The following is an 85,968-nucleotide window of genomic DNA, read 5'->3' on the forward strand; positions in this document are numbered from 1 at the left end:
CCGGYGGCACCGGCCGGGCCGGCGGACGGCGCGCTCCCGGAGAGGGGCCCGTGCGCCCGGCCCGGCCGGGCGGTGCCGGGCTTCGCCGCGTTGCGCACCAGGTAGGCGGCCACGCCGAGGACCGCGGCGGTGATCAGCGCGGCGGCCCAGTCCGGCAGGCCGATCCCGAGGGCCAGACCGAGCGCGACCGCGACGGCTGCGCCGGCGTAGAGGGCGAGGGCGCCGGAGGCGGCGTACAGCATCGCCGTGCGGCGCTGCTTGCGGGTCTGCTCCCGCAGCTCCTCCCGGATCGTCTCGCGCGCCACCTGCGCCAGTTCGTCGACGAGATGCCTGTCCAGATGCTCCATGTGGTCGATGCGCTCCATGGCCGTCGGGTACCCGCGGTCACGCCGCCTCACGCCCGGCGAGCGGCGGGCCGGGTGCGGCGGCGAGCGGGCCGGAGGAGGGATCGCGTGAAGGATCACCCGGTCGCCACCGCCCCAACTAGGCTCGTGCGCATGGACATTCTGGGAGCCACACTGCGTGTCTGCGTCGACGATCTGGATGCCTCGGTCGCCTTCTACGAGCGGCTGACCGGCACCGCCGCGCTGCGCTTCGAGCGGGGCGGGGTGCGCGTGGCCGCCGTCGGCTGCTTCCTTCTGATGAGCGGGCCGCCGGCCGAACTGGAGGTGCTGCGCAAGGTGGCCGCGACGATCGCCGTCACGGACGTCGACGAGGCCCTCAAGACCCTCACCGAACTGGGCGCGGACGTCATCGCGGGCCCGGTGCCGACGCCGGTGGGCCGCAACCTCATCGTCCGGCACCCGGACGGGGCGGTGTACGAGTACGCGGACCGCAGCGGCCGGTGAGCCCTCCGGCGCACGGCGGGAATTCCCGGCGCGCGCCGACCGCACGCCCGTACAGTTCCTCCTTCGACGGCCGACGCGAAGGAGCGACAGTGAGTGAGCAGCACACCTACCGGGTGATCGTCCGCGGCACGTGGGACGGCCTCGCCGAGGAGGCCCGTGCCCGGCTGCTCGCCGAGGCCGCCGACCACGGCCTGACGAGCATGCGGTTCACCGAGGAAGGCACGCTGTCGTACGAGCCGTCGCCGCTGAAGCACTTCTCGATGCGCTTCGTGGTGGTCTCCGACGCGGCGGACGGCGAGGAGATGGCGGGCGCGCTCGCCGAGGAGCGCGCCGAGACGACGCTGCGCGCGCTGGGCTGCGGATTCACCGGGCTGAAGTCGACGGTCACCGACCTCGACACCATGAAGATCAACCGGAAGTCCGCATCTCGGCGGTGATCGCCCACCGCTCGTGGTCACGCCACTCCCCGTCGATGTAGATCATCTTCGGGGAGAACCCCTCGCGCCGGAAGCCGCAGGCGCGGGCCAGGGCGATCGAAGCGGTGTTGCCGGGTTGGGCGTTGATCTCCAGCCGGTGCAGCCGCAGCGGCCCGAAGGCGTGGCCCACCGCGAGGCCGAGGGCCTCGCGCATCAGCCCGCGTCCGGCCGCGTGCGCGAAGACTCCGTAGCCCAGCGCACCGGACTGGAACGCGCCCTGGACGATGTTGTTGATGTTGACGAACCCGGCGATCGCCCCGTCCTCGCGGGTGCACACGAGGAAGCCGACCTTCGACGGGTCCTCGATGAGCCGGCTCGCGTAGGCCGTGTACGCGTCGGCGGTGGCCGGCGGGTACAGCCACGGGTGGTGGAGGTCCTTGCTCTCGCGGACCCGGGCGGTGAACTCGGGTCCGTCCGCGTAGGTGAAATGGCGTAGCCCGACACGGGGCCCCTCGGCGAGGTACGCAGATCCGGTGTGCGGCATCCGGACAGCGTACGACGCGGCTATTTCCGCCGGGTCCTGGAGTAGGCGAAGTACGCCCCGCACAGCGCGCCGATCAGGCCCGTGGCCAGCAGGGCCGTCCACAGCGGCATCGTCACCACGGGGACCAGCAGCCGGATCTCCGTCGCGCGGGTGTTCCCGAAGACGAAGACCAGGGCGAGGACGGCGAGCACCAGCACGGCGATCCGGCCGGGCGTCGCCGCCGCGCCGAAACCGCCGCTCCTCCCGCCGCCCTCGGCGGTCTTCGACTTCGGGGTCTTCGGGGTCCTGGGGCTCATGGGACCAGCGTGGGCCGGGCGGCGCGCGCACGCGCGGTGGGACTTCCCTCCGGGTGACGCGGCCGCCGGGTCAGCGCAGCGCCGGGGCGTCCAGGGTGAGGGTGCCCTCGTCCGCGTCGAGTACGGCGGCCACGCCGAGGGGCACGGTCAGCGCCCCCTCGCAGTGCCCGAAGCCGAGCTCCTCGACCACGGGGACGCCGAGGCCGCCGAGCCGGTCGACCAGGACCGGGCGCAGGTCCTCGTAGGGGCCGCACCGGTCCCAGGAGCCGAGCGCGACGCCCGCGACGCCGTCCAGCCAGCCGGTGCGCAGCAGTTGGGTCAGGGCACGGTCGACGGCGTACGGGGGCTCACCGACGTCCTCGATCAGCAGCAGGCCGCCGCGGGCGCCGGCCCGGGAGTGCGGGGTGCCGTAGCCGGTGGCGAGGAGCGTCAGGCAGCCGCCCAGGGTGACGCCCCGCGCCCGTCCCGGGGCCAGGGGGACGCCGGCGGAGCGGAGCGTGCGGACGGTCTCGGGGGCGAACAGGGTGGCGCGGAGGTGTTCCTGTGCGCGGGCGTTCTTGACGAAGTCGATGCCCGCGGCCACCGGGCCGTAGAACGTGGCCAGGCCCAGACGGACGGCGAACGCCTCGTGCAGGGCGGTGCTGTCGCTGAAGCCGACGAAGACCTTCGGTCCGGCCGCCCGCATGGCGTCCCAGTCGAGCAGGTCGACGAGGCGCTGGGCGCCGTAGCCGCCGCGTGCGCACAGGACGACGTCGACGCTCGGATCGCACCAGGCATGCTGCAGATCGGCCGCCCGCTCGGCGTCGGCGCCCGCGAGATGGGGCAGGCTGCGGTGCCGGTCCAGCACATGGGGTGCGACGACCGGGTCGAGGTCCCAGCCGCGCAACAGGTCGAGGCCGGCCTGCAACCGCTCCTCCGCCACCGGTCCGCTGGGCGCGACGACCGCGACCCGGGCGCCGGGGGCCGGCCGCGACGGCCGGACGAGTTCCTTCACCGCACAAGCTCCAAGCTCGCCGCACCGGGCGGATTCAGCCCGAAGACCTGAGCGTACAGCGACAGCTCGGCCTCCAGGGCGCGGACCGTCGTCGCCGCCCGCCGGAAGCCGTGCCCCTCGCCTTCGAACGCCAGATACGCGTGCGGAACCGGCCGCCCGGCGAGGCGACCGAGCCGGTCGAGGAACCGTTCGCACTGGGCGGGCGGGCAGATCACGTCGTCCAGGCCCTGCAGGAGCAGGAACGGCACGGTGATCCGGTCGGCGTGCTCGACGGGCGAGCGCTTCGCGTACCGTGCGGGCACCTCGGCGAGGGGTCCGACGAGACTGTCCAGGTAGCGCGACTCGAAGTCGTGGGTCCCCCCGGTCGCCCAGCCCACCAGGTCCAGCACCGGATAGCGGATCGTGCCGCAGGCGTAGACGTCGGTGCCGGTCAGCGAGGCGGCGGCGGTCCAGCCTCCCGCGCTGCCGCCGCGGATCGCCAGCCGCTCGCGATCGGCGGCGCCCTCGTCGGCGAGGGCCAGGGCGACGGCCGCGCAGTCCTCGACGTCGACGACGCCCCACTGCTCGCGCAGCCGCTCCCGGTACTCCCGGCCGTATCCGGTCGACCCGCCGTAGTCGACCTCGGCCACCCCGATGCCCCGCGAGGTGAAGTAGGCGATCTCCAGGTCCAGGACCAGCGGGGCGCGGTCGGTGGGCCCGCCGTGCGCCCACACGACGTAGGGCGGCAGTTCGTCGCCGGGGGCGACGACGGCGGGATGGTGGGGCGGATAGACGTGCGCGTGGATCTCACGGCCGTCGGGCCCGGTGAAGGTGCGGATCCGGGGCTCTGGACAGTAGGCCGGATCCACCGCGTCGTCGTGTGCGGCGCCGATCACCCGGGCCCGGCCGGTGCGGGCGTCCAGTTCCACCACCTCGTACGCGGTGCGCGGACTGGCCGCGACCGCGACGACGGCATCGCCCCGCACCGCGAGGGTGGGCGCGAACTCGGTCCACGGTCCGGCCGCGTCGACGAGTTCGCCGCTCTCCGGGTCGAGGATGCCGAGCGCGGTGGCCCCCCGGCCGTGGACGACGGCGACCAGCCCGTTCTCCAGCGGTGCGAACCAGCGCTGTCCCAGCTTCCAGAGGGCTCCGCCGAATTCCTCCGCGCGCGGGCACACGGGTTCGTGGTCGCGGTACACGTTCCACCAGCCGCTGCGGTCGCTCGTGTACAGCAGGCCCTCGCCGGCCGGCCGCGCCGCGCCGTCCGGCGGCCACCCCCCACGGCCCGCGGGCCGGGTCCAGTCGACCTGTGCGATGGACTCCCCCGGCCCGCCCGCCACCACGCGTGCGTCGCTCAGACGGCCGTCGTCCGTGACGTCGGCGACGACGACGTCCGTGCCGTCCCAGGGCATCAGCGGATGGTCCCAGGCCAGCCAGGCCGCCCGCCGTCCGTCGGGCGAGAGGCGGGCGCCGGTGACGAAACGGCGGCTGTCGTCGGTGAGTTCGCGTACCGCCGTGCGGTCGCGGGCGGCCGAGCCGTCCAGCGGCACGGCGGCCAGGACGCGGCGCACATCGGTGGGTGCGTCGCCGGTGAACTCCTCCAGCACGCACCAGACTTCGCCACGGTCGAGCAGCAACTGCGGCTCCGCCCAGCGCAGTCCGCCGCCCACCGGGGAGAGGGGGGTGAGCGGGCGCGGCTCGCCGGCCCGGTCGGGCGCGTAGGCGTACAGCCGCTGGTCGGCGAAGTGCGTGAACACCAGGAGGAGTCCCCCTGCCGCCACCGCGCCGGCCCAGGGGTGGCCGCCGTACTCGACGACGCGGCTGCGGACGTTCCAGGGGGCGGGCAGGGCCGACTCCTGCGTGCCGTCCACGCGCCGCCGCATCAGGGTGCGGCGCCCGTCCTCGGCGGGCCGGGGCGCGGTCCACCACACCTCGTCGCCGACGAAGCCGACGTGGTCGGGGCGCCCGTCGTGGGCCGCGGCCAGCGACGCGTCGATCGGCGACGGCCAGGAGCCGTAGGGCATGACCTGCACGTCTTCTCCGTCCGCCTACGCCGTCCGCAGAAACCGGTCGAGGACGCGGACGCCGAAGTGGAGCGCCTCGACCGGGACCCGTTCGTCCACGCCGTGAAAAAGCGCCTGGTAGTCGAAGCCCTCGGGGAGCTTCAGCGGCGCGAAACCGTAGCCGGTGATCCCGAGCCGCGAGAACTGCTTGGCGTCCGTGCCGCCCGACATGCAGTACGGCACCACGTGCCCCTCGGGCGCGAACTCCTCCACGGCGGCGCGCATCCGGGCGAACAGCGGCGCGTCCACCGGTGCCTGCAGAGCGACTTCGCGGTGGTGGAACGCCCAGTCGACGTCGGGGCCGGTGAGTTCGTCCAGGGTGGAGCAGAACTCGTCCTCGGTGCCCGCGAGATAGCGGCCGTCCACGAAGGCGGCTGCCTCTCCAGGAATCACGTTCACTTTGTAACCGGCTTCGAGCATGGTCGGGTTGGCGCTGTTGCGCACCGTCGCCTCGACCAGGGCGGCGGCCGGCCCCAGCTTGGTCAGCAGGGCGTCCACGTCGTCCAGATCGCCGTCCACGCCGTACAGCGCGGCCAGTTCGGTGAGTGCGGCGGCGACGGTCGGCGTGAGCCGGGGCGGCCAGACGTGCGCGCCGATGCGGGCGACGGCCGCCGCCAGCCGGGTCACCGCGTTCTCCCGGTTGACCTTGGAGCCGTGCCCGGCGCGTCCTCGCGCGGTGAGCTTCAGCCAGCCGGTGCCGCGCTCCCCCGCGGCGATGGGGTAGATCTCCCGTCCGGCGCCGTCGTGGAAGGTGAACGCGCCCGATTCGCCGACGGCCTCGGTGCAGCCGTCGAACAGATGCGGGTGGCGGTCGGCGAGGAAATCGGAGCCGTCCTCGGCGCTCGCCTCCTCGTCGGCGGTGAAGGCGATGACGAGATCGCGCCGGGGCCGCACGCCCTCCCGGGCCCAGGCCCGCAGCACGGCCAGGATCATCGCGTCCATGTTCTTCATGTCGACCGCGCCGCGCCCCCACACGACCCCGTCGCGCACCTCCCCGGAGAACGGGTGCACGCTCCAGTCGGCGGGCTCGGCGGGGACGACGTCCAGATGGCCGTGGAGCAGCAGCGCGTCGGCGGACGGGTCGGCGCCCTCGACGCGGGCCACGACGTTGGTGCGCCCCGGGGTGCGCTCCAGCAGGGTGGGCTCGATGCCCGCCTCGGCCAGCAGTGCCGCGGCGTACTCGGCGGCGGGCCGCTCGCGGCAGTCCCCGCCGCCCCGGTTCGTGGTGTCGATGCGGATGAGGTCCGAGGTGAACCGGACGACCTCGTCCCGCGCCTGCGTGTCAGCCATGCCGCTCCTGCTCGTCTTCCTGCCGCTTTCCCGCCGCTCCCGCCGTTCCGGGCGCTCAGCCGTACTGCTCCTCGATCGCGGCCGAGACGATCGTGGTGACCGCCTTGAAGGTGCGGATCCCCTCGTACATGGTGTCACTGGTGTACGCGGCCTTCCGTTCGCCGATGCGGGCGACTCCGGGCACGACGGTGGCCGCCGTCGCGAGGTGCTCGGCGTCGAACTCCACCGCCACGGTGAACGGGCCGCCCGCCAACGGTTCCTGACGGACCGCCAGAGCGGCCGCCGTCTTCGCCGCGGCCCGGATGTCGGCGGCGGTGCGGGCCGGGGTGCGGCACACGGCGGCGTAGCGCGAGACATGGTCCTTGACGGCGACCTTCAGCGCCTCGGGCGCGTAGCCGAGCGCGTCCTCGCAGGCCACGTCGTCGCCGGTGACCAGCACGACCGGCACACCGTACTCGGCAACGACGTGGGCGTTGAGCAGTCCCTCGCTGGCGCGGACGTCGTTCAGCCAGACGCCGGTGATCGAGTTGGCGAGATAGGTGTGGGCGAGGACGCCTTCGGCTCCGGCGCCCGCGTGGTACCCGACGAACGCGATGCCGTCGACGTCGCCGTGCTGGACGCCCTCCACCATGGAGAGGGCCTTGTGCCGGCCGGTGAGCATCTCGACCCGCTCGTCGAGCTGTTCGAGGAGGAGGTTGCGCATGGTCCAGTGGGCCTCGTTGACCAGGACCTCGTCCGCGCCGCCGTCGAAGAAGCCCAGCGCGGCGGCGTTGACGTCCGAGGTGAACATCGACCGGCAGCGCTCCCACTGCGGGGTCCCGGGCAGCACGTCGGCGGGCCAGGTGACGCCGGTGGCGCCCTCCATGTCGGCGCTGATGAGGATCTTCACGTCCGCTCCCTGCCGTCTCCGGGTCCACCGCTCCAGGAGGCCCGAGCCTAACCGGCCGCCCCGCACGGGAAGACGTCGACGCGGCCGACCGGGAGCGTGCCGTGATCTGCGCACACACACCGGCACAGCGGCACAGCGATACGGCGACGCCACGGACGGGGCCCTGCCATGCCCAGGCACACCACACTGCCGCCGGAGCGCTGCGAGGCTGACGTCTCGCAGCTTCTCATCAGGGGTCGGTGCGTTGCTTCAGTCCCCCTGACACGGCGCGGCGCGGACATGTGACAGGCGTCGGCACGGTCTCCGTGTGCGGGCGGTCACCCGTCCCGGGCGATCACGAACCAGGTCGACGGCAGCTCGATCCTGGTGCCGTCCGGCGCGAACTCGGTAGTACTCAGAGGCAGTTCGCCGGACGCCAGGACCGTGAGACCGGCGGTCCGCAGATAGCCGGACACCGCGTCGTCGGCGACCTCACCGGGGGCGATGCCGTGCCGGAAGACCGGCGCCAGCTTCGGCGGCGGACCGGCCGGGTTCTGCGCCAGCGCACCGAGGACGGGCCGGGCGGCCTCCGACAGTTCCACGAGGAAGGCACGGCCGCGCCGGCCCACCAGCGCGGCGATCCCGTCCACCAGCGGCTGCCGGTCGGCGGGCTCGCACTGGTGCAGCACGCCCCGCATATAGACGTTGGCGTCCCCCACCTCGGCGTGCAGGGCCTCGGCGTCGCCCTTGTCCGCCGCGTCCAGCTGCCGGTAGGCGGCCGCGCGGGCGGGATCGGCGCGGCGGGCGTGGTCGAGGGCGGCGGCGGACAGGTCGGCGCCGACCACCTGCGCGAAGCGGTCCGCGAAGTACCGGGTCTGGGTGCCGTTGCCGCAGCCGAGGTCCACCAACGGCAGTTCGGCATCGGTCAGATGGGGCTCGAAGAGGGCGAGGTGCAGGGCGGCGGTCACCTTCGGGTCCGCGTCCCAGAACACCTCGCCGGGCTCCTGCGGGGCCTCCCGCCAGAAGCCCTCCCACGCCGCCCGGTACCGACTCGCCACGCTCATGCCCAACTCCCCAGGACGCAAGGCCGATCCGCCGTAAGCGACGGGCGAGTACGGTCTATCGCTCCCCGGTCGCCGCTACAAGCGCGGTGCGCATTCCTTCACGCGGCGTCCGGGATCCGCACGCCGTCGCGCGCCGGCCGGGGCGGCCCGGCGGCCTCGCTCAGCGACGCGCCGGCGGCAGCGTCAGCTCGAACCACACCGACTTCCCCTCCGCCGTGCGGCTGGCGCCCCACTCCCGGGCCAGCGCGCTCACCACGCGCAGCCCCCGCCCGGCCTCGTCGCCGGGTCCGGCGCTCCGCAGGTCGGGCAGTTCGTGATCGTCGTCGTCGACCTCGCACAGCAGGGTGTCGCCGCGGACGAGGCGCAGCGCCACGGGACCCCGACGGGAGTGCCGTACGGCGTTGGTGACCAGCTCGCTCACCATGAGCTCGGCGGGCTCGGCGAGCGAGCCCAGCCCCCAGCCGTGGAGCTGCTCGCGGACCAGGGCGCGGGCCCGGGCGACCTCGACCGGGTCGACGGCGAGGCGCCATTCGGCGACGTCGTCGGGTTCTATGCCGCCGAGCCGGGCCATGAGCAGAGCGACGTCGTCCTTGCGGTCGCCGTGGCCGGTCCGGGAGAAGGTCGCCGCGAGGGCGCGGACGATGGTGTCGCACGCGTCGTCCATGGAGGCGGCCGGATGGGCGGCGGACTCGCACAGGGCCGCCAGGCCCACGCCGATGTCCTCGCCGCGCATCTCCACCAGCCCGTCGGTGCACATCACCAGCCGGTCCCCCGGCGCCACGCGGACGCGGACGGCCTCGAAGGGGACCCCGCCGACCCCGATGGGCGCGCCGGTGGGCAGGTCGAGCAGCTCGCTGCGACCGTCGGCGGCGCGCACCAGCACCGGGGGGATGTGGCCCGCGTTGGCGAGCTGCAGCTCGCCGGCGATCGGGTCGTAGACGGCGTACAGGCAGGTCGCGAGGTAGGAGTCGCCCAGTCGTTGCGCGAGATCGTCGAGATTGCGCAGGAGTTGGGCGGGCGGCAGGTCGAGGGCGGCCATGGTCTGCACGGCCGTGCGCAACTGGCCCATCATGGCGGCGGAGTTGAGACCGTGCCCCATGACGTCGCCGACGACGAGCGCGGTGCGCGCTCCGGGCAGCTTCACCGAGTCGAACCAGTCCCCGCCGACCCGCCCGAGCAGCGTGCCCGGCAGATATCGGGTGGCGAGGTCGCAGCCCGCCCTGCGCGGCGGGATGTGCGGCAGCATGCTGTCCTGGAGGGTCTCGGCGACGCTCTCCTGGTGGGTGTACATGCGCGCGTTGTCGAGCACCAGGCCCGCGCGGGCGGCGAGTTCGGCGCCCGTGACCCGGTCCATGTCGTTGAAGAGGGCGCGCTCGCGGTGACGCAGCAGGATCATGAAACCGAGGACGACGTCACGGGCCTTGAGCGGGACGACGAGCATGGAGCGGCCGGTGATCAGGGGCCTGATGTCCCGCTTCTCGAACTGCGAGGCGATTGCGTGGCCCATCTGCTCGCTGATCCGGGGCACCAGGACGGGCTCGCCGGTGGTCATGCACTGGAAGAACGGGGTGTGCTCGGGAAACGGCATGGCTTCGCCCACCGGCACGACGTCGTCCCAGCGGCCGGGTTCGTCGGTGTGCTCGAGGGCGACGCGGTGCCACAGGGTGGTGGTGTCCGGCACGCCGTCGGGGAAGCCCTCGCCGGCGACGACCTGTTCCCGCAGATAGGTGCCGGCGACGTCGGTGAAGCGCGGGACGACGGCCCGGCTGACCTCGACGATGGTGCGGGACAGGTCGAGGGAGGTGCCGATCTTCCCGCTGACCTCGTTGAGGAACTCCAGCCGTTCGCGGACGGCGACGTACTCGAGGTCCTCGCCCTCGTCGGGCGGATCCTGCGGTATGGGCAGCCCTTCGGCGGCGGCACGGGCGGCGCGCTCCCGGCGCGCCCGGCGTTCGACGCGCCGGGCCACGCCCCAGTCGGGGGTCACGGGCACCCGGTCGTTCTGGCTGAACTCCATGACGGGGTAGCCGAGTTCGAGGACCTGCGCGACGATGCGGGCGCTGTCGCCGACGCTCATGCTGGGCAGGATCTCGGGCAGCCGGCGGGCGAGTTCCTCGGCGCCGGGGAAGTCGGTGTGCAGGGCGAAGCCGGGTGCGATGCGTTCGACGGCCGAGGGGTCCGTCGGTCCCTCCGGGCGCAGGGCCGTCGCGTCGGCGGCCAGCACGAGCAGCCGTTCCGTCCCCGGGCCGACCAGCGGGTAGGCCCACCACAGCACGTCGACGCGCTCATGGCCGCCGTCTCGCGAGGGCACCGTCAGCCGGGCCCGTCCGGCGGCCGGGTAGCCGAGCCGGCGGTCCAGGGAGGAGCCGAGGCCCGGCCCGAGGCCGTCGTAGGCGGCGTACTCGCCGTAGGCGTCGTCGGCGAGATCGTCGTCGGGGTCGGGGAGCGCCCCGGAGACGGGGAGCAGGTCGATGGCCGGCTGCCCTAGCGCCTCGCCCTTGGCGACGCCGAAGAGCCGGCGTGCGCCGGCGCTCCAGTGGGAGACGAGGCCCTCGCGGTCCACCACGACCACGGCCAGGGGGACGCGCCCGGCGTCGGCGTTCCCTTCCCCGCGCTCCGGGCGCGGCGAGCCCCGTCCCGCCTCGCTCGTCGCCTCGATCCCGGCTCCGCGGCGGGGAGACACGTCCCTCTCGGTGCCACGGTCCATGGCGCAGGCCCTCTCTCCCCAGAGCTGTGCAAGATCTGTCCCGCTGTCCCCACCGTACGGCGCACGCCGGTCGGCGCGGGCCGCAATCCTGGAATTGGTTTCACCCGGTTGCGCCGGGGTACGCCGCACGTCCGGGCGGCCGTTCGCACGGTCGCTCCTCGTGGCCGAGCCGCAGGTCGCGTTCCGTACGGCCGCCTCCGGCCACCCGCAGGACGGTGGCGGCCGGCGGATAGCCCGCGGCGATGACGGTGTACTCGCCGCAGGACAGATCGACGAAACGGAACGTGCCGTCGGCTCCCGTGGTGAGGGTGTCGACGACGTTGCCCGCCGCGTCGAGCAGGGTGACGCGCGCATCCTCGACCGGGCGCCCTCCGGTGGCCCGGACGGTGCCGCGCAGCAGGGCGCCGCCGGCGAGTTCGACGTCCTGACGGGTCTCGCGGGACACCTGGACGCAGACCGGCACGGCGGCCGGGCGGAAGGCCGGCGCGGCGGCGGCGAGCGTGTACTCCCCGGCGGCCAGCCCGGTGACGACGTATCCGCCGTCGCGGTCGCTGCGGACGGCGGCGACGACCTCGCCGCGGGCGTCGGTGAGGGTGACCGTGGCGTCGGGCACCGGGGCGCCGTCGGCGGTGACGACGGCGCCCGCGAGCCGGCCCGCCCCGCCGAGGACGATGTCGAGTTCGACGGGGCTCTCGCCGACGGTGACGGAGACGGCCTGCGGCTGGTGGCCGCCGGCCGCGGCGATCAGGACGTACGTCCCGCTGCCCGGCGTGGACAGCGTGAACCGCCCGTCGTCGCCGCTGGCGCCCCGGCCGGTCTGCCGGCCGCCCGCGTCGACGAGGGTGAGCGCCGCCCGGCGTACGACGCTCCCGCCCGAGTGACGGACCGTGCCGCGGACACAGGCTCCCCCGGCCGGAGCGGGCGGGAGGGCTGGTGCGGCGTCCGTCTCGGCGTCGTGGTGGGGCACCAGCGGTTTCTCCTTGAGGAAGAAGGCGATGAGCAGCCCGAGAACGAGCACCGGCACGAGGCAGAGGAAGATCCTCGGCATGGCGTCGGCGTAGGCCCGGACGTAGGCGTCGCGCAGCGGGGCGGGCAGCGCGTGGACGAGTTGCGGGGTGAGCGACTCGGGGTCGGGCAGAGCGGCGCCGGAACCGGCCGGCAGGCGGGCGCGCAGGGAGTCGGCGAGCCGGTCGGCGAACAGGGTGCCGAAGACCGCCGCGCCGACGCTGCCGCCGATCTGTCGGAAGTAGGTGTGGGCGCTGGTGGCGGTGCCGAGGTCGGCGGGGCGCACGGAGTTCTGCACGGCCAGGACGAGGACGGGCATCACCAGGCCGATGCCGGCGCCGAGGACGGCCATCCAGAGGCTGTACTGGAGCCGTGGCGTGTCGGCCTCCAGCCGGGACAGCAGCCACATGCCGAGAACGGACAGGGCACTGCCGAGGAGGGGGTAGATCCGGTAGCGGCCGGTGTGGGTGATGAGCTGGCCGGAGAGGATCGACGCGCCGACGACGCCGCCCATCATGGGGAGCATCAGCAGGCCGGACTCGGTCGCGCTGGCCCCGTCGACCATCTGCAGGAAGGTGGGCAGATAGCTCGCGGCGCCGAACAGGGCGACGCCGGTCACCAGGCCGACCAGGGCGGTGACGTCGAAGACGGGGTCCCTGAACAGCCGGAGCGGGATGAGGGGTTCGGCGGCCAGGCCTTCGACGAGGACGAAGCCGACGGCCGCGGCGGCCGCCCCGGCGCCGAGACCGAGGACGACGCCGGAGTCCCAGGCGTATCGGGTGCCGCCCCAACCGGTCAGCAGCACCAGGCAGACGGAGGCGGCGGCGAGCAGCAGGGCGCCCACGACGTCGAACCGGGGTTTCGCGGCCGGCTTCGGCAGTTTCAGCACGACGGTGACCACGGCGAGGGTCAGCAGCCCGAAGGGGACGTTGACGTAGAAGCACCAGCGCCAGGACAGGTGGTCGGTGAAGTAGCCGCCGAGCAGGGGGCCCGCGACCGAGGCGAGGCCGAACGCGGCGCCGATCAGGCCCATGTAGCGGCCGCGCCGCCGGGGCGGCACGATGTCCGCGATGATCGCCTGCACGCCGGTCAGCAGTCCGCCCGCGCCGACGCCCTGGACGGCGCGGAAGGCGATCAACTGGTCCATGGTGTGCGCGCGGCCGGCGAGGGCGGAGCCGACGACGAAGACGACGATCGCGAACTGGAAGACGCCCTTGCGGCCGAGGAGGTCGCCGAGTTTGCCGTACACCGGGAGGGTGACGGTGGCGGTGAGCAGGTAGGCGGTGATCGCCCAGGACATCCGGTCCAGGCCGTGCAGTTCGCCCACGATCCTCGGCAGGGCGGTGGCGACGATCATCTGCTCCAGCGCCGCGAGGAGCAGCGCGAGCATGAGGGCGAAGAAGACCAGCCGTACCCGGCGCCGGCCGGGCCCCGTCGCACCGGCGGGCGACGGCGGCGGGGCTTTCGCGGGAGTCGCCGTGACCGGCTCGTCCAGCACCGGAGTGGTTGCGCCCATCTGCCGTTCCCCTCGTCGCACCCGCCACACAGTTGTCGCGTAAAGCGACAACCACGGGCAAGTGCGACGAGTTACGGGGCCGTCCCGGTCACAAGGGAGAACCACTCGATCCGGTGATGGCGTTCAACGCACCCGGAAGGCAGGGGCGTTGATCTACTTCTCGACCTCGGCGGCGAGGTTGGCGAGGACGGCGTCGTAGATCCGGCCGAGGCCCTTGGGGGCGAAGGTCTTCTCGAAGAAGCCGCCGATGCCGCCGGCGCCGTTCCACGTGGTGGTGACGACGACACGGGACCTGCCCTCGCCGGCCGGGGTGACGCGCCAGACGGTGACCATCGAGGAGTTGCGGTCCTTCTCCACGAGCTCGCCGTCGGTCGGCTCGGCGACCTCCAGGAGGCAGTCGCGCACGCGCTTGCTGGTGGCCTGGAGCTTCCAGTGGACGAGGGTGCCCTCGCCGTCGCCGCCCTCGCGCACCTCGTACTCGCTGAAGTGCTCGGTCAGCAGATTCCCGCGCGTGCCGCTGTAGTCGGCGATCGTGTCGAACACCTTGTCCGGGTCCGCCGCGACGACCCGCTCGGTGGTGGCCTCGACCTGCGCCATGGGGTTCCTCCAGGTCCGTGTTGCTCAGGGTTGCTCAGGGTTGCTCAGGGGTGCCTCAGGTTCGGGGCAAGCCAACCACCCCGGTCCGCGGCCGCCCAAATCGGGGTCGCCGAAGCGATCGTCGAGCGATCGGAAACCGGTCCCGAAAGGGACGCCGCACGATCATGGGAACAGATGTTCTATTGTGTGCTCAGTGCTACCGAGGAGGCGTCATGCGCTGGGAGAACCTCACCGTGGAGACCCGCCACGACCGGCCGGCGGACGCCGCGCTGTTCGGGGCGGACGCGGTCACGACAAGGACGTTCGACACGCCCGAGTTCGCCGGCATCACCTTCCACGAGATCCGCGCCCGTTCGATCCTCAACCGGGTGCCGGGCGCCTCCCGGATGCCGTTCGAGTGGACGGTGAACCCCTACCGCGGCTGCACGCACGCGTGCGTCTACTGTTTCGCCCGCCGCACGCACAGCTATCTCGACCTCGACACCGGGATCGGCTTCGACACCCAGATCGTCGTCAAGGTGAACGCCCCGGAGCTGCTGCGCCGTCAGCTCGCCTCGCCCCGCTGGCAGGGCGAACACGTCGCGATGGGCACGAACGTCGACTGCTACCAGCGCGCCGAGGGCCGCTACCGGCTGATGCCGGGCATCCTGTCGGCCCTGCGCGACCGGGCGAACCCCTTCTCCATCCTGACCAAGGGCACCCTAATCCTGCGCGACCTCGACCTGCTGCGGCAGTCCGCCGAGGTGACCGACGTCGGGGTCTCGGTCTCCGTGGGCTTCACCGACACCGAGCTGTGGCGCACCGTCGAGCCGGGCACCCCGGCCCCGCAGCGCCGCCTGGACGTGGTGCGGACCCTCACCGACCACGGCATCGGCTGCGGGGTGCTGATGGCGCCGGTGATCCCGTTCCTGGGCGACGAACCGGCTCAACTGCGCGCCACCGTCCGGGCGATCGCGGCCGCCGGGGCCACCTCCGTCACCCCGCTCGCGCTGCATCTGCGCCCCGGCGCCCGTGAGTGGTTCATGGCCTGGCTCGGGCAGCACCACCCCCACCTGGTGCGCCGCTACGAACGGCTGTACGCGGACGGCGCCTACGCCCCGAAGTGGTACCAGCGCCGGATCACCCGTCAGGTGCACGAGCTCGCCGAGGAGTACGGCATCGGCCCCACGCGCGCGGGGACGCCGCGCCGGATCCGGCCGCCCGCCCCGGTCGAGGAGCCCGCCGGGTCGGGGCCGACGCAGCTCACGCTGCTCTGAGCGCGTTCGAGCGCATCCGGCTACTCGAACGGGTCAATAAAGCCCAGAACAGGTATTTCCGGACGATCTTTCCGGGACGATCCGGCAAGGGCCGTGACCTGCGCGGTCCGTCTTCTTCGGCCCCTTCGTCCCGGGAGCAGTCCATGAACACACGCGCAGCCGTGCTGTGCGCCGCCGCCGCAGTCGTGGCCGGGACGGTCACGGCCGTACCCGCCGGCGCGAGTCCGTCGCACCCCGCGGCCCCCGCCCCTGCCTCCGTTTCCGCCTCCGCGGCGAAGCTCGCCTGGAAGAGCTGCGGCATCGCCGACCGCCCGGCGTTGCAGTGCGCGTCGCTGAAGGTGCCGCTCGACCACGCCCGGCCGGGCGGGAAGCAGATCACGCTGGCGCTGTCCCGCGTCCCGCACACCGCGAAGACGTACCAGGGCCCCCTGCTCGTCAACCCCGGAGGGCCCGGCGGTCAGGGACTGAGCCTCGCCGGCTTCGTCGCCTCGGCGCTGCCCAAGGCCGTCGCGGCGCAGTACGACGTCATCGGCTTCGACCCGCGCGGGGTGGGCAGGAGCACGCCCGCCCTGAACTGCAGGCCCGGTCACTTCGCCCCCGTCCGCCCGGACTCCGTGCCGCTCACCGAGGCGACCGAACGGGCCAACCTCCGGCGCGCCCGGTCCTTCGCCGAGGCCTGCGGCAAGAAGTACGCCGACGTCCTGCCGTACATCGACACGCTCGACGCCGTACGGGACATGGACGCGATCCGCGCCGCGGTCGGCGCCGCGCGGCTGAACTACTTCGGCTACTCGTACGGCACCTACCTCGGCGCGGTGTACGCCAAGCTCTACCCGCAGCGGGTGCGGCGCCTGGTGCTGGACTCGATCGTCGACCCGACCGGCGTCTGGTACGACGACAACCTCACCCAGGACCTCGCCTTCAACGACCGCCACCGCGCGCTGATGGCCTGGATCGCCAAGTACGACAAGACCTACAAGCTGGGCGCCGACCCGGAGCAGGTCGAGAAGAAGTGGTACGCGATGCGGGCCGCCCTGGCGAAGAAGCCGGCCGGCGGCAAGGTGGGCGCCTCCGAGCTGGAGGACACCTTCATGCCGGGCGGTTACTACAACGGTTACTGGCCTCATCTCGCCGAGGCGTTCGCGGCGTACGTGAACGCCTCCAACGCCGCCCCGCTGGTCGAGGCGTACGAGAACTTCGCGGCGGTCGACACGGCGGGGGACAACGGCTACAGCGTCTACACCGCGGTGCAGTGCCGGGACTCCTCCTGGCCCGGCGACTGGGACGAATGGCGCTCCGACAACTGGTCGGTGTACGCGAAGGCGCCTTTCATGACCTGGAACAACGCCTGGTACAACGCGCCGTGCGCGTTCTGGCCGACCCGGTCCCTGGCTCCGGTGAACCTCCTCAACGGCGACCTGCCGCCGGTCCTGCTGTTCCAGGCGACGAACGACGCGGCCACCCCGTTCGAGGGCGGCGCGACGGTCCACGCCCTGCTGCGCGGCTCCAGTCTGGTGGTCGAGGAGGGCGGCCAGAACCACGGCATCACGCTGAGCGGGAACGCCTGCCTGGACAAGCACCTGGCGGCGTACCTGGCCGACGGCGTCGTGCCGCGCGGGAGCGGCGAGGCCGACGCGGTGTGCCCCGCCCAGCCCGACCCCGAGCCACTGGCGTCGAAGGTCGCGCAGCGCTCGGCTCACGGCTCGACGCTGCACGGGCTGCTGGGCTTCCGCGGCTGAGCGCCGCGGGCCCGCCCACCGAGGGGGGACGTCGTCGGACGCGTGGTGCACCCTGGGCGCATGAGCGAACCGACCAGGGTGGCCGCCCCCGGCGACCGCCTCCCGGCCGGCCCGACCGTACGGGTCGCGGCGCTGGTCCGCCCGGAGTTCCCGAGGGAGATGGAGGCGTTCGCGGTGGTGGGCGGGTGACCGCGGCTGCGGCCCCGCTGGTACGGGAGATGGCGCTCGCGGACGTCGAGCGCGTCTCGGAGATCCGCGTGCGCGGCCGGCAGTGGGCCTACCGCGGGCTGATGCCGCAGGCGTACCTGGACGCGCTGAGCGTCGCCGAGGACGCCGAGCGCCGCCGGGCAGGTTTCGGGAAGGGCGGGCCCGGCGTGGTGAACCTGGTCGCCGAGCGGGCCGGGACAGTGGTGGGCCGGGCCGCCCAGGGCCCTGACCGGGACGGCGAAGTCCTCATGGGTGACGCCGAGTTGTACGCGCTCTATGTGTCCGTCGAGCACATCGGCACCGGCGTCGGGCGCGCGCTCCTGGAGGAGGCGGCACGGCGGGCCGAGGCCCTAAGGCACCCCGGCATGCGGCTCTGGGTGCTCAAGGACAACGTCCCGGCCCGCCGCTTCTACGCCCGTGCCGGCTTCCACGCGGACGGCGCCGAGGAGCCCTTCGAGGTGGCGGGCGTCGCCGTGCCCGAGGTGCGCCATCGGGGACGCCTGCCCCTGGGCGGCGCGTTCCGTGCGGCGCTCTGAGGGTGTGTCACCGCTGCCGGGGGATCCGCGCGAGGGCGTGCACGGCGGCCTGCGCGAGCACCGGGTGGGCCAGGGCGTCGTTCAGCACCGGCCGGGCCCGGCCGTCGCCCAGCGTGCCCAGCCCCTCGACGCAGGCGAGGGCCACCCGGCGGTAGGGGTCGTGCGGCCGCAGCCGCCGCTGCAGTGTCGTGATCAGCGCGGGCACCGACTCGGGCGCGCGCAGCTCCACCAGCAGCCGGACGGGATGCAGCGCGTAGGCGACCCGCAGTTCGTTGGTGGCCAGGGCGGCCGCGGCGCGGGCGGTGCGGGGGTCGCCGAGGCGGGCGAGCGCGTGGGCGGCGGAGGCGCAGCGCGGAGGGTCCCGGTGGTTGAGCAGCAGGACGAGCGTCTCGAAGGCGCGCCGGTCCCCGGCGAGTCCGAGCCGGAACGCGGCCAGTTCCCTGGCCCACAGGGGCTGTCCCGGCTCGGTGAGCAGGTCCGCCAGTTCGTCGGTGTCCGCGGCGCCCGCCAGCCGCTCGTACGCGGGCGTCGCGCCGGACTCGCGCCGTAAGCGCTCCGTGAGGGATCGCAACTCTTCGTCCATGTGCCGAGCCTAGGACAGGCTCCGGGGGCGTACGGCGCGCAGCGGCGCACGGGAGCACAACCGGGCGCACGACCCGTGCCGCCGCCGACGCCGGGAAGACCGCGCAAACGCACGCTTCGTCCCGCTCGGGACCGCTTCGGCCCAGGCCGGGCCCACGGCGTTCCCGGCCGGTGACGTGCGGCGATGACCGGCGCCCGGGACGGCTGAGGCGAGCACGGAGGGCGCCTTCGATCAGTGGCGGTCAGGTTCGGCCGTCCGGAGATCAAGTTCGTTCGCTATAGCGAATTCAACGAGCGGAAAGGGGTGGCTACGAGCATCAGTACTATCCCCGTTCAACAGTGCGGCGGGAACGTTGCTACTGATAAGTAACGCGTCGTCAGGTGGTGTCCGGGCGCCCAGGAAAGGGTCCCGGGACACCCCCCTGATGATGTGACCCATCGATGCGAGCCGATGAGCTCCTGCACCGAGGCGCCGGCGGCGCCATCGTTTTGTCCGAAGGGCCCTGAACAAAATGAGTCCTACTTTGACACTCGACCCGTCCCACCACACGGAACTGATACGCAGTCTGTTCCACAAGGTGCAGTTCGACACGTTCGAGGCCTACGACGACCCTCGCTGCAACGTCACGGCCCTCACCCAGGAGGCGTTCACCAGGACGCTGCCCCTCCTGCCTGCCGGGACCGGCGTGCAGGAGGCGTACGAGCGGCTGATGGACGTGAGCATGCAGCTCGCGGCCGACGACCTGAGGGCGCGTCAGGACTGCTGCGGTCCGTGCGAGATCCACCTGGTCCCGCTCGTCTCGCTCTACGGCTTCCGGTTCGGTGAGGTGGACGACGGGTTCCAGCCGTGGCTGGCCGCGGTCGACGCCCTCCCGCAGCCGGACCGGGCGGTCTACCGGCTGATCGCCTTCCACGGGTGGACCAACGCCAGGACCGCCGAGGTGCTCGGCCACTCCCAGGGCTGGAGCAGCAAGGTCATGAGCCGGGCCAGGGCCCGTCTGACATCCGCCGGCGTCTGTGTGGAGGAGCTCCAGAGGGGCTTCTTCGACGTGGAGATCCACAGAAGGAAGGAGAAGCCATGACCCATCCGACGGCGTACCGCCGCAAGGCGCGTCTGATCGACCATGCCGCTCCGCCCACTCCCCAGGAGTGGCTGGAGCACGATGCCCGGTACCTCGAGGACATCACGGCCGAGATCGGCCGCAGGGCAGCCGGCGGCGACCCCGCCGCCGCGCCCTGGGCGTCGCCGCTCTACTTCGACGCGACCGCGCGCGCGGAGTCCGTCACGGGACGCGCTCTGCTCGCCCTGCGGCACCTGTCCGGCGAGGCGGTCGCCCGCCTGGTCCTGCTCGGCCGGGTGCTCCACGGGGAGCGCACCCGGCCCGCTGCCGACCCGGCGGCGGAACGGCAGCCGGAGAACGACCGAGGCGGCCAGGAGGGGCGCGTCCGCCGCAAGGAGGGCAGCGTCAGCCCGCCCGCCCGCGGCGGCCGGCCCATCGTGGCGCAGCTGGACGGCGCGGAGGCGCTGGCCGGCTGACGCGCCGAACAGCCGCCGCTCCCCCGGCTCCGGCCCGAGGAGCGGCGGCACCCGGCGCACCGCCCCCGCACCCACGCCCGGGACCGCGCCCCGGCGCACCCCGCACGTCGCCCCCCACCGCATCACCCCGCCCCCGCCCGAGAACGGAACGAGCACGACGATGGCGACTCACGGCACCCCCGCGGAGAAGAACACCGCGCACGACACACCCGACGTCCGCACGGAACGCCGCCGGCTCCTCGCCCTGCGGACGGTCATCCGTCTCCTGGTGGCGGGCTGCCTCGCCGCGGTCGGCGTGGCCGTCTGGCAACTGCCCGGCCACCCCGTGCTCGCCGGCGTGTACGTCGGACTGGCCTCGGTGTGCGTGGCCGGGATCGGCGTGTGCGTGACGCTGTATCTGTACCTGCGCCGCGACGGCGCCCGGGGTGCGGCCGCCTCGGAGCCCGACGCGTGACCCGGTGCGGAACACGTCACAGAACAAGGGCTGGCGCGCTCGTTACCCACCGGTTAACCTCATACGAGCGAGTCACCCCCTCGCAGTACCTCCTCGTGGCGGCCTGGTGACGCAGTCGCCGCGAGATGTCGGTTCGGTACCACGTGTACCGCTGTACGACCCGGCCACGGGACAGGGCCGGTCGGATCCGCCGTTCGTCTCCGGGCGTGTGCACGCCCACGGCGACGGCACCGGGCGTGTGCGCTCGCAGCCCGCCAACACCCGCATCCTTCCGTGCACCCGGTGCGCCCGGGCCTCGCAGAGGTCTCTCCGGCGCACCCGGGCGCGTTTCCCGTCGTCACCCTCATTCCTGGAGTCCCGCGATGGCCGCTCCCCTGTCCGACACCCCTCTGTCCCCGCTCCGGACGATCGCCGTCATCGGCCTCGGCACCATGGGCACCGGCATCGCCGAGGTCCTCGCCAAGGCCGGCCGTGAGGTGATCGGCGTCGACGTCAGCGAGGCCCAGGCCGCGCGGTCCCTCGCCGCGCTGGAGACCTCCACCGCCCGCGCCGTGCAGCGCGGGCGGCTCACCGAGGAGCAACGCACGGCCGTCCTGGGCCGCGTCCGCGTCTCCACCGACCTGGGCACGGCCGCCGACGCCGACCTGGTCATCGAGGTGGCACCCGAGTCGTACGAGATCAAGCAGCAGATCTTCCGCGAGCTGGACTCGGTCGTGCGGCCCGAGACCATCCTGGCCACCGGCACCAACGCGCTGTCCGTCACCCGTCTCGCCGCCGAATCGGCCCGCCCGGAGCGGGTGCTGGGCCTGCACTTCTTCAACCCGGCGCCGGCCATGAAGCTGGTCGAGGTGGTCTCCTCGGTGCTGACCGCGCCGGCCGCCGTCGCCGCCGTCACCGAGCTGGCCCTCGACCTCGGCAAGGAACCCGTCGCGGTGGGCGACCGGCCCGGCTTCGTCGCCGACGGCCTGCTGTTCGGCTACCTCAACCAGGCGGCCGCGATGTACGAGGCCCGCTACGCCTCCCGCGAGGACATCGACGCCGCGATGCGGCTGGGCTGCGGACTGCCGATGGGTCCGCTCGCGCTGCTGGACCTGATCGGCGTGGACACCGCCCGCACGGTCCTGGAGGCCATGTACGCCGAGTCCCACGACCGGCTGCACGCCCCCGCACCCATCCTCAAGCAGCTCAGCGAGGCCGGCCTGACGGGCCGTAAGTCGGGACGCGGCTTCTACACCTACGACGCCCCCGGCAGCGCGACGGTCGTCCCGGACGCGCTGACTCCCCTGTCCGGCGGAGCCGGGACCGTGGGCCGCCCGGTCGCCTCGGTCGGGGTCGCGGGCTCCGGCACCATGGCCTCCGGCATCGCCGAGGTCTTCGCCAAGGCCGGATACGACGTCGTCCTCGCCGCCCGCAGCGAGGAGAAGGCGCAGACCGCCAAGGCCCGCATCGGCAAGTCGCTCTCCCGCTCGGTCGACAAGGGCCGGCTGACCGCGGAGGCCGCCGCCCAGATCCTGGACCGGATCACTCCGGCCGGCTCCTACGACGCGTTCGCCGACGTCGACCTCGCCCTGGAGGCGGTCGCCGAGGACCTGGAGGTCAAGCAGCAGCTGTTCGCGACCCTGGACAAGGTCTGCAAGCCCGGCGCGGTCCTCGCCACGACGACCTCCTCGCTGCCGGTCGTCGCCTGCGCCCGCGCCACCTCGCGCCCACAGGACGTGATCGGCATGCACTTCTTCAACCCGGCGCCGGCGATGAAGCTGGTCGAGGTGGTCCGCACGGTGCTCACGGCCGAGGACGTCCACGCCACGGTCCGCGAGGTGTGCGTGCGGATCAAGAAGCACGCCGTCGACTGCGGGGACCGCGCGGGCTTCATCGTGAACGCGCTCCTCTTCCCGTACCTCAACAACGCGATCAAGATGGTGCAGGAGCACTACGCGACCCTCGACGACATCGACGCGGCGATGAAGCTGGGCGGCGGCTACCCGATGGGCCCCTTCGAGCTGCTGGACGTCGTCGGACTCGACGTCTCGCTCGCGATCGAGAAGGTCCTGCACCGCGAGTTCCGCGACCCGGGACTGGCTCCGGCCCCGCTCCTGGAGCACCTGGTGGCCGCGGGCTGCCTCGGCCGCAAGACCGGCCGTGGCTTCCGCGAATATGCCCGCCGCTGACGGGCCCGGCGACCGCCGCCCGGCGCGCGGGGACTGGGGCGGGCTGCTCGGGCCCGCCGGCCGGTCCCCGTCCGCCGGGGCCGGGGCAGGACCCGGACCTGCGCACCGAGCTGCGCACATGCAGTACGTTCAGGTCATGTCCCAGCCCGCCAGGTCCTCACGCACACCCGTCACGCCCGACGCGCCCGAGAGCGCCGCGGGCGGCCGCGCGGCCGCCCAGCGGCTCAAGATGCGCCGAGAACTGGCGGCCGCGGCCATGGAGCTGTTCTCGACCAAGGGCTACGAGGCGACCACGGTCGACGAGATCGCGGCCGCGGCCGGGGTCGCCCGCCGCACCTTCTTCCGTCACTTCCGCTCCAAGGAAGAGGCGATCTTCCCCGACCACGACGACACCCTGATCCGGGCGGAGGCCGTCCTCAACGCGGCCCCCGCGCACGAGCACCCGCTCGACACGGTGTGCCGTGGCATCAAGGAGGTCATGAAGATGTACGCGGCCCGGCCGGAGATCTCGGTCGCCCGCTACAAGCTGACGCGCGAGGTGCCCACCCTGCGCGAGGCGGAGATCGCGTCGGTGGCCCGCTACGAGCGTCTCTTCACCCGCTACCTGCTCGGCCACTTCGACGAGCACGCGCACGACGACGACGCCAACGACGACCCGCTGCTGGCCGAGGTCGCCGCGTCCGCCGTGGTCACCGCCCACAACCACGTGCTGCGGCGCTGGCTCAGGGCGGGCGGACAGGGCGACGTCGAGGCCCAGCTCGACCACGCCTTCGCGATCGTCCGCCGCACCTTCGGCACGGGCATCGGGGCCGGGCGCAGCGGCGCGGGCGCCCCGCAGCCCGCTCCCGCGGCGGTCTCCGCGCAGGGCGAGGTGCTGGTGACGGTCGCCCGGACCGACGCCTCGTTGGACGAGGTCATGCGCACCATCGAGCAGGCGCTCAAGGAGCGCTGAGACCCTCCGCGCTGCTGCTTCCCGCTGTGATGACGGCCACCCCACGGGGTGGCCGTTTTGGCATGTCAGAGCACCTTTTGGCGCGGATTTCAGACCGCGTTCGATCGATCATCGCTCATGTGTTACGTAAAGATTTCATCTGAGTGGAAGTTCTGGCACTCAGTGCCTTGCGAGGTGACACGCGGTGTCATACGTTGAAGGTGTCCGGGCGGCCGGCGTGCAGCGACCATACGTACGCCGGCTGTCCCCGCAACCCCATGGATTGCGCGCCCGGACGCCTGCGTCACAGGCAACCTCCCGCGCCACAAAGCGCCGCCGAACAGCACACCCGCCGAACCGACGGCACCTTCCATCCCACCCTCAGCAGCACCGTCGTAACCCTCAGCGCCCCTCCCTCAGGGCGTTCACCGCCGGAGGCAACACCGTGACCATGCAGAAGATCCTGGACGCGATCCAGTCGCCGGACTCCACCCCGGCCGACTTCGCCAACCTGCCGCTCCCCGAGTCCTACCGCGCGATCACCGTGCACAAGGACGAGACGGAGATGTTCGCGGGCCTGGAGACCCGGGACAAGGACCCGCGCAAGTCGATCCACCTGGACGAGGTCGCCCTGCCCGAGCTCGGGCCGGGCGAGGCCCTGGTCGCCGTCATGGCCTCCTCGGTCAACTACAACTCCGTGTGGACCTCGATCTTCGAGCCGGTGTCGACGTTCTCCTTCCTGGAGCGCTACGGCCGGCTCAGCGAGCTCACCAAGCGGCACGACCTGCCGTACCACATCATCGGGTCCGACCTCGCGGGCGTGGTCCTGCGCACCGGCCCGGGCGTCAACGCCTGGCACCCCGGCGACGAGGTCGTCGCGCACTGTCTCTCCGTCGAGCTGGAGTCCTCGGACGGCCACAACGACACGATGCTCGACCCCGAGCAGCGCATCTGGGGCTTCGAGACCAACTTCGGCGGCCTCGCGGAGATCGCGCTGGTCAAGTCCAACCAGCTGATGCCCAAGCCGGACCACCTCAGCTGGGAGGAGGCCGCCGCCCCGGGCCTGGTCAACTCCACCGCCTACCGGCAGCTGGTCTCCCGCAACGGCGCCGGCATGAAGCAGGGCGACAACGTCCTGATCTGGGGCGCGAGCGGCGGCCTCGGCAGCTACGCCACGCAGTTCGCGCTGGCCGGCGGCGCCAACCCGATCTGCGTCGTCTCCTCGCCGCAGAAGGCGGAGATCTGCCGGTCGATGGGCGCCGAGGCGATCATCGACCGCACCGCCGAGGACTACCGGTTCTGGAAGGACGAGAACACCCAGGACCCCAAGGAGTGGAAGCGCTTCGGCAAGCGCATCCGCGAGCTCACCGGCGGTGAGGACATCGACATCGTCTTCGAGCACCCCGGCCGCGAGACGTTCGGCGCCTCCGTGTACGTCACCCGCAAGGGCGGCACCATCACCACGTGCGCCTCGACCTCGGGCTACATGCACCAGTACGACAACCGCTACCTGTGGATGTCCCTGAAGCGGATCATCGGTTCGCACTTCGCCAACTACCGCGAGGCCTGGGAGGCCAACCGGCTGATCGCGAAGGGCAAGATCCACCCCACGCTGTCGAAGGTCTACTCCCTGGAGGAGACCGGCCAGGCCGCCTACGACGTGCACCGCAACCTCCACCAGGGCAAGGTCGGCGTCCTGGCGCTGGCCCCCCAGGAGGGTCTGGGCGTGCGCGACGAGGCCAAGCGCGCCCAGCACATCGACGCCATCAACCGCTTCCGCAACATCTGAGACACCAGAGGTCATAGATGACTGAGCGTCAGTTCGCCGAAGGAAAGCGGGAGAAGGACCGGCCGTGGCTCATGCGCACGTACGCCGGCCACTCCACGGCCGAGGCGTCCAACGAGCTGTACCGGCGCAACCTCGCCAAGGGCCAGACGGGTCTGTCGGTCGCGTTCGACCTGCCCACCCAGACCGGCTACGACTCCGACCACGTCCTCGCCCGCGGCGAGGTCGGCCGGGTCGGCGTCCCGGTGGCCCATCTCGGCGACATGCGCAGGCTGTTCCAGGACATCCCCCTGGAGCAGATGAACACCTCGATGACGATCAACGCCACCGCCATGTGGCTGCTGGCGCTCTACCAGGTCGTCGCCGAGGAGCAGGGTGCGGACGTCACCCTGCTCCAGGGCACGACCCAGAACGACATCGTCAAGGAGTACCTGTCCCGGGGGACGCACGTCTTCCCCCCGGGGCCGAGCCTCCGTCTCACGACGGACATGATCGCCTACACGGTGTCCCACATGCCGAAGTGGAACCCGATCAACATCTGCAGCTACCACCTGCAGGAGGCCGGGGCCACGCCGGTGCAGGAGATCGCGTACGCGATGTCCACCGCGATCGCCGTGCTGGACGCGGTCCGTGACTCCGGGCAGGTGCCGGCCGAGAAGTTCGGCGACGTCGTCGCCCGTATCTCCTTCTTCGTCAACGCGGGTGTCCGCTTCGTCGAGGAGATGTGCAAGATGCGCGCCTTCGGCCGCATCTGGGACCAGGTCACCCGCGAGCGCTACGGCATCGAGAACCCCAAGCAGCGCCGCTTCCGCTACGGCGTCCAGGTCAACTCGCTGGGGCTGACCGAGGCGCAGCCGGAGAACAACGTCCAGCGGATCGTGCTGGAGATGCTCGCCGTGACGCTGTCGAAGGACGCCCGCGCGCGTGCCGTGCAGCTGCCCGCCTGGAACGAGGCGCTCGGGCTGCCCCGGCCCTGGGACCAGCAGTGGTCGCTGCGCATCCAGCAGGTCCTCGCCCACGAGAGCGACCTGCTGGAGTACGAGGACATCTTCGAGGGCTCGCGCGTCGTCGAGGCGAAGGTCGCCGAACTGGTCGAGGCGTCCCTCGCGGAGATCGAGCGGATCCAGGACATGGGCGGCGCGATGGCCGCCGTCGAGTCCGGCTATCTCAAGTCGCAGCTCGTCTCCTCGCACGCCGAGCGCAGGGCCCGGATCGAGTCCGGGCAGGAGAAGATCATCGGCGTCAACATCTTCGAGACGACCGAGCCCAACCCGCTGACCGCCGATCTCGACACCGCGATCCACACGGTCGACCCGGCGGTCGAGGCCCGCGTCATCGCCTCCCTGCAGAACTGGCGCGACACGCGGTACCAGCCGCCCTTCAACCACCCGCGCCCGTGCAAGGCGCTGGAGAAGCTGAAGGAGGCCGCGAAGGGCACCGCCAACCTCATGGAGGCCACCCTCGAGTGCGCCCGCGCCGGAGTCACGACCGGCGAGTGGGCCGGGGCGCTGCGCGAGGTGTTCGGCGAGTTCCGCGCGCCGACGGGCGTGTCGTCGGCGCCCGTCGCGGTCCCCGCGGAGGAGGGCTCGGCCATGGCCGACGTCCGCCGCAGGGTCGACCTGACCGCGAAGGACATGGGCGTCGGCAAGCTGCGCTTCCTGGTCGGCAAGCCGGGCCTGGACGGGCACTCCAACGGCGCCGAGCAGATAGCCGTGCGCGCGCGTGACGCCGGGTTCGAGGTGGTCTACCAGGGCATCCGGCTGACGCCCGAGCAGATCGTGGACGCCGCGCTGGAGGAAGACGTCCACGCCGTGGGTCTGTCCATCCTCTCCGGTTCGCACGCCCAACTGGTGCCGGACGTCCTCGAACGGCTCCGTGTGGCCGGTGCCACAGACATCCCGGTGATCGCCGGTGGCATCATCCCGAATGGAGACGCCGAGCAGCTGAGGGCTGCCGGCGTGGCCGCGGTCTTCACCCCGAAGGACTTCGACATCACCGGAATCATCGGCCGCATCGTCGACGAGATCCGCAAAGCGAACAAGCTCGACCCCCTGGAGGTCCCCGCATGACTGTCAACCGTCTTCGTCCGCGGCGCTCCTGTCTCGCGGTCCCGGGCAGCAACCCCCGCTTCCTGGAGAAGGCGCAGGGTCTGCCGGCGGACCAGGTCTTCCTGGACCTCGAGGACGCGTGCGCGCCGCTCGCCAAGCCCGAGGCGCGGCACACCATCGTCAAGTTCCTCAACGAGGGCGACTGGACGGGCAAGACGCGGGTCGTGCGCGTCAACGACTGGACGACCGAGTGGACGTACCGTGACGTGGTGACGGTCGTCGAGGGCGCCGGGCCCAACCTCGACTGCATCATGCTGCCGAAGGTGCAGAACGCCCAGCAGATCGTGGCCCTGGACCTGCTCCTGACGCAGATCGAGAAGACCATGGGCTTCGAGGTCGGCAAGATCGGCATCGAGGCGCAGATCGAGAACGCGCAGGGCCTGAACAATGTCAACGAGATCGCGCAGGCCTCGCCGCGCATCGAGACGATCATCTTCGGCCCGGCCGACTTCATGGCGTCGATCAACATGAAGTCGCTGGTCGTGGGCGAGCAGCCGCCCGGTTACCCGGCGGACGCCTACCACTACATCCTGATGAAGATCCTGATGGCCGCCCGCGCCAACGACCTCCAGGCGATCGACGGCCCCTACCTGCAGATCCGCAACGTCGACGGCTACCGCGAGGTCGCCGGGCGCGCCGCGGCCCTCGGCTTCGACGGCAAGTGGGTGCTGCACCCGGGCCAGGTCGAGGCGTCCAACGAGATCTTCTCGCCGTCGCAGGAGGACTACGACCACGCCGAGCTGATCCTGGACGCGTACGAGTACTACACGTCCGAGGCGGGCGGGAAGAAGGGCTCGGCGATGCTCGGCGACGAGATGATCGACGAGGCCAGCCGCAAGATGGCGCTGGTCATCTCCGGCAAGGGACGGGCGGCCGGCATGCGGCGCACGTCGAAGTTCGAGACCCCCGACAACTAAGGAGCGCTGAGCGCGATGCAGTTCGGACGCACCTACGAGGAGTTCGAGGTCGGGGCGACGTACAAGCACTGGCCGGGCAAGACGGTCACCGAGTACGACGACCACCTCTTCTGTCTCCTCACCATGAACCACCACCCCCTCCACATGGACGCGAACTATGCGGAGAAGACGACCGACTTCGGCAAGAACGTCGTCGTGGGCAACTACATCTACTCGCTCCTGCTCGGCATGTCCGTGCCGGACGTCTCCGGCAAGGCGATCGCCAACCTGGAGATCGAGTCGCTCAAGCACGTCGCGCCGACGTTCCACGGGGACACGGTCTACGGTCAGACGACCGTGCTGGACAAGTGGCCGTCGAAGTCGAAGAACGACCGCGGGATCGTCTACGTCGAGACCAAGGGCTACAAGCAGGACGGCACGCTGGTCTGCGTGTTCCGCCGCAAGGTGCTGGTGCCGACCGAGACGTACATCAAGGAGCGCGGCGGCGAGCAGCCCGGCCGCCCGGAACTTCAGGAAGGCTGATCGATGGCCCGCCTCGCCCAGACCGCCGGTCTGACCGACGTCCAGCAGGAGATCCTCTCCACCGTCCGCGACTTCGTGGACAAGGAGATCATCCCGGTCGCGACCGAGCTGGAGCACCGCGACGAGTACCCGCAGCAGATCGTCGACGGCCTCAAGGAGCTGGGCCTGTTCGGTCTGATGATCCCCGAGGAGTACGGCGGTCTGGGCGAGTCGCTCCTCACCTACGCCCTGTGCGTGGAGGAGATCGCCCGCGGCTGGATGTCCGTCTCGGGCATCATCAACACCCACTTCATCGTGGCGTACATGCTCAAACAGCACGGCACGCAGGAGCAGAAGGACCACTATCTGCCGAGGATGGCGGCCGGCGACGTCCGCGGCGCCTTCTCCATGTCGGAGCCGGCCCTCGGCTCGGACGTGTCCGCGATCACGTCGAAGGCGGTGAAGGACGGCGACGAGTACGTCCTGAACGGCCAGAAGATGTGGCTGACGAACGGCGGAACCTCGTCCCTGGTGGCCGTTCTGGTGCGAAGTGACGAAGGACACCCGGAGGGCACCGCCCCCCACAAGTCGATGACGACCTTCCTGATCGAGAAGGAGCCCGGCTTCGGAGAGGTCCGCCCCGGCCTCACGATCCCCGGCAAGATCGACAAGATGGGCTACAAGGGCGTCGACACCACCGAGCTGATCATGGACGGCCTGCGCCTTTCCGCCGATCGGGTGCTCGGCGGGGTCACCGGCCGAGGTTTTTACCAAATGATGGACGGGGTCGAGGTTGGGCGCGTCAACGTCGCGGCGCGTGGCTGCGGCGTCGCTCAGCGTGCCTTCGAACTCGGCGTGCGGTACGCCCAGCAGCGCCACACGTTCGGCAAGCCGATCGCCCAGCACCAGGCGATCCAGTTCAAGCTGGCCGAGATGGCTACCAAGGTCGAGGCCGCCCATGCGATGATGGTGAACGCCGCACGCAAAAAGGACTCGGGAGAACGAAACGACCTCGAGGCAGGGATGGCGAAGTACCTCGCCTCCGAGTACTGCAAAGAGGTCGTGGAGGACTCCTTCCGGATCCACGGCGGGTACGGCTTCTCCAAGGAGTACGAGATCGAGCGCCTCTACCGCGAGGCCCCGATGCTGCTCATCGGTGAAGGCACCGCCGAGATCCAGAAAATGATCATCGGGCGCAGATTGCTCGAGGAGTACCGGTTCCAGGGCTGATTGTCCGAGTTGGGGGTGTTTTCTTCGAGAAGAAGATCACACCCCGTCAACTTCCCCCGGCCGTCGACTCCGCTTCCTGGCTTACCCAGTTGTGGCCCCGAACCGCTACGATCGCGGAAAGCCGCCGTCCCCCGTCGAAGCGCGGCATCATCCGCTACGAAGGTCATCCATGCCCCACAGCCAAACCTCTGCACACCGCGACAGCCTGGTAGGCGCACGCCTCGCGCGCGGAGCATCGCCGTGGCTCCTGCCGACCGTCGCCACCGCAGCCGTCAGCCTGCTGCGCGCCCGCCGCTCGGGCGCCGCCAAGGCCGTCGCCGTGCCCGCCACCGCTCTCGCGGCGGGCATGCTGTGGTTCTTCCGCGACCCCGAGCGCGAGATCGCCCCGGGCCGGGTCATCTCCCCCGCCGACGGTGTGGTGCAGAGCATCATGCCGTGGAAGGACGGACGCACCCGGGTCGCGATCTTCATGAGCCCGCTCAACGTCCACGTCAACCGCGCGCCGCTGGCCGGCACCGTGACGTCGGTCGAGCACATCCCCGGCGGATTCGTACCGGCGTTCAACAAGGAGAGCGAGAACAACGAGCGCGTCGTCTGGCACTTCGACACCGAACTCGGTGACATCGAGATGATCCAGATCGCCGGAGCCGTCGCGCGCCGCATCGTCCCCTACGTCCCCGAGGGCACGAAGGTCGAGCAGGGCGAGCGGATCGGCCTGATCCGTTTCGGCTCGCGCGTCGACGTCTACCTGCCCGAGGGCGTGGAGGTCGCGGTCGAGGTGGGGCAGAAGACCGTGGCAGGGGTGACTCGCATTGACCGTGATTGACCCGGAGACCCAGGCGGGCTGGGTGCCCGAAGCGGACGACGTGGACGACGACGAGGAGATGCCCCTCTCCCTGCGGCTGTCGATAGCGGACACCCTGACCCTCGGCAACGCCACGTGCGGCTTCATGGCGGTGTACTTCACCACCACGGGCATCCTGATCCCGCACCTCACCGGCAGCCAGGAGTCGGGCATGGCCCGGCACAGCGCCGCCACCGCCGTCATCCTGATGCTCTGCGCGGCCGTCTTCGACCTCTTCGACGGCCTGGTCGCGCGCAAGCTCCGCTCCTCGCCGATGGGCGCCGAGCTGGACAACCTGTCGGACCTGATCAGCTTCGGCCTGGCCCCGGCGTACTTCGTCCTGGTCTACGGCATGGTCGCCGACGACGCGCACCAGCGGGTCGCGGCGGTCGGCGCGATCGTGGTGCTGCTGGCGGTAGTGCTGAGGCTCGCGAGATTCTCGTGCGTGACCGTCAAGGACGGCACGTTCCAGGGCATGCCGTCGCCGTTCGGCGCGCTCACGGTCGTCTCGATCGTCCTGCTGGAGCTGCCCTTCGCGGCGACGCTGATGGCCATCCTGGGCACCGCCTGGCTGATGGTGAGCCGGGTCGAGTACCCGAAGCCGCGAGGCCGCCTCGCCGGCGCGATGCTCGCCTGGATCGTCCTGTCGATGGGCCTGCTGGCGGCCTGGGCGTTCGACGCCCCGAGCGGTCAGCTGCTGCTCCAGACGGGTTGCGCGCTGCAGCTGGTCATGGGCGCGGTCATCCCGCTGTTCGCCACGGCCCGCCGGGTGAACAACTTCCGCGACAACCGGCGCGAGGCCCGTGCGGCGCAGCTGCCCTGATCCTCGTCCCACCGTCGAACGGGTGTGGCCCGAGCCTGAGAAGGCTCGGGCCGCACCCGTTTCCACACCCGTTTGACGGGTCAACTACCTCTCCCCCACACCCATTTGCCGGGCTCGGGAAAGAAGAGGACGGTGGAACAAGGGGGATTCATAGGGATTCGCTGGGACATGTCCCGTGCGATGGATCTCTGTCCCGTGCGATGGATCGGAGGACGACCATGCCTGCACACACCCCCACGGACCACTTCGTCGCGCACGTCTCCACGATCCCGGCGAACGCGGGCCAGAACGTCAAGCTGTTCGTCCGGGAGTACGACGGCACCAAGCCGGGCCACACCCCCCAGCCCGTCCTGATGCTCCACGGCAGAAGCGTGCCGGCCGTCGCCGGGTTCGACCTGGTGCTCCCCCCGGGGGCCGGCGGCGCACCGACCCGGTACAGCTGGGCGCAGGACCTGGCCGACGACGGCTACGACGTGTTCCTCATGGACCTGCAGGGCAGCGGACGCTCACCCCGCCCCCAGATGGACAACCCGTGCAACGCCAACCCCGCCCAACAGCAGGACGTCCTGGTTCCCAACCCCCTCGCCGCGCCGTGCGCACCCGCCTACCCACACCAACTGGGCAACTCGGAGAGCGAGTGGGCGGAGCTGAAGACCGTCGTCGAGTTCATCAGGGCGCTGCCCGGCAAAGACCATCCGATCGACTTCGTCGGCTGGTCCGCGGGCGCATTCGTCATGGGCCCCTACACGCTCCAGCACCCCGATGACGTCAAGAGTCTGCTCCTGCTCGCGCCGATCTTCCCGCCGCAGGGCCGCTGGTCCACGAAGCCCGCAGACCCCTTCGGGCGCCCGCCCGACGCGACGACCCTGCCGCTGTCCCTGCCGGCCGTCACGTTCGGCTACCCGATGAACGTCGGCAGCAAGACCGGCTTCAAGAGCGGCTGGGACAAGGAGCAGGCCGGCCCGACGCAGCGCGAACCCGACGTCGCGGACAAGGTGTGGGCCGCCTTCATGGAGAACGATCCCGTCGGCAGCCAGTGGGGTCCCGCAGTGTCGCCGGGCGTGTTCGAGGGCGTCCTGCGGTACCGGAACTCCTACTGGTGGGGATGGAACGAGCAGACCGTCCCGCACAAGGACCCCACGGGCGCCTTCGTCCTCGGCGACCGGGTGCCCGTGCTCATCCTCTACGGCGAGCAGGACACCCAGGCCAACACCCCGGCGACGCTCCCTCCGGTCCTGCACTTCTCCGTCCCGGACCTCTACCGGGCCGTCCCGGGACCGGACAAGCTGATGTTCGAACTGGCCATCGCCGGCCATTCCGTGGTCTGGGAACGCAACGCCAAGGTCGTGCAGCGCTTCGCCAGGCAGTGGCTCGACAAGGGCAAGGTCGAGGGCCTCACCAGCGGCAGCTTCTACCGCGACGAGTACGGCGCCCTGTTCCCCGTCGTCTAGCGCCCCGCGCTCAGGTGAGGAAGTCCCGCCCGATCCGCTCGGCGACCCGTTCCAGGAGGGGCCCCGCGTCCGAGACGCACACGGCGATGTCCGGCTCGACGTCGGTCAGCGGGTACGCCCGCCGGATCCCGGCCCGCCCCAGCGCCTCGGGCGGGAGCTTCAGCCGCCCGCACACCGCGACGACCTCCTTGCCGGCCGCGCGGGCGGCCGCGGCGACGCCCGCGGGGGCCTTGCCGTGCAGGGTCTGCTCGTCGAGCGAGCCCTCCCCCGTGATGACCAGCTCGGCCGGTTCCAGCGCCGCCGCGAAGCCCAGCACGTCGAGCATGACCTCGATGCCGGCGCGGAAGCGGGCGCCGACCAGCAGCGCGCCGTAGCCGATGCCGCCCGCCGCACCGGCGCCGGGAGCCGCGGCGTGCCCGGCCGCCCTGGGACCCACCTCGGTCTCCAGGACCTTCGCGTAGTGCGCGAGCGCCGCGTCCAGCGCCTCGACGTCGTCCGGCGAGGCGCCCTTCTGCGGCCCGTAGACCGCCGCCGCGCCCTTCGGGCCGGTCAGCGGGTTGTCGACGTCGCTCGCCAGGACCAGTTCCACGGTCGAGAGCCGAGGATCCAGCTGCGAGAGGTCGGCCCGCGCCAGGTCCGCGAGGCCGCCGCCGCCCGGCGCCACCGGCTCGCCGTCCGCGTCGAGGAAGCGCGCGCCGAGCGCGGTCAGCATGCCCGCGCCGCCGTCGGTGGTGGCGCTGCCGCCGACGCCGAACACGATCGTCCGCACGCCCTCGTCCAGCGCGGCGCGCAGCAGTTCTCCCGAGCCGTACGTGGACGCCGTGAGCGGCGCGAGGACGCCGGCGGGGAGCCGTTGCAGCCCGCTCGCCTCGGCCATCTCCACGACCGCCGTGTCGCCGCGCACCGCGAACGCCGCGTCCACCTCGTGCCCGAGGGGCCCGGCGACCCTGATCTGCCGCCGCTCGAAGCCGGCCGCGACCGCCGCCGCCACGGTGCCGTCACCGCCGTCGGCCACCGGCAGAGCCGTCACCTCGACGTCCGGTACGGCCCGGCGCAGCCCCGCCGTCACCCGCTCGGCGACCTCCACGGCCGTCAGCGAGCCCTTGAACTTGTCCGCGGCCACGAGCACCCGTCGGGTGCCCTGCGCTGCAGCGTCCGCCACCTTGCCATCCCCTTGCTCTCCGGGCCCCGCGCACGTCAGGGCCAGTCGCGCCGCTGTGACCTTAACCTCAGGACGCCCCCGCCGTCATGCGGCGACCGCACCCTGGACCGGCCCGCGGGCCGTGTGCGGACCGGGGGAAGCCGGGCGGGACGCGCAGGAATCGGGTAGACCGGAGGAATGACTGCTGTGGGCGACGGACCGGAACTCGCCGACCGCGTCCTCGGAGGCTGGCTGGGCCGGATCGCGGGCAACATGCTCGGCAAACCGGTCGAGCGGGGCGAGGTGTGGACGCGCGAACGCATCGACCGCTATCTGCGACGGGCGGACGCCCTGCCGCTCACCGACTACCTGCCCGAGCCGGCCGACGACGAGGACGCCCGGCTGCTGCGCCCGGAGTGGCGCAGCTGTGTGCGCGGCCGCGTCCACGGCAGCTGCCGTGACGACGACGTGGACTACGCGATCCTCGGACTCGACCTGCTGGAGACGCACGGCTTCGGCTTCAGCACCGAGCAGGTCGGCGACCTGTGGCTGCTGCGGCTGCCGTATCTGCAGACGTTCACCGCCGAGCGGGCCGCCTACCGCAACCTCACCGCCGGCCTGAAGCCGCCGCTGACGGCGACGTACGACAACCCGTACCAGGAGTGGATCGGCGCACTGATCCGCGCCGACGTCCACGGCTGGGCCTGCCCGGGCCTGCCCCGCCGCGCCGCCTCCCTGGCCCGCCGCGACGCGGTGCTCTCGCACACCGGCAACGGCGTGTACGGCGCGATGTTCGCGGCGGCGCTCGTCTCCGCGGCGTTCACCGCGCCGACGCTGCGTCACGCGCTGGACGAGGCGCTCGCCGTCGTCCCCGCGAGCAGTCGCCTGGCGCGTACCGTGCGCCGGGTCGTCTCCCTCCACGCCACCCGCATGAGCTGGGAGGACACCCTCGCCACGATGACGCAGGAGACGGCCGGCCTGAGCTGGATCCACACCGTGCCGAACATCGCCGTCCTCACCGCGGGACTGCTGTACGGCGACGGCGACTTCACCGCCACGATCGCGCTCACCGTGCGCGGCGGCCTGGACACCGACTCCAACGGGGCGACGGCCGGTTCGGTGGCCGGGGTCCTCACCGGAGCCTCGGCGATCCCGCCCCAGTGGACGGAGCCGCTCCAGGACACCGTGCGCAGCGCGGTGTTCGGCTTCGACGGCGTCCGCATCAGCGACCTGGCGCGGCGGACCGTACGGCTGGCCGAGGCGCAAGGCCTTCCCGGGGAGAACCGGCCGGAGACGGAACGGGCCGGCGCACCGCCGTCTACCCTTCCCTGATGAGCACTTCCCGCAGCGACTTCGCCGCCTATGTAGCATCCCTGCCCCGTGTCCTGGCCGGAGCGGCCGCGATCTTCCGTGACGCCGAAGGGCGGGTCCTGCTCGTCGAACCCAACTACCGGGCGGGCTGGGCCCTTCCGGGCGGCACGATCGAGTCCGACGACGGCGAGAGCCCGCGCGGGGGAGCACGGCGCGAGACGCTGGAGGAGATCGGACTGGACCGCGAGCTCGGACGGCTGCTCGCCGTGGACTGGGTGCTCGGTCCGGACCGTCCCCCGCTGGTGGCGTACGTGTACGACGGCGGCGTCCTGGACGAGGACGACCTCGGGGCGATCCGGCTGCAGGAGGCGGAGCTGCTGTCCTGGCGGCTGGTGCCGCGCGAGGAGCTCACCGACTTCCTGCTGGGCTCACTGGGCCACCGGGTCCTGGCGGCGCTGGACGCCCTGGCGGACGGCTCGGGGACCGCCGAGCTGGAGAACGGCCGCCCGGTGAGCTGAACACCCGTCCCACCGCACGGAGCGGGAGGGCGACTCGGCCGCGCCGGGGCGACACCGGCCGGGCCCGGCCGCCGGTGCGATATCCGTTCGCGGCAGCCGGATCCCCCGGCCTACTCTCCACCTCATGAGCAAGCCCCTCGTCGCCCTCCTCAGCGGAGCCGGCATCTCCACCGACTCCGGCATCCCCGACTACCGCGGACCCGACGGACTGTGGCGGCGCGATCCCGAGGCCGAGAAGCTCGTCACGTACGCGTCCTACATGGGCGACCCCGAGGTCCGTCGGCGGTCCTGGCGGATGCGCCGCCGGCTCGGGGTCCTGGCGGCCGAGCCCAACGCGGCGCACCGGGCGGTGGTCGAGCTGGAGCGTTCCGGTACGCCGGTGCGGGTGATCACGCAGAACGTGGACGGGCTGCACCAGCTGGCCGGGATGCCGGCCCGCAAGGTGTTCGAACTGCACGGCACGGCACGGGAGTTCGTGTGCACGCGATGCCCCGCGCGAGGACCGATGGAGGAGGCGCTGGCCCGGCTCGACGCCGGCGAGGACGACCCGCCGTGCCTCGGGTGCGGCGGCATCCTGAAACCGGCGACCGTGATGTTCGGAGAACACCTCGACCCGGAGGTGCTGGGCCGGGCCGCCGCCGTCGCCAAGGCGTGCCAGGTCTTCCTCGCGGTCGGCAGCAGCCTCCAGGTTCATCCCGCCGCCGGGCTGGTCGGTGTGGCCGCCGACCACGGGGCCCGGCTGGTCGTCGTCAACGCCGAGCCGACGCCGTACGACGAGATCGCCGACGAGGTCGTCCGGGAGCCGATCGGGACGTCGCTGCCCGCACTGCTGCGCGAGCTCGCCGGTTCCGGCGCGGTCTGAGGGCCAGGGCGCCTCGCGCCCGCTCCTAGAACAGCGTCCCGCCGGACGCGGCGCCTCTCTCGAAGTCCAGCAGGCGCTGCTTGCGGTCCAGGCCGCCGCCGTAGCCGGTGAGGCCGCCGCCCGCGCCGATCACGCGGTGGCAGGGCACGATGATGCCGATGGGGTTCCTGCCGTTGGCCAGGCCCACCGCGCGGGAGGCGGCGCGGCTGCCGAGGGCCTCGGCGAGTTCGCCGTAGCTTCTGGTCTCGCCGTAGGGGATCGTCCGCAACTGGTCCCAGACGCCGCGCTGGAACGGGGTGCCGTGCAGGCGCAGTTCGAGGGTGAACTCCTTGGACTCGCCGGCGAAGTAGGCGGTCAGCTGCTCCTCGGCTTCGCCGAAGAGGCTGTCGTCGCGGGGTCCGAAGTCCTCCTCGGGCGGGCGGTGGCGCTGTCCGGTCATGTAGAGGCCGCACAGGACGCCGTCGTCCGCGACGAGCGTGAGGTCGCCGTAGGGGCTGTCGATGACGGTGTGCTGTTTCACGGAACGTCCTTAGACAGGGAGGAAGTTGACGGGGTGGCTGTCGGTCGCCCACAGGTACTGGACGGCGTACGCCCGCCAGGGTCGCCATGCGGCCGCGCGGGCGGTGAGCGCCGCAGGGGTGGAGGGCAGTCCCAACTCCTTTGCGGCGCGACGGATTCCGAGGTCGGTGGGAAGGAACGCGTCGGGGTCGCCGAGGGCGCGCATCGCGATGACGTCGACCGTCCAGGGCCCGAAGCCGGGTAGCGCGAGGAGTTGTTCGCGCACCTGCGACCAGTCGCTCTCCACCCCCAACTGCAGTTTCCGGTCGGCCAGTTGACCGACGAGGTGGGTGAAGGTGGCGCGCCGGGTGCGGGGCATCGCCAGGGAGTCGGGGTCGACGGCGGCGAGCGCCTCGGGGGTGGGGAAGAGATGGGTGAGGCCGCCTTCCGGATCGTCGACCGGATCGCCGTGGGCGGTGACCAGTCGGGCCGCGTGGGTGCGGGCGGCAGCGGTGGAGACCTGCTGGCCCAGCACGGCGCGGACCGCGAACTCGGCCTCGTCGACCGTGCGCGGCACGCGGCGGCCGGGCGCCTTGTCCACCAGGGGCGCGAGCACTGGGTCCGTGCGCAGCTGGTCGTCGACGGCGACCGGATCGGCGTCCAGGTCGAGCATGCGCCGGCATCGGCTGATGGCGACGGTGAGGTCGCGCAGGTCGCTGAGGGTGAGGCGGCAGCCGATGTGGTCGGGGTTCGGGGTGAGCGCCACGACGCCGTGCCCGTACGGCAGCCGGAGCGTGCGGCGGAACGCGCCGTCCCGCCACTCCTCCACTCCCGGGACGCCGGTCGCGGCCAGGTGCCCGAACAGGTTGTCCGGGTTGAGGGGGGCGCGGAACGGCAGGCGCAGGGCGAGCGTCCCCGGGGTGGCCGCGGGGAGGGGGGGAGTGCGGTGCGGGACACGGGCGCGCAGTGCGCTCGGGGAGAGCGCGAAGACCTCGCGGACGGTGTCGTTGAAGGTGCGCACCGAGGAGAAGCCGGCGGCGAACGCGACGTCCGCCATGGGCAGTTCGGTCGTCTCGACGAGGAGCCGGGCGGTCCGGGCGCGCTGGGCGCGGGCCAACGCCAGGGGGCCCGCGCCGACTTCGGCGAGGAGCTGGCGTTCCACCTGGCGGCTGCTGTAGCCGAGGCGGGCGGCGAGGCCGGGCACGCCGTCGCGGTCGACGACGCCGTCGGCGATCAGTCGCATGGCGCGGGCGACGAGGTCGGCGCGCTGGTTCCACTCCGGTGAGCCGGGGCTGGTGTCGGGCCGGCAGCGCTTGCACGCGCGGAAACCGGCCTGCTGGCAGGCGGCCGCGCTCGGCTGGAAGACCATGTTCTCCGGCTTGGGCGGCACGGCCGGGCAGCTGGGACGGCAGTAGATGCCGGTGGTCAGCACCGCCGTGAAGAACCAGCCGTCGAAGCGCGCGTCCTTGGACTGCACGGCGCGCACACAACGCTCTCGATCGGTGTACATCCCGTTCCGCATGCGTCCAGCATCGCCCCGCGGCCGCTCGTCCGCTGGCGAGAATCCGACATCGACCTCGCGCGTCCCGCATCGCCGCGACATCGTGCGATCAGGGCGCGGACGGGGCGGCCGGCGTCGTGGGCGAGCCGGTCCTGCCGGGGCCCCGCCGATGAGGAAATCGACTGCGAACTCGCCGGACTCGCCGGAGTGTCCGTCGCCGAAGATCGCCGGCCCACGGGTCGAGCAGCGGAGCGCCGGGCATCGGCGCAGGGTTCCCGGCGATCAGCCGGGCGGGCAGGACGGCCTCCTCGCGGCCCGGCGCCTCAGGCCGCCCTCCGCGGCCACGACGCCAGGGACCGGATCACGAACACGTCGATCGCCATGACGGTGATCGACCAGAGCGGTTCGTACGGCAGGAACAGGAACTGGGCGACGAGGCTCAGGGCCGCGAGGAGGACGCCCGGGCGGCGGGCCCGGGCCACGCCCTTGAGCAGAGCCGCGCCGGTGGCGGCCGCGAGGGCTCCGAGGACGAGATGGATCCAGCCCCAGCCGGTCAGGCTGAGCCCGTAGACGTAGGAGCCGACGCGCGCGTAGACGTCGTCGGCGGCGACGGCTGCGATGCCCTGCAGGACGGCGAGGACGCCGCCGCACAGCATCAGGACGCCGGCGAAGAGCACGCCGTCGCCGGTCCGGCCGCCGGGCGGAGGGAGCCGGCGCGGTCCGCCGCGCGGGACGGACCAGGCGGTGCCGATCTCGCCGTGCGGGCCGCCGGCCGGTTCGCCGTCCGAGGAGGCCGGGCTCATGGGGCGTGCTCCCTTCCCGGTGGTCGGTCCGGTGGAGGTCAGCACATCCCGGGCTCGCGGCCACGGCGAGCGCGGCGGGCCCGTCCGGGTGAACGGCTCCGCCGCGCACGGCACGCGGAGCTACATGTTGATCATGTGGCCGGCCAGGCCGTGGACGGCCTCCTTGACGGCCTCGCCCAGGGTGGGGTGGGCGTGCACGTTGCGGGCCACCTCGTGGACGGTGAGGTCCCACTGCTGGGCCAGGGTCAGCTCGGGGAGGAGCTCGGTGACGTCGGGGCCGATGAGGTGACCGCCGAGGAGCTCGCCGTACCGGGCGTCGCTGATCAGCTTGACGAAGCCGGTGGCGTCGCCGAGGCCGTGCGCCTTGCCGTTGGCGGTGAACGGGAACGTGGCGACCTTGACGTCGTGGCCGAGCTCGCGGGCCTGGGCCTCGGTGTAGCCGAAGCTGGCGATCTGGGGCTGGCAGTAGGTGGCGCGCGGGATCATGACGTAGTCGAGCTCCATGGTCTCCGCGTCCGCGAGGGTCTCCGCGGCGATCACGCCCATCGCCTCGGCGGTGTGCGCGAGCATGAGCTTGGCGGTGACGTCGCCGATGGCGTAGATGTGCGGCACGGAGGTGCGGCAGCGGCCGTCGACGTCGATCGCGCCGCGCTCGGTGACCTTCACGCCGGTGTTCTCCAGCCCGTAGCCGGTCACGTTCGGGGCGAAGCCGATCGCCTGCAGGACCTTGTCGGCCTCCAGGACCTGCTGGGCGCCGTCCTTGCCGGTGACGGTGACCCGCACCCGCTCGCCCGACTCGTCGATGGACTCCACGCGGGTGGAGGTGAGCACGTCGATGCCCAGCTTCCGGTACTGCTTGGCGAGTTCGGCGGAGATGTCGGCGTCCTCCAGGGGCGCGACCCGGTCCAGGAACTCGACGATCGTGACCTTGACGCCGTAGTTGTGCAGGACGTAGGCGAACTCGATGCCGATGGCGCCGGCGCCCGCGATCACGATCGACTGCGGGAGGTCGTCGGCGAGGATCTGCTCCTCGTACGTCACCACGCGGGCGCTGCGCCGGGTGCCGGGGAGCAGCTTCGGGGTGGCCCCGGTGGCGATGACGCAGTGGTCGAAGCCGATGGTGCGGGTCTCCCCGCCGGCGCCGGTCACACGCAGGGTGTGGTCGTCGAGGAAGTCGCCGCGGCCGTCGAACTCGGTGATCTTGTTCTTCTTCATCAGGTAGTGGACGCCCTTGACCCGGCCGTCGGCCACCTTGCGGCTGCGGCGGTAGGCCTCGCCGTAGTCGAAGGTGACCTGGCCTTCCGCCTTGATGCCGAAGGTCTTCGCCTCGCGCGTGAAGATGTGGGCGAGTTCGGCGTTGCGCAGCAGTGCCTTGGTGGGGATGCAGCCCACGTTGAGGCAGACGCCGCCCCAGTACTTCTCCTCGACGACGGCGACGCGCTTGCCCAGCTGGGCGGCGCGGACCGCGGCGACGTACCCGCCGGGTCCGGCGCCGAGCACCACGACGTCGAAGCGTTCGTCCTGCTCGGGCATGGAGTTTTCCTTTTCCGTGGAGTACCTGGTGACATGTTCCGTGGAGTACCTGGTGTACATGCCGACCCTACGAGATCCCCGCGGAGTCCGAGGACGCGGACGGCGGGGGGCGACGGGCGGGGCACGGCCGGCGCCGACCGTGCCCCGTCTCCCCTGCTGAACGCGATTGCTACGACGTTGCCGTGCGCCGCCTGGAGACCTTCGTCGCCTCGGCGACATCGGTCAACGGCCGCAGCCGGTAGGTGTACGCATAGTCGCGGTCGGCGAACAGCTTGTACTCGTCGTGGGTGTGCGCGCCCCAGCTGTTGTCGCCGCCCACTCCCATCTGGCGGTGGTTCACGCGCAGGACGACCTCCTTGCGCGGGGTGAGCTGATAGTCGTGCCGGGCCCCGACCGACAGGTCCTCGGGGGTGAAGTGCGAGGCGTTGACCTCCAGGAGCGGCTCGCCGCTGACGAGCAGGCCGACGCCGTCGCCGTCGGTCAGGGCGACCCAGCGGACGTCGGTCTTGTTGCCGCTCTCCTGCGGACGCAGGTAGGTGGTCCGCTGTCCGGTGACGGTGCCGGAGTAGAGGCCCACGTCGGTGGCGTCGTTGCGGTCCCAGTGGTTCTCCTCGGGACCGCGCCCGTAGTAGTGCAGATGCTCCAGACGGGACGGCAGGAACAGCAGGGTGCCCACCTCGGGAATGTACGGCAGGTTCGCGGCGCCCGGGTGCAGCGTGTTGTCGACCTTGATCTCACCGTTGCCGAAGACGGTGTAGGTCGTGGTGTACGACGACGGCGTCGTCGTGGGCAGCGTGCCGGCCACCTTGATCTCCACGGCCCGGTCGCGCAGCGCCCGCACGCTCACCCCGCTCACCTCGCGGTGCGCTCCGGCGTCGCGCCAGGTCTGGTTGCGGGTGTGCTGGCCGTTGCCCCGGTCGTTGTCCGTGGGGGCACGCCAGAAGTTCGGCGCGGGACCGGAGACCAGGAGCGGGACGCCGCCTGCCCGGTACGAGGTGATGACGCCGGTCCGCTTGTCGACGGTGACCGAGAAGTCCCTGCCCGTGACGGTGACCGACGTCGCGCCGTCCCGATGGCCGAGCGCCGGGACGGCGCCCAGCGGCACGGGGGTGACGGCGGGGGCTGCGGCGTCGACGGCGAGCTGCTGCCGGGCCACCTCATGGCCGGACCTCGCCCACTTCGTGCTCTCCCTGGTGGTGAACGACAGCTGCAGGAAGTACTCCGCGCCCGGCGCGGGATCGCGCGGCAGCCTGAACGGCACGGTGACGTCCTTGCTCGACAGCGGCCCGACGTCCAGCTGAGCGCGGCTCAGCCGTCCGCTTTGCACCGTCCTGCCGTCGGCGACGAGCTCCCACCGTCCGTCGAATTCACGGACGTTGGTGAAGAGGTACTCGTTGGTGAGGGTGACGGCCGCGCCGGGGGCGAGCGTGCGGCCCACGGCGGGCGCGGCGCCGATCGCCTGGTAGATGCGCTTGACCTCGGCGGACTTGCCGGTCAGCCCGCGGTCGGCGGTGACGATGCCGTCGCCGGAGAAGGCCCCGTCGTTCGGGTTGTCGCCCCAGTCGCCGCCGTAGGCGTAGAACGTCCGCTCGCGGGGCCGCTGCTCGGAGAAGGCGACGGTGGCCGCGTCGAACCAGAACCGCACGCCGTCGTCGCCGGGACCGCGGCCGGCGTCGGCCAGTTCGGCGGCGCTGAGCGCCCGGGCGTACACGCGCGCCCGCCGGACGGAACCGCTGAACTCCCGGGTCGGGTTGTCGACGTCGGTGCCCAGGGACACGGGCGCGGTGTTCACGGCGGGGCGCACGGAGGTGGTCCGGGTGGCCCGGACCACGCCGTCGACGTGGAGGGTCAGGGTGCCCGCCGTCGCGTCGAAGACGCCCGCCACATGGTGTTCCGCACCGGTCCATCCGTCGGGCAGGGCCCAGCCTGCGGTGACCCACTGGCCGCTGCCGTAGATGAAGAACTCCAGCGTCCTGTCGGTCTGCTTGAGGGCGTACTGGGTGTCGCCCTTGGCGAGGATGGGCTGGTGGTAACCGGTTACGCCCGGGGTGACCCAGGCCTCCAGGGTGAGGGATCCGGTGAGGTCGAGGCGCGCGTCCCGGGCGAAGACGGTGCCCCCGTGGACGCCCTTGTCACGGGTGAAGTCGCCGCTGGGGGCGACGATCTCACCTCGCAGCCCGGCGGGTCCGGCCTCGGTGAACAGCTTGCGGGTCGGGGTGGGCCAGTCGAGGGCCTGATCGACGAAGTCCCAGATCCAGCCGCCCTGGAGCACGTCGTAGCGGCGCACCAGATCCCAGTACTTCTTGAAGTTCCCGCTGGAGTTCCCCATGGCGTGGGAGTACTCGATCATGACGTACGGCCGGGTGTCGCCGGTGTCCTTGGCCCGTGCCTCGACGCGGGCGGGGCTGTCGTACATCTCGGAGCGGATGTCGCTGATCCCCGGGCGGTCGTCGCCCTCGTACTGGATGACACGGGTGGTGTCGTAGGAGCGGATCCAGTCGTGCATGGCGGTGAAGGTGCTGCCGCCGCCGGCCTCGTTGCCGAGGGACCAGATGACGACCGACGCGTGGTTCTTGTCGCGGTGGACCATGCTCTGGGCGCGCGCCACGCAGGCCCTCGTCCACTCGGCGTGGTCGCCGGGGTACTCGCCCCGGATGCCGTGGGTCTCGAGGTTGGTCTCGTCCACGAGGTACAGGCCGTACTCGTCGGCGAGTTCGAGCCAGTGGGGGTTGTTGGGGTAGTGCGAGGTGCGCACGGTGTTGATGTTCAGCCGCTTGATGACGCCGATGTCCTCGACCAGGTCCGCCCGGGTGAGGGCCGAGCCGCGCCGGGGGTGCATCTCGTGACGGTTGGTCCCCCGCAGTGACACCGGCTTGCCGTTGATGCGCATCAGGCCGTCCTTGAGCGCGAACTCGCGCAGACCGACCCGGTGGGAAAGGGTTTCGATCACTTTCCCGGCCTGGTCGCGCAGCCGGAGCACGGCGGTGTAGAGCTCGGGGTGTTCGGCCGACCACAGGCGTGGCGTGGGCACGGCCTTGGCGGCCCGGACGGTCGTCTCGTCGCCCGCACCGAGTGCGACCGCCTGCTGCAGCGGCCGGGACCAGACCGGGTGCCCGCGATCGTCGTAGAGCTGGGTCTCGACGGAGTACCGGCCGGCCCCCTGTCCGCCGTAGTCCCGCACACTCGCCGTGACCGACAGCTCGGCGGCCCGGTAGTCCTGGCTGAGCGGGGTCTCCAGCCGGAAGTCGCGCAGATGCACGGCCGGCGTGGAGTAGAGGTAGACCGAGCGGAAGATGCCGCTCAGCCGGATCATGTCCTGGTCCTCCAGCCAGTCGCCGTCGGAGTAGCGGTAGACCTCCACGGCGACCTGGTTGACGCCCGGCTTGAGGTGCTCGGTGATGTCGTACTCGGCGGGGTCGTAGGAATCCTCGTGGTAACCGACCAGCTCGCCGTTGATCCACACGTAGTGGGCGGACTTGACCCCCTCGAAGTGGAGGAACGTCCGGCGTCCCGACCAGCCGCGCGGAACCGTGAAGGTGCGGCGGTACTGGCCCACGGGGTTGTAGCGGGTGGGCGCTGCCGGTGGCTGCGCCTCCTCGCCCAGGCCGTTGGGGCCCCACCACGGGTAGGTGATGTTGATGTAGATCGGGCGGTCGTAACCGTGCAGCTGCCAGGCGGACGGGACGGGGATCGTGTCCCAGCCGCTGTCGTCGAGGTCGGTGCGGTGGAAGTCGACGTCGCGGTCGCCCGGGCGGTCGGCGTAGGCGAATCTCCAGGCGCCGTCCAGGCTCAGCCGGTACGGGGAGCGGGTGCGGTCGGCGGCCAGGGCCTGGTCGAGGTCCGCGTACGGCATGAGCGTGGTGTGCGGGGCCTCGGCGCCGAGGCGGAAGACGTCGACGCGGCCGTTCCACTCGGGGGCGGCGTCGGCCGCGAGGGCGCGGTGGGCGGCCGAGGGCGCGGACAGGGCGAGCGCGCCGAGGGCGGCGGCCGACCCTTCGAGCAGACGGCGACGGCTGACCGCCGGCCGTGGGGTGCGGTGCGGCTCCGCCCACCGGGGGCGGTCCGGTCGGTCCATGGACGACTCGTGCGGGTGGGTCATGACCACGACCTTCCTCAAGGCGAACCGTGCGGCTCTGCACGGACGGAGGGTGCGTCAGATCTTGTCCACTCCTGTTGGATAAACGAACATAGACGCGCCGCGATGGCCGAATATCAACTCTCTTCGGCGCAACGCCACTTGGTGCACTCGGCTCCCCCGGTGCCTTTTGGGCGACTCCCGTCAATACACGTCACGCACGTACCGCTTGTCGGAGGCGAGTTGCTTCACGTAGGCCGCCGCCTCCGCCTCCCCCAGGCCCCCGTGGACGACGGCGACGTCCCGCAGCGCCCGGTCCACGTCCTTGGCCATGCGCGAGGCGTCGCCGCAGACGTAGAAGTGGGCCCCGTCCCGGAGCCACGACCACAGCTGGGAGCCGTGCTCGCGGATCCGGTCCTGTACGTAGACCTTGGCCCGCTGATCGCGGGAGAAAGCGGTGTCGAGACGGGCGAGGGCGCCGTCGGCGAGCAGGGCGGTCAGCTCCTCCTCGTAGTAGAAGTCCGTCGCCCGGCGCTGCTCGCCGAAGAACAGCCAGTTGGGACCCCGGTGCCCGCGCTCCCGGCGCTCCTGAAGGAATCCGACGAAGGGCGCGACGCCGGTGCCCGGCCCGACCATCACCATCGGGGTCGCCGGATCGGCGGGCGGCCGGAAGTGCGGGGAGCGCTGCACATGGACGGGAACCTCGGCGCCGGGCCCGGCGTCGGCGAGGAACGGCGAGCAGACGCCCTGCCGCGGCCGGCCGGCCAGGTTCTCGTACCGCACGACGGAGACCGTGAGCGAGACGAGATGGGGGTCGGTGAGCGGACTGGACGATATGGAGTACAGCCGCGGTTGCAGCCGTCCCAGCTGCTCGGCCCAGTCCTGTGCGTCGGCCCGGACACCGAACTCGGCCGCCACGTCGACGGCTTGACGGCCCCAGGACCACTTCGCCAGCTCGTCCTTGTTGTCGGGTCGCAGCAGCTTGCGCAGCTCGCGCGGGTCGCGGGTGCGGTCGGCGGTGAAGCGGAGCAGTGCCGGAGTGATGCGGGTGATGTCGAGATGGCGCAGCAGCGCCTCGCCGAGCGGTGCCTCGCCGACACCGTTCAGCCGCACGCGCGAGTGGGCGTCGAGACCGGTCACGGCCAGCCACTCCGCCACCAGGTCGGGTGAGTTGAGGGGGCGCACCCCGAGCGCGTCTCCGGCCTCGTAGACCAGCGGGGTCTCGCTGTCGCGGGTGTCGAAGGTGAAGCGCCGGACCTCCTTGCCGGACCCCGGACGGCTCAGCAGGCGGTTGCCGGTGAGGCGGGCGGTGACGGGTGCGGGCCGCCGGGTGCGGGCCGGGGCCCCGGGGGGAGGAGCGGCGGCGGGCGGGACGGCGACGGTCGGGACGGCGTTGGTCGGGACCCCGATGGTCGGGGCTGACGCGAGGGGGCTTGCCGTGACCGTGGGCGACGTGATCGAAGGTGACGCGATCGGATTCGACGGGACCGGAGTCGGCGGGACCGCATTCGGCGTGACCGGAGTTGCGGTAACAGCGTGGGGAACCGCTTTCGCAACGGGGGCCGACTGCCCCGCGGAGGGCTCGGACGTCACTGCGGGCTGCAGCTCCGTGGCCTCCTTCAGCGCCGTGAGCACCTGGTCCAGCCAGGCTTCCGCCTCCGTCTCGTAGTCCGGCTCGCAGTCGGTGCGCGGGGCCAGCCGGAGCGCGCCGAGCTCGTCCATACGGCGGTCCAGCCGCCGTCCGTGCCCGCAGAAGTCGTCGTACGAGGAGTCCCCGAAGGCGAGGACGGCGTAGCGGCGGCCCTCCAGCCGGCCGGTGCCCAGCTCGGCGAGGCCGTCCCAGAAGCCGGCGCCGTTGTCGGGCGCGTCGCCGTCGCCGAAGGTGCTGGTGATCAGCAGCAGATCGGCGTCGGAGGGCAGGGCGGCGGGGTCGGCCTCGTCCATGGCGACCAGGGAGGCCGCGTGTCCGCCCTCGGTGATCCGTGCGGCGGTGGCGGCGGCGAAGTCCTCCGCGGTGCCGGTCTGCGAGGCCCACAGGATCACGACCTGCCGTGCCGGGGCGGACGCAGGGGCCGCGGCGGTGCGGGAGTACATACCGGCCAGGGTGCCGTTGACCCAGATGGCGTGTTCGGGGCTGAACGGCGCGTCCGGCGGCAGCACCGGCACCCCTGGCGCGCCGGCCGGGATGCCCGCGAGGAAGCCCACCAGGTACCGCCGTTCCAGCTCGGTCAGGACGGGCGGCGGGGCGGGATCCAGACCGAAGACGGCGGCCGCCGAGGGCTGGACCGCCGTGGGGACGAGCGTCCCGCCGGCGAGCCGGGCCGGGACCTCGCCGGGGACGGCGTCCGTGACAGTGGCAGAGCCGAGAGCAGCGCCTGCGGCCGTGGCCATGGCCCTGGCCCCGGCCGTGGCGGGGACGAGGGCCTGTGTGCCGACGGGGACGGCCGGCGTCGTGGCGACCGGCGCCTCGGCCGACGGAAACTGCACGGAAACCGGTGTCGACACCTTCGTCAAGGACACCGCGCACACCTTGAGTTCGGGCTGGAAGGACAGCGGGTCGACGGCGTCGCTGGTGACCGCGTTCACGCTGAGGTACTCCCCGAACAGGTCGTTCCAGTGGAAGGGCGCGAAGCAGGACCCGGGCAGCACCCGGTCGGTCACGACGGCGGGCAGAACGGCACGCCCGCGCCGCGAGGCGACCTCGACGGAGTCGCCGTCGGCGAGGCCCAGCGCGGCCGCGTCCTCCGGGTGCACCTCGACGAACGGCCCGGGGTCGAGCTTGTTCAGCTTGGCCACCCGGGCGGTCTTGGTCAGGGTGTGCCACTGGTGCTGCAGACGGCCCGTGTTCAGGACGAACGGGTAGTCGTCGTCGGGCATCTCGGCCGGCGGGACGTGCGGACGCGGGTGGAAGACGGCCCGGCCCGAGGGCGTGGGGAAGGTGAGCGAGCCGTCGTCGTCGACGTACCGGACCGGGTTGCGGTCGGGGCCGTCGGCGGTGGCGGCCGGCCACTGCACGGGGGCCGCGCGCAGCCGGTCGTACGTGACGCCCCGCAGGTCGTAACCGGTTACGGGGTTGTGGGCCTGCTTGATCTCCTCGAAGATCTGCTCCGCGCTGTCGTAGGAGAAGGCGCTTTCGTAACCCATGGCGCAGGCGACGGCCGCGATGAGCCGCCAGTCGGCCATGGCCTCTCCCGGCGCGTCGGCGGCCGGGCGGGCGAGGGTGAGATTGCGCTCGCTGTTGATCAGGACGCCCTCGGTCTCGGTCCACAGGGCGCCGGGCAGGACGACGTCGGCGTAGGCGTTGGTCTCGGTGTCGGCGAAGACGTCCTGCGTGACGACGAACTCCGCGGCTTCCAGCCCCTCGATGACCGTCCTGCGGTTGGCGACCGAGGCGACCGGGTTGGTGCAGATGATCCAGCAGGCCTTGATGTCCTTGTCGGCCAGCTTGCGGAACAGCTCCACGGTGCCCTTGCCGACGCCGTCCGCCCTGATGGTGCCCGGTTCGATCCCCCACATCCGCTCGACGAAGGCACGGTCGGCGTCCACGAGGACGGAGCGCTGCCCGGGCAGCCCCGGCCCCATGTAACCCATTTCCCGGCCGCCCATGGCGTTGGGCTGACCGGTGAGGGAGAAGGGACCGCTGCCCGGGCGGCAGATCGCGCCCGTGGCGAGGTGCAGGTTGATGAGCGCGTTGGTGTTCCAGGTGCCGTGCGTGGACTGGTTGAGGCCCATGGTCCAGCAGCTGGTCCACTCCCCCGCCTCACCGATCAGCCGGGCGGCCTCCCGCAGGTCGGCCTCCGGTATGCCGGTGAGCTCCGCGACGGTGGCGGGCGCGTAGTCCGCGAGGAACTCCGGCATCGCCTCCCAGCCCTCGGTGTACGCGGCGACGAAGTCGGGGTCGGTGTGGCCGTTCTCGTGCAGAAGGTGCAGCAGACCGTTGAGCAGGGCGAGGTCGGTGCCCGGCCTGACCTGGAGGAACAGGTCCGCCTTGGCGGCGGTGGCGGTGCGGCGGGGGTCGACCACGATCAGTTTCGCACCCGCTTTCACCCGGTCCATCATCCGCAGGAAGAGGATGGGGTGGCAGTCGGCCATGTTGGAGCCGATGACGAGGAAGACGTCTGCCCGGTCGAGGTCCTCATAGGAGCCGGGCGGACCGTCGGCGCCCAGAGACAGCTTGTAACCGGTTCCCGCGCTTGCCATGCACAGTCGGGAGTTCGACTCGATCTGGTTGGTGCGGAGGTAACCCTTGGCGAGCTTGTTCGCCAGATACTGCGCTTCCAGGCTCATCTGGCCGGACACGTAGAGGGCGACCGCGTCGGGGCCGTGCTCGTCGACGATCTTCCGCAGCCGTCGCGCCGTCTCGGCGATGGCCGTCTCCACGGGGGCGGGCTCCGGCTCCTCGCCGCGGTCCGAGCGGACCAGGGCGGTGCTCAGGCGGCCGGGTGCGGCGAGCATGTCGGCGGTGGTCGCGCCCTTGGTGCACAGCCGGCCGAAGTTCGCCGGATGCCGCTTGTCGCCGGACGCCTTCAGCACGGTACGGCGGCCGTCGGGCCCGAAGGCGATGTCGAGGACCATGCCGCAGCCGACACCGCAGTACGAGCAGACCGTGCGCACCTTCGTCTCGGTCGCGCAGTCGGTCCGCGGGTCCGGCGCGGCCACGGGCGCCCCTTTCTGTCTGGCGATCAGCCTGGTGAGAGGCTCTTCTGCAAGCCTCCACGACCGTACGAACCGTGCATTACACAGGTGTCTCCCGGACCGGCGGCCGGGGGTTAAGCCCGGCGCACAGCGAGCGGCGGCCGGATGTGAGCGACCGATCCGCCCCACCAGGGGGCGGTCGGGTCGCCCACCGTCCAGGCTGAGCTCCGTCCGGACGGGGACCCCCGGGGCGGGGGCCGAGGAGCGTTGGGGGGGGCGGAGGGGCGGAGGGTCGAGGAGAGCATGGAGGGGCCGAGGAGCCGAGGGGGCCGAGGAGCGTGGAGGAGCCGCCGAGTGCGGGGAGACCCTTTGCCTGGACCTGATGGCATGGTCGCGTCAAATCTGTCACGCTTCCGGCAGCCGCCGCGCGCACCGCCCTCCGGCACACCCACACCGTGAGGGACAGCAACCGAGCAGGCGGCCGGAAACCCGGCCGCCGCAAAGGAGCCATGTGTGAGACCCACGCCCCGCAAGGCCCTCGCCGCGAGCGCACTCACCCTCGCCGCGATGGCCGCCGTCTCGCTTCCCGCCACCACCGCGGCAGCCGCACCGGCTGCCGCTTCGTCCGGGAGGGTCGCGTCCGCCTCGTCCGTCACGCCCCTGGACGCCGGCCCGGCGGCGGCCGTCGCCCCCCGCAAGGCCGTCCCCGCGCAGGTTGCCGAGCCCCGGGGCTCCGCCGCCGCGGACGGTCCCGTGTCCGGAAAGGCGGCCCCGGCGGCCGCCGTCTGCGCGCCCGCCCAGGTCGTCGCCAACGGAGGCTTCGAGAGCGGCGTCTCGCCGTGGACGCAGTCCTCGACCAGTGTGATCACCAGCCGCACCGGCCAGACCGCTCACGGCGGCGCCGCCTTCGCCTGGCTGGACGGCGTCGGCGGCACCCACACCGACTCGCTCTCCCAGAGCGTCACGATCCCGTCCGGATGCGCGACCGCCACCCTCACCTTCTGGCTGCACATCGACACCGCCGAGACGACGTCGTCCACCGCGTACGACAAACTGACGGCCAAGATCGGCACGACGACCCTGGCCACGTACTCCAACCTCGACAAGAACACCGGCTACGTGCGCAAGTCGTTCGACGTGTCGGCCTTCGCCGGCCAGACCGTCAGCCTCGCCTTCACCGGCACGGAGGACTCCAGCCTTCAGTCGAGCTTCGTCCTCGACGACATCGCGCTCGACACCTCCGGCGCCACCGTGCCGCCGGCCGACTCCACCCGCACCCCGGCCGCCCCGTCGTACACCGTCAGCCTCACCGGCAACACGGCCGGCACGGTCTGGACCGGTCACGAGAGCGCGACCTTCACCAACGCCTCCTCCGCCCCGCTCAGCGAGGTGTACCTGCGGCTGTGGGACAACTACCACGGCACCTGCTCCGCGATGCCGATCACGGTCGGCAACGTGACGGGCGGCACCGCCGGCGCCCTCTCGGTCGCCTGCACGGCGTTGCAGATCACCCTCGCCGCACCCCTGACCCAGGGACAGAGCGCCACGATCGGCTTCGACCTCGGCATCACCGTGCCCAGCGGCGCCGACCGGTTCGGCCATGACGGGGCGTTCGCCTTCATCGGCAACGCGCTGCCCGTGCTGGCGGTCAAGGACGGGGCGGGCTGGCACCTGGACCCGTACACGAACAACGGCGAGTCGTTCTACTCGCTGGCCGCCGACTTCAAGGTCACCCTCGACCACCCGACGAGCCTGCTGGTGCCGGCCACCGGGACCTCGGTCGACACCGCCGGCTCCAGCGGCCGCACCGTCACCACGGCGACCGCCACCAAGGTGCGCGACTTCGCGTGGGCGGCAGGCCCGTTCAGCAAGATCTCCGGGACCTCTGCCGCCGGGACGGCGATCAACGTCTACTCCGTCACCGGCATCAGCTCCGCCGACGCCCAGTCGATGCTCACCACCGCCAAGAGCGCCGTGGACGCCCACGCGGCCCGCTTCGGCGCGTACCCCTACGGTGAGCTGGACGCGGTCATCGACAACAACTACTGGTTCGGCGGCATGGAGTACCCCGGCTTCGTCCTCGACCTGGTCAGCACCACGGCGCTGACCCACGAGATCGGTCACCAGTGGTGGTACGGGATCGTCGGCGACGACGAGTACAACAGCCCCTGGCTGGACGAGTCCTTCACCGACTACTCCACCGACCTGGCGCAGGGCAAGACGGGCAGCGGTTGCTGGAGCAGCGTCTCGTGGGCCTCGTCGGCAGAGAAGATCACCGACTCGATGGCCTACTGGGACGCCCACTCCTCCCGGTACTCGACCGTCGTCTACGGGTACGGGAAGTGCGCTCTGCACGATCTGCGGCGGCTCATCGGCGACACGGCGATGGCCAAGCTGCTGAAGGACTACGCCACTTCGCACTGGTACGGCGTCTCGACCACGGCCGAGTTCAAGGCCGCCGCCCAGGCCGCCACGACCACGGACCTGACGTCGTTCTGGACCACTCACCGTATCGACGGGTGATCCCGGACCGTCGGTCGGCCTGCCGGGCGAAGGCCCCGTAGGCCCGCTCGTCGAAGAGGACGAACCTGATCTCCTCGGCATGCGTCCGCGCGGCCCGGACCGTCTCCACGGCGGTCCGGGCCGCGTCGTCCGTCGGCCGGCCGTGGATGCCCGCCGAGACCGCCGACCGGGATCGGGCAGACGAGCCGAGCGGGAGCGGTCGGCCGTGGTCGTTCGGCTGCCGGTGCGAGGGGACGCGCAGGGCGTCTCGCGGGTCCCAGGCTGCCTCACCCCTCCTCCGGCGCAATAGACGCCGAGCGCCCGCATGTCGTTGGCGGTGAACACAGCGGTGGGGCGATCGGGGCGGGACAGCAACTACCGCACTGCGCACCCGTGTTCGCGCGTGATCCGGGTCGTCACCACCAGGCCGGGCTCCACCGGCAGTCCGGCCTCCGCGAGGACGGACGAGTACCCGGACAACCTGGCGGGGCAGAAGGAGTGGTCAGGCCCGCTGATCATCACGAGGCCGGGCCGCCCGCGGTCCCGGCGATACGGCGGCCGAACTCCTCGCCCGGTCGGGGGAGTCGGTGACGATGTCGTCCAGGCCCTCGATGAACCGGCCGGCGCAGGGGTGGTGGACGGCTGCGGCGGGCGGCGCCGGACAGCGACCCTGCCCGGCGAGCCGAGTCCGCCCGCACCCACCTGCGGGCCTCAGCCGAGTCGCTCGGCGAACGCCTCGTACGCTCGGGCGTCGAAGAGGACGAACCGCACTTCTTCGACGCCCGTCGGCGTGTTCAGGACCGTCTCCACGGCAATGCGGGCCGCATCCTCCATCGGCCACCGGTACACGCCGGTGGAGATCGCCGGGAACGCGACCGTCCGCGCACCCAACTCGTCCGCCACGCGCAGAGACTCCCGGTAACAGGAGGCGAGAAGAGGGGCATCGCCGCCGCCGGCCTGCCAGACCGGCCCCACGGTGTGGATCACCCAGCGCGCGTCCAGCTCACCCGCGGTCGTGGCGACCGCCTGGCCGGTGGCGAGCCCCTTGCCGTAGGAGGAGGCGCGCAGACGGCGGCAGTCGGCGAGGATCTCGGGGCCGCCCCGGCGGTGGATCGCACCGTCGACGCCACCGCCGCCGAGCAGTGAGGAGTTGGCCGCGTTGACGATGGCGTCCACGGACTGGCGTGTGATGTCGCCCTGGACGAGGGTGATCGTGGTCATGACCGTGTGTATACCAACGGGAACCGCCGTCCGCTCACCTTTGCTGCCGCAGACTGCGCCACACGGCCTTCGCCGCGTTGTGGCCCGACATGCCGTGCACACCCGGCCCGGGCGGTGTGGCCGACGAGCAGATGAAGACGGCCGGGTGCGGGGTGGCGTAGGGATACGCGGTCAGCTTGGGACGCAGCAGGGCCTGGAGCCCGGAGACCGCCCCGGTGGCGATGTCCCCGCCGACGTAGTTGGCGTTGCGGGCGGCGAGTTCGGCGGGGCCGGCCGTGGCACGGGCGAGGACGCGGTCGCGGAACCCCGGGGCGAAGCGCTCCAGTTGGCGTTCCATGACGTCGGTGAGATCGCCGGTCCAGCCGTTGGGCACATGGCCGTACGCCCAGAAGACGTGTCTGCCGGCCGGGGCTCGGCTGGGGTCGACCACGCTGGGCTGCACCGTGATCATGAAGGGTCGGTCGGGCGCCCGGCCCTCGCGCGAGACGGCCCGCAGCGCGGCGCCGATCTCCGCGCTGTCCGCGCCGATCTGCACGGTGCCGGCGCTCCGGGCCTCCTTCGCCGTCCATGGGACCGGCCCGTCGAGGGCATAGTCGATCTTGAAGACGCCGGGTCCGTACTTGTACCCCTCGTAGTGGTTGCCGAAGCCCGCGATGCGGGCCAGGGCGGTGGGCGAGGTGTCGAAGACGTAGGCGCGAGCCGGAGGCAGGTCGTCCAGGCGCTTGACGTCGTAGTCGGTGTGGATGCTGCCGCCGAGGTCCTCGAGGTAGGCCGCGAGCGCGTCCGAGAGGGACTGGGATCCGCCGCGGGCCACCGGCCAGCCGCGGGCGTGCGCGGCGAGGGCGAAGACGAGGCCCACGGCACCGGTGGCCAAGCCGGTCAGCGGGGCCATGACATGGGCGACGAGCCCGGCGAAGAGGGTCCTGGCGGGCTCGTCGCGAAAGCGCCGGACGAGCCAGCTGGACGGCGGCAGGCCGACCAGGCCGAAGCGGGCCAGGGTGACCGGGTCGCGCGGGAGCGCGGTCAGCGGCAACGACATGAAGTCGCGGGCCAGGGTGTCCCACTTGGGCAGGAAGGGTTCGACCAGGCGGCGGTACGCGCCCGCGTCACGTGGGCCGAAGGAGGCGGCCGTCTCGGCGACCGACCGGGACAGCACCGCGGCGCTGCCGTCGAGGAACGGGTGGACCATGGGCAGCTCGGCGTGCAGCCACTCCAGGCCGTAGCGTTCCAGCGGCATGGCGCGGAAGGCGGGCGAGTTGACGCCCAGGGGGTGTGCGGCGGAGCACGGGTCGTGACGGAAGCCGGGCAGGGTGAGTTCCTCGGTGCGGACTCCTCCGCCCACGGTGCCCCGCGCCTCGAACAGCGCCACGGAGAAGCCGCGCCTGGCCAGCTCCACCGCTGCGGTCAGCCCGTTGGGCCCCGCTCCCACCACGACCGCATCGAGCATCGACGGCACTTCGACCCCTTCGTCAGCCGGTGGCCCCGTAGACCGGTGGCCCCCGCAGTCAGGATATGCCGGGGGTAGGACGACACCCGCGGCGCGGGGGGACGAACCGGAGATCGGATCCGCTCACGCCGAGTGGCCCCACGCCCGGTCGACGGTCCGGCACGCGGACGGAGGCGGGCCCCACGCACGACCGGTGGTCCGACGCACGACCGGTCGCCCGCCGCACGACCGGTGCTCCCACGCATGGCAGGACGCCCGACGCGCCGCCGGTGCTCCCGGGCACGGCCGGTGCTCCCCAGCGCGGCCGGTGCTCCCGAACGCGTGGTGGGACCGTTCAGGAAGCCTCTCGGAGGGGCTCGCCGGCCGAGAGCAGATCGGTCACGCGCCGGGCCGTCGCCGCGTCCCGGGCCGCGGTGAACGGCAGGGAGTTGCCGCCGGTGACGCGGAACGGCTCGCCGGTGAGGGTGAGATGGGCGCCGCCCGCCTCCTCGACCAGCAGCAAGCCGGCCGCGTGGTCCCAGGCCGCCTCCCAGGAGAACGCCGTGGCGTCCACCTCGCCCCGGGCGACGGCGAGGTACTCCAGCCCGGCAGACCCGCAGGGGCGCGGGGCGATGCCGTCCGTCCACAGCGGCAGCAGGGCGCGCTTCTGCTCGTCGGTCGTGTACAACGGGTGCGAGGTGGCCACCGTCAGGGCGCGGCCGGGTTCGGGCGGGCCGGCGAACAGCCGCTCGCCGTCCAGGAAGGCGCCGCCGCCCCGTACCGCAGTGGCCAGTTGGTCGCGGGCCGGGGCGTAGGTCCAGGAGGCGAGCAGGACGCCGCGCCGGACCAGCGCGACCAGGGTGCAGAAGCCGTCGTCGCCGTGCACGAACTGACGCGTTCCGTCGACGGGGTCGACGATCCACACCGGCGTGTCGCCCTGTATCGCCTCGTACGTGGCCGGGTCGGCGTGCACGGCCTCCTCGCCGACGACGACCGAACCGGGCAGGAGGGCGCCGAGGGCCTCGGTGAGGAACAGCTCGGCGTTGCGGTCGGCGTCCGTCACCAGGTCGTGCGGGCCGGCCTTCTGGTCGACCTCGTGCGCCGCGAGCTGCCGGAAGCGGGGCATGATCTCGGCCGCGGCGGCCTTGCGGACCGCCTCTTCCACGTCGGCCGAGTGGCGGGCGAGAAACTCGTCGATGGTTTCCGTGTCTTCGATCATGCCTCCATGAGAGCACGCCCCACTGACAATCCCTGCCCGCCCGGTGCATCCCGGGTGGAATCGGTGTGAAGAACAGGGGCGCCGTCGCTCCGCGCGCGGGTCAGCGGCCGACCGCGTATCCCTGCATCCCGCGCGGGTTGGCGGCCGCCGACAGGATGCCCGTCGCCGGGTCTCGGGCGACCGCGCACAGCCGGCCTTCGGACCACGGGTCGCCGACGGTGATGTCATGGCCGCGTCGCCGCAGCTCCTCCACCACCTCCGTCGGCATGCGGGACTCCACCGTGACGCGGCCCGGCCGCATCCCGCGCGGGTAGAAGGAGCCGGGGAATCCGTCGTTGTGCCAGTTGGGGGCGTCGATCGCGCCCTGGAGGTCGAGCCCGCCGCGGACCCGCGCGCGGAGGGTGACGGCGAGCAGGAAGTGCAGCTGCCACTGGTCCTGCTGGTCGCCGCCGGGGGTGCCGAAGGCCAGCACCGGCACGCCGTCGCGCAGGGCGATCGAGGGGGTGAGGGTGGTGCGCGGACGACGGCCGGGGGTCAGCGAGTTCGGCAGCCCCTCCTCCAGCCAGGTCATCTGCAACCTGGTGCCGAGCGGGAAGCCCAGTTCGGGCACGACCGGGTTGGACTGCAGCCAGCCGCCGCTGGGCGTGGCGGCGACCATGTTGCCCCAGCGGTCGACGACGTCCAGGTGACAGGTGTCCCCTCGGGTCTCCCCCAAGGCGGTGACCTGCGGCTCGCCCGGCACGGGGAACGCAGTGCCGTTGGCGAGCGTCGGCTCGCCGACGCCCATCGGGCTGAAGCCGGGGGCGTCGTCGGCCACCACGCAGGCGTGGCCGCTCAGTCGTGGGGGACGCCCGCCGGGGCTGCCGGGCCGCAGTTCGTACGACGCCTTGTCGCCGATCAGCCGCCGTCGCCGCGCGTTGTAGCCGTCGTCGAGCAGCTCGGCCAGCGGGACTTCGGCCGCGTCGCCGTACCAGGCCTCGCGGTCGGCCATGGCGAGTTTGCAGCCCTCGACCAGCAGATGGACATAGTCGGCGGAGCCATAGGCGGGCAACTCGGAGGGGAGCAGGGCGAGTTGCTGGAGGAGGGCCGGTCCCTGGCTCCAGGGTCCCGCTTTGCAGACGGTCCAGCCGTTCCAGTCGTAGGTCGCCGGCGTCTCGTACGTCGCGGACCAGGCGGCGAGGTCGGCGGCGGTGAGGGCGCCGGTGTGGCGCTCGCCGCTGGTGTCCAGGGTGGGCCGGGCGGCCTGCCGGACGAGCGCCTCGGCGACGAATCCGGTCCGCCACACCTCCCGGGCGGCGTCGATCCGTGCCTCCCGGCCGCCCGTCCCGGCGGTCTCGGCGAGCAGCCGCTTCCAGGTGGCGGCGAGGACGGGGTTGCGCAGCAGTTCTCCGGGGCGAGGCGGCCTCCCCTCCGGCAGGTACACCTCCGCGGACGAGGTCCATTCCGTCTCGAAGAGCTCCCGTACGGTCTCGACGGTCGCGCCGACGTCGTCCACGGGTGCGTGTCCGTGCTCGGCGTAGCCGATGGCGTACTTCAGGACGTCGTCGAGGGACTTGGTGCCGTGGTCGCGCAGCAGGAGCATCCAGGCGTCGAACGCGCCGGGCACCGCGGCGGCGAGCGGTCCCGTCCCGGGCACGAGGTCGAGGCCCAGCCCCCGGTAGTGCGCGACCGTCGCGCCCGCCGGCGCCACGCCCTGGCCGCACAGCACCCGCACATCGCCGCCGGCCGGGGCGAGGAGGACGGGCGCCTCACCGGCGGGCCCGTTGAGATGCGGTTCGACGACGTGCAGGACGAAGGCGCCGGCGACGGCCGCGTCGAAGGCGTTGCCGTCGTCCTCCAGGACGGCCATGGCCGACTGCGAGGCCAGCCAGTGCGTGCTGGACACCATGCCGAAGGTTCCCTGAAGCGTGGGCCGGGTGGTGAACCGCATCCCTCACCGCCTCCTCATGACGCGTCCTCGGAAACCCGCCACAGTATGCACGGGCCCGGTGACCGCGCAGAGAGCGCCAGGTCGGTTCGTCGGCCCGCGCGACCGCCCCGGGCTCGTCGCCGCCCGCCGTCGGGCCGTCCAGGCGCTCCGGGGTACGGGAGATCAGCGCGACGGCCCGCGACGGCGTCGAGGCGCGCGGATTCGCCGCGGACGTCCTCGACGCCGACTCCCCCGGCGCGGCCCCGCACGCGGGGCGCGAGTGACCCTCCCGCCCGGACGCCGTCGCATCACTGGCGGGGCCCGGACGGCGTCACCGGTCCGCGCAGGCGCCTCGGAGGAGCCCTTGATGTGCAGAGAATGGCAATGAAAGGGACAATTTAGACAGCTTTGCGATGGGCAGCCGTCCCATCTCCCGTCTCCCATCCCCCGTCTCCCCCGTCTCCCCCGACGGACCATGAACAGGCAGGTCGGACCATGTCGAAGAAACCACGTTCGTCCGAGCCCCCGCACGGCGAGGGCCCGAGCCGTCACGAGGGTGCCGGACAGCACGGCTGGTCACCCGATGTGGACGAGACCCGTCAGCAGGACAACCCGAGCGCCCACCGTTCCTTCCATGCGGCCGAACACGGCGAAGCGAGGGGCCGGGGCCGCACCAGGTCCGCGGAGGAGACGAAGTCCGTTCCCGGTGACACGGTCAAGAGTCCCGGCGCACGCGGAGAGGAGTACGGCGACGCGGACGAGAAGGGCCGCCGCGACACCGGCCGCAAGGGCCGCTCCCAGCGCCCCAGCGGCGCCAGGGACGCCTCCGCCACGACCGGCGTGGACCCGCAGGATCCGCCGGCCGGGCGCCGCCGGGGCTGAGGGCGGGTATCAGCAGATCCGCGGCAGCTGCTCCCCGATCGGCAGATCGACCACCCGTGTCCCGCCCAGGCCCGTACCGGCCACGACCATGCCGGGATGCGCCTCGACGGCCTCGCCGATGATCGCGGACTCGGCGCCCAGCGGATGCGCGCGCATCGCCTCCAGGACGGCATCGGCGTGCTCGCGCGGGACGAACGCCACCAGCTTGCCCTCGTTGGCGATGTACATGGGGTCCAGACCGAGGATGGCGCAGGCGTTGGCCACGGCCGGCGGCACGGGGACGGCGCGCTCCTGGACGACGACCCCCGCACCGGAGGCCTCCGCGATCTCGTTGAGCGCGGCGGCCAGGCCGCCCCGCGTGGGATCGCGCAGCACGTGCAGATCCGAGGTGACGCCGAGCATGGTGTCGACGAGGCCGCCGAGCGCCGCGCAGTCGCTCTGGATCTCCACTCCGAACTCCAGGCCCTCGCGCACGCTCATGACCGCCACTCCGTGTGCGCCGATGGCGCCGCTGACGATCACGACGTCGCCCGGGACGACCCGCTGCGGGCGCAGGTCGACGCCCGCGGGGACGAGACCGATGCCGGCGGTGTTGACGTAGATCCCGTCGCCGTGTCCGGCCTCGACCACCTTGGTGTCGCCGGTGGCCACCTCGACACCGGCGGTGCGCGCGGCCGCGCCCAGCGCCTCGGACACCCGCCTGACCACGTCCAGCTCGACCCCCTCCTCCAGGATGAACCCGCAGGAGAGGTAGGCGGCCCGGGCGCCGCTCATGGCGAGGTCGTTGACGGTGCCGTTGACCGCCAGGTCGCCGATGCAGCCGCCGGGGAAGAACAGCGGCCGTACCACGTAGGAGTCGGTGGAGAACGCCAGCCGGGCGCCGCCCAGGGAGAGGACGGCGGCGTCGCCCAGCTGGGCCAGGACCTCGCCCCCGAAGGCGGGGGCGAAGATCTGCTGGACCAGTTCGGCGGAGAGGACTCCACCGCCGCCGTGGCCCATGACGACGCGGGGCCGGTCGCGTACCGGCGCCGGACACGTCCACGACTCGAGGTCCAGGACAGGGGCGGGGACGGGGGCGGGAACATCGGTGGTGTCAGACAACGGGGCTCGCCTCCCGGGCCGCGGTGGTGGGCACGTCCAGACGGCGGTAGAGGTAGTAGGCGGCGCAGGCGCCCTCGCTGGAGACCATGGTGGCTCCCAGGGGCGTGCGGGGGGTGCACAGGGTGCCGAAGGCCTCGCACTCGTGCGGCTTGAGCAGCCCCTGCAGAACCTCTCCGCTCCGGCACTCGGCGGGCTCCTGTGTCCGGATCCCGCCGACCGAGAAGCGGTGCTCGGCGTCGTGGTCGCGGTACTTCGACGACAGCCGCCAGCCGCTGTCGGGGATCACCCCGATACCGCGCCAGGCCCGGTCGGTGACCTCGAAGACGTCCTCCAGCATGGCCCGGGCGGCCGGGTTGCCCTCCGGGCGGACGGCACGGGCGTAGGCGTTGTCGACCGTGTGCTCACCGCGCTCCAGCTGGCGGACGGCCCGGCGTACGCCTTCGAGGATGTCCAGGGGTTCAAAGCCGGTCACCACGATCGGGACGCGGAAGCGTTCCGCCAGTTCCGGGTACTCCTCCACGCCCATCACGCTGCACACGTGCCCGGCCGCGAGGAAGCCCTGCACCCGGCAGCTCGGCGACGACATGATCGCCTCGATGGCGGGCGGCACCCGGACGTGGGACACCAGCATGCTGAAGTTGCGGACGCCCAGCTTTCGGGCCTGGTGGACCGTCATGGCGTTGGGAGGCGCCGTCGTCTCGAAGCCGATGCCGAAGAACACCACCTCGCGGTCGGGGTTCTGGCGTGCGATCCGCAGCGCGTCGAGCGGCGAGTAGACGACGCGTACGTCGCCGCCCTCCCCCCGCACCTGGAACAGGTCGCGTCCGGTGCCCGGCACGCGCAGCATGTCGCCGAAGGAGCAGAAGATCACCCCCGGCCGGGAGGCGATCTCCAGCGCCTTGTCGATGACCTCCAGCGGGGTCACGCACACCGGGCAGCCGGGCCCGTGGATCAGTTCGACCTCGTCCGGCAGCAGCTGGTCGATGCCGTGGCGGATGATGCTGTGCGTCTGGCCTCCGCACACCTCCATCAGCGCCCACGGCCTGGTCACCGTGGCGTGGATGTCGTCGAGGAGCCGGCGTGCCAGTTCCGGGTCCTGGAACTCGTCGATGTACTTCACTTCCGCACCTCCTGCACAGCGTCCTCGCCCGCCTGCACGGCCGCAGCCGCCTCCCAGGGATCGCCGAACTCCTCCTGCAGCATGCCGAGTTCGGCGAAGAGTTCGAGCGTCTGGCGGGCCGACTCCTCGTCCAGCCGCTGCAGGGCGAAGCCGACGTGGACGATCGCGTACTCGCCGACCTGGAGGTCGGGCAGGTACTCCAGGCACACCTCCTTGACCACGCCGCCGAAGTCGACGGTGGCCATCCGGGTACCGTCCCGGTCCTCGATGTCCAGCACTCTGCCGGGTACCGCCAGGCACATGGGCCTCTCCTCGCTGTCGGTCGCGCGTTGCTCAGTCGGTGGCTCGGTCGGTGGCTCGGTCGGTGGGCACGGCCCGGGCCGCCACCATCAGCTGGCCCAGCGCCAGGCCGCCGTCGTTCGGCGGCACCAGGTGGTGCCGCAGGACCGTGAAGCCGTCCTCGCGCAGGGCGACGGCGCAGGCCGAGGAGAGCAGCGTGTTGGCGAACACCCCGCCCGTCAGGGCGACGGTGTCCAGCCCGTGCCGCTCCCGGGCCAGCGCGCAGATCCGGTGCACCAGGCCGGTCACGGCGCGGTGGAAGCGGGCCGCGACCACGGCCGGCCCGACGTCCGCGCGCAGGTCGTCGACGATCGCCGCCAGCACCGGCGCCGGGTCGGCCCGGATGGCGCCGCCCTCGCCCTCTCGCGCCGCGTGCAGGGCGAAGGCGTAGGCGGTGGAGTCCCCGGCGGGTGCGTGCAGCGCGGCGCCCTCCAGCTCGACGGCGGCCTGCGCCTCGTATCCGGCGCGGTGACACACCCCGGCGAGAGAGGACACGGCGTCGAAGAGCCGGCCCATGCTGGAGGTGGGAACACAGTGCAGGTCGCGCTCCAACTGCCTCTCCAGCAGTCTCAGTTCGTCGGGAGGACAGGCGCTCGTGCACGCGAGGTCCGCGGACCAGGGGATCCCGGCCGCCCTGAGGTGGGCGAGCGCCATGCGGTACGGACGGCGCACCGCGGCATCGCCACCGGGCAGCGGGACGTACGCGAGGCGGCCGAACCGGGTGAAGCCGTCATAGTCCGCGAGGAGGAACTCCCCGCCCCACACGGCGCCGTCGTCGCCGTGGCCGGTGCCGTCGAAGGCGACGCCGATCACCGGCCGGGCGCCGTCCAGCCCGTGCTCGGCCATCGCGGAGGCGATGTGCGCGTGATGGTGCTGGACGCGCACGACGGGGCGGTGCGCCGCGTTCCGGTCGGCCCACCGTGCGGAGCGGTAGCCCGGATGCCGGTCGGACGTCACGGTCTGCGGCTGAACCCCGGTGATGAACTCCAGCTGTTCCACGGCCCGTTCGAAGGCGCGCTGGGTGCCGACGTCGTCCATGTCGCCGATGTGCGCCGACAACCAGGCCTGTCGGCCCTCCCCCAGACAGAAGGCGTTCTTCAGGTCTCCCCCCACGGCGAGGGCCGGCCGCACGGGCAGCGGCAGCGTGAGCGGCAGCGGGGCGTAGCCCCGGGAACGGCGGATCACCAGCGGGTGTCCGTCGCAGACGCGGACCACGGAGTCGTCGCACGGGACATGGATCGGGCGGTCGTGCGTGAGCCAGGCGTCGGCCAGATGCGCGAGCCGCTCCAGGGCCTCGGCGTCGTCGGTGACGATCGGTTCGCCGGACACGTTGCCGCTGGTCATGACGAGCAGCCGCGGGCCGTCCGGGTCGCCCGGCAGGCCGAGCAGCAGATGATGCAGGGGCGTGTACGGCAGCAGTACGCCGAGGTCGGGACTGCCGGGCGCGACGGCCTCGGCGGGCCGCGGCCGCCCGGCCGTGCACGACGGGTGCGGACGCCGTCTCATGAGGACGACCGGCCTGGCCCGGTCTTCGAGCAGGCTCCGCTCCTCGGGGCTCACCCGGACGAGATGGCGGACGTCGTCCGCGGTCCTGGCCATGACGGCGAACGGCTTGTCCCCGCGCGCCTTGCGGCGTCGCAGGAGAGCGACCGCCGCCGGATTCGTGGCGTCACAGGCCAGGTGGTACCCGCCCAGGCCCTTCACGGCGAGGATCGCGCCCCTAGCCAGCAGTGCGCGTGCCTCGGCGACCGGATCCCCCTCGACGGCGTTCGGGGGCCCCGGCCGCCGGGCCACGAGCAGCCGCAACCGCGGCCCGCAGGCCGGGCAGGCGACCGGCTGCGCGTGGAAGCGGCGGTCGGCCGGATCGGCGTACTCGCGGGCGCAGTCGGGGCACATCGCGAAGTCGGCCATGGTGGTGTGGGCCCGGTCGTAGGGCACACCGGTGACGATCGTGAAGCGCGGGCCGCAGTGGGTGCAGTTGACGAAGGGGTGGCGGTGGCGGCGGTCCGCGGGATCGGCCAGCTCGGCGAGGCAGTCCGCGCAGGTGGCGGAGTCCGGGGAGACGAGGGTGCGGGCGGGTCCGTCGGTGCGGGAGGTGAGGATGGTGAACCCGGCGCCGCCGACGGGAGGCAGCTCCCGGTGGTGGACGGAGTCGACGCGGGCCAGCGGGGGCGCCTGAGCGGCGATCCGGTCGCAGAACCGGGCCACCGCCGAGGCGGCGCCCTCGACCTCCGCGACGACGCCCTCCGGGGTGTTGGTCACGTGTCCGGCCAGGGCGAGTTCGGTCGCGAGGCCGTACAGGTAGGGCCGGAAGCCCACGCCCTGCACCACTCCCCGAACGGTGACCATGCGGCGTCGCGGGGTGTCCTCGGTGACGGCGGCCGGAGACTGCGGAGCGCTCACGGGTGGGTGTGGGCCATGGTGCCGGCGGCCTCCGGATGCGCGTGGGTGTGACCGTGGTGGGGGTGCGACCGGGCCATGACCGGCGCATGGACGGGCACGCCGTCCGCGGCCGCCAGCGCCCGGTCGAGCAGTGCGCCGACTCCCTCTCCCCGGCGGGCCGAGGTCAGGATCACCTCGACCCCGGGGTTGACCTGCTCGACGTTCGCGCGGAAGGCGTCCTCGTCGAACTCGACGGCCTCGGCGATGTCGGTCTTGGTGACCACGACGAGGTGGGCGAGCCCGAAGGCGGTGGGGTACTTGAGCGGCTTGTCCTCGCCCTCGGTCACGGACGCGAGAGCGACCCTCAGCGTCTCCCCGAGGTCGTAGGAGGCCGGACAGACCAGGTTGCCGACGTTCTCCACGAACAGCAGCCGGGTGCCGTCGGGCAGCCATCCGTCGAGGTGCCCGGCGAGCATCCCCGCCTCCAGGTGGCACAGCCCGTCGGTGAGGACCTGCTTGACCGGGACGCCCGAACGCGCCAGGCGCGCCGCGTCGTTCTCGGTGGCGAGGTCGGCGCTCAGCGCCGCGACGGGAACGGACCGCTCCCGCGCCCGCAGCAGTTCCCGTTCCAGCAGCGCGGTCTTGCCGCTGCCCGGACTGGACAGCAGGTTGACGACCGCGGTGCCCCGGCCGGCGAGGTGGGCGCGCAGTTCATGGGCGCTCGCGTCGTTCTTCGCGAGTACGGCCTGGCGCAGGTCGACGACACGGCACATGGTTCAGCGCTCCTCGGAGATCGGTTCGCGGGTGGGCGCCTGCGAGGGGCCGCCGTCCATCCAGTGCACGTCGACGATCTGCAGTTCCCGGCCCGCGAGCAGCTCGGTGTCCGTCCCGTCGCAGCCGGGACAGGTCAGCCGGGGCGGCATGCCGACGGCCCATTCGTGTGCGCACGGCGTGCAGCGGGCCCGCCCCGGCACGGCTTCGGTGACCAGTTCGGCGCCTTCCAGCAGGGTTCCGGCGCAGACCAGTTCGAAGCAGAAGGCGAGGGCGTCGGGGACGACGCCGGCCAGTTCGCCCACCTGGAGCCGTACCGACCGCACCGCCGTGACGTCACCGGCCCGCTCGGCGGCCTCAGCCACCTGGTCGACGACGGCCAGCGCGACGGACATCTCGTGCATGGGTCTCCGTCCTTGTGCGCCCTTGGCTGCGGTCGGCCTTCATTAGAGGCGCGCGCCGCCCGGTCGCACGGCCCGGCACGCCGTCACCGGCCGGCGGGTACGCCGTTCGACGCAACCGCACGGCACACCGGTGGCGCCCGCGGTTCACATCCGTCGGATCCGCAGATAGCGCCGCACGTCGGGAAGCACCTCGACGCCGAGGGCCACCAGGGCCGCCAGGGCCGCTCCGCCGATGACGAACTTCTTCATCCCGTCTCTCCTCTTGTCGAGATCCCGCCGGCCGTGGCCCGCGGCGCGGACTCTCCCGGCTCGGCGCAGCACAGCAGCTCTTCGATCAGCCGGACGGCCTCCGGCACGGCGTCGGACACCGGCGTGCTCAGGCCGATGCCCTCGTCCACCGAGGCCGGTTCGCATCCGACGACCAGGACGCGGCGGGGCGGCTCGCCGCCGGTCCCGGCGCACAGGGCGCCCAGCAGCGCGAGGACGGCGTCCGGGGTCATCCGGTGGCCGTCCAGCGCGGGTGCGGGCGGCGAAGGGCTGCCGCCCGCACCGCCCGCGTCGTGTTCGATCACGTACAGCGTGCCGGGGGCTTCGCCGCGCGCCGTGGCGTCCACCAGGACGAGGGTGTCGTAGCCGTCCAGGAGCTGGTAGGCGAGGTGCACCCCGCGCACCCCGATGTCCACGACCTCGACGTGTGCGGGCAGGGCGCGCTCGGCGAGCCGGCGGGCGGTCTCCACGCCGAAGCCGTCGTCCGAGAGGAAGATGTTGCCGATGCCCGCCACGAGCGTCCTGGGAGCTGCCGGTGGGGAGGGGTTCATGCGTCGTCCTCCGGCAGGGTGACCTCGTCGGGCTGGAAGTACAGGAACCGTCCCTGTTCGCGGCGGATGTCGGCGCCCGGGTCGCCGTCGACGGTGACCGCCAGGTGCACCGCGCCGTCGACGTCGTGCAGCACCGCCTCGACCGTCGCGGTGCGGCCGTGCAGGAAGATGTCCTGCGCGTCGGTGCGGCGCCGGCCCGGGCGCAACTCGACGCGGCTGCCCTTGCCCACGCGCCGGCCGTCCACGACCACGTGGTCGCGCGCCGGGTCGAAGCCCGCCTCGCTCGCGGGGTCCCACCAGGGGGTGTCCGGGCGCTGCACGCCGTGCTCGTCGGGGAAGCCGTCGTCCGGGGCCGCGGGGCCCCGGCCGGTCGCCTCGCGCAGACCGCGCACCGCTCCGTGCAGCCGTTCCAGGACCTCGGGCGGCATCGAGTCCGCCAGCTCGATCACGGCGGCCGCCCGTTCGTCGGTGCCGCGGGCCTCGCGTTTCTCCTCGTCGGTGAGGGCCGCGGTGCGCAGCGCGAGGATCTCGTCGATCTCGGTGGCGTCGTAGAGCGCGCCGGGACTCTCCGGCGCGATGGCCGGGTGGTCCTCCAGGATGATCGGCGAGGACAGCACGAGGTCGGCGCTGCCTCGTTCGCCGGCGAGCACGGGCCAGGTGTGCAGGTTGCGGCAGGCGGCGACCGCGCCCTTCGCCCACTCCGGGGGATCGGTCATCGACACGAACGATCCGGCGCTGAGGGCCATGAGGAGGTGGGTGGCCACCAGGGAGTGCGGCAGCGCGGCGTCCCGGCCGGCGTCACGGTCGTCGGACGGTGTCCAGCCGCTGGTGTTCTCGACGACGGCGGTCAGCCGCACGGCCCGGTAGGGGCCTTCGAGCTCGCGGGCCGACAGCCGGATCGTCCCGCTGATCTCCTCGTACCGCCGCAGCAGTCGGCCCACGGTGCGGCCGGCCGCGTCCAGGACCGGTTCGGCGTCCTCCCCTGCGGGGCGTCGGAAGGGATGTGTGACGCCGTCGCCGAGGAGGTCGTCCACCGGGGCGACCACCTCGACGCGCTCCTCGGTTCCCTCGTCCCAGGGCATCAGCACCCGGTCGTCGAGGCGGAGTTCGGCGACCGTGTCGAAGCCGCCGTCCGGGCGGGCCCGTTGCACCGTGCGCCGTCGGGCGCGCAGGAAGCGCACCTCGACCGAGAGGGTCGCGCCCGCCCTCGGTTCCATCAGGCATTCGGTGTGCTGGAAGTCGTGCTCCTCGCACTCGGCGCCCCAGCCGGGCGGCACCAGCACCCCGAACTGCCAGCGCAGCCGGTTCTTGGCCGCCGAGGCGCGGTACGGATAGAGCACATAGCCCTCGAAGAGGACGGCGTCGGCCACCTGCCGGGCGAGGGCGAACCGCGCCTCCGTCTCGGAGGCGAACGCGGTCACGGTCACGGGTCCGTCCTTCCGGTGGTGCCGGTCAGCGCGCGCAGCGGGTCGCCGCGGGGCGGATCGGCGGCGCCGCTGTCGTCGAGGAGGGACGTGAGGGTCGCCTCCCAGGAGGGCAGCGCGCGCCGGGAGCGGTAGGCGAGGAGGGCGTCCATGGTGTCGCGGGGCAGCCGGATCCAGCCGCATCCGGGGAAGTGCTGCTCGACCATCTCCCGCCAGGTCGCGACCGGCATCCGGAAGGCGGCCTCCCGGTCCCAGGGGACCGGTTCGACCCGGAAACCGCCGGCTCCGGTGAACGCCGTGCCGGAGAACAGCATCAGCAGCGGGACCTCGCCGCCGCTGAGAGCGGCGAGGTAGCGGGTGGCCGCGATGTCCATGTCGTAGGTGCAGGGCACCACGAGGTCGGCTTCGGTCTCGCCGGTGAAACCGGGGACCATGAGCGAGATCTGGGCGAACTGCACCGGCTGAAGGGTGCTGCCCCAGCGGGAACGCTCGCCGAAGAGGTCCGCGAGGCCGTCGGCCTCGGCGGAGTCGTAGCTGCGGCGGGCCGGTTCGACGCGGATCTGGCAGCGCAGCGCGAGGGCGTGCACGGGGCTGTCGCCGGAGGCGGTGACGCGCAGCCGGAAGACGAGGGTCGGTCCGGCGGCGTAGCGGTCGGCGCGGACTCCGGTGCAGGCGAAGGAGAACTCCGTCACGGTCGCACCGCCTCGTCCACGGGCCGGGCGCGTCGCGAGACGTCCGCGAAGAACGCGTCCAGCGCGGCGCGGGCCTCGGCCCCGCCGTCGAAGCCCTGCCACAACAGGCGCATGCGGCCGACGAGTTCGTAGCAGACGTCGATCGGTACGAGGTGGCACTCGAAGCGGCCGTCGGTGCGGCGCAGCAGCAGCGCCTCCACGTCGGGTTCGAGGAGACCGGCGAGGGGGCTGCGGCCGAGGACGGCCGCCCAGGTGGCCGGTTCGAGTTCGCTCTCGGTCGCTCCGGCCGGGCTCGGGTAGAGGGCGACCAGCCGGTCGAGCGCCGCATTGCGGAACAGGAAGGCGACGCCGACGGGGATCTGCAACGCGTCCCACGCGCTCTCGTCGATGCGGTGGCCGGGGTCGGTGAGGTAGCGGGAGGGGACCGTGCGGAAGCGGCCCGCGGCGGCGCCCGGCTGCTCCATCAGCAGCGCACAGGCGGTGCAGGCGCAGACGAGGGCGCGCTTCTCGGTGTCGACCAGGTGGCGATGGTCCGCCTCGGGCACGGTCACGGCGCACAGTTCGCACCGCTCGGGCCGGGGCGCCCGCTCGGTGCGGAATCTGCGCAGGCCGACGGGGTGCGCGCGCCGGACGGGCGCCGGGGATGCGCTCATCGGGTACCCGTCGGCGCCGGCCCGGTGCCGATCTGCAGGAGGGCGGGCCCGGCGGGCTCGGTCCGCACCTCGACGGCCGTGACCTCCGGTGCGAAGCAGGCGAGGGCCGCCTGCGCGGCTTCCCGGGCGCTTGCGCCGGAGCCGCAGCCGCAGCCGCCGGCCTCCTGGGTCCGCAGGGTCAGGGCGCCGCTCTCCTCGTCGAAGTCCTCGACGTCCAGGGCGTGTTCCCGGACGCTGTCGAGGGCGCGGGCGATGCGGGTGTCGCGGTCCTCGGGGTGCAGGTCGTGCAGGACGAGGAGGCTCGCGACGAGTTCGTCGCCGAGCAGGTCGGCGAGGGCGTCGCCCGGAGCGTCGGACAGCAGGTCCAGCACGCGGGCCAGGCCGGAGCCGTAGAAGTCCATGAGGGAGCGGACCAGTTCCTCGGCCGCCGCCGCGGCGGCCGGGTCGCTCCCGGCCAGCCGGTCCAGCACCTCCTCGACACGGCGCCCGGTCTGTTCCGCGTCGACGGGTCGCGCCGCCGTCGGGGCGCTCATCCGCCCAGTCCGCTCAGGCCGGTGGGCACGTGCATCGACTTCACCGTCTTGCCGCCGCCGACGTACATGTGGACGCCGCAGGGCAGACAGGGGTCGAAGCTGCGGACGGCGCGCATGATGTCGATGCCCTTGAAGTTCTCCGGGGTGTTCTCCTCGAAGATCGGGGTGTTCTGCACGGCGTCCTCGTAGGGCCCCGGCGTGCCGTAGGAGTCGCGGACGCTGGCGTTCCAGGGGGTGGGCGGGTAGGGGTGGTAGTTGGCGATCTTGCCGTCCCGGATGACCATGTGGTGGGAGAGGACTCCGCGGACCGCCTCGGTGAAGCCGACGCCGATGCCCTCCTGGGGCACCTCGAACTTCTCCCAGGTCTGGGTGCGTCCGGCGCGGACCTCCTCGAGGCCCTTCTCGGCGCAGTGCAGGGCGACGGCGGCGGCGTAGGCCTGGAAGTAGGTGCGCGCGCGGTTGCGTTCCAGCGCGTTGGACCACTTCGGGATCCGCCACTCGAAGGTGGTCTCCGGCTTGGTCATGGTGCGCGGCAGGTTGATGACCACGCTGTGCCCGGTGGCCTTGACGTAGCCGATGTCGACGAGCCCGGACAGGGCGGTGGACCACAGGCGGGCGATGGGGCCGCCGCCGGTGTCCAGGGCGAGGTGGTCCTTGCCGTCGAACCAGCGCGGGGACATGACCCAGCTGTACTTGTCGTCGAAGTCCCGCTTCTGCGGGGCGGGGATGGTGTGCTGGTTCCACGGGTGGCGCGGGTCCACCGGGTTGCCGAGCGGGTCGTGGGTGACGAACTGCTGCTGGCCCTGCCAGTCCTCGTAGTAGGAGCTGCCCAGCAGGATGCGGATGCCGAGGTTGATCTCGGTGAGGTCGTTGGTGACCAGTTTGCCGTCGACGACGATGCCGGGCGTGACGAACATCCGCCGGCCCCAGTCCGTCATGTTGGCGTAGGTGAAGTCGCAGTACTCCGGGTCGTTGAGCGCGCCCCAGCAGCCGAGCAGGACACGGCGGCGGCCCACTTCCTCGTAGCCGGGGAGCGCCTCGTAGAAGAAGTCGAACAGGTCGTCGTGCAGGGGCACGACGCGCTTCATGAACTCGACGTAGCGCATCAGCCGGCTGAGGTAGTCCGTGAAGAGCTGCACGGAGGCGATGGTGCCGACGCCGCCCGGGTACAGGGTGGAGGGGTGCACATGGCGGCCCTCCATCAGGCAGAACATCTCGCGGGTGTAGCGGCTGACCTGGAGGGCCTCGCGGTAGAACTCCCCCTCGAGGGGGTTCAGCGAGCGCATGATGTCGGCGATGGTGCGGTAGCCGTGCTCGGCCGCGTGCGGGGCCTCGGTCCGCTCGGCGAGTTCGAGGACGCCGGGGTTGGTCTCCCGGACCATCTTCTCGCAGTAGTCGACCCCTACCAGGTTCTCCTGGAAGATGTTGTGGTCGAACATGTACTCCGCGGACTCGCCGAGGTTGATGATCCATTCGGCGAGGTGCGGCGGCTTCACGCCGTAGGCCATGTTCTGCGCGTACACCGAGCAGGTGGCGTGGTTGTCGCCGCAGATCCCGCAGATGCGGCTGGTGATGAAGTGGGCGTCGCGCGGGTCCTTGCCGCGCATGAAGACGCTGTAGCCGCGGAAGACCGACGAGGTGCTGTAGCACTCCGCGACCCGCTTCTGCTTGAAGTCGATCTTCGTGTGGATGCCGAGGGAGCCCACGATCCGGGTGATCGGGTCCCAGGCCATCTCCACCAGGCCGCTGCCGTCGCCGGCCGCCTTCGTCGTTGCCATCGTCTTTGCCGTGCCCTTCGTTTGCGCGGGGGGTTCGTGGTGGGGTGCGCGAAGCAGAAGCGGGTCAGTCGTGGGTCACACGCGGATCAGTCCTGACGGAGCGTCACCAGGGCGGCCGGTAGCCGGTGGTGATCTTCTCTCCGGTACGGCGCCACCTGGGCTCCTTGTCCACCGTCTTCGCCGTGATCGAGCGCAGCTTGCGGACCACTGCCCCGTAGGCGCCGCTGGCCGTGCTGGAGACCTTGGCGCCGGGCGGCTCGTCCATGAACGGCATGAACTTGTCGGGGAACCCGGGCATGGTGCAGGCGATGCAGATGCCGCCGACGTTCGGGCAGCCGCCGATGCCGTTCATCCACCCGCGCTTGGGCACGTTGCACTTGACGACCGGACCCCAGCAGCCCAGCTTGACCAGGCATTTCGGCGAGTCGTACGACAGGGCGAACTCGCCCTGCTCGTAGTAGCCCGCCCGGTCGCAGCCCTCGTGGACGGTGGCCCCGAACAGCCAGGTGGGCCGCAGTTTGTCGTCCAGCGGGATCATCGGCGCGGCGCCGGTCGCCTGGTAGAGCAGATACGTGAGCGTCTCGGAGAAGTTGTCGGGCTGGATCGGACAACCGGGGACGCACACGATGGGGATCCCGGCGTGGGACTTCCAGTCCCAGCCGAGGTAGTCCGGCACGCCCATCGCGCCGGTCGGGTTGCCCGCCATGGCGTGGATGCCGCCGTAGGTGGCGCAGGTGCCGATCGCGACGACCGCGAGGGCCTTCGGGGCCAGCCGGTCGATCCACTCGCTGGTGGTGATGGGCTGGCCGGTCTCCGGGTTGTCGCCGAACCCGCACCAGTAGCCCTCGGGCTTGATCGCCTCGTTGGGGATGGACCCCTCGACGACGAGGACGAACGGGTCGATCTCGCCCCGCTCCCCCTTGAAGAACCACTCGATGAACGTGTCCGAGCCGCCGACCGGGCCGCATTCGAAGTCGATCAGCGGCCAGTGGACGGCGATCTTCGGAAGGCCCGGCAGCACGCCGAGCACGATCTCCTCGATGCTCGGCTGCATGGCCGCCGTCAACGCGACCGAGTCGCCGTCGCAGCTCAGCCCCGCGTTGATCCAGAGAATGTGGATCGTGGGTGTCTCGTCGGCGGGCGCAGCGCCGACCGTCTTCGCCGTCGCCTCAGTCATGGGACCGCCTCCTGGGGAGGTAAGGGATGAAAGCCTGCGTTTCGGCCGTCGAGTTCTTCGTAGCAGTCCTACGGCGGTGATGAGACGGCGGAGAGGGCCGTTCAGGTGACGTCCGCGGCAGTGGGGGCCGGGCCCGTTTGCGCAACCGCGGGCGGACCGAGGTGCGGCGGGGTGCCCGAGGGCCGCTCCTTGTGGACGAAGCCCCGACGCAGCGCGTGGTAGGGGGCGTCGGGATCGTCGAAGGTCCGGCGCATCAGGGTGAGCTCGCGCTCACGGAAGCCGGCCAGCGGGGTCGCGCTCTGCAGCCGGTCCAGCTCCGTCTTCTTGGCGGCGATCCGTGACGCGGTCGCCGGCAGGGCGGCCAGCCGGGCCGCCAGGCCCCCGACCTCCCGCGCGAACTCACCGGGACCGGTGTCGACGACGCGGTCGACGAGCCCGAGGCGCAGTGCGCCCGCCGAGCTCACCGGCAGGGCGTCGCGCAGGAGCCGCTCGGCCGTCTCGGGCCCCACCCGGCGCGGCAGCGTGTGGGTCCAGTACTCCGAGCCGTACAGGCCCATCAGGCGGTAGTGCGGGTTCAGCACGGCGCCCGAGCGGCACCACACCTCGTCGGCCGCCAGGGCCAGCATGACGCCGCCCGCCGCCGCGTTGCCCGCGACCGCCGAGACCACCAGCCGGTCGGTCGTCGTCAGGACCGCCTCGACCAGGTCGTCGATGGCGTTGATGTTGGCCCAGGATTCGGCGGCCGGGTCGTCGGCCGCCTCGATGACGTTGAGGTGGATCCCGTTGGAGAAGAAGTCCCGTTCGCCGCCCAGCACCAGCACCGAGGTGGGCCGCCCGCACGCTTCCCGGTAGGCGTCGAGCAGTCGTCGGCACTGCTCGGTGCTCATGGCGCCGCCGGGGAAGGAGAACGACAGGAAGCCCGCGTTCCCGTCCTCCCGGTAGCGGATGTCGGTCCAGGTGCGGTGGGGTGTGCCGGACGACAGGGGCGCGGCCTTCTCGGGCAGCGGCGGCAGCAGCTCGCCCAGGGCCCGCACGGCGGGCAGTTTGAACGTGGGGGGCTGTCCCGGGGTGCGCCGGGGCCGCAGCTCGGGGATCCACACGGCGCCGTCCCGGGTGGCCCGGCAGATCGCCCCGGCCCTGGTCGCCAGCAGCTCGCCGGGCCGGCCGCGCAGCACGCCCTCGGGGTGACCGCCGTGCAGGTACCACTCGCCCCCGAGGAGCGTGTCCAGCACTCCGGGCTGCGAGTCCGCCGCCCTCAGCTTGCGCAGCACGGTCCGTGTGGAGTCCTCGGCCCAGTCGATCCGCCGGACGCTCTGGTCGAGGTACGGACGCGGGCGCAGGCGCGCGTCGGCCGCGCATGCCCTGTCCTGCTTGCGCGGCACGTGAGCGCCCCCGGCGAAGCGCTCCACCGCGAGCAGGACGGCCTCGAGCGCGGCGTCGGCGATCTCGCCCCGGTACAGCTCGCTCTTGGACGCCTCGGGAAGCCGGCAGGGCGCCTCGGCCCACACATCACCGGCGTCCATCTCGGCGTCGGCCTGCAGCACGGTGACGCCCCACTGGTCGATGCCCTCGTGGATCGCCCAGTCGAGGGAGGACGGCCCGCGGTCGCCCACGGGCCCGGGATGGACGACGAAGCAGGGGTAGGCGGCCCAGACCTCCTCGGGGATCGCCGACTTCAGCATCGGCGCCACGACGAGCTGCGGGGCGTGCCGTCGCACGGCGTCCGGCAGCGCGCCGCCCGGGAGGGCGAGTTCCACCGCCACCCGGTGGCCACGGTCGCGCAGTTCGGCGTGGACGCGCTGGGTCAGGCTGTTGAACGCGCTGGCCAGGATCAGGATGTGCACGGCTGCCTCCGGGCGGACGAACGGCAGGCAGCGATGGCCGCCGATGCGATCCTCGGCCACGGCGGAGCGCCGCCCCCGGCGGCAGGCGGCACGGTCATCCGAAAGCGGGCCCCGATCCGCCGTCCGGCCTCACCGGCCGCCGCCGCGGCGGCGGCATGGCCCTCCGGCGGCACGGGCGCCCCGGCGGCCCCGGGTCAGCGGTTCTCGACGGTCACCGTCGCCGCAGACCGCTGGTGATGCGCTCCCACGGGGAGCGGGTGGCGCCGAAATGGGTCTCGTGCGCCCAGATGTGCGTGCAGGAGCGGCACTGGAGGTGGAGCAGGCTGCCGACGTGGGACAACAGATAGCGCCAGTGCTCGGAGCAGGTGCGCCCCTGCTCGCACGTCGCACACCCACGACGGTCGTCGCAGTTCGGGCAGGCCACCCAGGCGCGGCGCCCCGGGTCCGCCTGCGGGTCAAGCGGCAGCATGGCCGCCTCCTCGCCGCGGAAGCACACCGGCCGCGACCAGCTCGTCGTACACACGCTGTTGCTCCGGGCTGAGGCCGGAGTACAGCAGCCCGTACGCCGCCTCCTCGCCGCCCAGCGCGGCGCCGGGGTCCCAGCCGGGGCCGAGGGCGTCCAGGACGTGGGCGCGCCGGAGCATCTCGTGCGCGCTCAGGTCGACCACCAGGTCGGTCAAGGGCGGGGCGTCGGTGCGGTCCGCCGCGGGCCTGCTCGCCGCGGCGGGTTCGTCCGGTTCGCCGGGAAGGGCGCGGTCATGGGTGGACATGCGACAGAACGTAAGGAAGCGATCCTCGCCCCGGCAAGAGCGGGTGGGAGACGTCACAACGGGACCGTCCGCGGGCGGGCCGGGCGATCCGGAGGGTGCGTCGAGCCCGGTTTCTCCGGATACACGCCAATGAACCGGGAATGCCGGGCCCTTGACGCGGCCCTTCGTCACCGCCCGTGCACACAGCGAGTTTTCGCTTCCGCCCCACAGGGAGTCGTGTGACACTGACGTCCACTGTCCGCACCGCGGACTCCGTCCGCACCGTCCCCCACGAAAGTGCGCCGTGCGCTCTCTCCCACTGCCGCTCACCCTCACCGCGCGCCTGTCCCCCGTGGCCGTGCTCGCCTGCGCGGGCTGGGCGCTGACGTCCGGACCGCTCACCGCGACGCAGGACACCGCGGCCAAGGACACACAGAAGACCCGGTCCGAGACGGCTTCCGGGCCCTCCACGACGACCGTGTCCAAGACGTACGGCGCCGCGCCGGCCCCCTGCACCAGTGTGGCCGCGAAGACGATCACCACGCTGGTGCCGGGCGTCAAGCCGGCCGGCAAGGAGATCCCGTCCACGGACACCGGGCTGCGCCGCACCTGCTCGTGGAACGCGCTCAAGGGCTACGACTACCGCTGGCTCGACATCTCCTTCGAGATCATGGACTCCGACGACGCGGCGCAGAGCTCGTACAAGGAGCGCATCAAGGAGAAGAGCGGCGGCGGGGTGGTGCCGGGGCTCGGGAACGCGGCCTACTCCGTGGTCAACCTGACGACGGAGGACAAGCAGCAGACCCGGGAGGGCGTCGTCATCGCCCAGGTGGCCAACGCGCTGGTCGTCGTCAACTACAACGGCAGCGACTTCGAGTCCAAGAAGGCGCCCGCCACCGACGAGATCAACAAGGGTGCGATCAGGGCGGCCAAGGAAGCGGTGGCCGCCCTGCAGAACGGGCCCGGAACCTGAGCCCTCCCCCGTGTGACGGCGCGAGCGGCACCGAACGGCCGCAGGAGCGTGAGCGCTCCTGCGGCCGTCTTCCGTGGCGGGTGCGCCGTCGCGCGGGTCAGGCGTCGGCCTCCTCCTGACGTCCCCGCAGCAGCATCAGGGCCAGGTACACGACGGTCGAGGCGCCGAGGCCGACCGCCCAGCCGTAGTCGGCGAGGGGCTTCAGCGCCGGGATGGGCCGGCCGTCGATCAGCGGCTTGAAGCCCGCGCCGCCGACGGCGAGGACGCCACCGGTCACGAACGCCACCACGGCCCGCCAGTTCCAGCCCGCGTCGTACCAGTAGCGGCCGCCCGAGCGGTACAGGTCGGTCAGGTCGAGCTTGCCGCGGCGCAGGATCCAGTAGTCGGCGATGAGGATGCCCGCGACCGTGCCCAGCAGACCGCCGACCAGACCGAGCCAGGTGAAGATGTAGCCCTGCGGGTCGGAGTACAGCTTCCACGGGAAGATCAGCACACCGAGGACGCAGGTGACCAGGGCGCCGGTGCGGAAACTGATCTTCCGCGGCGCGATGTTGGAGAAGTCGAAGGCCGGCGAGACGAGGTTGGCGGCGATGTTCACCGACAGGGTCGCCACCAGCACGGTCACCAGCGCGAACAGCAGCCCGAAGACGTTGTCCGTCTTGGCGGCGAGCTGTACCGGGTCCCAGACCGTCTCACCGTAGACGGCCTGCGAACCGGAGGTGACCAGCACCGACAGCAGCGCGAACAGCGTCATGGTCGTCGGAAGCCCGAGCGCCTGTCCCCAGGTCTGCGCCTTCTGCGACTTGCCGTAGCGGGTGAAGTCGGGGATGTTCAGCGACAGCGTGGACCAGAACCCGATCATGCCCATCAGGGACGGCCAGAACAGTTTCCAGAAGTCGCCGCCCCAGCCCAGCTTGGACGGCTGGTCCAGCAACGGGCCGAAACCACCTGCCTTGTTGCTCATCCAGATCAGCATCACCAGCGCGCCGACGAGGACGAAGGGCGCCGCCCAGTTCTCGAAGCGGCGGATCGTCTCCATGCCCCGGTAGATGATCGCGACCTGGAGCGCCCAGAAGAGCGCGAACGACAGCCACATGGTCCAGGCGTACCCGCCGATCTTCCCGGCGTCGGACCAGCCGTTGCCGATCAGCTTCCCGGCGAGGAAGTAGATCGCCTCACCGCCGATCCAGGTCTGGATGCCGAACCAGCCGCACGCCACCAACGCCCGCACGATGGCCGGGAGGTTGGCGCCGCGGACGCCGAAGGAGGCCCGCGCGAAGACCGGGAAGGGGATGCCGTACTTCGGCCCCGCGTGCCCGGTGAGCAGCATCGGGACCAGCACGATCAGGTTGGCCAGGCCGATGGTGAACACCGCCTGCTTCCAGTCCATGCCCACGGCGATCAGACCGGAGGCCAGCGTCCACGACGCCGTGTTGTGGGCCATGCCGACCCACAGCGCGGAGAAGTTGTACGTCGTCCAGGTGCGCTTCTCCACGGGGACCGGCAGCAGGTCCTCGTTGGCGTAGGGGCCGCTGGGCTGCGGCGAACCAGGGGCGATCTCCACCCGGCCGTCGGCCAGGGTGACTTGAGAGGTCGGCGGTATGGCCGTGGGAGCGGTGTCGGTCATGGGCAGGCCAATCAAACGAGGGGCGGATCCGGAAAGGCCGTGCGGGTCTCCGGTCCCCTCCTCCGGGGAGGTGGAGGAGGGGTGAACTGGAGTGGGGGGATGGGGAGTTGCTCCTGAGGACGAGCGGGCGGGGCCCCTGGGGACGGGCGGGGTCAGGCGTTGACGGCCGGGATCACCGTCGTGCCGTACGCGTCGATGGTGGCCTCCTGCGCGTCGTGCATGTCGTAGACGGCGAACTGGTCGACGCCCAGCGCGCGCAGCGCGGTCAGCTTCTCGATGTGTTTCTCGACCGGTCCGATGACGCAGAACCGGTCGACGATCTCGTCCGGCACGAACGCGGTGTCGGGGTTGTCGGCCCGCCCGTGATGGGAGTAGTCGTACCCCTCGCGCGACTTGATGTAGTCGGTGAGTTCGTCGGGGACGGCGGCGGAGTGCGCGCCGTACTTGGAGACCAGGTCGGCGACGTGGTTGCCGACCATGCCGCCGAACCAGCGGCACTGCTCGCGCGCGTGGGCGAGCGCCTCGGGCGAGTCGTCCTCGGTGACGTACGCCGGGGCGGCGACGCAGATCTTCACCTCCGCGGGGTCGCGCCCTGCGGCGACGGCGGCGTCCTTGACGGCCTTCACCATGTACTCGGTGAGGTAGAGGTCGGAGAGCTGGAGGATGAAGCCGTCGGCCTCCTCGCCGGTCATCTTCAACGCCTTGGGGCCGTAGGCGGCCATCCAGACGGGGAGGTGCGCGTCCTCCTTGATCCAGGGGAACCGGACGACCGTGCCGCCGAGGTCGGCCTCCTGGCCCGAGCCGAGCGCCCGGATGACCTTCATGGCCTGGCTGATCCGGGCCAGGGTGTTCGGGGCGCGGCCCGCCACGCGCATCGCGGAGTCGCCGCGGCCGATGCCGCACACCGTGCGGTTGCCGAACATGTCGTTGAGGGTGGCGAAGGTGGAGGCGGTGACCTCCCAGGTGCGGGTGCCGGGGTTCGTCACCATCGGTCCGACCGTCAACCGGCTGGTGTTCGCCAGGATCTGACTGTAGATCACGAACGGTTCCTGCCAGAGCACGGCGGAGTCGAAGGTCCAGCCGTGGGTGAAGCCGTTGTCCTCGGCACGCTTCATCAGCTCGACGACCTTCGAGGCCGGCGGGTCGGTCTGCAGGACGAGTCCGAAGTCCATGTGCGCTGCTCCTAGTTGAGGTACTGGCAGGTGGAGCGCGGGGTGTAGACGCCGTGACCGGCGTGTCCGGTGTACTCCCGCTCGGTGATGACGAGTTCGCCGCGCGACAGGACCGTCTCGACGCGGCCGGTGAGGCGCCTGCCCTCGTACGCCGAGTAGTCGACGTTCATGTGGTGGGTCTCGGCGGAGACGATCTGCTCGGCGTGCGGGTCGTAGATGACCACGTCGGCGTCGGCGCCGGGGGCGATGGTGCCCTTCTTGGGGTACATGCCGAACATGCGGGCCGGGGTGGCGCAGGCGATCTCGATCCAGCGGCGGCGGCCGATGTGCCCGTCGACGACGGCCTGGTGGAGCAGGTCCATACGGTTCTCGACGCCCGGCAGACCGTTGGGGATCTTCGAGAAGTCGCCCCGGCCGAGTTCCTTCTGGCCCACGAAACAGAAGGGGCAGTGGTCGGTGGAGACGACCTGGAGGTCGTTGGTGCGCAGTCCCCGCCAGAGCTTGGCCTGGTGTTCCCTGGGCCTCAGCGGTGTGGAGCACACGTACTTGGAGCCCTCGAAGCCGGGCTCGGCGAGGTTGTCTGTGGACAGGAAGAGATACTGCGGACAGGTCTCGCCGAAGACGTTCAGTCCCTCGTCGCGCGCGCGGGCCAGTTCCGCGACCGCCTCCATCGCCGACACGTGGACCACGTACAGCGGGGCCCCGGCGACCTGCGCGAGCTTGATGGCCCGGTGGGTGGCCTCGGCCTCCAGGAGGGCCTTGCGGACCTCGCCGTGGTACCTCGGGTCGGTCTCGCCGCGCGCGAGCGCCTGCTCGACGAGGACGTCGATGGCGATGCCGTTCTCCGCGTGCATCATGATCAGTCCGCCGTTCTCGGCGGAGCGCTGCATGGCGCGCAGGATCTGACCGTCGTCGCTGTAGAAGACGCCGGGGTAGGCCATGAACTGCTTGAAGGAGGTGACGCCCTCCTCCACCAGCAGGTCCATCTCCTTGAGCGTGTCCTGGTTGACGTCGGAGACGATCATGTGGAAGCCGTAGTCGATCGCGCAGTTGCCCTCCGCCTTGGCGTGCCAGGTGTCGAGGCCTTCGCGCAGGCTGCGCCCCACGCTCTGCACGGCGAAGTCGACGATCGTCGTCGTGCCGCCCCAGGCGGCCGCCCGGGTGCCGGTCTCGAAGGTGTCGGAGGCGAAGGTGCCGCCGAACGGCAGCTCCATGTGGGTGTGGACGTCGACCCCGCCCGGGATGACGTACTTCCCGGTGGCGTCGATGACCCTCTCGGCGGTCCAGGCCCCGGCGGCCGGGGTGCCGGAGGCGGCGAGGGCGGCGACCCGGCCGTCCTCGATCAGGACGTCGGCGTGGATCTCGTCGGACGCGGTGATGACGAGGCCACCCCGGATGACGGTACGGCTGCTCATACTCCCTCTCCTGCCGTGTTCAACACTGGTGTCGTGCCTGGAGGGCGCCGCCGGTCGGGCCCCCGTGCACCGGACCGGCGGCGGCTGCGGCCGGTTACGGCGCGGTCAGCGGGGGGTAGGCGTCGGGGCGGCGGTCCCGGTAGAACTGCCAGCGGTCGCGCACCTCGCGCAGCTTGGCCATGTCGAGGTCGCGGACGACGAGTTCGCTCTCCTTGTCGCTCGCCACCTCCCCGACGAACTGGGCCTCCGGGTCCACGAAGTACGAGGTCCCGTAGAAGTCGTTGTCGCCGAGCTCCTCGACGCCGACCCGGTTGATCGCGCCGACGAAGTACTCGTTGGCGACCGCGGCCGCCGGCTGCTCCAGCTGCCACAGGTACGCGGACAGGCCGCGCGAGGTCGCCGACGGGTTGAACACGATCTCCGCGCCCTCCAGTCCCAGCGCGCGCCAGCCCTCCGGGAAGTGGCGGTCGTAGCAGATGTAGACGCCGATCTTGCCGACGGCCGTCTCGAAGACCGGCCAGCCCACGTTCCCGGGCCGGAAGTAGAACTTCTCCCAGAAACCCCTCACCTGCGGGATGTGGTGCTTGCGGTACTTGCCGAGATACGAGCCGTCCGCGTCGATCACGGCGGCGGTGTTGTAGAGGACGCCCGGCTGCTCCTCCTCGTACATCGGCAGCACCAGGACGATGCCGTGCTCCTCGGCGAGCGCCTGGAACCGCCTGACGATCGGCCCGTCGGGGATCTGCTCGGCGTACTCGTAGAACTGCGGGTCCTGGACCTGGCAGAAGTACGGTCCGTAGAACAGCTCCTGGAAGCACAGGACCTGGGCACCCTGCGCCGCCGCGTCGCGGACCGCCTGCTCGTGGACCTGGATCATCGATTCCTTGTCGCCGGTCCAGGCCGTCTGGAAGACGGCGGCACGGATCACTTGGCTCATCGGGACCTCCGGTCGCTCGGTGTACGAGGAGCCTAGGAAGCCGGACGTCCCGCTCTGAGTTGCACGCTGTCACGCCTGAGGGCGTTCGGCGTGGCACCGTGTCACGTCTTCGTCGCCCCATGTTTCACCACCGTTTTCCCAGGTCGTTCCATGTTTCCGGGCGGTTGCCCGCGCCCTGCGGTCAGCTCTGCTGCGCGTCGTGCGCGAGGAGCGCGATATGCACCGAGGCGGCCTGTTCGAAGTCGTCGAGGTCCACGCCGAGCCGGCCCTCTATGGCCTCCAGCCGGCGGTACAGCGCCGGCCGGGAGACATGGTGGAGCTGCGCGGTGCGGGACTTGTTGCGGCCGGTGGCCAGATAGGTCCGCAGGACGGCGAGCAGGTCGTCGCCGGCCGCGCACAGCAGTCCGTCCAGCTCGCGCTCGGCGAAGGACTGCACATGCGGGTCGTCCCGCAGCAGCCGGACCAGGCCCCGCAGATGGACGTCCCTGAGCCGGACGACGGCCGGGAGGTCGAGCGCGGCCGTGGAGTCGGCCACGGCGTCCGCGACGTGCTGGGCCTCGCGCAGCCCGGCCGGCACGTCGTCCCACACGCTCCGCGGGTCGGCCGCCGCGACGACGGTGCGGGGCTGCCCCGACTCGGTGCGCAGCCGGGCGGCGAAGTGGACGGCGAGCGCCTCGGCGTCCTGGTCGCGGGCGAGGCTCAGCAGCACGGCGGTGGCCCCGTCGGCGAGCTCGGCGACCAGTCCCGGCAGACCCAGCAGCCGCAGCAGCCGTTCGAGCCGGGCCAGGTCGCCGTCCCGTACGACGAGCGGGACGAAGGTGCGCCGGTTGACGGGCAGGCCGGCCGCCCGGGCCCGGGGCAGCAGGTGCCGCGCCGGGACGACGCCGGAGACCAGGTCGGTGAGCAGGCTCTGCGCGGACTGCTCCTCCCAGGTGTGGGCGGAGGCGCCGGCGAGCATCCGGTGCAGGACGAGGGCCTCGGCGGCCCGGTCGGCGAGCAGCCGGCCTCCCGCGGTGTCCCCGCGGTGACCGCAGAGCATGATCTGCCCCCACCGCTCGCCGCGTCCGCCCAGTTCGGCGCGGATCCAGCCGTCGCCCTCGGTTCCGCCGGCCTGGCGGGCGATGCGCTCCCAGTCCCGCAGCACGTCCTCGACCGCCGAGCGCTCCCCCGCCGTGGCCAGCACCCGGTGGGCGAGATTGGTGACGACGACGGGACAGGCGGCGTGCTGGGCGATCTCGTCGAGCAGCCGTTGCAGCGGGGCGCCCGCGGTGATCAGTGCCGTCAGGGCGGTCCGCACGGCCTCCGACAGGCTGACGGCGGCGAACTTGCGGCGCACCAGCCGGGACTGGACCTCCTCGGTCAGCTCGGCGAAGGGGAAGGGGCGGTGCAGGACCACCATCGGCAGTCCGCACCGCTCGGCGGCGCGCCGCATCGCGTCCGGCGCGGTGGGGAAGGCCCGGCCCAGGCCCAGCACGACGGCCGCGGCCTCCGCGCGGTGCAGGGAACGGATGTACTCGGTCTGCGCGTTCTCGTCGCCGGCGAGCAGCACCCCGGTGGTCAGGACCATCTCGCCGCCGCTGAGCATCACGCCGACGTCGGCCGCCTCGGCGACGTGCACCCAGCGCACCGGCCGGTCGAGCTGGGACGCGCCGGCCACCACCTCGGGCTCACCGGCCAGCACCCTTTCCAGGGACAGGACCTGACGGACCGACAGTGCGGGTTCCAGCGGCTCCACGGGGCCCCAGGGCTCCAAGGCGATGGTCATGGCGATGTGTTCCCTTGGCTCAGGCCGGCGCTACTGCGTGCTCCTCAGCGCGCTTTCGAGGATCGCGGCGCCCTCCTCGGCCTCCGCCACGGTCAGGGACAGCGGTGGGGCGATGCGCAGCGCGCTGGTGTCGTGGCCGCCGCCCTTGCCGATGAGCAGCCCGCCGACGCGGGCGGCCTCCAGTACGGCGGCCGCGCGGTCGGGGTCGGCCAGGTCGGTGCCGGGCCGGGTCAGTTCGACGCCGATCATCAGCCCGCGCCCGCGCACCTCCCGGACGCCCGGGTCCTGGGCGACGACGGCCCGCAGCCGCTCGATGAGCAGTCCACCGACCCGCCGGGCGTTGCCCTGGAGGTCGTGTTCCAGCAGGTAGGAGAGGTTGGCGAGGCCGGCGGCCATGGTGACCTGGGTGCCGCCGAAGGTGGAGATGCTGTTGGCGTCCAGACAGTTCATGATCTCGGAACGGGCGACGACCCCGCCGATGGACGTGCCGTTGCCGATGCCCTTGGCGAAGGTGACGATGTCCGGCGGGCCGTTGTCGGCGTGCGCCTGCCATCCCCAGAAGTGCTCGCCGGTGCGGCCCCAGCCCGTCTGCACCTCGTCGGCGATCCACAGGATCCCGTGGGCGTCCAGCACCTCGCGGAAGGCCGCGTACAGTCCGTCCGGCGGCGAGGTGAAGCCGCCGACGCCCTGGATGGGCTCCGCGATCAGGGCCGCGGGCGCGCGGGTGTGCCCGAGCAGGTCCTTCAGGTCCGCGACACAGGCCTCGACGAAGGCGGCGTCGTCGAGAGCCGCGAACGGACCGCGTCCGCGCACCCCGCCGTGCACGTACAGCGTCTGCAACGGGGACAGCGAGGTCGGCGACCAGCCGCGGTTGCCGGTGATGCCGACCGCGCTGAAGGAACGCCCGTGGTAACTGTTGCGCATGGCCAGAACGGTGTTGCTGCGCCGGTGGGTCGTGGCGAGCAGCAGCGCCGTGTCGTTGGCCTCGGTGCCGGAGGTGGTGAAGAAGACGCGGGCGTCGGGGATGCCGCTGACGTGCGCGATCCGCTCGGCCAGCTCGACCATGGGCCGGTTGAGGTAGAGCGTCGAGGAATGGATGATCCGCCCGGCCTGCTCGCTCACCGCCTTGGTGACCTCGGGCAGCGCGTGCGCGGTCATCGTGGTGAGGATGCCGCCGAAGAAGTCGAGGTACTTGTTCCCCTCGGCGTCCCAGACGTGCCGGCCCTCCCCGTGGGTGATCTCCAGCGGGTCCTCGTAGTAGAGGGCGAGCCAGTCGGGCAGGACACCGCGGTGGCGGTCGTGGAGTTCGCTCACGGCTGCACCAGTCCGTCGTAGGCGTCGGGGCGGCGGTCCCGGTAGAAGGCCCACTGCTGCCGGACCTCCTCGACCAGGTCGAAGTCGAGGTCGCGGACGACGAGTTCCTCGTCCTTGTCGCTCGCGACGTCGCCGACGAACTTGCCGCGCGGGTCGACGAAGTACGACGTCCCGTAGAAGTCGTTGTCGCCGTACTCCTCGACGCCGACGCGGTTGATCGCGGCGACGAAGTACTCGTTGGCGACCGCGGCCGCCGGCTGCTCCAGCTGCCACAGGTGGGCGGACAGGCCTCGGTGGGTGGCGGACGGGTTGTACACCAACTGGGCGCCTTGGAGGCCGAGTTGCCGCCATCCCTCGGGGAAGTGACGGTCGTAGCAGATGTACACGCCGACCCGGCCGACGGCCGTGTCGAAGACGGGCCAGCCGGCGTTGCCCGGCCGGAAGTAGTACTTCTCCCAGAAACCCTTCACCTGCGGGATGTGGTGCTTGCGGTACTTGCCGAGGTAGGAGCCGTCGGCGTCGATCACGGCGGCGGTGTTGTAGTAGAAACCGGACTGCTCGACCTCGAAGACCGGCACGACGATCACCATGCCCGTCTCGCGCGCGAGCTCCTGCATACGACGCACGGTCGGCCCGTCGGGCACCGGCTCGGCCCAGCGGTAGTGCTCCGGCTCCTGGACCTGGCAGAAGTAGGGAGCGTTGAAGACCTCCTGGAACCCGATGATCTTCGCGCCCCTGCGGGCCGCCTCGCGGGCGTGCTCCTCGTGTTTCGCCACCATGGACTCGGTGTCGCCGGTCCAGGTGGCCTGGACCAGTGCGGCACGTACGACGTTGGCCATGAGCTGCTCCTTCGACAGGACGTCAGAGCCTCTACGCCCGTAGACGAAGGTCGTAGAGGGACGAACGTAAGCCTCCAGGACGGGCTTGCCAAGACCATCGTCGTTAACCCGCGGAGTCGATCGCGTTTCACACTCCTGTGGGTGAGTCGCGGACCGTCCGGCCCAGCGCCGACCGCCCGGACCGACCGGATGCGTCCCGCGGCCGACGGAACGCGCCCGGCGCGGGCGGCGGCCCGCTCAGGCGGTGAACCCGGCGACCCTGAGGGCGTGCACCAGATCCCAGCGGCGTTCCTCGGAGACGGTGCGGGCGGCCTGCAGCAGCAGCGGGACGAGGGCCCGCGGGTCCGGGGCGACGCTGCGGGCGGCCTCCTCCGGGGTGCGGACCCGGACGTAGGCGTCGAGCAGCGCGCGGGCCTCACGGTGTCGGCCGTCCCCGACCAGGGCGAGGACGGCCTGTCCGATCTCGGCGGCCGGGCGGGCGACGCCCTGCCGCAGGATCTGCGCGCCGTCACCGGTGCGCCCGACCGCGACCAGCGCGTCGGCCGCGGCGACGAGCCGCTCGGCCGGCAGGGAGGCCGCCTCCCAGAGCAGGGTGGTCCAGTCGGCGACCAGCCCGGTGCGCTGCAGCTCGGCCGCGAGCAGCGGGATGCGGGCGGCCGGCCAGCAGGCGAGCTCCACCAGCAGGGCGTGCGCCTCGCCGCTGCGGCCCTCGGCGCGCAGCCGCACCAGCCGCTGCACCGCCTCGACGGTCTCCCGCCGGGCGACCGCGTCCAACGGCTCGCGCTGCGGCTCGGCGTCGCGCGCCACGTGCTCGGCGGCGGCTCCGGCGAAGCGGGCGCCGCGCAGGG

At 72.2% G+C, this 85,968-nt stretch carries 71 protein-coding genes and 3 pseudogenes; 25 read left to right on the plus strand and 49 right to left on the minus strand.

The window, feature by feature from the left end:
- A partial coding sequence (locus BG482_RS26780) for a phage holin family protein (protein ID WP_069771711.1) occupies positions 1-365 on the minus strand: 365 nt, incomplete at its 3' end.
- A gap of 132 nt (positions 366-497) precedes the next feature.
- On the opposite strand from BG482_RS26780, the gene BG482_RS26785 reads away from it, so the two are divergent.
- Positions 498-848, plus strand: a complete 351-nt coding sequence (locus tag BG482_RS26785; RefSeq protein ID WP_069771768.1) for a VOC family protein — start codon at positions 498-500, stop codon at positions 846-848.
- 89 nt (positions 849-937) lie between these two features.
- Positions 938-1,285 (plus strand): DUF6204 family protein, encoded by a 348-nt coding sequence (locus tag BG482_RS26790; RefSeq protein WP_069771712.1) that lies wholly within the window; start codon positions 938-940, stop codon positions 1,283-1,285.
- Here BG482_RS26790 and BG482_RS26795 read toward each other — a convergent pair.
- The 10 genes from BG482_RS26795 to BG482_RS26840 all read right to left on the minus strand — a co-directional run bounded on the left by BG482_RS26795 (position 1,257) and on the right by BG482_RS26840 (position 14,187).
- A complete protein-coding gene (locus tag BG482_RS26795) occupies positions 1,257-1,808 on the minus strand; it encodes a GNAT family N-acetyltransferase (RefSeq protein WP_069771713.1) in 552 nt (183 codons plus the stop codon). The two genes, BG482_RS26790 and BG482_RS26795, sit on opposite strands and share 29 nt — an antisense overlap.
- 20 nt (positions 1,809-1,828) lie before the next feature.
- Complete coding sequence (locus BG482_RS26800; RefSeq protein ID WP_069771714.1) at positions 1,829-2,104, minus strand: LapA family protein; 276 nt, start codon at positions 2,102-2,104, stop codon at positions 1,829-1,831.
- Positions 2,105-2,174: 70 nt separating this feature from the next.
- Positions 2,175-3,098 (minus strand): LD-carboxypeptidase, encoded by a 924-nt coding sequence (locus BG482_RS26805; RefSeq protein ID WP_069771715.1) that lies wholly within the window; start codon positions 3,096-3,098, stop codon positions 2,175-2,177.
- On the minus strand, positions 3,095-5,101 hold the full coding sequence (locus tag BG482_RS26810; protein WP_069771769.1) for a prolyl oligopeptidase family serine peptidase: 2,007 nt from the start codon (positions 5,099-5,101) through the stop codon (positions 3,095-3,097). The genes BG482_RS26805 and BG482_RS26810 overlap by 4 nt, the downstream gene beginning before the upstream one ends.
- Positions 5,102-5,125: 24 nt before the next feature.
- Positions 5,126-6,430: a M20/M25/M40 family metallo-hydrolase gene (locus BG482_RS26815; protein WP_069771716.1), complete on the minus strand. Its 1,305-nt coding sequence runs from the start codon at positions 6,428-6,430 to the stop codon at positions 5,126-5,128.
- A gap of 55 nt (positions 6,431-6,485) precedes the next feature.
- Entirely contained in the window at positions 6,486-7,319 is an 834-nt protein-coding gene (locus tag BG482_RS26820; protein WP_069771717.1) for a M55 family metallopeptidase, read from the minus strand.
- 317 nt (positions 7,320-7,636) lie between these two features.
- A complete protein-coding gene (locus BG482_RS26825) occupies positions 7,637-8,362 on the minus strand; it encodes a class I SAM-dependent methyltransferase (RefSeq protein WP_069771718.1) in 726 nt (241 codons plus the stop codon).
- A gap of 160 nt (positions 8,363-8,522) precedes the next feature.
- Positions 8,523-11,069, minus strand: a complete 2,547-nt coding sequence (locus BG482_RS26830) for a SpoIIE family protein phosphatase (RefSeq protein WP_069771719.1) — start codon at positions 11,067-11,069, stop codon at positions 8,523-8,525.
- A gap of 100 nt (positions 11,070-11,169) precedes the next feature.
- Positions 11,170-13,590 carry an MFS transporter gene (locus tag BG482_RS26835; protein WP_069771720.1) on the minus strand — a complete coding sequence of 807 codons (2,421 nt, stop codon included), beginning with the start codon at positions 13,588-13,590 and terminating at the stop codon, positions 11,170-11,172.
- Between the two features lie 153 nt (positions 13,591-13,743).
- Positions 13,744-14,187 carry an SRPBCC family protein gene (locus tag BG482_RS26840; RefSeq protein WP_069771721.1) on the minus strand — a complete coding sequence of 148 codons (444 nt, stop codon included), beginning with the start codon at positions 14,185-14,187 and terminating at the stop codon, positions 13,744-13,746.
- A 212-nt stretch (positions 14,188-14,399) separates the two neighbouring features.
- Here BG482_RS26840 and BG482_RS26845 point away from each other — a divergent pair, with 212 nt between their 5' ends.
- From BG482_RS26845 to BG482_RS26855, 4 genes and pseudogenes are all read left to right on the plus strand, one after another.
- Positions 14,400-15,443: an Rv2578c family radical SAM protein gene (locus tag BG482_RS26845; RefSeq protein ID WP_069771722.1), complete on the plus strand. Its 1,044-nt coding sequence runs from the start codon at positions 14,400-14,402 to the stop codon at positions 15,441-15,443.
- 143 nt (positions 15,444-15,586) lie between these two features.
- Positions 15,587-17,182, plus strand: a complete 1,596-nt coding sequence (locus BG482_RS26850; RefSeq protein WP_069771723.1) for an alpha/beta hydrolase — start codon at positions 15,587-15,589, stop codon at positions 17,180-17,182.
- A gap of 87 nt (positions 17,183-17,269) precedes the next feature.
- Positions 17,270-17,371, plus strand: a pseudogene (locus BG482_RS41500) (RidA family protein); the annotation flags it as partial.
- Positions 17,372-17,400: 29 nt separating this feature from the next.
- Positions 17,401-17,925, plus strand: coding sequence for a GNAT family N-acetyltransferase (locus tag BG482_RS26855; protein WP_069771770.1), 525 nt, complete (start codon positions 17,401-17,403; stop codon positions 17,923-17,925).
- Positions 17,926-17,932: 7 nt separating this feature from the next.
- On the opposite strand, the gene BG482_RS26860 is transcribed toward BG482_RS26855, so the two are convergent.
- The gene (locus BG482_RS26860; protein ID WP_069771724.1) at positions 17,933-18,508 is read right to left on the minus strand and encodes an adenylosuccinate lyase; all 576 of its coding nucleotides are present in this window, start codon (positions 18,506-18,508) and stop codon (positions 17,933-17,935) included.
- Positions 18,509-19,031: 523 nt separating this feature from the next.
- Here BG482_RS26860 and BG482_RS26865 point away from each other — a divergent pair.
- From BG482_RS26865 to BG482_RS26925, 13 genes are all read left to right on the plus strand, one after another.
- On the plus strand, positions 19,032-19,589 hold the full coding sequence (locus BG482_RS26865) for an RNA polymerase sigma factor (RefSeq protein WP_069771725.1): 558 nt from the start codon (positions 19,032-19,034) through the stop codon (positions 19,587-19,589).
- Positions 19,586-20,044 (plus strand): hypothetical protein, encoded by a 459-nt coding sequence (locus tag BG482_RS26870; protein WP_069771726.1) that lies wholly within the window; start codon positions 19,586-19,588, stop codon positions 20,042-20,044. The genes BG482_RS26865 and BG482_RS26870 overlap by 4 nt, the downstream gene beginning before the upstream one ends.
- A gap of 160 nt (positions 20,045-20,204) precedes the next feature.
- The gene (locus BG482_RS26875; RefSeq protein WP_069771727.1) at positions 20,205-20,498 is read left to right on the plus strand and encodes a hypothetical protein; all 294 of its coding nucleotides are present in this window, start codon (positions 20,205-20,207) and stop codon (positions 20,496-20,498) included.
- Between the two features lie 362 nt (positions 20,499-20,860).
- The gene (locus tag BG482_RS26880; RefSeq protein WP_069771728.1) at positions 20,861-22,666 is read left to right on the plus strand and encodes a 3-hydroxyacyl-CoA dehydrogenase family protein; all 1,806 of its coding nucleotides are present in this window, start codon (positions 20,861-20,863) and stop codon (positions 22,664-22,666) included.
- A gap of 136 nt (positions 22,667-22,802) precedes the next feature.
- On the plus strand, positions 22,803-23,618 hold the full coding sequence (locus BG482_RS26885) for a TetR family transcriptional regulator (protein WP_069771771.1): 816 nt from the start codon (positions 22,803-22,805) through the stop codon (positions 23,616-23,618).
- Between the two features lie 430 nt (positions 23,619-24,048).
- Entirely contained in the window at positions 24,049-25,386 is a 1,338-nt protein-coding gene (gene ccrA, locus BG482_RS26890; RefSeq protein ID WP_069771772.1) for a crotonyl-CoA carboxylase/reductase, read from the plus strand.
- A gap of 17 nt (positions 25,387-25,403) precedes the next feature.
- The gene (locus BG482_RS26895; RefSeq protein WP_069771729.1) at positions 25,404-27,452 is read left to right on the plus strand and encodes a protein meaA; all 2,049 of its coding nucleotides are present in this window, start codon (positions 25,404-25,406) and stop codon (positions 27,450-27,452) included.
- Positions 27,449-28,408 (plus strand): CoA ester lyase, encoded by a 960-nt coding sequence (locus BG482_RS26900; protein WP_069771730.1) that lies wholly within the window; start codon positions 27,449-27,451, stop codon positions 28,406-28,408. The genes BG482_RS26895 and BG482_RS26900 overlap by 4 nt, the downstream gene beginning before the upstream one ends.
- Before the next feature lie 15 nt (positions 28,409-28,423).
- The gene (locus tag BG482_RS26905; protein ID WP_069771731.1) at positions 28,424-28,930 is read left to right on the plus strand and encodes a MaoC family dehydratase; all 507 of its coding nucleotides are present in this window, start codon (positions 28,424-28,426) and stop codon (positions 28,928-28,930) included.
- A gap of 3 nt (positions 28,931-28,933) precedes the next feature.
- Complete coding sequence (locus BG482_RS26910) at positions 28,934-30,139, plus strand: acyl-CoA dehydrogenase family protein (RefSeq protein ID WP_069771732.1); 1,206 nt, start codon at positions 28,934-28,936, stop codon at positions 30,137-30,139.
- A gap of 169 nt (positions 30,140-30,308) precedes the next feature.
- A complete protein-coding gene (locus BG482_RS26915) occupies positions 30,309-30,965 on the plus strand; it encodes a phosphatidylserine decarboxylase (RefSeq protein WP_069771733.1) in 657 nt (218 codons plus the stop codon).
- 22 nt (positions 30,966-30,987) lie between these two features.
- Complete coding sequence (gene pssA / locus BG482_RS26920) at positions 30,988-31,806, plus strand: CDP-diacylglycerol--serine O-phosphatidyltransferase (protein ID WP_069771773.1); 819 nt, start codon at positions 30,988-30,990, stop codon at positions 31,804-31,806.
- A gap of 218 nt (positions 31,807-32,024) precedes the next feature.
- A complete protein-coding gene (locus BG482_RS26925; RefSeq protein ID WP_079142196.1) occupies positions 32,025-33,257 on the plus strand; it encodes an alpha/beta fold hydrolase in 1,233 nt (410 codons plus the stop codon).
- 10 nt (positions 33,258-33,267) lie between these two features.
- On the opposite strand, the gene BG482_RS26930 is transcribed toward BG482_RS26925, so the two are convergent.
- Positions 33,268-34,386, minus strand: a complete 1,119-nt coding sequence (locus tag BG482_RS26930; RefSeq protein WP_069771734.1) for a glycerate kinase — start codon at positions 34,384-34,386, stop codon at positions 33,268-33,270.
- Positions 34,387-34,596: 210 nt separating this feature from the next.
- Here BG482_RS26930 and BG482_RS26935 point away from each other — a divergent pair, with 210 nt between their 5' ends.
- From BG482_RS26935 to BG482_RS26945, 3 genes are all read left to right on the plus strand, one after another.
- Positions 34,597-35,730, plus strand: coding sequence for an ADP-ribosylglycohydrolase family protein (locus BG482_RS26935; RefSeq protein WP_079142198.1), 1,134 nt, complete (start codon positions 34,597-34,599; stop codon positions 35,728-35,730).
- Positions 35,730-36,227, plus strand: a complete 498-nt coding sequence (locus tag BG482_RS26940; protein ID WP_069771735.1) for an NUDIX hydrolase — start codon at positions 35,730-35,732, stop codon at positions 36,225-36,227. Before BG482_RS26935 ends, BG482_RS26940 begins: the two co-directional genes overlap by 1 nt.
- 124 nt (positions 36,228-36,351) lie before the next feature.
- Positions 36,352-37,089, plus strand: a complete 738-nt coding sequence (locus tag BG482_RS26945) for a Sir2 family NAD-dependent protein deacetylase (protein WP_069771736.1) — start codon at positions 36,352-36,354, stop codon at positions 37,087-37,089.
- 25 nt (positions 37,090-37,114) lie between these two features.
- Here BG482_RS26945 and BG482_RS26950 read toward each other — a convergent pair whose 3' ends face one another.
- The 6 genes from BG482_RS26950 to BG482_RS26975 all read right to left on the minus strand — a co-directional run bounded on the left by BG482_RS26950 (position 37,115) and on the right by BG482_RS26975 (position 50,158).
- Positions 37,115-37,609 carry a methylated-DNA--[protein]-cysteine S-methyltransferase gene (locus BG482_RS26950; RefSeq protein WP_069771737.1) on the minus strand — a complete coding sequence of 165 codons (495 nt, stop codon included), beginning with the start codon at positions 37,607-37,609 and terminating at the stop codon, positions 37,115-37,117.
- Positions 37,610-37,618: 9 nt separating this feature from the next.
- Entirely contained in the window at positions 37,619-39,109 is a 1,491-nt protein-coding gene (locus tag BG482_RS26955) for an AlkA N-terminal domain-containing protein (RefSeq protein ID WP_306287005.1), read from the minus strand.
- Positions 39,110-39,411: 302 nt separating this feature from the next.
- Positions 39,412-39,891: a hypothetical protein gene (locus BG482_RS26960; protein WP_107450761.1), complete on the minus strand. Its 480-nt coding sequence runs from the start codon at positions 39,889-39,891 to the stop codon at positions 39,412-39,414.
- A 120-nt stretch (positions 39,892-40,011) separates the two neighbouring features.
- The gene (gene lpdA, locus BG482_RS26965; protein WP_069771738.1) at positions 40,012-41,424 is read right to left on the minus strand and encodes a dihydrolipoyl dehydrogenase; all 1,413 of its coding nucleotides are present in this window, start codon (positions 41,422-41,424) and stop codon (positions 40,012-40,014) included.
- A gap of 169 nt (positions 41,425-41,593) precedes the next feature.
- Positions 41,594-45,499, minus strand: a complete 3,906-nt coding sequence (locus BG482_RS26970) for a glycoside hydrolase family 2 TIM barrel-domain containing protein (RefSeq protein WP_069771777.1) — start codon at positions 45,497-45,499, stop codon at positions 41,594-41,596.
- Positions 45,500-45,703: 204 nt separating this feature from the next.
- A complete protein-coding gene (locus BG482_RS26975; RefSeq protein WP_069771739.1) occupies positions 45,704-50,158 on the minus strand; it encodes a molybdopterin-dependent oxidoreductase in 4,455 nt (1,484 codons plus the stop codon).
- A gap of 489 nt (positions 50,159-50,647) precedes the next feature.
- Here BG482_RS26975 and BG482_RS26980 point away from each other — a divergent pair, with 489 nt between their 5' ends.
- The gene (locus tag BG482_RS26980) at positions 50,648-52,657 is read left to right on the plus strand and encodes a M1 family metallopeptidase (protein ID WP_256096482.1); all 2,010 of its coding nucleotides are present in this window, start codon (positions 50,648-50,650) and stop codon (positions 52,655-52,657) included.
- Positions 52,658-52,676: 19 nt separating this feature from the next.
- Here the strand turns inward: BG482_RS26980 and BG482_RS45415 are convergent.
- The 5 genes and pseudogenes from BG482_RS45415 to BG482_RS27000 all read right to left on the minus strand — a co-directional run.
- Positions 52,677-52,823 (minus strand): annotated as a pseudogene (locus BG482_RS45415) (O-acetyl-ADP-ribose deacetylase); the annotation flags it as partial.
- 524 nt (positions 52,824-53,347) lie between these two features.
- Positions 53,348-53,857, minus strand: a complete 510-nt coding sequence (locus tag BG482_RS26985; protein WP_069771740.1) for an O-acetyl-ADP-ribose deacetylase — start codon at positions 53,855-53,857, stop codon at positions 53,348-53,350.
- Positions 53,858-53,891: 34 nt separating this feature from the next.
- Complete coding sequence (locus BG482_RS26990; protein WP_069771779.1) at positions 53,892-55,304, minus strand: NAD(P)/FAD-dependent oxidoreductase; 1,413 nt, start codon at positions 55,302-55,304, stop codon at positions 53,892-53,894.
- Positions 55,305-55,638: 334 nt separating this feature from the next.
- Entirely contained in the window at positions 55,639-56,502 is an 864-nt protein-coding gene (locus tag BG482_RS26995) for an inositol monophosphatase family protein (RefSeq protein ID WP_069771741.1), read from the minus strand.
- Between the two features lie 100 nt (positions 56,503-56,602).
- Positions 56,603-58,432, minus strand: a complete 1,830-nt coding sequence (locus BG482_RS27000) for a gamma-glutamyltransferase family protein (protein WP_069771742.1) — start codon at positions 58,430-58,432, stop codon at positions 56,603-56,605.
- 474 nt (positions 58,433-58,906) lie between these two features.
- Between BG482_RS27000 and BG482_RS27005 the strand changes: the two genes are divergently transcribed.
- Positions 58,907-59,293, plus strand: a complete 387-nt coding sequence (locus BG482_RS27005) for a hypothetical protein (protein ID WP_069771743.1) — start codon at positions 58,907-58,909, stop codon at positions 59,291-59,293.
- Positions 59,294-59,302: 9 nt separating this feature from the next.
- Here BG482_RS27005 and hypE read toward each other — a convergent pair whose 3' ends face one another.
- The 17 genes from hypE to BG482_RS27090 form a co-directional block, all read right to left on the minus strand.
- Entirely contained in the window at positions 59,303-60,394 is a 1,092-nt protein-coding gene (gene hypE, locus BG482_RS27010; RefSeq protein ID WP_069771744.1) for a hydrogenase expression/formation protein HypE, read from the minus strand.
- Positions 60,387-61,514, minus strand: coding sequence for a hydrogenase formation protein HypD (hypD, locus tag BG482_RS27015; RefSeq protein ID WP_069771745.1), 1,128 nt, complete (start codon positions 61,512-61,514; stop codon positions 60,387-60,389). The genes hypE and hypD overlap by 8 nt, the downstream gene beginning before the upstream one ends.
- A complete protein-coding gene (locus BG482_RS27020) occupies positions 61,511-61,816 on the minus strand; it encodes a HypC/HybG/HupF family hydrogenase formation chaperone (protein WP_069771746.1) in 306 nt (101 codons plus the stop codon). The genes hypD and BG482_RS27020 overlap by 4 nt, the downstream gene beginning before the upstream one ends.
- Positions 61,817-61,847: 31 nt before the next feature.
- On the minus strand, positions 61,848-64,256 hold the full coding sequence (gene hypF, locus BG482_RS27025; protein WP_069771747.1) for a carbamoyltransferase HypF: 2,409 nt from the start codon (positions 64,254-64,256) through the stop codon (positions 61,848-61,850).
- The gene (gene hypB, locus BG482_RS27030; protein WP_069771748.1) at positions 64,253-65,008 is read right to left on the minus strand and encodes a hydrogenase nickel incorporation protein HypB; all 756 of its coding nucleotides are present in this window, start codon (positions 65,006-65,008) and stop codon (positions 64,253-64,255) included. The genes hypF and hypB overlap by 4 nt, the downstream gene beginning before the upstream one ends.
- Positions 65,009-65,011: 3 nt before the next feature.
- Positions 65,012-65,410 (minus strand): hydrogenase maturation nickel metallochaperone HypA, encoded by a 399-nt coding sequence (locus BG482_RS27035; protein ID WP_069771749.1) that lies wholly within the window; start codon positions 65,408-65,410, stop codon positions 65,012-65,014.
- 144 nt (positions 65,411-65,554) lie between these two features.
- A complete protein-coding gene (locus BG482_RS46220; protein WP_370745891.1) occupies positions 65,555-65,659 on the minus strand; it encodes a hypothetical protein in 105 nt (34 codons plus the stop codon).
- The gene (locus BG482_RS27040; protein ID WP_069771750.1) at positions 65,656-66,228 is read right to left on the minus strand and encodes a hydrogenase maturation protease; all 573 of its coding nucleotides are present in this window, start codon (positions 66,226-66,228) and stop codon (positions 65,656-65,658) included. The genes BG482_RS46220 and BG482_RS27040 overlap by 4 nt, the downstream gene beginning before the upstream one ends.
- Positions 66,225-67,655, minus strand: coding sequence for a hypothetical protein (locus tag BG482_RS27045; protein WP_069771751.1), 1,431 nt, complete (start codon positions 67,653-67,655; stop codon positions 66,225-66,227). The genes BG482_RS27040 and BG482_RS27045 overlap by 4 nt, the downstream gene beginning before the upstream one ends.
- Entirely contained in the window at positions 67,652-68,344 is a 693-nt protein-coding gene (locus BG482_RS27050; protein WP_069771752.1) for a DUF6084 family protein, read from the minus strand. Before BG482_RS27050 ends, BG482_RS27045 begins: the two co-directional genes overlap by 4 nt.
- Positions 68,341-68,997, minus strand: coding sequence for a DUF5947 family protein (locus BG482_RS27055; RefSeq protein ID WP_069771753.1), 657 nt, complete (start codon positions 68,995-68,997; stop codon positions 68,341-68,343). The genes BG482_RS27050 and BG482_RS27055 overlap by 4 nt, the downstream gene beginning before the upstream one ends.
- Positions 68,994-69,530: a hypothetical protein gene (locus tag BG482_RS27060; RefSeq protein ID WP_069771754.1), complete on the minus strand. Its 537-nt coding sequence runs from the start codon at positions 69,528-69,530 to the stop codon at positions 68,994-68,996. The genes BG482_RS27055 and BG482_RS27060 overlap by 4 nt, the downstream gene beginning before the upstream one ends.
- The gene (locus BG482_RS27065) at positions 69,527-71,308 is read right to left on the minus strand and encodes a nickel-dependent hydrogenase large subunit (protein ID WP_069771755.1); all 1,782 of its coding nucleotides are present in this window, start codon (positions 71,306-71,308) and stop codon (positions 69,527-69,529) included. The genes BG482_RS27060 and BG482_RS27065 overlap by 4 nt, the downstream gene beginning before the upstream one ends.
- A gap of 103 nt (positions 71,309-71,411) precedes the next feature.
- The gene (locus BG482_RS27070) at positions 71,412-72,485 is read right to left on the minus strand and encodes a hydrogenase expression protein HypE (protein WP_069771756.1); all 1,074 of its coding nucleotides are present in this window, start codon (positions 72,483-72,485) and stop codon (positions 71,412-71,414) included.
- Positions 72,486-72,586: 101 nt separating this feature from the next.
- Positions 72,587-74,329 (minus strand): enoyl-CoA hydratase-related protein, encoded by a 1,743-nt coding sequence (locus BG482_RS27075; RefSeq protein ID WP_069771780.1) that lies wholly within the window; start codon positions 74,327-74,329, stop codon positions 72,587-72,589.
- Between the two features lie 211 nt (positions 74,330-74,540).
- A complete protein-coding gene (locus tag BG482_RS27085; RefSeq protein WP_069771758.1) occupies positions 74,541-74,798 on the minus strand; it encodes a hypothetical protein in 258 nt (85 codons plus the stop codon).
- A complete protein-coding gene (locus BG482_RS27090; RefSeq protein WP_069771759.1) occupies positions 74,785-75,099 on the minus strand; it encodes a DUF6400 family protein in 315 nt (104 codons plus the stop codon). The genes BG482_RS27085 and BG482_RS27090 overlap by 14 nt, the downstream gene beginning before the upstream one ends.
- 283 nt (positions 75,100-75,382) lie before the next feature.
- Between BG482_RS27090 and BG482_RS27095 the strand changes: the two genes are divergently transcribed.
- Positions 75,383-76,051, plus strand: coding sequence for a hypothetical protein (locus BG482_RS27095; RefSeq protein WP_069771760.1), 669 nt, complete (start codon positions 75,383-75,385; stop codon positions 76,049-76,051).
- 97 nt (positions 76,052-76,148) lie between these two features.
- Here the strand turns inward: BG482_RS27095 and BG482_RS27100 are convergent, their stop codons facing one another.
- The 8 genes and pseudogenes from BG482_RS27100 to BG482_RS27135 form a co-directional block, all read right to left on the minus strand.
- Positions 76,149-77,678 carry an NCS1 family nucleobase:cation symporter-1 gene (locus BG482_RS27100; protein ID WP_069771761.1) on the minus strand — a complete coding sequence of 510 codons (1,530 nt, stop codon included), beginning with the start codon at positions 77,676-77,678 and terminating at the stop codon, positions 76,149-76,151.
- Between the two features lie 152 nt (positions 77,679-77,830).
- On the minus strand, positions 77,831-78,850 hold the full coding sequence (locus BG482_RS27105; RefSeq protein WP_069771762.1) for a TIGR03842 family LLM class F420-dependent oxidoreductase: 1,020 nt from the start codon (positions 78,848-78,850) through the stop codon (positions 77,831-77,833).
- Between the two features lie 11 nt (positions 78,851-78,861).
- Positions 78,862-80,265 (minus strand): dihydropyrimidinase, encoded by a 1,404-nt coding sequence (gene hydA, locus BG482_RS27110; RefSeq protein WP_069771763.1) that lies wholly within the window; start codon positions 80,263-80,265, stop codon positions 78,862-78,864.
- 94 nt (positions 80,266-80,359) lie between these two features.
- On the minus strand, positions 80,360-81,202 hold the full coding sequence (locus tag BG482_RS27115; protein WP_069771764.1) for a nitrilase-related carbon-nitrogen hydrolase: 843 nt from the start codon (positions 81,200-81,202) through the stop codon (positions 80,360-80,362).
- 181 nt (positions 81,203-81,383) lie between these two features.
- Complete coding sequence (locus BG482_RS27120) at positions 81,384-82,967, minus strand: PucR family transcriptional regulator (RefSeq protein ID WP_069771765.1); 1,584 nt, start codon at positions 82,965-82,967, stop codon at positions 81,384-81,386.
- Between the two features lie 30 nt (positions 82,968-82,997).
- Entirely contained in the window at positions 82,998-84,281 is a 1,284-nt protein-coding gene (locus tag BG482_RS27125) for an aspartate aminotransferase family protein (RefSeq protein ID WP_069771766.1), read from the minus strand.
- Positions 84,278-85,120, minus strand: coding sequence for a nitrilase-related carbon-nitrogen hydrolase (locus BG482_RS27130; RefSeq protein ID WP_069771767.1), 843 nt, complete (start codon positions 85,118-85,120; stop codon positions 84,278-84,280). Before BG482_RS27130 ends, BG482_RS27125 begins: the two co-directional genes overlap by 4 nt.
- A gap of 237 nt (positions 85,121-85,357) precedes the next feature.
- Positions 85,358-85,968: pseudogene (locus BG482_RS27135) on the minus strand (hypothetical protein); the annotation flags it as partial.

This window comes from Streptomyces sp. LUP30 (assembly GCF_001746365.1).
Lineage (GTDB): Bacteria > Actinomycetota > Actinomycetes > Streptomycetales > Streptomycetaceae > Streptomyces.

Bases quoted from the DNA above. Each gene is read 5' to 3' on its own strand.
- BG482_RS26900 (WP_069771730.1), top strand. From the start codon at position 27,449: ATGACTGTCAACCGTCTTCGTCCGCGGCGCTCCTGTCTCGCGGTCCCG.
- BG482_RS27105 (WP_069771762.1), bottom strand. From the start codon at position 78,850: ATGGACTTCGGACTCGTCCTGCAGACCGACCCGCCGGCCTCGAAGGTC.
- BG482_RS27040 (WP_069771750.1), bottom strand. From the start codon at position 66,228: ATGAACCCCTCCCCACCGGCAGCTCCCAGGACGCTCGTGGCGGGCATC.
- BG482_RS27000 (WP_069771742.1), bottom strand. From the start codon at position 58,432: ATGCGGTTCACCACCCGGCCCACGCTTCAGGGAACCTTCGGCATGGTG.
- BG482_RS26845 (WP_069771722.1), top strand. From the start codon at position 14,400: ATGCGCTGGGAGAACCTCACCGTGGAGACCCGCCACGACCGGCCGGCG.
- BG482_RS26825 (WP_069771718.1), bottom strand. From the start codon at position 8,362: ATGAGCGTGGCGAGTCGGTACCGGGCGGCGTGGGAGGGCTTCTGGCGG.
- BG482_RS27005 (WP_069771743.1), top strand. From the start codon at position 58,907: ATGTCGAAGAAACCACGTTCGTCCGAGCCCCCGCACGGCGAGGGCCCG.
- BG482_RS27055 (WP_069771753.1), bottom strand. From the start codon at position 68,997: ATGAGCGCATCCCCGGCGCCCGTCCGGCGCGCGCACCCCGTCGGCCTG.
- lpdA (WP_069771738.1), bottom strand. From the start codon at position 41,424: ATGCCCGAGCAGGACGAACGCTTCGACGTCGTGGTGCTCGGCGCCGGA.
- BG482_RS27070 (WP_069771756.1), bottom strand. From the start codon at position 72,485: ATGACTGAGGCGACGGCGAAGACGGTCGGCGCTGCGCCCGCCGACGAG.
- hydA (WP_069771763.1), bottom strand. From the start codon at position 80,265: ATGAGCAGCCGTACCGTCATCCGGGGTGGCCTCGTCATCACCGCGTCC.
- BG482_RS26870 (WP_069771726.1), top strand. From the start codon at position 19,586: ATGACCCATCCGACGGCGTACCGCCGCAAGGCGCGTCTGATCGACCAT.
- BG482_RS26860 (WP_069771724.1), bottom strand. From the start codon at position 18,508: ATGGACGAAGAGTTGCGATCCCTCACGGAGCGCTTACGGCGCGAGTCC.
- hypB (WP_069771748.1), bottom strand. From the start codon at position 65,008: ATGTGCCGTGTCGTCGACCTGCGCCAGGCCGTACTCGCGAAGAACGAC.
- BG482_RS27115 (WP_069771764.1), bottom strand. From the start codon at position 81,202: ATGAGCCAAGTGATCCGTGCCGCCGTCTTCCAGACGGCCTGGACCGGC.
- BG482_RS26800 (WP_069771714.1), bottom strand. From the start codon at position 2,104: ATGAGCCCCAGGACCCCGAAGACCCCGAAGTCGAAGACCGCCGAGGGC.
- BG482_RS26915 (WP_069771733.1), top strand. From the start codon at position 30,309: ATGCCCCACAGCCAAACCTCTGCACACCGCGACAGCCTGGTAGGCGCA.
- BG482_RS26795 (WP_069771713.1), bottom strand. From the start codon at position 1,808: ATGCCGCACACCGGATCTGCGTACCTCGCCGAGGGGCCCCGTGTCGGG.
- BG482_RS26840 (WP_069771721.1), bottom strand. From the start codon at position 14,187: ATGGCGCAGGTCGAGGCCACCACCGAGCGGGTCGTCGCGGCGGACCCG.
- BG482_RS26910 (WP_069771732.1), top strand. From the start codon at position 28,934: ATGGCCCGCCTCGCCCAGACCGCCGGTCTGACCGACGTCCAGCAGGAG.
- BG482_RS27065 (WP_069771755.1), bottom strand. From the start codon at position 71,308: ATGGCAACGACGAAGGCGGCCGGCGACGGCAGCGGCCTGGTGGAGATG.
- BG482_RS26830 (WP_069771719.1), bottom strand. From the start codon at position 11,069: ATGGACCGTGGCACCGAGAGGGACGTGTCTCCCCGCCGCGGAGCCGGG.
- BG482_RS26955 (WP_306287005.1), bottom strand. From the start codon at position 39,109: ATGCGGAACGGGATGTACACCGATCGAGAGCGTTGTGTGCGCGCCGTG.
- BG482_RS26855 (WP_069771770.1), top strand. From the start codon at position 17,401: ATGGCGCTCGCGGACGTCGAGCGCGTCTCGGAGATCCGCGTGCGCGGC.
- BG482_RS26940 (WP_069771735.1), top strand. From the start codon at position 35,730: ATGAGCACTTCCCGCAGCGACTTCGCCGCCTATGTAGCATCCCTGCCC.
- BG482_RS26815 (WP_069771716.1), bottom strand. From the start codon at position 6,430: ATGGCTGACACGCAGGCGCGGGACGAGGTCGTCCGGTTCACCTCGGAC.
- BG482_RS27020 (WP_069771746.1), bottom strand. From the start codon at position 61,816: ATGTGCCTGGCGGTACCCGGCAGAGTGCTGGACATCGAGGACCGGGAC.
- BG482_RS26960 (WP_107450761.1), bottom strand. From the start codon at position 39,891: ATGAGCCCGGCCTCCTCGGACGGCGAACCGGCCGGCGGCCCGCACGGC.
- BG482_RS27060 (WP_069771754.1), bottom strand. From the start codon at position 69,530: ATGAGCGCCCCGACGGCGGCGCGACCCGTCGACGCGGAACAGACCGGG.
- BG482_RS27100 (WP_069771761.1), bottom strand. From the start codon at position 77,678: ATGACCGACACCGCTCCCACGGCCATACCGCCGACCTCTCAAGTCACC.
- BG482_RS26850 (WP_069771723.1), top strand. From the start codon at position 15,587: ATGAACACACGCGCAGCCGTGCTGTGCGCCGCCGCCGCAGTCGTGGCC.
- BG482_RS26810 (WP_069771769.1), bottom strand. From the start codon at position 5,101: ATGCCCTACGGCTCCTGGCCGTCGCCGATCGACGCGTCGCTGGCCGCG.
- BG482_RS27085 (WP_069771758.1), bottom strand. From the start codon at position 74,798: ATGCTGCCGCTTGACCCGCAGGCGGACCCGGGGCGCCGCGCCTGGGTG.
- BG482_RS46220 (WP_370745891.1), bottom strand. From the start codon at position 65,659: ATGAAGAAGTTCGTCATCGGCGGAGCGGCCCTGGCGGCCCTGGTGGCC.
- BG482_RS26945 (WP_069771736.1), top strand. From the start codon at position 36,352: ATGAGCAAGCCCCTCGTCGCCCTCCTCAGCGGAGCCGGCATCTCCACC.
- BG482_RS26785 (WP_069771768.1), top strand. From the start codon at position 498: ATGGACATTCTGGGAGCCACACTGCGTGTCTGCGTCGACGATCTGGAT.
- BG482_RS26985 (WP_069771740.1), bottom strand. From the start codon at position 53,857: ATGACCACGATCACCCTCGTCCAGGGCGACATCACACGCCAGTCCGTG.
- BG482_RS26935 (WP_079142198.1), top strand. From the start codon at position 34,597: ATGACTGCTGTGGGCGACGGACCGGAACTCGCCGACCGCGTCCTCGGA.
- BG482_RS26905 (WP_069771731.1), top strand. From the start codon at position 28,424: ATGCAGTTCGGACGCACCTACGAGGAGTTCGAGGTCGGGGCGACGTAC.
- BG482_RS27090 (WP_069771759.1), bottom strand. From the start codon at position 75,099: ATGTCCACCCATGACCGCGCCCTTCCCGGCGAACCGGACGAACCCGCC.
- BG482_RS27120 (WP_069771765.1), bottom strand. From the start codon at position 82,967: ATGACCATCGCCTTGGAGCCCTGGGGCCCCGTGGAGCCGCTGGAACCC.
- BG482_RS26995 (WP_069771741.1), bottom strand. From the start codon at position 56,502: ATGATCGAAGACACGGAAACCATCGACGAGTTTCTCGCCCGCCACTCG.
- BG482_RS27130 (WP_069771767.1), bottom strand. From the start codon at position 85,120: ATGGCCAACGTCGTACGTGCCGCACTGGTCCAGGCCACCTGGACCGGC.
- BG482_RS26895 (WP_069771729.1), top strand. From the start codon at position 25,404: ATGACTGAGCGTCAGTTCGCCGAAGGAAAGCGGGAGAAGGACCGGCCG.
- BG482_RS26875 (WP_069771727.1), top strand. From the start codon at position 20,205: ATGGCGACTCACGGCACCCCCGCGGAGAAGAACACCGCGCACGACACA.
- BG482_RS26880 (WP_069771728.1), top strand. From the start codon at position 20,861: ATGGCCGCTCCCCTGTCCGACACCCCTCTGTCCCCGCTCCGGACGATC.
- BG482_RS26970 (WP_069771777.1), bottom strand. From the start codon at position 45,499: ATGGACCGACCGGACCGCCCCCGGTGGGCGGAGCCGCACCGCACCCCA.
- BG482_RS26835 (WP_069771720.1), bottom strand. From the start codon at position 13,590: ATGGGCGCAACCACTCCGGTGCTGGACGAGCCGGTCACGGCGACTCCC.
- BG482_RS26925 (WP_079142196.1), top strand. From the start codon at position 32,025: ATGCCTGCACACACCCCCACGGACCACTTCGTCGCGCACGTCTCCACG.
- ccrA (WP_069771772.1), top strand. From the start codon at position 24,049: ATGCAGAAGATCCTGGACGCGATCCAGTCGCCGGACTCCACCCCGGCC.
- BG482_RS26990 (WP_069771779.1), bottom strand. From the start codon at position 55,304: ATGCTCGATGCGGTCGTGGTGGGAGCGGGGCCCAACGGGCTGACCGCA.
- BG482_RS27035 (WP_069771749.1), bottom strand. From the start codon at position 65,410: ATGCACGAGATGTCCGTCGCGCTGGCCGTCGTCGACCAGGTGGCTGAG.
- BG482_RS26885 (WP_069771771.1), top strand. From the start codon at position 22,803: ATGTCCCAGCCCGCCAGGTCCTCACGCACACCCGTCACGCCCGACGCG.